Annotated in this window: 74 protein-coding genes and 1 tRNA gene (1 of these 75 running past the window's edge); 45 read left to right on the forward strand and 30 right to left on the reverse strand. The window is 49.0% G+C overall.

The genetic code is table 11. The annotated features are described in order from the left end of the window. Positions 1-128, reverse strand: the beginning of a protein-coding gene (locus ACR6Z4_RS07085) for a COX15/CtaA family protein (RefSeq protein WP_479716539.1). Its footprint begins 844 nt before the window's first position; 128 of the gene's 972 nt are visible here — the first part of the coding sequence; its start codon is at positions 126-128; its stop codon lies beyond the left edge, outside the window. 80 nt (positions 129-208) lie between these two features. Here ACR6Z4_RS07085 and ACR6Z4_RS07090 point away from each other — a divergent pair, with 80 nt between their 5' ends. From ACR6Z4_RS07090 to ACR6Z4_RS07110, 5 genes are all read left to right on the forward strand, one after another. Beyond that, complete coding sequence (locus ACR6Z4_RS07090) at positions 209-484, forward strand: hypothetical protein (RefSeq protein ID WP_479716540.1); 276 nt, start codon at positions 209-211, stop codon at positions 482-484. Positions 485-1,395: 911 nt separating this feature from the next. Beyond that, a complete protein-coding gene (locus ACR6Z4_RS07095; protein ID WP_479716541.1) occupies positions 1,396-2,394 on the forward strand; it encodes a cytochrome c oxidase subunit II in 999 nt (332 codons plus the stop codon). Between the two features lie 94 nt (positions 2,395-2,488). Continuing rightward, positions 2,489-4,156: a cytochrome c oxidase subunit I gene (ctaD, locus tag ACR6Z4_RS07100; RefSeq protein WP_479716610.1), complete on the forward strand. Its 1,668-nt coding sequence runs from the start codon at positions 2,489-2,491 to the stop codon at positions 4,154-4,156. 162 nt (positions 4,157-4,318) lie between these two features. Further along, positions 4,319-4,942: a cytochrome c oxidase subunit 3 gene (locus tag ACR6Z4_RS07105; protein ID WP_479716542.1), complete on the forward strand. Its 624-nt coding sequence runs from the start codon at positions 4,319-4,321 to the stop codon at positions 4,940-4,942. Between the two features lie 348 nt (positions 4,943-5,290). Then, positions 5,291-6,286: a cation diffusion facilitator family transporter gene (locus ACR6Z4_RS07110; RefSeq protein ID WP_479716543.1), complete on the forward strand. Its 996-nt coding sequence runs from the start codon at positions 5,291-5,293 to the stop codon at positions 6,284-6,286. A gap of 31 nt (positions 6,287-6,317) precedes the next feature. On the opposite strand, the gene ACR6Z4_RS07115 is transcribed toward ACR6Z4_RS07110, so the two are convergent. The 3 genes from ACR6Z4_RS07115 to surE form a co-directional block, all read right to left on the reverse strand. Then, positions 6,318-7,259 carry a bifunctional riboflavin kinase/FAD synthetase gene (locus ACR6Z4_RS07115; RefSeq protein ID WP_479716544.1) on the reverse strand — a complete coding sequence of 314 codons (942 nt, stop codon included), beginning with the start codon at positions 7,257-7,259 and terminating at the stop codon, positions 6,318-6,320. Between the two features lie 385 nt (positions 7,260-7,644). Next, entirely contained in the window at positions 7,645-8,541 is an 897-nt protein-coding gene (locus tag ACR6Z4_RS07120; protein WP_479716545.1) for an MBL fold metallo-hydrolase, read from the reverse strand. A gap of 297 nt (positions 8,542-8,838) precedes the next feature. Continuing rightward, entirely contained in the window at positions 8,839-9,684 is an 846-nt protein-coding gene (gene surE / locus ACR6Z4_RS07125) for a 5'/3'-nucleotidase SurE (protein ID WP_479716546.1), read from the reverse strand. Between the two features lie 555 nt (positions 9,685-10,239). Here surE and pheS point away from each other — a divergent pair. Continuing rightward, positions 10,240-11,238, forward strand: coding sequence for a phenylalanine--tRNA ligase subunit alpha (pheS, locus tag ACR6Z4_RS07130; RefSeq protein ID WP_479716547.1), 999 nt, complete (start codon positions 10,240-10,242; stop codon positions 11,236-11,238). Positions 11,239-11,300: 62 nt separating this feature from the next. Next, the gene (locus ACR6Z4_RS07135; RefSeq protein ID WP_479716548.1) at positions 11,301-12,389 is read left to right on the forward strand and encodes a phosphotransacetylase family protein; all 1,089 of its coding nucleotides are present in this window, start codon (positions 11,301-11,303) and stop codon (positions 12,387-12,389) included. Between the two features lie 47 nt (positions 12,390-12,436). Here ACR6Z4_RS07135 and ACR6Z4_RS07140 read toward each other — a convergent pair whose 3' ends face one another. Then, positions 12,437-13,198, reverse strand: coding sequence for a PspA/IM30 family protein (locus ACR6Z4_RS07140; protein ID WP_479716549.1), 762 nt, complete (start codon positions 13,196-13,198; stop codon positions 12,437-12,439). Positions 13,199-14,555: 1,357 nt separating this feature from the next. Here ACR6Z4_RS07140 and ACR6Z4_RS07145 point away from each other — a divergent pair. Together ACR6Z4_RS07145 and ACR6Z4_RS07150 are read left to right on the forward strand one after the other, a co-directional pair. Continuing rightward, positions 14,556-15,323 carry a hypothetical protein gene (locus tag ACR6Z4_RS07145; protein ID WP_479716550.1) on the forward strand — a complete coding sequence of 256 codons (768 nt, stop codon included), beginning with the start codon at positions 14,556-14,558 and terminating at the stop codon, positions 15,321-15,323. 177 nt (positions 15,324-15,500) lie between these two features. Next, positions 15,501-16,970 (forward strand): YcjF family protein, encoded by a 1,470-nt coding sequence (locus tag ACR6Z4_RS07150; protein ID WP_479716551.1) that lies wholly within the window; start codon positions 15,501-15,503, stop codon positions 16,968-16,970. Positions 16,971-17,128: 158 nt separating this feature from the next. Here ACR6Z4_RS07150 and moaA read toward each other — a convergent pair whose 3' ends face one another. Both moaA and ACR6Z4_RS07160 read right to left on the reverse strand, forming a co-directional pair. Beyond that, the gene (gene moaA, locus ACR6Z4_RS07155; protein WP_479716552.1) at positions 17,129-18,115 is read right to left on the reverse strand and encodes a GTP 3',8-cyclase MoaA; all 987 of its coding nucleotides are present in this window, start codon (positions 18,113-18,115) and stop codon (positions 17,129-17,131) included. Between the two features lie 330 nt (positions 18,116-18,445). Then, positions 18,446-18,982 (reverse strand): hypothetical protein, encoded by a 537-nt coding sequence (locus ACR6Z4_RS07160; RefSeq protein WP_479716553.1) that lies wholly within the window; start codon positions 18,980-18,982, stop codon positions 18,446-18,448. Positions 18,983-19,128: 146 nt separating this feature from the next. On the opposite strand from ACR6Z4_RS07160, the gene cbiD reads away from it, so the two are divergent. Continuing rightward, positions 19,129-20,430 carry a cobalt-precorrin-5B (C(1))-methyltransferase CbiD gene (gene cbiD, locus ACR6Z4_RS07165; RefSeq protein WP_479716554.1) on the forward strand — a complete coding sequence of 434 codons (1,302 nt, stop codon included), beginning with the start codon at positions 19,129-19,131 and terminating at the stop codon, positions 20,428-20,430. A gap of 46 nt (positions 20,431-20,476) precedes the next feature. Here cbiD and ACR6Z4_RS07170 read toward each other — a convergent pair whose 3' ends face one another. Beyond that, on the reverse strand, positions 20,477-20,623 hold the full coding sequence (locus ACR6Z4_RS07170; RefSeq protein WP_479716555.1) for a hypothetical protein: 147 nt from the start codon (positions 20,621-20,623) through the stop codon (positions 20,477-20,479). 345 nt (positions 20,624-20,968) lie between these two features. Here ACR6Z4_RS07170 and guaA point away from each other — a divergent pair, with 345 nt between their 5' ends. Continuing rightward, the gene (guaA, locus tag ACR6Z4_RS07175; RefSeq protein WP_479716611.1) at positions 20,969-22,516 is read left to right on the forward strand and encodes a glutamine-hydrolyzing GMP synthase; all 1,548 of its coding nucleotides are present in this window, start codon (positions 20,969-20,971) and stop codon (positions 22,514-22,516) included. A gap of 394 nt (positions 22,517-22,910) precedes the next feature. Beyond that, positions 22,911-23,246, forward strand: a complete 336-nt coding sequence (locus tag ACR6Z4_RS07180) for a ribosomal maturation YjgA family protein (protein ID WP_479716556.1) — start codon at positions 22,911-22,913, stop codon at positions 23,244-23,246. Positions 23,247-24,253: 1,007 nt separating this feature from the next. On the opposite strand, the gene ACR6Z4_RS07185 is transcribed toward ACR6Z4_RS07180, so the two are convergent. Then, a complete protein-coding gene (locus ACR6Z4_RS07185; protein WP_479716557.1) occupies positions 24,254-25,588 on the reverse strand; it encodes a C45 family autoproteolytic acyltransferase/hydolase in 1,335 nt (444 codons plus the stop codon). Positions 25,589-26,039: 451 nt separating this feature from the next. On the opposite strand from ACR6Z4_RS07185, the gene ACR6Z4_RS07190 reads away from it, so the two are divergent. The 6 genes from ACR6Z4_RS07190 (at position 26,040) to ACR6Z4_RS07215 (ending at position 31,428) form a co-directional block, all read left to right on the forward strand. Beyond that, positions 26,040-27,479 (forward strand): alpha/beta hydrolase, encoded by a 1,440-nt coding sequence (locus ACR6Z4_RS07190; RefSeq protein WP_479716558.1) that lies wholly within the window; start codon positions 26,040-26,042, stop codon positions 27,477-27,479. A gap of 268 nt (positions 27,480-27,747) precedes the next feature. Then, the gene (locus ACR6Z4_RS07195; RefSeq protein ID WP_479716559.1) at positions 27,748-28,524 is read left to right on the forward strand and encodes an SDR family oxidoreductase; all 777 of its coding nucleotides are present in this window, start codon (positions 27,748-27,750) and stop codon (positions 28,522-28,524) included. Then, the gene (locus tag ACR6Z4_RS07200) at positions 28,525-28,923 is read left to right on the forward strand and encodes a RidA family protein (RefSeq protein WP_479716560.1); all 399 of its coding nucleotides are present in this window, start codon (positions 28,525-28,527) and stop codon (positions 28,921-28,923) included. It abuts the gene before it with no gap. 11 nt (positions 28,924-28,934) lie between these two features. Continuing rightward, the gene (locus ACR6Z4_RS07205) at positions 28,935-30,107 is read left to right on the forward strand and encodes an NAD(P)/FAD-dependent oxidoreductase (RefSeq protein ID WP_479716561.1); all 1,173 of its coding nucleotides are present in this window, start codon (positions 28,935-28,937) and stop codon (positions 30,105-30,107) included. A gap of 83 nt (positions 30,108-30,190) precedes the next feature. Then, positions 30,191-30,913: a 2-phosphosulfolactate phosphatase gene (locus ACR6Z4_RS07210; protein WP_479716562.1), complete on the forward strand. Its 723-nt coding sequence runs from the start codon at positions 30,191-30,193 to the stop codon at positions 30,911-30,913. 29 nt (positions 30,914-30,942) lie between these two features. Further along, positions 30,943-31,428 carry a GNAT family N-acetyltransferase gene (locus tag ACR6Z4_RS07215; protein WP_479716563.1) on the forward strand — a complete coding sequence of 162 codons (486 nt, stop codon included), beginning with the start codon at positions 30,943-30,945 and terminating at the stop codon, positions 31,426-31,428. A gap of 14 nt (positions 31,429-31,442) precedes the next feature. Here the strand turns inward: ACR6Z4_RS07215 and ACR6Z4_RS07220 are convergent, their stop codons facing one another. Further along, the gene (locus tag ACR6Z4_RS07220) at positions 31,443-32,729 is read right to left on the reverse strand and encodes a glycoside hydrolase family 10-like protein (protein WP_479716564.1); all 1,287 of its coding nucleotides are present in this window, start codon (positions 32,727-32,729) and stop codon (positions 31,443-31,445) included. Positions 32,730-32,954: 225 nt separating this feature from the next. On the opposite strand from ACR6Z4_RS07220, the gene dusA reads away from it, so the two are divergent. Further along, positions 32,955-34,037, forward strand: coding sequence for a tRNA dihydrouridine(20/20a) synthase DusA (gene dusA, locus ACR6Z4_RS07225; protein ID WP_479716565.1), 1,083 nt, complete (start codon positions 32,955-32,957; stop codon positions 34,035-34,037). A 61-nt stretch (positions 34,038-34,098) separates the two neighbouring features. On the opposite strand, the gene ACR6Z4_RS07230 is transcribed toward dusA, so the two are convergent. From ACR6Z4_RS07230 to ACR6Z4_RS07240, 3 genes are all read right to left on the reverse strand, one after another. Then, complete coding sequence (locus ACR6Z4_RS07230; RefSeq protein ID WP_479716566.1) at positions 34,099-36,168, reverse strand: ABC transporter ATP-binding protein; 2,070 nt, start codon at positions 36,166-36,168, stop codon at positions 34,099-34,101. Positions 36,169-36,191: 23 nt separating this feature from the next. Continuing rightward, on the reverse strand, positions 36,192-37,397 hold the full coding sequence (locus tag ACR6Z4_RS07235; RefSeq protein ID WP_479716567.1) for a glycosyltransferase family 4 protein: 1,206 nt from the start codon (positions 37,395-37,397) through the stop codon (positions 36,192-36,194). 155 nt (positions 37,398-37,552) lie between these two features. Beyond that, positions 37,553-37,939 (reverse strand): hypothetical protein, encoded by a 387-nt coding sequence (locus tag ACR6Z4_RS07240; RefSeq protein WP_479716568.1) that lies wholly within the window; start codon positions 37,937-37,939, stop codon positions 37,553-37,555. 146 nt (positions 37,940-38,085) lie between these two features. On the opposite strand from ACR6Z4_RS07240, the gene gloB reads away from it, so the two are divergent. From gloB to ACR6Z4_RS07270, 6 genes are all read left to right on the forward strand, one after another. Further along, positions 38,086-38,859: a hydroxyacylglutathione hydrolase gene (gloB, locus tag ACR6Z4_RS07245; protein ID WP_479716569.1), complete on the forward strand. Its 774-nt coding sequence runs from the start codon at positions 38,086-38,088 to the stop codon at positions 38,857-38,859. Between the two features lie 265 nt (positions 38,860-39,124). Continuing rightward, positions 39,125-39,586 (forward strand): 50S ribosomal protein L9, encoded by a 462-nt coding sequence (gene rplI, locus ACR6Z4_RS07250; RefSeq protein WP_479716570.1) that lies wholly within the window; start codon positions 39,125-39,127, stop codon positions 39,584-39,586. Between the two features lie 474 nt (positions 39,587-40,060). After that, entirely contained in the window at positions 40,061-42,703 is a 2,643-nt protein-coding gene (locus ACR6Z4_RS07255; protein ID WP_479716571.1) for a replicative DNA helicase, read from the forward strand. 118 nt (positions 42,704-42,821) lie between these two features. Then, entirely contained in the window at positions 42,822-43,466 is a 645-nt protein-coding gene (locus ACR6Z4_RS07260; RefSeq protein ID WP_479716572.1) for an L-threonylcarbamoyladenylate synthase, read from the forward strand. A 167-nt stretch (positions 43,467-43,633) separates the two neighbouring features. Further along, on the forward strand, positions 43,634-44,236 hold the full coding sequence (locus tag ACR6Z4_RS07265) for a hypothetical protein (protein WP_479716573.1): 603 nt from the start codon (positions 43,634-43,636) through the stop codon (positions 44,234-44,236). Positions 44,237-44,633: 397 nt separating this feature from the next. Beyond that, positions 44,634-44,882: a DUF4278 domain-containing protein gene (locus ACR6Z4_RS07270; protein ID WP_479716574.1), complete on the forward strand. Its 249-nt coding sequence runs from the start codon at positions 44,634-44,636 to the stop codon at positions 44,880-44,882. A 156-nt stretch (positions 44,883-45,038) separates the two neighbouring features. Here ACR6Z4_RS07270 and ACR6Z4_RS07275 read toward each other — a convergent pair whose 3' ends face one another. Continuing rightward, complete coding sequence (locus ACR6Z4_RS07275; protein ID WP_479716575.1) at positions 45,039-45,560, reverse strand: hypothetical protein; 522 nt, start codon at positions 45,558-45,560, stop codon at positions 45,039-45,041. A 509-nt stretch (positions 45,561-46,069) separates the two neighbouring features. On the opposite strand from ACR6Z4_RS07275, the gene ACR6Z4_RS07280 reads away from it, so the two are divergent. The 4 genes from ACR6Z4_RS07280 to cobQ all read left to right on the forward strand — a co-directional run bounded on the left by ACR6Z4_RS07280 (position 46,070) and on the right by cobQ (position 49,481). Beyond that, entirely contained in the window at positions 46,070-46,489 is a 420-nt protein-coding gene (locus ACR6Z4_RS07280) for a VOC family protein (RefSeq protein WP_479716576.1), read from the forward strand. Positions 46,490-46,701: 212 nt separating this feature from the next. Next, a complete protein-coding gene (locus ACR6Z4_RS07285; protein WP_479716577.1) occupies positions 46,702-46,845 on the forward strand; it encodes a high light inducible protein in 144 nt (47 codons plus the stop codon). A gap of 474 nt (positions 46,846-47,319) precedes the next feature. Continuing rightward, complete coding sequence (locus ACR6Z4_RS07290; protein ID WP_479716578.1) at positions 47,320-47,736, forward strand: Npun_F0494 family protein; 417 nt, start codon at positions 47,320-47,322, stop codon at positions 47,734-47,736. Between the two features lie 242 nt (positions 47,737-47,978). Next, positions 47,979-49,481, forward strand: coding sequence for a cobyric acid synthase CobQ (cobQ, locus tag ACR6Z4_RS07295; protein WP_479716579.1), 1,503 nt, complete (start codon positions 47,979-47,981; stop codon positions 49,479-49,481). 211 nt (positions 49,482-49,692) lie between these two features. Here cobQ and ACR6Z4_RS07300 read toward each other — a convergent pair. Continuing rightward, a tRNA-Asp gene (locus ACR6Z4_RS07300) sits at positions 49,693-49,766 on the reverse strand. Between the two features lie 484 nt (positions 49,767-50,250). Between ACR6Z4_RS07300 and ACR6Z4_RS07305 the strand changes: the two genes are divergently transcribed. After that, the gene (locus ACR6Z4_RS07305; protein ID WP_479716580.1) at positions 50,251-51,246 is read left to right on the forward strand and encodes a DnaJ C-terminal domain-containing protein; all 996 of its coding nucleotides are present in this window, start codon (positions 50,251-50,253) and stop codon (positions 51,244-51,246) included. 48 nt (positions 51,247-51,294) lie between these two features. Beyond that, entirely contained in the window at positions 51,295-51,834 is a 540-nt protein-coding gene (locus ACR6Z4_RS07310; protein ID WP_479716581.1) for a CPBP family glutamic-type intramembrane protease, read from the forward strand. Positions 51,835-52,165: 331 nt separating this feature from the next. Here the strand turns inward: ACR6Z4_RS07310 and ACR6Z4_RS07315 are convergent, their stop codons facing one another. Together ACR6Z4_RS07315 and ACR6Z4_RS07320 are read right to left on the reverse strand one after the other, a co-directional pair. Then, positions 52,166-52,768 (reverse strand): hypothetical protein, encoded by a 603-nt coding sequence (locus ACR6Z4_RS07315; protein WP_479716582.1) that lies wholly within the window; start codon positions 52,766-52,768, stop codon positions 52,166-52,168. Between the two features lie 327 nt (positions 52,769-53,095). Beyond that, a complete protein-coding gene (locus ACR6Z4_RS07320; protein WP_479716583.1) occupies positions 53,096-53,971 on the reverse strand; it encodes an alpha/beta fold hydrolase in 876 nt (291 codons plus the stop codon). A 213-nt stretch (positions 53,972-54,184) separates the two neighbouring features. Here ACR6Z4_RS07320 and cbiE point away from each other — a divergent pair, with 213 nt between their 5' ends. Then, positions 54,185-55,477: a precorrin-6y C5,15-methyltransferase (decarboxylating) subunit CbiE gene (gene cbiE, locus ACR6Z4_RS07325; RefSeq protein ID WP_479716584.1), complete on the forward strand. Its 1,293-nt coding sequence runs from the start codon at positions 54,185-54,187 to the stop codon at positions 55,475-55,477. Here cbiE and ACR6Z4_RS07330 read toward each other — a convergent pair. Further along, on the reverse strand, positions 55,474-56,253 hold the full coding sequence (locus ACR6Z4_RS07330) for a hypothetical protein (RefSeq protein WP_479716585.1): 780 nt from the start codon (positions 56,251-56,253) through the stop codon (positions 55,474-55,476). The two genes, cbiE and ACR6Z4_RS07330, sit on opposite strands and share 4 nt — an antisense overlap. Before the next feature lie 305 nt (positions 56,254-56,558). On the opposite strand from ACR6Z4_RS07330, the gene ACR6Z4_RS07335 reads away from it, so the two are divergent. The 3 genes from ACR6Z4_RS07335 (at position 56,559) to ACR6Z4_RS07345 (ending at position 59,516) form a co-directional block, all read left to right on the forward strand. After that, positions 56,559-57,131 carry a Uma2 family endonuclease gene (locus ACR6Z4_RS07335; RefSeq protein WP_479716586.1) on the forward strand — a complete coding sequence of 191 codons (573 nt, stop codon included), beginning with the start codon at positions 56,559-56,561 and terminating at the stop codon, positions 57,129-57,131. 536 nt (positions 57,132-57,667) lie between these two features. Then, positions 57,668-57,976, forward strand: a complete 309-nt coding sequence (locus ACR6Z4_RS07340) for an RNA recognition motif domain-containing protein (protein WP_479716587.1) — start codon at positions 57,668-57,670, stop codon at positions 57,974-57,976. Between the two features lie 358 nt (positions 57,977-58,334). Next, positions 58,335-59,516 carry an esterase-like activity of phytase family protein gene (locus ACR6Z4_RS07345; RefSeq protein WP_479716588.1) on the forward strand — a complete coding sequence of 394 codons (1,182 nt, stop codon included), beginning with the start codon at positions 58,335-58,337 and terminating at the stop codon, positions 59,514-59,516. 151 nt (positions 59,517-59,667) lie between these two features. Here the strand turns inward: ACR6Z4_RS07345 and ACR6Z4_RS07350 are convergent, their stop codons facing one another. Both ACR6Z4_RS07350 and ACR6Z4_RS07355 read right to left on the reverse strand, forming a co-directional pair. Further along, positions 59,668-60,654 (reverse strand): GntR family transcriptional regulator, encoded by a 987-nt coding sequence (locus ACR6Z4_RS07350; protein ID WP_479716589.1) that lies wholly within the window; start codon positions 60,652-60,654, stop codon positions 59,668-59,670. 207 nt (positions 60,655-60,861) lie between these two features. Continuing rightward, positions 60,862-62,814, reverse strand: coding sequence for an ABC transporter ATP-binding protein (locus tag ACR6Z4_RS07355; RefSeq protein WP_479716590.1), 1,953 nt, complete (start codon positions 62,812-62,814; stop codon positions 60,862-60,864). A gap of 116 nt (positions 62,815-62,930) precedes the next feature. On the opposite strand from ACR6Z4_RS07355, the gene ACR6Z4_RS07360 reads away from it, so the two are divergent. Then, complete coding sequence (locus tag ACR6Z4_RS07360; protein ID WP_479716591.1) at positions 62,931-63,488, forward strand: hypothetical protein; 558 nt, start codon at positions 62,931-62,933, stop codon at positions 63,486-63,488. Between the two features lie 323 nt (positions 63,489-63,811). Here ACR6Z4_RS07360 and ACR6Z4_RS07365 read toward each other — a convergent pair whose 3' ends face one another. Next, positions 63,812-65,125: a YcbK family protein gene (locus ACR6Z4_RS07365; protein ID WP_479716592.1), complete on the reverse strand. Its 1,314-nt coding sequence runs from the start codon at positions 65,123-65,125 to the stop codon at positions 63,812-63,814. Between the two features lie 386 nt (positions 65,126-65,511). Between ACR6Z4_RS07365 and ACR6Z4_RS07370 the strand changes: the two genes are divergently transcribed. Continuing rightward, positions 65,512-66,975 (forward strand): AMIN domain-containing protein, encoded by a 1,464-nt coding sequence (locus ACR6Z4_RS07370; protein ID WP_479716593.1) that lies wholly within the window; start codon positions 65,512-65,514, stop codon positions 66,973-66,975. Positions 66,976-67,116: 141 nt separating this feature from the next. Here the strand turns inward: ACR6Z4_RS07370 and ACR6Z4_RS07375 are convergent, their stop codons facing one another. From ACR6Z4_RS07375 to ACR6Z4_RS07390, 4 genes are all read right to left on the reverse strand, one after another. Then, entirely contained in the window at positions 67,117-68,502 is a 1,386-nt protein-coding gene (locus ACR6Z4_RS07375) for a cytosine deaminase (RefSeq protein ID WP_479716594.1), read from the reverse strand. A 110-nt stretch (positions 68,503-68,612) separates the two neighbouring features. Continuing rightward, positions 68,613-69,368, reverse strand: a complete 756-nt coding sequence (locus ACR6Z4_RS07380) for an ABC transporter permease (RefSeq protein WP_479716612.1) — start codon at positions 69,366-69,368, stop codon at positions 68,613-68,615. Positions 69,369-69,613: 245 nt separating this feature from the next. Beyond that, positions 69,614-70,423, reverse strand: a complete 810-nt coding sequence (locus tag ACR6Z4_RS07385) for an ABC transporter ATP-binding protein (RefSeq protein WP_479716613.1) — start codon at positions 70,421-70,423, stop codon at positions 69,614-69,616. 59 nt (positions 70,424-70,482) lie between these two features. Next, the gene (locus tag ACR6Z4_RS07390) at positions 70,483-71,595 is read right to left on the reverse strand and encodes an ABC transporter substrate-binding protein (protein ID WP_479716595.1); all 1,113 of its coding nucleotides are present in this window, start codon (positions 71,593-71,595) and stop codon (positions 70,483-70,485) included. A gap of 318 nt (positions 71,596-71,913) precedes the next feature. Here ACR6Z4_RS07390 and ACR6Z4_RS07395 point away from each other — a divergent pair, with 318 nt between their 5' ends. Together ACR6Z4_RS07395 and ACR6Z4_RS07400 are read left to right on the forward strand one after the other, a co-directional pair. Further along, positions 71,914-73,539 carry an AAA family ATPase gene (locus tag ACR6Z4_RS07395; RefSeq protein ID WP_479716596.1) on the forward strand — a complete coding sequence of 542 codons (1,626 nt, stop codon included), beginning with the start codon at positions 71,914-71,916 and terminating at the stop codon, positions 73,537-73,539. A 152-nt stretch (positions 73,540-73,691) separates the two neighbouring features. After that, positions 73,692-74,099: a DUF1257 domain-containing protein gene (locus tag ACR6Z4_RS07400; RefSeq protein WP_479716597.1), complete on the forward strand. Its 408-nt coding sequence runs from the start codon at positions 73,692-73,694 to the stop codon at positions 74,097-74,099. 47 nt (positions 74,100-74,146) lie between these two features. Here the strand turns inward: ACR6Z4_RS07400 and ACR6Z4_RS07405 are convergent, their stop codons facing one another. Continuing rightward, positions 74,147-74,401: a UPF0175 family protein gene (locus tag ACR6Z4_RS07405; protein ID WP_479716598.1), complete on the reverse strand. Its 255-nt coding sequence runs from the start codon at positions 74,399-74,401 to the stop codon at positions 74,147-74,149. Positions 74,402-75,045: 644 nt separating this feature from the next. Here ACR6Z4_RS07405 and ACR6Z4_RS07410 point away from each other — a divergent pair. Both ACR6Z4_RS07410 and ACR6Z4_RS07415 read left to right on the forward strand, forming a co-directional pair. After that, positions 75,046-75,333, forward strand: a complete 288-nt coding sequence (locus ACR6Z4_RS07410; protein ID WP_479716599.1) for an NfeD family protein — start codon at positions 75,046-75,048, stop codon at positions 75,331-75,333. A gap of 550 nt (positions 75,334-75,883) precedes the next feature. Further along, positions 75,884-77,962: a S9 family peptidase gene (locus tag ACR6Z4_RS07415; protein WP_479716600.1), complete on the forward strand. Its 2,079-nt coding sequence runs from the start codon at positions 75,884-75,886 to the stop codon at positions 77,960-77,962. Positions 77,963-78,052: 90 nt separating this feature from the next. Here ACR6Z4_RS07415 and ACR6Z4_RS07420 read toward each other — a convergent pair whose 3' ends face one another. After that, complete coding sequence (locus ACR6Z4_RS07420; RefSeq protein WP_479716601.1) at positions 78,053-78,988, reverse strand: glycosyltransferase family 2 protein; 936 nt, start codon at positions 78,986-78,988, stop codon at positions 78,053-78,055. 536 nt (positions 78,989-79,524) lie between these two features. Between ACR6Z4_RS07420 and ACR6Z4_RS07425 the strand changes: the two genes are divergently transcribed. Then, entirely contained in the window at positions 79,525-80,754 is a 1,230-nt protein-coding gene (locus ACR6Z4_RS07425; RefSeq protein ID WP_479716602.1) for a pentapeptide repeat-containing protein, read from the forward strand. Positions 80,755-81,071: 317 nt separating this feature from the next. Continuing rightward, positions 81,072-81,518 carry a hypothetical protein gene (locus tag ACR6Z4_RS07430; RefSeq protein ID WP_479716603.1) on the forward strand — a complete coding sequence of 149 codons (447 nt, stop codon included), beginning with the start codon at positions 81,072-81,074 and terminating at the stop codon, positions 81,516-81,518. 85 nt (positions 81,519-81,603) lie between these two features. Here ACR6Z4_RS07430 and ACR6Z4_RS07435 read toward each other — a convergent pair whose 3' ends face one another. The 3 genes from ACR6Z4_RS07435 to smc all read right to left on the reverse strand — a co-directional run bounded on the left by ACR6Z4_RS07435 (position 81,604) and on the right by smc (position 87,484). Further along, complete coding sequence (locus ACR6Z4_RS07435) at positions 81,604-82,224, reverse strand: L,D-transpeptidase (protein ID WP_479716604.1); 621 nt, start codon at positions 82,222-82,224, stop codon at positions 81,604-81,606. Between the two features lie 260 nt (positions 82,225-82,484). Continuing rightward, positions 82,485-83,483, reverse strand: a complete 999-nt coding sequence (locus ACR6Z4_RS07440) for a PRC-barrel domain-containing protein (RefSeq protein ID WP_479716605.1) — start codon at positions 83,481-83,483, stop codon at positions 82,485-82,487. A gap of 305 nt (positions 83,484-83,788) precedes the next feature. Next, positions 83,789-87,484, reverse strand: coding sequence for a chromosome segregation protein SMC (gene smc, locus ACR6Z4_RS07445; RefSeq protein ID WP_479716606.1), 3,696 nt, complete (start codon positions 87,482-87,484; stop codon positions 83,789-83,791). Positions 87,485-88,036: 552 nt separating this feature from the next. Here smc and ACR6Z4_RS07450 point away from each other — a divergent pair. Together ACR6Z4_RS07450 and ACR6Z4_RS07455 are read left to right on the forward strand one after the other, a co-directional pair. Beyond that, positions 88,037-89,236, forward strand: coding sequence for a ferrochelatase (locus tag ACR6Z4_RS07450; RefSeq protein ID WP_479716607.1), 1,200 nt, complete (start codon positions 88,037-88,039; stop codon positions 89,234-89,236). Between the two features lie 318 nt (positions 89,237-89,554). Continuing rightward, positions 89,555-90,601 (forward strand): hypothetical protein, encoded by a 1,047-nt coding sequence (locus ACR6Z4_RS07455; protein WP_479716608.1) that lies wholly within the window; start codon positions 89,555-89,557, stop codon positions 90,599-90,601. The last annotated feature ends 36 nt before the right edge of the window (positions 90,602-90,637 follow it).

The raw sequence follows: 90,637 nt of genomic DNA on the forward strand, positions 1-90,637 counted from the left end.
ACTAAACGGCGGATCGTAACCTGAGCACTTGAAGAATCGACTATATCGCTGGATATTTCAAGTTGATTCACAGACTCAGCCTGATTGAAAGAGGTTGCTGCATTCTGCCGCAAGATCGATTCAGTCATTCTGCCTCCATAAACATTCATCTCATCAATCAAGCGTCGCTGCCTATCGGATTAGGCTTGAACGCGAAACGTCAAGTTTTGTGTTCAAACTACCGTCAGCATTCGCAACGCCATCAGTCGCTTTAGAAATTGCCTGTACTCACGTACTTTTAGAAATTGCTCGTATAAGAACGACTACAGATCACAGATTTAACTCACCTGTCATTGTTTTTGAGAGAGCGACGGCTGCGCCGTCGCTCTCTCAAAAAGGATTGGGCTTTATGGAATTTGTGATCCAAAAGAAGCCTGTTGTCATAGCAATGGGCTTTGAGCCGATAGAGAAACCTGATGTTGAAACGTCACAAAACATTGTGTGAGTCTAATATGCTCCATGGAAATTGACGAAAGTTCATCAACTATGGGGCAGACGCTTCACATCATTCCCCTATCTCCTTTATCTCTGTTCTCACTCAATACTTTAGTAACACTAGGCTACAATTCAGACAGCTTTAGGGATTTCTTCGGATTGTGGCTATAAATTTCAGATCGTGAGGTCGAATTTTATTTACATTTCTCTACATTTCTTCAGTTCCACCAGCCAGGCATCGGCATCGCACCTCATCCCCAGTTTAATCAAGTCAAGGCAATGGAGAGGTACCGCAGTAAAAAGCAGAGATAGTAGCTTCGTCGCCAGGTCCGGCGTAGCGCTAGACCGGGAAGATCCCAAAGAAATTCTAAAAATAAATAATTTCTTTAAGGGGTTTTTAGAGAACTGATCTACCTTGGTAAATGGGTATTCAGTACCTCAACCTCATTGAAAATTAGATCCAAAACCTTAATGCCGCCCGACCGTCGGGCAGCCCAGGGTTGCAAGGGTTCATGTTTCAGGTTGCAAGGGTTGATGTTTGATGACAACCGACTCACTCACCCAAATAGACTAAGTTTCTCCGTTGCACATTGTTTTTGGGGTCGAAGTTTTCAGTGTCGAACGTGTTTGAAAACGGCGATCGCCTACCCGACCTTCAGTCTAAATTGATGGATGTGATACTTAGGATCGTGGATTTAATAAAACTGACGATTTATTTTTGGAAGCGCGGCTCCGCCGCGCTTCCAAAAATAAACGTCCGGGCTTTAATTAATTTGTGATCCTTAAGGTCTGAAAATTAGTCCCTAAATTAAAAGTCTCACCAAACCTCCATCGCTTAAGTTCTTATTAAGGTATGGCAACAATCCTGCAAGTTGGGTAGACAGTATTAGTAATCATTAGGTAGCCAACTGGGAATTTATTGTGAACATTCCATCTAACATTCTGACGATGCTGGCTGGCATCCTTCTCACCCTGGTCAGCATATGGCTCGGTCAAAATCATGGTCTGCTACCTGTGGCAGCTTCTCACGAGGCTGAATTGGTAGATGGTCTGTTTAACACCATGATGACAGTCTCCATCGGTCTGTTTATCCTGGTTCAAGCGGTCTTGATCATTGTCGTGGTTAAGTTTCGGCGGCGTCCTGGCGACGAAACGGACGGGCCTCCTATTCATGGCAATATTCCGCTGGAAATTTTCTGGACTGCTATTCCAGCCGTGATCGTCTTAATGATCGGTGTCTATAGCTTTGATGTTTACAACAGCATGGGCGGTTTTGACCCAGAAGTAGTATCTGACCCCGGTGTGACGCAAGTTGCCATGTTACCCGATGGCACATCCACTGGGTTGATCGATGCCAGTGCTGCTAAAAAATCGCATGGTCATCACCACATGGCATTGGGAATTGGTGCCTTCCCCGAAGATGCGGGCAGAGCTGCCGATGTCATTGTGGATGTCATGGGCATGCAATATGCCTGGATTTTTAATTACGCAGGCAGCGGCGTCACAACGGGCGAATTGCATGTTCCCATCGATCGAGAGGTGCAACTCAATATCAAAGCGCAAGATGTATTGCACGCCTTCTGGTTGCCAGAATTTCGCCTCAAACAAGATGCCATCCCCGGTCGCGATACAGAACTGCGATTTAAGCCGACCCGATTGGGCGAATATCCGGTGATTTGTGCAGAGCTGTGCGGTCCTTACCACGGCGGTATGGTAACTAAATTATTCGTACACAGTCAGGATGAGTACGATACCTGGCTGCAAACCCAGATTGCCAGCCTCAATGACACGAATCAGGCGATCGCCCTTAAACCCGCTCAGCCCGATTCGTCTGCTTCCGCATTTGCTTCCTCTCTGGTCAGTCAATTGGGGATTCACCCTGAGACGTTGCCAGACTTTCAACATCAGCATTCTAGCTAGAACACAGCGCCTATTTTTTGCTTGATTTCAAACCCGGTTTGGTTTCTCCTATCCGTTCATTATTTTTTTTAAGCGCATTATGACTTCAGCAGAAATGCATGCGATCGCCCCTTCAACCACTCCGGATGGGGTTCCGGTTTACCGGAAATGGTGGGAATATTTCACCTTTAGCCCCGACCATAAGGTCATCGGGCTGCAATACCTGGTGACCTCCTTTTTCTTTTATTTGATTGGGGGGTCAATGGCAACGGCCATTCGTACCGAACTGGCAACCCCAAACCCTGACTTCGTCACACCCGATATGTACAACGGGTTATTAACGCTGCACGGCACGATCATGATTTTTCTGTGGATTGTTCCTGCCGGAGCGGGTTTAGCCAATTACCTGATCCCGTTGATGATCGGGGCACGCGACATGGCATTCCCAAAACTGAATGCGGTCGCCTTTTGGATGATTCCACCAGGGGGAGTGCTGTTGATCAGCAGTTTCTTTCTAGAAACCCCAAAGGCGGGTTGGACATCTTACCCACCCTTGAGTCTGGTCAGTGGGCAAGTGGGTGAAGGCATCTGGATCATGAGCTTGCTGGTGCTCGGAACCTCGTCGATCTTGGGAGCGATTAACTTCCTGGTGACCATCTTGGCGATGCGGGTTCCCAGCATGACCCTGTTCGACATGCCGCTATTTTGTTGGGCAATGATCGCCGTATCGGCGCTCATTTTAATCGGCACCCCTGTTTTAGCAGGAGCGCTGATTTTATTAGCATTTGACCTGCTTGCCGGAACCGCTTTTTTCAACCCCACGGGGGGCGGTGATCCGATTGTTTACCAGCATATGTTCTGGTTCTATTCTCATCCAGCGGTCTACATCATGGTGTTGCCGTTGTTTGGAGCCATTTCAGAAGTGCTCCCCGTTCATGCTCGCAAACCCATTTTTGGCTATCGGGCGATCGCATATTCCAGCCTTGCCATTAGCTTTTTGGGATTGATCGTCTGGGCACATCACATGTTTACCAGCGGCACCCCAGCATGGCTGCGGATGTTTTTCATGATTGCCACGATGGTCATTGCTGTACCGACAGGGATCAAAGTCTTTGGCTGGCTGGCAACGATCTGGGGCGGCAAAATTGCCCTGAACAGCACGATGTTTTTTGCCCTGGGCTTTATTTCGATGTTCGTCATCGGGGGCATCAGTGGCGTCATGGTTGCCTCTGTCCCGTTTGATTTACATGTTCACGATACCTATTTCATTGTTGCCCATCTGCACTATGTTCTCTTTGGCGGCAGTGTCTTTGGGCTATATTCGGCAATCTATCACTGGTTCCCTAAAATGACCGGGCGGATGATGAATGAGCCTCTGGGCATCATTCATTTTGCGTTGACGTTTATTGGCATGAACCTCACCTTTATGCCGATGCACGAACTTGGTCTACTGGGAATGAACCGTCGAGTTGCCCTCTACGATCCCCGGTTTCAAACTTTAAATATGGTTTGTACCGTCGGTTCCTATATCCTGGCAGTTTCGACCATTCCATTTATCATCAACGCCATCTGGAGTTGGCGGGCAGGTAAACCCGCAGGCAATAATCCCTGGAGAGCCTTAACATTGGAGTGGCTAACGACCTCCCCTCCTGCCAATGAAAACTTTGAGCAGTTGCCCGTGTTAATGGTCGGCCCCTACGAATATGGGGAAGGCAATCGCAACGCAGAACTACCTGCATCTGAGCCAGAGACCAGTCCGCCGGTTCTATCGGGTGGTGCGTAGCGCTGATCCGGGCGGTTATTTTTCGTTCCTGAGGGGAACGAAAAATAACCGTCTAACCACGTTTCGGATAGGGGCTTGAGCTATCTCTTGGTGCCAACCGTTCGATCCAATTTCTCCCAGCCTGATTTCTGTCCTAATCCTTCATCTGAATCGCTGAGACTTATGCAAGGTTCAACCGTTGACCCAGCTAAAGCGGCACTTAATTATCATCACGAAGCCGCCACCCATCACCATGAAGAACATCCCGACCATCGCATATTGGGTCTGATTGTCTTCCTCATCGCGGAGACGATGATTTTTGCTGGCTTGTTCATAGCCTATTTGACCTTCCGCGCTGTCGAACCCGCCTGGCCGCCCGCAGGCACGCCAGAACTAGAACTACTACTTCCCGGCATCAACACCATCATTCTGATTTCGAGTAGCTTCGTGATTCATCAGGCCGATACCGCTATCAAGAAGGATGATGTCAAAGGGTTACGCCTCTGGTTTGGCATCACAGCCTTAATGGGCACAGTGTTTCTCTGTGGTCAGTTGTATGAATATCTGCATTTAGAATTCGGGCTAAAAACCAATATTTTTGCCAGTACTTTCTATGTGCTGACAGGCTTTCACGGGTTACACGTGTTCTGTGGCATCTGCTTTATGCTGGCAGTGTTATTGCGATCGCTCAAACCGGGGCACTATTCCAGTAAGAGCCATTTTGGCATCGAAGCTGCCGAACTCTACTGGCACTTTGTCGATGTTGTATGGATTGTCTTGTTTTTATTGCTCTACATCCTGCATTAACGTGTCGTTGTTTTTGGGAAAGCAACGGCGGAGCCGTTGCTTTCCCAAAAAGATCTAGTACAGCAAAACGAAAGTTTTGTAAGGGGTGAAGGGGTGGAACTCTTTCTTGGGAGCCTCGCCCCCACCACCCCCATATTGCAAAATTTGGTGTTTGCAACACTAGGTTTTATAAGCCTGACACGATTCCGTTAGCACCAGTCATGCCTTGAAAAGCGGCGCGCCACTTTTCAACCCATCACCGATCGAGCGGAACGGTTTATTTTATGCAGTCATTCCTAAGATTCCTACCCAATCGCTGAAACCAGACTAGAATCGTCGATACTATCAAATTGCCTATATTAATTTTTGATGCACAATCACCATTTGAATTGTCCCCACACCCAGGCTGCTCAATCTGTCCACTCCACTAAAATCCGTCTGCTTTGGATTGCGCTGGTTCTGATCAGCACGTTTTCGATCGCCGAGTTAGTGGTGAGTTTTTCTAGCAACAGTCTGGCACTACTTGCAGATGCCGGACATTTGCTATCCGATAGCGTGGCGTTGGGCATCGCTATTGTGGCAACTTGGGTCGCCCGACTCCCTGCCTCCACCAATGCAACATTTGGCTATCGTCGCGTCGAAATTTTGGCGGCACTAGCGAATGGGATTGGCTTACTCGCGATCGCCCTGTGGATTATTTGGGAAGCAACCAGTCGCCTATATGGGGCTGACGCTGAAATTTTGAGCCTGCCCATGTTAGTGACGGCAGTGGTTGGGTTTGGCATCAACAGCCTCAATCTTTTCTTGTTGCACGAATATAGCCACGATGACCTGAATCTGCGAGGCGTTTTTCTGCATATGATGGCAGATGCCATCAGTTCGGTCGGTCTGATTGTGGCAGCTATTTTGGTGTGGACGATGCAGTGGAACTGGGCAGACACGGTGATTAGCCTGTTTGTGGCAGCGTTGATTATTGTCGGTTCCGTACCGCTGATTGCCCAAAGCCTGAATATTTTGTTAGAAAGGACACCCCACCATCTCAACCTGGATCAACTCACCACGCATCTTTCCAATTTTGAAGGGGTTTTAGCCGTTACTAATTTACGAGTATGGTCGATCGCCCTGGGGCAAGAAGCCCTATCGGCTCATATCACCGTGCATTTCAAAGATGGAGATATGCGCGATCGCCTTTTAGATAAAATTCAACGTTCGCTTCAACAAGAATTTGGCATCCAGGAAATTTTCTTGCAAATGGCATCGCCCACGTTAGAACGCGTTAGCCTGTCTGTCCCAGAACGCTTAGAACTGATTACTCTGCCCATTCAGCACGAACCGGAAGTGGATACCGCAGGCTTATCAAACTAGGCTTGCCAACCTGGGGTGCGGTTCTTGCGCATCAAAGCGAAGCTGCCGATGGTAAGGAAAACAGCGATCGCGCCATCTCCGCATCCCGATGAATTTGAGCTTTCAGTTCATCCAATGACGCAAACTTTTGTTCAGGGCGGAGAAATTTTTCCAGACTCACCGTCAACTGCTTGCCATATAAATCACCCGACCAACCCAACAGATGCACCTCAGTCGTCTGTTGCACTCCGTCTACCGTAGGACGGAATCCAATATTCATCACACCGGCACAGGTAACTCCCGGCTCCCAGGTAGCACAGGTCACTTGCACCGCATACACCCCCAAACGCGGCAAAAATTTTTCGGTGGGCACCTGCATATTGGCGGTCGGAAATCCTAATTTTTGTCCCAGTTGCTGACCTTTGACCACCTCACCCGTCAGCGTATAGGGTCGCCCCAACAGGCGATTGGCAACGGCAAGGTCACCCTGCTCTAATGCCTGCCGAATTGACGAACTACTAATGCGTTCACCTTCACAGATATAGAGCGGTGCAATATGAACCGGAATGCCAAAGCCAGCCGCGATCGCCCGTAAATCGTCCGTCGTCCCCGAGCGCTTACGACCAAAACAAAAATCTTGCCCGACACTAATCAAGCGAGCTTGCAACTGCTGCACCAAAATCGTTTCAACAAACGCTTGAGGAGTCAGGCTGGCTAAAAACTGATCAAACGGCAATAACACGAGCTGCTTGACACCAAGCGATTGCAGAAACGCTGCTTTTTCATCAATCGGGGTGAGCAATTGCCGCTGTTGCCCCGTAAAAAACTCTTGGGGATGAGGACAGAAGGTAACAACCGTTGCATTGAGGTCAAGCGGTGCGTCATGCAAAATTGGCTGGATCACCTGCTGGTGACCCAAATGAACGCCATCAAAATTTCCTAACGCGATCGCCGTAGGAGTTTGAATTGTGTCAAGCGAAGAGATAATCTGCACGCTTTACATTCTGACACAATATACACCGTGTCCCATGGAGAAAGTCAGGTTTTTCGTGAGGAAAACTCACGTACCAAAAACCTATAGCCTGTGCAGGTTGATTCAGTACGGTGTTGTGGGACGCTCCGCGTCCCACAACACCGTTGCTGTACTTAACGAACTGGCACAACCGCTATATACAAAAAGTTCCTGGAAGGATGGGTTGTTCACGCCTGAAGAGCACGAACACGAGCGCTTTAAATCAGCTCTAACAGAGATGAAACCTGACTCTGCCCGATCGCTAAGGATCGTGGATCAATAAAACTATGTTTTGAGAGAGCCACGGCTTCGCCGTGGCTCTCTCAAAACATTACAGGTTCATCAATTTGCAATTCTACGAGTAGAATCAAGCCGAGATCTTAGAAACAGGTTCGGCTACCGTTGGGGGTGACGAGGCCAGCAAGTCGATCTCTAAACCCTCGCACGCCACAACACTATTAGGAAACTCTTTAGCCGTATCTTCCTTAATCCGATCCATAAATTCGTCATTGTGCAGCGGATCGTGATGGAAAATCACTAGCTTTTTCACATTCGCCGCCTTAGCGACTTTCACCGCCTCTTGCCAGGTTGAATGCCCCCAACCGACCTTACTGGACTTGTCGGAGTTGTATTCGTCGTTGGTATACGTCGCGTCGTAAATCATGATGTCGGCATCACGCGACAACCACAACACATTTTCATCAAGGCGATCGGGAAAATGTTCGGTATCAGAAATATAAGCTGCCGAATGCCCCTGCCAATTAATCCGGTAGCCCACTGCCTCACCTGGATGATTGAGCAGTGCATTTTCGACGACGATATCGTCAATTTGAACGACTTCACCCACTTCCAGGTCAGAAAACGTCAGATTTGCGCCCATGATTTGCAACGGAACTGGGAAGTTGGGATGCAACATCTGATCATTAAGGCGTTGTTCAATCGTAGAACCGTTGGGAGCGATCGCCCCGTAGATATTGAACTTATTGCCTTTGATAAAGGCTGGCACAAAAAAGGGAAACCCCTGAATATGATCCCAGTGAGAATGGGTAAAAAACATATGGGCTTCTGCTGGCATTTCACTCAACAGGGTTTGCCCTAAGACTCTTAACCCTGTCCCACCATCAAAAATTAGACGATGCCCAGCAACCCGCATTTCGATACAAGATGTGTTACCGCCATACCGCACTGTCTCAGAGCCAGGGCAAGCAATGCTGCCCCTGACACCCCAGAAATGCACAGTAAATTGGTTTTGCTTAATAGGCATGGGTGTTTCCTATCGGCTTCCACTAAAGCTAAACAGCTAAGCCCGTTCCCAAGAGATGATCTAATCCTACGTCAACTTAAAAATATAGTAGGCATTTTTCCGGGGAAACAATGTTCTGTCGTAAATTGACTCAATCTCCCGAAAAGCACCCTCTCCATAGATTGCCCAAATTCATAGAAAACTACTCGATATTCTTAAAACATCCAGTTTATCTGTTTTAGTTTAGTCTGCTATGAAAGACCCAACTCAAGATCTTAGCTTTTCTACTGGATCTGATGGCTTAATCATATGCTGGAATTAACTAGACCAGTCTAGCTGCCAACGTTCAAGACTTGCTAACCCTGAAATACACGTTAAGTTGTACTGCAATGGCGTGATAGTAATGTAATTATGCCGAATCGCATACACATCCGTCATGGTGCGTTCAACTAATTCTAAATCTAACTTAGATCCATCCCCCTGGATCATCAAAGCAGAGAACGGTGGCTCAGATTCATCGATATCTTCTATCACTTCTCCGGCTAGCCAGTAATAGGTTTTGCCTCTAGGATCAACCCGTTTCTCAAACAGGTCAAGATACCGACGAATGCCCTGACGGGTAATGGCAACTCCAACAATCTCTTTTTCTGGCACAGCTGGAATATTGACATTCAGCAACGCCATATAAGACAGGGGATATTGAGTCATTTGATCGAGTAACTTCTTGGCGAAGTTAGCGGCTGGCTGAAAATCGTGACAAGCAAAACTAGCCAGACTAAACGCAATACTGGGGATGCCTTCTATAACTCCTTCCATGGCAGCCGAGACAGTTCCGGAATACAACACATCTGTTCCTAAATTAGATCCGTGATTAATGCCAGAAAGCACGACATCCGGTGGGCTATCTAATAAGGCTCCGAGGGCTAATTTAACGCAGTCCGACGGCGTGCCAGAACATGCCCAGGCTTTGACTGCGGGGTGAAAGATGGACTCAATCTTGTCAGCACGAATTGGGTCGTGCAAGGTCAAGCCATGACCCGTTGCAGACCGTTCTCGATCGGGACAGACCACCGTCACGTGATGACCGGCGTCTGCCAGCGTATTTGCCAGGGTACGAATACCTAACGCAAAAATACCGTCATCATTACTCAGCAAAAGATTCATAGGATCACAGTGAGAAGGATAGAAAAATAGGTTGGCTGGATGAAACAGGGATGAAACAGTAAGGGTCGTGGATGAAATCAGATCGACTGATTGAATCGTTGGCAGGAGCGAACGGTCATGCGCCCAAACCCATCATCGACGTTATCTAATGCCCATTCCTCAGCCGTGATTGAGGATGACAGATTCAATCAATCCTGGATGCTTATATAGCAATCGAATGGTTAATCAGGACGGGATGCGGGGGCAGAACTCCTGTGCGGGGCGATGCCCCCGCCCCCTGTCCTAACCAGCCCTTCGGCTGCCATAGTTGTCAGCGCCGCGTTGCGGCGCTGACAACCATCAATCTTTGGGCTTGATCAATTTCCCATCCTAACGACCAGGTTTAAGGCTTGATTGGGCAGCTAACGAGCGGCTAAAAACATAATCTGGATTGTGCCATCCCCTCAGACAATTCCAAGTAAACTGATAGGGGAATGCATTCCTAAAATTGCGATCCAACTAAAATTGCGATCCAACATTCTGCCGACGATTTAGTTTTACTGTTCCTTCAATACCATGAGTAAGCTTAGCGATCTTGAAAGCCAGTTGACCACATTGCAGCAAGAAGCAAAAGAGGCGATCGCTGCTGCTAACACCCTAGAACAACTTGAGCAGTTAAGAATCAAGTATTTAGGGAAGAAGGGCAGTCTTTCGCAAGTATTGGGTGGCATGGGCAAACTCGATGCCAGCGAACGGCCTCAGATTGGTGCGCTTGCCAACGACGTCAAAGAAATTTTGCAAACAGGTCTTGACCAAAAAAAGACAGCCCTTCAAGAAGCGGCGATCGAAGCTCAGCTGGCGGCTGAAACCTTAGATGTCACAATGCCGGGGGTTTATCGACCTCAGGGTCAGTCGCACCCGATCACCAGCATGATCGAGCGGATGATGGATATTTTTGTCGGTCTGGGGTACACCATTACCCAGGGTCCCGAAATGGAAACCGACTACTATAACTTTGAGGCACTCAATACTCCAGCCGACCACCCTGCCCGCGATATGCAGGATACATTCTATCTGCCCGATGGCAATTTGCTCCGTACCCATACATCGGCAATGCAAATCCGGTATATGGAAGAAAACGAGCCTCCCATCCGGGTGGTTGCCTCTGGACGATGCTATCGACGCGATACGGTGGATGCAACCCACGCGGCTGCCTTCCATCAGCTGGAGGTATTAGCAATTGATGAGGGATTGACCTTTACCGACCTGAAAGGCACGATTAAGGTTTTCTTGGAAGAGATGTTTGGAGATATCCCCATTCGCTTTCGCCCTAGCTTCTTCCCGTTTACAGAACCCTCTGCCGAAGTTGATGTTCAGTGGCGAGGTCGTTGGTTAGAGGTGATGGGGTGTGGCATGGTTGACCCGAATGTGTTGAAAGCAGTTGGGTATGACCCTGAAATTTATACAGGTTTTGCAGCAGGGCTTGGGGTAGAGCGGTTTGCGATGGTGTTACATCAGATTGATGATATCCGTCGGCTATATGCAGGAGACTTACGGTTCTTGAGACAGTTTTAGCGATCGCAGCGGCTATCTAAGAATGAGTCATTGGATAATTTGGTTCGAGTAGGAGTGAGGGCGTGCCGACAAAGTCCACGAATAAGTCCACGAAATTGTTAGTGATTGGTTCGACTGAAGCTTACAGCGGCAAATCAGCTGTGATTTTGGGTCTGGTACACTTGCTGCAAGAAAAAGGGTTAGAACTGGCGTACGGCAAACCCATCGGCACCTGTCTGAGTGAATCCCAGAGTGACTCGATTGACGAAGATGTGCGGTTTATTGCCCAAACCCTGGATCTAGAAGATGCCAAGCTGTTGCCAACGCTGGTGTCATTGGATGAAACCACCATTAACAAGCGAATTGCTGGAGAAGATCAGATTAACTATCATGAGCAACTTCAGCAATATCTCCACAAACAAGATGTCGATCTGACGTTAGTGGAAGGATCGGGCACGTTGGATGAGGGACGGCTGTTTGGCATGTCTCTGGTGCAAATGGCACAGTTGATTGACGCAGATGTGATTTTGGTGACCCGATTTCACTCAGGTTTAGTCGTCGATGCGTTGCTGACGGCACAAGAGCAATTGGGCGATCGCCTTTTGGGAGTTGTGATTAATGACATTCCCACAGAGTCAATTGAGTTAGTCAGTACGCACATCAAGACCTTTTTAGGAAAACAGGGTATTCAGGTATTGGGTCTATTGCCCAGCAATAATGTGTTGCGAAGTGTGAGTGTGCGTGAATTGGTGCATCAACTTAATGCAGAAGTGCTGTGCCGTTCTGACCGTTTGGATTTAATGGTGGAAAGCCTCAAAATTGGGGCAATGAACGTGAATTCAGCCTTAAAATTTTTCCGTAAAGCGCACAATATGGCGGTGGTGACAGGGGGCGATCGCACCGATATTCAACTGGCAGCCCTGGAAACCTCAACCCACTGCCTAATTTTGACCGGACAAATTCCGCCATCCCCCACCATTCTCAGTCGGGCAGAAGATTTAGAAATTCCTATTCTCTCGGTCGATTACGATACGCTGACGACTGTTGAAATTATTGATCGCACCTTTGGTCAGGTTCGCTTACATGAACCGATTAAAGTTCAATGCATGTGCAACTTGATGAAGCAACACTTTGATGTCGATCAGCTATTAACTCGGTTGGATTTAACCTGAATTGGGTGAATGGATGGCAGCCGTACGGCTGCCATCCATTCATTAAACTAACCATCTTCAAGCTGCGATCGCAGTTTTTCTAGATCGGCATCAGCGGTTGAATTAGCCGTTGCCGCAGAGGTGCTAGACGGTAAGCTAGCCGCAGAGCTACCCCCCAGCAATTGGGCTTTCATCGCTTCCAGTTCTGCATCCACATCACTATTACTTTCCAACGCTACAAATCGTTGTTCTAGCGTGTTGTTAGACAGTTCAGCGATCGCCTCTGACTCCGCTTCGAGCTGCAATACTTTTTCTTCCATGCGCTCAAACGCTGCCATAGCTCCACTATTTCCGACTCGCCCCATCATCTCTTGAATTTGCTGGGACGCCTTAGCAGAACGGGCACGGGCAATATACATATCCTTCTTGGTTTTTGCCTCTGCCAGCTTTTGCTCTAGCTTCACCATATTTTGTTTCATCTGAGACACAATGCCGCTTTGCTGAGCCAACTGTGTTTTTAAGGCATCTGCGGTCTCTTGATAAGATTTGCGGCGATTTAACGCCTCTCGCGCCAGATTTTCATCGCCCTTTTGCAACGCTAGCTGCGCCCGTTGATACCACTCTTGCGATGTAGCCTGCGCCTGGGAACATTGCCGCTCGGTACGCTTTTGGGTGGCGATCGCCTGCGCTACTGCCTGACGCAACTTAATCAAGTCGTCTTGCATATCCAGCACAGTTTGTTCCAGAATTTTTTCCGGATCTTCCGCTTGACTGATCAAACTCCCAAGGTTGGCGCGAATCACCCGTCCGATTCGGTCAAATAATCCCATTTCAGAACTCCGTGTGCCACAGCCAGGGTAAGCCACTCACTCACCCCAAAAGATTTCCTTCATCGTATCGCAACTTTCTCTCCCCTTTCGTTCGATCAGAACTTCGGCAAGACTCAGACCGGGGATTACATGCCAGATTTACCCTACCCTAGCACCCTGGTAAAACACGGAGATCTATCGAATGGGACATCAGATTGGCGAGAGCCCCTGAAGAGTTCCTCTACACATCCTTCTGGTTGTCTTTCAAAGGGGTCGTCATGGTTTGCACCGCCCCCTGCATCGCCGTTTCAAAGCACAGTAGTCCTAAAAAAGTAATGATTGTTTGTGGCGCGGGCGACGCCCGCGCCACAAACAATCATTACATGCATACCACAACCCAAAGCACTACCTATTCATCTAGAAAACCGTCTTTAGTAGCATCAGCAAAATTAGCACTGCCCTGAGATTTTCTAGAGGGATTGGGGGGTTACCCTCATGGATAATTGAACCACTTAATGGAATTAGGAAACTAACACAGGATAATGAATTTCACCGTCCTAAATGCGTCAAAATCAAATTAAATTTAAAACCTTTATTAGATCTATTCAACAATCACAACTCACTGATTTTTTGATCAAATTACCATTATTTCAATTTCAGTTTATAAGGCTTTGAGCACCCAAAAATTTGTTCCATATGAGAATTCAAAAAATAGTATCTCTGACTAAAACAGATGAGCTTAACTGAAAATTTTAGCTTATGTCCGTGATCCCACCGATCAAGACTTAAGTCCGAAATCATCTCTCTGCAAGCCTTAGAAGTCTATGTTTAGAGGACACAGGAGTATTGACTTCAGAGAAAGTAAACTTTGGTATCATCATCTTGCCTACTCCGTTGAGAGTGCTATTCTACTAATAGAAGCTACAAAGCTTCCCTGGCAGATTCAGCCAAGTACATGTCCTTTAGTAAACGAGGTAAAAACACTGCTTATTTTGAATCTGTCTCGCACGATCCTAACAGCACCCATGCGGAATACTGATATTTCCTCGACTAGCAAATAGAGAGCAATGTGAGTAGTTAGACTGGTTTTTTAATCAGTATTTAACTGAAAGCAACTCTGTATGGTAAGTGAAATGAGAGGAGATCCCCCAGTTAGTACGAAAGTTGGGTGCTGTTATCGTTTAAACCAATTTTTGAGATTGAGCGTCGCTCATTTTCGACCCGTTACACCCGTCGAGAGCATTACTAAATTAGGAAAGCCCCCGTCCTGAGGACGGGGGCTTTCCTAATTTATTGATTTCGGACAAAATAGTTCATTTGTTCTATAATCTATACTATCAAGAGAATCCTCTATAGTGGCGGAAGTGGAAGGCGTAGAATGGCAATTATCGCGCTAAAAGCCTGGTATCTCCCAGAATACGAGCCAATTCGAGATTTAGAGAAGCGTCCCCATGACCTCCGCCTCAGTAAAAATAGTCTGCTCAAATCAGCATTAAGAGCCGATTTTTTGGATGACAGCGATGTCGTCAAGTCATCCGACTGGTTTCAGCGCTATTTGTCTGGCGAAACGGTTGAGTTTTACATCGAAGGCAGCGGTGGCTATGCGATCGCCAATATCGACCTGATTAGCCACGAAATCTACTTCGCCAAACAAGATGTGATGGCGCATTTAGAACCCTCGATTTTCCTGTGCTATCAGACGGAATATTCTCAGTCGAGCGATCTGCTGCGAGAAGAAATCCAGGAGTTTTTAGAAAAATTCAATAAGCGATCGCGGCTTCCCCTGATCCTGGAAGAGTCTCATCGCCTCACGGAAGGACCGACCCGACTGAGTAGCGGTCTCATGCGCAAGATTCGCAAAAGCCTGCTGTTTATCGCGGATAGCACTCCCATTTTGCAGATTGACGGGACACCACCCCAGCTGATTCCCAGCCCCAGAGTCTGCGTTGAAGTGGGCTATGCCCTGGAATGTAAACGCTCTGAACAAATCCTGCTGGCACAAATGGAACGATCAGACCTGAATGGGCAATTTCCGTTCGATATTCCCAATCGCAACCGCCTGCAATTTCGCACTAAAACCGAACTGCGAAAAACATTGCCCCAAATTATAGAAACCCAACTCCAGCGGTTTAACCTGGCAAATTAAAGCCATACGACTGTTCAATCTGATTAAAATGGAAGCTAGGGATCACAGATGAATTAAGCGACCATTCTTTTTGAGAGAGCGACAGCTTCGCTGTCGCTCTCTCAAAAAGAGCCAGGTTTTAATTAAATTCACGACCCTGAGTCTTGGGGATCGAGGATAAGAGGCGAAGAGATTGTCATGGCATTCAGCGTGAAGCGACCGATTTTGATGGCTGGATTAGGGCTGACGGCTGGGGGCTGGCTGTTAGAAAGTTTGCACCTCAGAGGCGGCGATTGGAGTAGCACCCTGGCATGGGGCGCGATCGCCCTCAGTTCTGGAGTTTGGTGGTGGCAGCGATCGCGCCAACCGCTCGATCTGCAACCCGGTCAACCCATCCCAGCCGACCGGGCAAGCGTCACTCAATCTTTAACGGCGATCGAAACGCTCATCAGCCAACTCACTGCTGAAACTGAAGCCCAGCCAGCCTCAGCGGATGTTCTGCTGAAAATTCCCAGCTTGCAAAGTCGGTTAGCCGATTTAACACACGAACTCGATCGCAAACAGATTAGCCTCTCCGTTTTAGGTGGCAAGACCGTCGGTAAGACGACCCTATCGCGCTTACTTTTGGCATATCTGACCGGACAAACGCCAAATTCTGAAACGCTGACATCCTCGGACACGACCCAATCCTCAGACGCCGATACCACGCATTCCGATGTAGTGGTGTTCGTCACCACCGGCGATTTGATGGACTCGGAGTTCCAAAAAATTCAAGACTGTCTGAAGCAACAACAGCGCGTCTTGCTGGTCTTTAATAAGCAAGATCAATATTTACCGGCTGATCGCATGGTGATCTTGCAGCAGTTGCGCGATCGCACCCAAGCTTTTCTGGCGACCGACGATGTTGTGGCGATCGCTACTCAACCTGCACCTGTGATTGTGCGGCAATATCAAACAGATGGTTCGTTACAAGAGCGCATTGAGCACCCCAAACCCGATATCACAGCCCTGACTGATCGGGTAAGTGCCATTCTCAAAGCCGAAGGGCAACAGTTGATTTTGAATACCGTGCAACGGCAGGCACAGGCACTTAAAACAGACGTGTTGGCTCAGCTCAATCGCCTCAGACGCGATCGCGCCCTACCCGTGATCGAACAATCGCAATGGATTGCCGCTGCTGCTGCCTTTGCCAATCCTGTTGCCAGCCTCGATCTGATCGCCACAGCTGCCATTAATACCCAACTCATCATCGATCTGGGCACCCTCTATCAGCAGTCCTTCTCCTTAGATCAGGCGAAAAAGGTGGCAGGCACGTTAGCAGGTCAAATGGTGAAGTTGGGCTTAGTAGAAATGAGCAGTCAGGCGATCGCTCCGTTACTCAAGAGCCATGCTGCCACCTACGTTGCTGGCGGGTTATTGCAGGGCGTTAGTGCGGCTTACCTGACCCGGATTGCAGGGTTAAGCCTGGTGGAACATTTTGAAGACCGCAGTCAAATCCTTGACCCTACTGCCAGTTCAGATTTCTCGGTGGAACGACTCACCCAAAAACTCAAAGCCGTTTTCCAGGAAAATCAGCGCACTGCTTTCTTGCAAACGCTGGTAAAACAGAGTATCGGACGACTACTGCCCAATTCGACACCCGTCTTAGCCTCGACGTCTGAAGCGTAGGTATTGCTGATTTTGGAGATGAATTTGACCGTGAAACCCTCGGTTTCACGGTCAAATTCATCCCACGATAGTAAGTCATAGCGAATCGTAGAACAGCTCTTAGTTATTGGGAATCGCGGCGTTGCCGCGATTCCCACACTTCTTCCGTTTTGCAATGCTTAGCCCCCAATCTGAGACATGGTGCGGCTATAGGTGCCTTCTGTACCAGAGTCTCGCTGTTTGTAGTTGATTTCGGGTTTAAGTCCCAGCAAATATTGCACTTTGTCTCGAATGATCTCTAATGGCACGCCCGATCGGAGCGCTTGTTTTAGATCCAGTTGCCCAATTTCATTCAGCAGGCAGGGTCGTAGCCAGCCATCCGCCGAAAGACGCATCCGATTACAGCGATCGCAAAAGCATTCTGACATCTGGCTGATAAATCCCAACGTACCTTTGGCTCCGGGAATCTTAAACACATCCGCAGGACCATTTCCCTGCACCTGAGCATCAGTCAAGCCCCAGCGATCGCGGATTTGGTGTCGCAAGTCTGCCGATGCCACCCAGCCTGTGTCCTGAAACAATCCGGCATTCCCAATTGGCATAAATTCAATAAACCGTACATGCCAGGTACGGTCAATGCTCAATGCCGCCAGGTTAAGAATTTCATGATCATTAATGCCTGGAATGATCACTACATTCAACTTTAGCGGATCAAAGCCAACGGCATGGGCAACCTGGATGCCTTGCCACACTTGCTGCCACCGCGATCGCCCACGATTCCCAATAATCCGGTCAAAGGTTTCAGGTTCTAAAGAATCGAGGCTAATGTTAATTCGTCTCAACCCAGCATCGTACAGATCCTGCGCCATGCCCGCTAACAAAAACCCATTGGTCGTCATCGACAGATCTTGAGTTTCAGGCAATGAGGCGATTGCCTGCACCAATTCCACCAATCGCGGGCGCAACAACGGCTCTCCACCCGTTAACCGAAACCGAGTAAACCCTGAGGGAATAAACACCTCCCGCAACAGGGTTAACAACTCATCAAAGCTCAAGACATCTTGCTGCCGCACATAGTCCAGATCTGAGCCTTCTGGCATACAGTACTGGCACTGAAAATTGCAGCGGTCAACCAGGCTAATGCGAAGGTAATCGACTTGATTCACAAGATTGCAATTTTAATGATGACAGACTGTAAAGTGATTAGCTTTAGTCTATAGCAATCCGAATTGGCTTGTATGAGCAAACGCTGAGGAAGGACTGAGGATCGTAGAGTCAGACGCACTAGATCGGCTGGGTTGCTCCAGAGCAATACCCCTAAGGTTTTTGGGGAGCGCGACGGCTTTGCCGTCGCGCTCCCCAAAAACCTTAGGAATGGGAATTAAATAACTCCGATGATTTGTTGTACGGGCGAACGGCCGTTCGCCCCTCCAAACGATTCAATATTCGATCTGATTTAATCCACGATCCTTAGGGTTGATTTTCATCCACTATCTTTAACTGGCGTGTTGGTGAGCGTGCCAGCCGGGTTCGGTATAGAAGTGGCTCTGAATCGGGGTTGGCGATCGCAATGGACTGGACTTTTCAAATGGTTTGGGTTTGAGCAGGGTCGATTTGATCTGGGGTGCTGTCCGCGTTTGACCCCCTTTGACCAAAAACTGCCCAAATTCAGGTTGGCACTCTGTAACCCACTCTCCTAAAACGAGCGATCGCTGGTTTTGCCATTCTCGATCGAACTCAGCATATACCTCAGCCGTCACCCCTTTCAACAGCAGGCGTTTGCTCAACTGCGCTGCCAGTTTTATACCCTTCCTTAAGACGGTCATGCCGTTCACATCTAGCCCTGTAAGCCAGATCAAATCCACAATTACAGCCCCCTCAACCCGGTGCAGCGCATCGATGAGAACTTGCTCAAACATCAGCCATTGCGTCGGATCTAAATTCTCTTGAGGTTGCAGAACCAGATCACTTACAGAAGAGCAGGTAGAAGCAGCCACGGGGGCGATGTCTAAGGGCAAGAAGGTGGAACTCATAGGAACCTCTTCGGGGCAACGATAATCAGGAACTCGCAGATGGGGGCAACAACATCTGATTCTTCTAGAATCTAGGAAAATTGAAATAAAAGTTATGGGACTCATCACCCCAGCCCTGTGTTCCTTATCACCAATTGAGAGTGACCTTGACTGAATCGATTCCAAATCCAGCATCTCATCCCCGTTCGGGCTATACCTTACCTGTATTTGCCTGTGCCGCCGCGATCGCAGCTTTACAACACTTGAATGAACCAGCGCGATCGCTTACCACAGTTAATCTCGATCTGTTGGAACCTGCGCAAACGGTTGCAATTCCCATTGAGCAGGTTGCTCGGCTCAGCGAGACAGCGGCATTAGCCATTACTCGCAGTGATCCGGGTGACAATCTCGATCTGACCCGTCATACACCGATTTGGGCGATGGTGGAGGTGTTAGCGAGAGAGGAGGGAGATGAGGAGGGTGGGGGAGGTAAGGAAGGTGGGGGAGATGAGGGAGAGGGGCGTTGCCGTGAGCGTAGCCGAACGGGAAATGAGGAGGATGAGGGAGAGGGGCGATCGCCAGTCCCCACTGATCATTCGCAGATCTTGATTCGCTATCCGACATCGTTGGTCTGGCTCCGAGCCGGGGAAGGCTGGGGGCGTCAGGTTCATGACCATTACCAACCGTCGATCTCGCAGTATGCCAGGCGCTTATTTCAAGACAATTTGGAACGCTGGCTGAAACCGGGACAAAATTTACGGATAACGATTATGTTGCCGGAAGGGCGAGCATTGGCAGACCGCACCTCTAATGCGGCGTTTGGTGTCGTAGAAGGCTTATCGTTGCTGGGCACCACAGGAATTTCGCAGCCGTTGAGCGCTCCGGGTCAACTGGAACTATTTCGTGAGGCAGTGCAGCAAAAGGCTGAGCAATATCGCTCCGTTGTGTTTTGTGTTGGCGAAAATGGCATATCTCTGGCGCAGCAGTTGGGCATTCCGGGCGATCGCATTCTTAAAACAGCAAATTGGTTGGGTCCGTTACTGGTCGAAGCGAGCCTGCAAGGGATCGAGTCAGTTTTACTGTTTGGCTATCATGGCAAATTGATCAAACTGGCTGGCGGCATTTTTCACACTCATCATCAGATAGCCGATGCACGGCAGGAAATTTTTGTCGCCCACTGCGCCCAATTAGGGTTGCCTCATGGCGATATTCAACCCCTATTTGCTTGTTCTACGGTAGAAGCAGGTTTGATGCATTTACGGCAACTGGATGTAGATCACGGGACTCAGTGGGTCGAACGTGTCTATGGGGCGATCGCTCAAAAAATTGATGATCGAACTCAGGCTTACATCCAAGATCACAGCGGTCGCCACGCTACGGTGGGAACGGTTCTGTTCGATCGCCATCGACAAATCATTGTGCAAAGTAAAACAGGAGCGACATTACTCTCTCAAGGTTTGTTAAGCTAATTGGAATATCTAAAATAAAGCTGCCCAGTTTGTATAGGATCACAGATTAATCAAGCTGCAATGCTTTGTTAAGGATCCCAAATTCAATAAAATCCGGAGATTTATTTTTGTCAGCGCGGCGACGCCGCGCTGACAAAAATAAATCTCCGGGTTTGTTCAATCCACGATCCCAAGAGAGCAACGGCTTTGCCACCGCTCTTAACCAAGCATTGAGTTTTATTCAATCCTCGATCCATAATGTCTTCGAAGTTTATTTATATCTCCTTTCAAAGTCGGGTCTTCAAAGCTAGTCCGTTTAAAGTTTAAAGCGGTAATTCTCTTCGAAGTTCTATAGCGTTAGACCCACCTCTCTCAAGCAGGGCGCAGTCGGCAACCGTCTGCGCAAGGGCACAACTCACATTCCTGTTATGCAGACAGGTACTTAACGCTATTTACTCACTTGTTAACTCACTACGATTGCATCAGGACTTGCTCGGTGACTCTACAGCAAATTGATACTCCCCCTCAGCAGCCGACAACCACTCGGCTCGACCGCCAGATGATTGTAATTCTTGACTTCGGGTCTCAGTACTCTGAGCTGATCGCCCGTCGCATTCGAGAGACCCAGGTTTATTCAGAAGTGTTGTCTTACCGCACCACGGCAGAACAACTCCGCCAACTGAACCCTCAAGGCATTATTCTCTCGGGAGGTCCTAGCTCAGTCTATGCTCCCGGTGCCCCTCACTGCGAACTCGACATTTGGGATCTAGGCATTCCTATTTTGGGCGTTTGCTATGGCATGCAGTTGATGGTGCAACAACTTGGGGGTGAAGTCGTTCAGGCAGAAAGAGCCGAGTATGGCAAAGCCTCGCTACAAATTGACGATCCTACCGATCTGCTCACCAATGTAGAGAATGGCACCACCATGTGGATGAGCCATGGCGACTCCGTCACACGCCTGCCCGATGGCTTTGAATCGTTAGCTCACACCGAAAATACCCCCTGCGCGGCGATCGCCCACCATCAACGCAAGTTATATGGGGTGCAGTTTCATCCAGAAGTGGTGCATTCCATCGGCGGCTTAGCCCTGATCCGCAATTTTGTTTATCACATTTGCAACTGCGCTCCCACCTGGACAACAGACGCATTTGTCGAAGAATCGATCCGTGAAGTGCGCGCCAAAGTTGGCGACAAACGAGTTTTGTTAGCGCTTTCTGGAGGGGTTGATTCGTCCACGCTGGCGTTTTTAATGCATCGCGCGATTGGCGATCAGCTCACCTGCGTCTTTATCGATCAGGGCTTCATGCGCAAATATGAGCCAGAGCGTCTGATCAAACTGTTTGAAGAACAGTTCCACATCCCAGTGCAATACGTCAATGCCCGCGAACGCTTCCTCACCCAAATCGAAGGACTGACTGATCCCGAAGAAAAACGAAAACGGATCGGGCATGAGTTTATCCGTGTTTTTGAGGAAGAATCGAAACGACTGGGTCCCTTTGATTACCTGGCACAGGGAACGCTTTACCCAGATGTGATCGAATCGGCAGACACCAATGTTGATCCCAAGACGGGAGAACGGGTTGCCGTTAAAATCAAAAGTCATCACAATGTCGGCGGCTTACCTAAAGACCTTTGCTTTAAGCTCGTAGAGCCACTCCGCAAATTGTTTAAAGACGAAGTCCGCAAAGTCGGGCGCTCTATCGGTTTGCCCGAAGAGATCGTCAATCGCCATCCATTTCCGGGTCCAGGTTTAGCCATTCGCATCCTGGGCGAGGTCACGGAAGACAAACTGGATATTTTGCGAGATGCCGATTATATTGTGCGGCAAGAAATTAACCGTCAGGGAATGTATCACGATTTTTGGCAAGCCTTTGCGGTGCTTCTGCCGATCCGTAGTGTAGGTGTAATGGGCGACCAACGAACCTACGCTTACCCTATTGTTCTCAGGTTCGTTTCTAGCGAAGATGGGATGACGGCTGACTGGTCGCGCGCGCCTTACGATCTTTTAGAAACTATTTCAAATCGGATTGTGAATGAAGTTCGGGGTGTGAATCGGGTTGTTTACGATATCACGTCTAAGCCGCCCGGAACAATTGAATGGGAATAATGCTGGTTGTGATGATCCCAAATCAGCCGAGTAGCGTTAGAATCTGATCTGCAATTCTGTTGACTCAATTTAAACCTTGCTTCTGCGAAAGATACTATTTAAACCTCTTTCGCAGAAGTTTCTCGTCAATTTGCGCCAGCCTAATTGATACGCATAGCGATCGCCTCAACAAGGGTTGCAGACCGCGAAAAATAAGTTACATTCCTTAACAGTTTTTTGAGATTTCTGTGGAAAAGTCCACGTTTTCTGTGAAAAACTGTCGTTTGCTGTGGAAAACTTTGGATTCTGTGGAAAACTTTTTGTCCCTTTCTGAGCAATCCACTGCCCAATTTACCTGCCGTGTATGGGTCAAAAACGAATATCCAAGTCCGTATTATTACTTAGCCTAATAGCCATGGTTCCGATCGGCTATTGGGTCAGATTTTTAGCACCTGAACCCGAATGGCTCAATGATGCCTTAGGTAGCATTGCCTACGAAATTTTTTGGGTTTTATTGTTTGTACTACTTTTGCCAAAATCATCGCCTTTATGGATTGCGGTTGGTGTTTTTTTGGCAACCTGCGGTATCGAATTTCTCCAACTTTGGCGATCGCCTTTGCTTGAAGCTGCCCGTGCCACGTTACCGGGGCGACTTGTGTTAGGCAATAGCTTCACCTGGAGTGATTTTCCAGTCTATGCCATCGGCAGCTTTTTGGGCTGGGTGTGGGTGCGATCGCTCGCTCAAAAATGATCCGTTTGGTATGCGTTTACAACTATGGGGGCAGAGGGACTTGAACCCTCACGACCTTTTCGGGTCAACGGATTTTCATCCTCTCGCAACTTTCGCTGCTACCGCCTAGAAACAAGTTCTAGAGGTTTTGAGAATTGGACTCTCTCTTTACCCTCGGCTTTACGTTAGGGTAGCTCCCGTCGAGTCTCTGCACCTTCTGGGACGAGCTTTAAGCTTGCAGCTATCAGTTTTGAGTTAACTCAAGACTTGTAACCGCTTTCTTGTAAAACTCTGATCCAGCTTGGCTCAGGATTGCCGTATTGATGTCCTCGATCACAGAGATGTGGTTTAACAATCAGGGTCTGATCGTTGTCCGTGAATCTCTGATTTCTCAGTGCTCAACTTAGGTTTCCCTGAATTTGAGAGCTGCCACTTGCCAAATTTCTCTGACAAGGCTCAGTTTTCTAAGTCCGTAGCGTCTACCATTCCGCCACGCCCCCGTTTTTTGTGGTCAGCGACAAGCACCGACAATTGTCTATTCCACACTATTTAGCGCATCTATGCAAGTGTTCTGTAAAAATCTCTGTGTTTGTCAGCCAAATTAGCCCATTTCTGACGATGGTATGGCAATTGAGTAGATGGTTAGGATAGTGAGGTGTGGGGGCTGCGCCCCCAGCCAGGGGTTCCACCCCTGCACCCCGTTCAACCAGCCTCTCGGCTGCTATATGTAGGGCAAAAAAGCCCGTCCTGCACAGCAAAATGTTTAAGGCGATTGCCAGAAAAGGTATCCCTGCAAATTTTAGGGGCGAAAAAGACTTAGCATCACAAATTAATTAAAACCCGGAAGTTTATTTTTGGAAGCGCGGCGGAGCCGCGCTTCCAAAAATAAATCTTCGGTTTTATTAAATCCACGATACTTAGGAGATTTCTGAAACAGATGTGCCCCTTGTACAGACGAAGCATTCGTGAGATCGTCTTTGGTAAATGGCAAACATCATAGTTCGAATGCTTCGCCCCTACGCTAAGCACTATTCAATGACTGCCGCTGGGCAGGGGGTGGCATTGGGCATACCGATCATTTCAGCCAAAGAGAAGCAAACAAATGGGTTTTCGGGCACAGGCACTTTTCCAGCCGCAACCCAAAATCTGAGACGCGCCGGATCAAAGATTCCCTGACGCATGGAACCGTTGCCTCCAATACTGGTGTCATCGTCGTAGACATCCAGTGGACTGGCGATTTTCGTGTAAGGATTGATGCGATCGCGCAAGATGTTGACCATGTTGACCGGATCGAGGGTGCCGTACCGGGAATCGACGCCATCCGGTTCGAGCAACTGAGCAAAGCGGTCAAACCGGGGTGGACTGGATGGACTGGGCGGATCTTCATCGCGATCGGCAAGTTCGGCAGAGACAAAGTGATTGCTGGCATAGACCACGCCTGCCTCATTCAACTCGCGCACTGCCATGTCTCGACCCAGCAATTCAAACACGCCTGCCTTCTTGGCATTGCCATCTGCCACCATGATCAGATTGGCGCGCATCCGGTTTTGGGATGCCATCAACGTCCGGGCTTCCTCGAAGGTTTTTGCCTGTTTCAAAATTCGTGCCATCATCTGCACATTGCTGCCCCCTTCCAACGAGAGTTCGTGAATGGTCAGGGGATGAGCCGTATCCAGCCCAATCGAGATCCCTGCTGCATTCATGCCCCAATTGGGCCACACCATCCCCGGTACTGAGATAAAAACATGGGGAATGCCGTCATTGGGCTGGCGGATAAATACGGTGGAATTTTCAACCCAATATTTAATCGGCTTGGCATTACTATCCAAACTGCTCCCGTGATAGAGATAGCCATCTTGGGTCGCTCCCGCCGATACGACAAACTGAGAGCAGCCATCGTAAAACATGATATCCGGCAGCAAGTAGGCAAAAAATTCTTGGTAAACATCGCCAAATGCCAGCACCATGCAACTATCGAGAGTCATGCCGATATCAGCAGTGGCATCGGATAAGCCGCGGCATTCTTCGACAATTTCGGGGGGCGATCGCCGTATCGACAGTCTACTCAAGCCCAAGCCTCGCCCTAAAATTCGCAATGCATCGATGACTTCTGTGCCCAGCGATGCAATTTCATCGTGCAACAAGGTGCCGTGCTGATAGCCCATTTCATAGGGCGTCCCTTGCAACCAGACGACTTTAACATTTCCGCGATCTTCCCGATGTGAGGGCACAGGTTGCCACGTCACAAAGGCTGGAGATTCGGCTCGTAGATGAGTTTGTAGCCCAAACAAAAACACAAGACAAAGGGTGAGGGCAATCAGAATTCTAGATTTGGGCTTTGAGAGGATACCTGGCTTAATCACGTTGCAATGTCCTGATCAAAATCAAACTTGGGATCACAGATTAATTAACCTGTAAGTCTTTTTGAGAGAGCAACGAAGCTGCTCTCTTAAAAAGACTCGGGTTTTATTAAATCCACGATTCTTAGAACAATGGGGGCAAAACTGAGACTGCAAAATCCGTTTACAATCCTGTTTAAGGGTCGAGATCGGGTGCCTACAACACGCTATCCATCCGCCTTAAAAATCACTCAATATTAACCCCGACCTGAGTCTCCGGCACAAAACTATAGCAATTCTCAATTGCGTGACGTACACGGTGTTGAGGGAGAGCCGCGCAGAGCGCGGCTCTCCCTCAACGCTCAGACTCTATCCCAATTTCAACGTTACAAGTTATTGCACAACTCAGCCCAAGGCAGCGATCGCTCGATAGGCTTGGAGCGCTTGCATCAACCATTTTGCGAGAAATCAGCCTATGCGTTTTCAGGTTTTTCCATCGGCATTTGCCCATGTCGCTCGCTCGCAATGGATCCCCTGGCAAAACACCGCTCGGCGATGGGGAACGTCTGCCCTTTTAGGGCTGGGCGCGGCGCTGTTGGGCTGGAATGCCAGTGCGATCGCGGCTGAAACGGTGATTCTCAAGTATAGAGAAACAGAATTGCCAGTCTCAATCACAGACCTGCAAGGGTTTGCCAGCAATGGCACGATGACCGAAGCATTGCAAGACTTTTTCCAAACGATCCCAACCGATGCCAGCATCAATAGCGACATCGTGCGGCAATTTCTGACCACCGGGTCTTTAATCAACTTTGCGTCGCTTCATGCCGGTCGCAGTTTTATCGGTGAGTTTCCGCTGATTCAGCTGGATAAAGTGATGGGTCCCTTTCTGCGGCAAGAAAACCTAGAACCCCTGAGTCAGGCGATCGCCATTGCGGCTGAAGACCACGACCCCGTGACGGTGATCAATATTCTGGAATCCTACCCCGATGCCACCATCTACTTTGATATCGGCAGCTATGAAGGCGTCCTAAGCGACACCACCCTATTTGTCGAGCGCATCTTGCCCATTTTTCAGGTGATCGAAGGGTTACTGCCAGAACTGGTGTGTGAGTGTGGGACGCCATCCAACGAGCCAGACGGTTTACCGTCTCAAAGTGAGTCGTCTGGCGCAACCCTGCTGCCGTCCGCAACCCTGGATACCGCACTGACCAACCCCGATTGCCTGGATATCACCTCAGATCGCACCAGACAGATGGAGGCGATCGCCCTGACAACTCCAGCCCTGGATCTAAAATCATTAGCAAATAGCGAGGCTGCTACCCCTGATTCAGTCCGCTCAGACCCTGTAGAAATAGCACTGGCAAGCCCTCCCGTCAGTGGTGGCGCACAAGAAGTCGTTTTTACTCTGGGACCTCTCAGCCCTTCGTTTTCCATCGCCGATCTGACCACCTTTGCCACAACCGACGAAATACCCCAATCCCTTCGGTTATATCTGGGTCTGGCAAACGTTGACCCTGACGTGCTGCGGGACATTCTCACCCGCGAAATAGACGTGAATGGGCGATCGCTCGACCGCTTACTCAATTCTCTATTGGGGGAATATGCTTTGTATCAACTGGGGCAGGTGATGCATACGCCCTCCAGACAAGCCAACATCCAGGCAATGCGCTCTGCCATGGTTTTGTCTGCGTTAAACGATGACCAGATCAGTTTGTTAGAAGTCCTGCAACACTATCCCACGCCCCAGGTTTATGTGGATGGGCTGAACCTCATCCGCATTGCCAGAGCCACCCGAGAAATCATCGTTCAACGCGGACGCCCGATCGAAGATTCGTTATTAAAAGTGCAAGCGGCGATCGCCAGTGATTATTGCGACTGTGATCATTTGCCAGAACCATCTCAGGAATCTCCCTAAGGATCGTGGAAATTAAGATCGAATATTGAATCGTTTGGAGGGGCGAACGACCGTTCGCCCGTACAACAAATTACCGGAATTATTTAATTCCCATCCCTAAGGATCACAAATTAATTGAAACCCGGAAGTTTATTTTTGATTCCGGTTGTTGTGAGCGGCGCACCCCGAAGGGATGCGCCGCTCACAACCTGTGTATCTTACAACTCATTTAGGACTGCTATATTACGTAAGGTTATACAGTGTCGTTCACGTAACGTTTGTCCCCAACATGGTTTCGATTCAAAACCAGATTGTCTTCATTACGGGTGCCAGCAGTGGCATTGGGGCTGCCTGTGCGCAGGTGTTTGCCCAGGCAGGTGCCCGGTTAATTTTGGCAGCACGGCGGCTCGATCGGCTGCAAAGCATGGCAACCCAGCTCCAGCAAGAGTTTGGTACTCAGGTCTATCCTGTGCAGTTGGATGTCTGCGATCGCACTCAAGTCACGGCTGTGATCGACAACCTGCCGCCCAATTGGGCAACGGTTGATATTTTGATCAACAATGCCGGGTTAAGTCGGGGCTTAGATAAGCTCTACGACGGCAAGATTCAAGACTGGGAAGAGATGATTGATACCAATCTCAAAGGCTTACTCTATGTTACCCGTGCCCTGTTGCCGGGGATGGTCAGCCGCGATCGCGGGCATGTGATCAACATGGGTTCCATTGCCGGACGTCGCCCTTACACTTACGGCAATGTTTACTGCGCCACTAAAGCGGCGGTGCAAGCCTTATCCGAAGGGTTAAAAATGGACTTGTTAGGCACCCCTGTACGCGTCAGTTGTATTGATCCGGGCTTGGTCGAGACAGAATTTAGTGCCGTTCGTTTTCATGGAGATAGCGATCGCGCCGAAAAAGTGTATCAGGGACTAACACCCTTAACCCCCGCCGATGTGGCTGATGTCGTCTTGTTTTGTGCCACCCGCCCTGCTCATGTCAACATCAGCGAAGTTTTGATGCTGTGCAACGACCAGGCAAGCGCCACGATGGTCAATCGCAAGGAGTCGTAGATGGAACGCCAAGAACGCCAACTGTTTTCCACTGGCACACCCTGGGAGGCAAAAGCAGGCTATTCCAGAGCTGTCCGTGTAGGTGCGTTGGTCTATGTATCGGGTACCACCGCTGCCGATGCCAGCGGACAGATTCAGCATCCCGGTGATGCCTATGCCCAGGCCGTTTATATTTACAAAAAAATAGAAACGTCTTTACAAGCACTCAACGCGAATCTGACCCATGTGGTGCGAACCCGTGTCTATGTCACTGATATGAATTGCATTGAACAGGTGATTCAGGCGCACCACGAGGTCTTCGAGCACATTCGCCCTGCCAATACGCTGGTAGAAGTGAGTCGCTTAGCAACGCCAGAGATGCTGGTAGAAATTGAAGTGGATGCGGTCGTTCCAGATTAAAGGCGAAAGTCATGCAGACTTATGATTGGATCGTGGTGGGTGGCGGATTGAGCGGTTCTGCGTTGGGGTATGAACTGGCAAAACAAGGCTTATCCGTTTTATTGCTAGAGCAATATCCTGTTCCCCAAAATGCAACTCGTTACAGTTATGGCGGCATTGCCTATTGGTCCGGCACGACCGATCTGAGCCGTCAACTCTGTGCCGAAAGTATTGAAATTCACCGCACCTTATCGACAGAACTAGACGCAGATACCCAATTTCGCGAATTGGATATGCTGTTAACCATCGATGCCGATCGCGATCCAGAAGCGATCGCCATGGCTTACCAGGGCTTCGGCATTCCTCCCAAACTCATCAGCCCAGACGCAGCCGGTGAGATTGAGCCGTTGTTGAATCCAACCGCGATCGCTGGCGCGTTATACGGTCAGCATGGTCATGTTGATCCCGAATCAATCGTCAACGCCTATAACCAGGCAATGTTGAGGCTGGGCGGTACGATGGCAACGGCGGAGGTGATTGATTTTGTGAAAACCGCTGATCGGATCACAGGGGTAATCACGCCGGAACAGACCTACACGGCGGCTGACATCGTCATTTCTGCCGGAGCCATGAGCCGTGCCCTATTGCGATCGCTCCATGTCTCCGTGAATCAATGTTTCACTCAGGCAGAACTGATTGAAACCCCTGCTCTCGACCTGCGACTGAGCAGCATTATCATGCCGGCTGAACTCAAACGCTTTGCCATGGAAGCAGAAGCGGGTAAACCAGACCTCGATCCCCTCTGGGATGAACCGGGTCATGAAATCACCCCGGCGATTTTAGATGCCGGAGTCATTCAATTGTGCGATGGTCGTGTCCGCATCGGACAAATTAGCCGCACCTTCACCCAACCCCAGCCCAGCATCAATCCTCACGACAGCGAAACCCAGCTACGACAAGTGATCGGGCAGCTCGTCCCCAGCCTCAAAGATGTCCCCGGACACTGGTGCAATTGCCTGGTGGCTTTTACAGGCGATCGCCTGCCCATGATTGGTGCGCTTCCCAGCTTAGAGGGCATCCATATCTTCTCTGGCTTTAGCAACCCCTTTGCCTTTTTACCCACCCTCGCCCGACGCTATGCCAATCATTGTGTTGGACAGACCGATGCCATCATCCCCCAACTCTCCCCCACCCGATTTCAATAGATCCGGTTTGAGAGAGCGACGGCTTCGCCGTCGCTCTCTCAAACCAATTAGGATTTATCAGGGTGCCGTTCCGAATACACACCATGGATGTTAATCAAAGTGCATTTCAGGTTCGCTGCGAGTGGGGCGAACAGGGCATTCAACGCCTTGCATCCATCAGTGATGTGGTCATCATTGTCGATGTGCTTTCGTTTTCAACCTGCATCGATATTGTCGTCAGTCGTGGAGCGATCGCCTTTCCCTATGCCTGGAATGCAGAGTCAGCCGTCACGTTTGCGCAGTCCATTGGGGCAGACTTAGCAGACAAGCGGGGCAGTAGCCGTTATTCGTTATCACCAACCTCGCTGCTCCACATAACTCCCGGCACTCGCCTGGTATTGCCTTCCCCCAATGGTTCTGCTTTGAGCCTGGCAACAGCGACCACCCCAACCTTGACCGGATGTTTGCGCAATGGTCGGGCGATCGCTGAGGCGGCGATGGAGTATGGGCAACAGATTGCTGTCATACCCGCTGGCGAAAAATGGACAGATGGCAGTCTGCGTGCCGCGTTTGAAGATTGGATCGGCGCAGGAGCCATCATCAGCCATTTCAGCAAGAATTTAAGCCTGTCACCTGAGGCAGAAGCAGCAGTCGCTGCCTACCAGGTCATTCAACCCAAGCTACGGGAGCGGCTTCAGCAGTGTGGATCTGGACAAGAATTGATCGAACGGGGATTTGCGTCCGACGTTGACTTAGCCGCAGAGGTAAATGTCAGCGATCGCGTTCCCATTCTGGTTGATGGCAGCTACAGACACCGTGTAGGGTAGAACCACGATTCACCCTAAGTTACGACACCATGCATACCCAATACCGTGAATTTCTTATTCGAGATTGGCAACCCGGCGATCGCCAGGTTGCCTTTGACCTGATCCAGTCTGTTTTGACTGAATACAAGCTGTGCCCAGAACCAGCAGGTGCCGATCAGGATGTGATGCAGGTCGAAACGGCTTATCTAGTAACAGGAGGTGAATTTTGGGTGGTGCAGCACAACGGACAGATCGTTGGCACAGCCGCATACTATCCCGTACCCCGAGGCACCAACGCCGTTGAGATTCGCAAAATGTATTTATTACCCACCGTCAGAGGGCAAGGGTTAGGACGATTTTTGTTAAAGACCTTAGAGCAAGCGATCGCAGCTCGGGGATTTGAGCAAATTTGGGTCGAAACCGCCACGGTGCTGGTCGAAGCCGTGAAATTATATGAAAGCAGTGGCTATCAACCCAGCACAGGCGTAGAAACTCAACGGTGCGATCGCATTTATACTAAGTTTTTGCAGATGTGAACAGCATCAACGTACTACACAAAAAACTGTCGGATATCAGACTCGCGTCTGGCAACTTTAGTAGGCGCTAATGTCTCATAAAAGAGCGTTTCATAAAAGAAAAATGTAACTCCCGAAAACCCTTTTCCTCGGGCTTTTTTCACTTGCTGTTGAATCAAAGTTGAGCTGACAGAACTGCCTTTCAGACCTGTCGAAATGCCAATCACCACGGGAATGCGATCGCGTAACATCACCACTTCCCGTTTGTCTAATTCATGGACAAAACTCCCCACATCCGTCCGATAAACTTGCAATACCAATTCATCGATCAAACTGGCTTGATACCAATCTGCCCAATCGGCTAGATAGTTTTCTTTAGAAAAAGAGAGAGGATTTGGAGAGATTGAAATCTGACAATCCGATCGCTTAGCTTTCACAGATCGAACCACCTGGGTTAGCAACGTTTTCACTTTTCCAGAAATCCATTTCGCTCGATCGAAATTTTTTAGATCAGTGGATAAACTTTTACCGCGATTTTCGTTTTTGTACAGATCTTTGGTAAATGGATCAAAGCCTAATTCAATCGGGTACGCAAAATGATCATCCAATTGAATACCATCTACTTCATAGCGCTCAACCAAATCAGTAATTAACTCCACCATAAATTTCTGGACATCTGGATGGCAGGGATTCATCCACACGTTGTGATCTGGCTTGCGATCGGCACTTTTAATCCGAATCTTTTTACTCGTTTTATCGAGCATGATTAAATTAGGATAGTTTCTTTCAATCGGAGAATCAGGAGGTGTCATTAACCCATATTCAAACCAGGGAATGATCCGAAACCCCAATGGCTGTGCAAGTTCAATCAATTCTGCCAACATATCGCGATTGGCAAAATTGGCATCAGGCGTGATAGCAGCACCTATAAATTTTTCGGCAACAGGACTGGGATACAACGTATATCCCCGCAGCCAAACCACCGGATACAGGGTATTAATTCCGAGTGCTTGTAATCGTGTCAACCCTTGTTGAATCTTCTCCCGTGACGTCAACACGTCACTATCAACATTCGTTATCCAAACACCCCGGATTTCTTCTGCCGAAACATCAATATGATCGCGAAAGAAATACCCTACTTGACCAACCGTTCCCAGAGCTTGATCACACTTTACTAAACAATGATTACCCACTCGAAATGCATATTGAATGGGGAATGATTGACCCGCATCAACACTCCATTTATCCTGTGCAGATAGGCTGCTGGATTGGGCAGTTGTTTTCTTAAACACCGTAGATTGAGTAACAGTAAGCTGTGGCATGGGGGGCAACTCCACATTAGAAAAAACAGAACTGTAGCGATCGCCTGTACTGTAAGATTGGCGATTTAATCAAACCAAAGATTTATTTTCAGACGCACAGTGATGACGCAGTTATAACAATAAATATCCAAGATTTTATTAATCGGTTGGCACCCCTATCCCTTAACTTTGGTATTACGCTGGATGAGATAGGTCTTTGCTTGCGTACTGTCTCATCTTTTCACCATGAACTGTTCCAGTCCGGTTACGTCGCTTCATTTCCCTTCCTCGGCACAGGGCAATCCGCTGAGTATCGCGCCGATGATGGATCGCACCGATCGCCACTACCGCTATTTCATGCGCCAAATTACGCGACGAACCCTGCTCTATACCGAGATGGTCACGAGTGCCGCAATTTTGCATGGCGATCGCGATCATCTCTTGGGCTTTACACCGGATGAAAAACCATTGGCACTTCAAGTAGGTGGCGACGATCCCCAAGATCTGGCAGAATGCGCCCGGATTGCCACAGCCATGGGCTATGACGAAATTAATCTGAATGTCGGATGCCCCAGCGATCGCGTTCAAACCGGCAACTTTGGCGCATGTTTGATGTTGCAACCCGAGCGCGTGGCTGTCTGCATCGAAGCCATGAGTCGGGCAACAGATATTCCCGTCACGGTCAAGCACCGCATTGGGGTTGATGAGTGCGATCGCTATGAAGATATGGCAAATTTTGTCCGCATTGTCTCCGCAGCAGGCTGTCAACGGTTTACAGTTCACGCCCGCAAAGCCTGGCTAAAGGGTCTCAGCCCCAAAGAAAACCGAGATATTCCGCCCTTACGTTATAGCGATGTCCATCGTCTCAAACGCGACTTTCCCCACCTGTTTATTGAAATCAATGGCGGATTGACAACGTGGGATCAGGTCTACGAGCAATTGCACGCTGTCGATGCCGTCATGATCGGACGGGCAGCTTATGATAATCCCTATTTATTTGCGATCGCCGACTCAACCCTGTATCAGGATCCACAGATGCCTCCCAGTCGTGAAGCTGTGGTTGCCGCCATGCTGCCCTACATCGATCACTGGGTTGCCAAAGGGTTAAAGCTCAACAAAATTAGCCGCCATATGTTGCAGTTATTTCATGGACAACCCGGTAGTCGTCTGTGGAAACGCCATCTCACCGAACAGTCGTGTATATTGGGTGCCGGTGTTGACGTTGTGCAAACAGCGATCGCTTACGTTCAACACATACAAACCATTTCTGACCCAGACGCCGAACCTGCCCTCAAGCTCCCAGATCAATTAACCTGTCCGTCTGTTTGAGCTCCTATTTGAAAGGGGCGACGGCGGAGCCGTCGCCCCTTTCAAATAGGAGCAGAGTTGATCAAACTCCCGGCCTTGAGACCGAACTCACATCTGGAACGCTTTCTTCGGTTTGCTCAGAAGCAGAATTGGTATCTTCCAAATGTTGAACCGTCTTAAACAACTCAACTGCCGAACGATAGGCTTGCCCTGCCAATTCATTTTGTTCTTCGGGCGTGTCTACCAAGCCATCTGCCAGCAAGCTTAAAGAACCCAACATGGCATTCAGTTTTGCCCGAAATTCATACGACGCCTGGGTAAACACTTGCTTTTGTTCTTCGACAGCCGAAATTACCTTTTGAGACGTCTCCGAAAATTGAACGGCATACAAACGGCTGTAATGCCCATTTTTTTGTAGCAATTCCTCATGGGTACCCAGCTCTACTACCTGTCCCCGTTCTAATACCGCAATTTGGTGTGCCTTTCGCACGGTTGATAAACGGTGGGCAATCACCAGGGTGGTTCGTTCCCGGCTGAGTTCATCCAATGCCTCTTGCACCAACCGTTCTGAAACCGTATCTAACGCGCTGGTCGCCTCATCTAAAATCAAAATTTCTGGATCTTTCAATAATGCCCGCGCGATCGCCAATCGTTGACGTTGTCCACCCGAAAGCATGACACCGCGATCGCCAATCGTAGTATTTAAACCTTCCGGCAAACGAATAATAAATTCATAGGCATTTGATCGTTTAACCGCATCTAAAATCGCATCATCAGTCGCATCAGGACATCCGTAAGCAATATTATTTCGAATCGACGTATTAAACAAAAAGGTGTCTTGGCTCACCACCCCCATCGCTTTTCGGATGGAGCTTAATTGAAAATCTCGCAGATCCACCCCATCCAGGGTAATACGTCCACCTGTCGGATCATAAAACCGAGCTAACAGATCCGCGATCGTTGACTTACCAGCCCCCGACGACCCTACTAACGCCAATGTGGTTCCCCTGGGCAATGTTAAATCAATATTCTTCAGCACCAAATCAAGACTATCTGGGTACGCAAACGAAAGATTCTCAAACCGAATTTCATCACGAAAACTCTTGTAAACAACCGTCCCTTCTCCCATAAAGGGTTTGTTGTCTTTCCGCATCAGATCGTGAACCACATCTAACGATGCCGCCGAGCGTGCCAACCCCTGACGAGTGCCGTTTAACTGAGACACATAGGGCAATAACCGACTTAGCACCACCAGATAGGTTAACAACACTACTTGGAGAGAGCCGATTTCATCTTTAAAGATCAACCGACTAATTAAAACCAGAGTAAACAACGAAATAACATTAATCACCTCACCGATAGGAGAAATCAGTCCAGAAATCGCGCGAGACTGCATTTCCGCTTTTTCACGCTCACGGATTAGAGTCTTAAAGCGCAGATATTCCCGTTGCTCACTATCGGTTGATTTGACTAAACGAATTCCTGAAAAAATTTCAATTAATCCACCAGAATACTCTTGACTAATATTGGTGATGACTTTGCCCAACTGTTTCGAACGTGAGATCAACCGTTGAGTTACCAGGGTTGACAGAGGCAAGATAAAGGTAGCGGCGATCGTCAGTTGCCAGGAAATCGAAACCAGAATGCCTAAAAACACCAAAATCGTGATGCAGAGAATGCCTAAATTGACATAGCTGCTAATAGAACTGGTTGCTCGGCTGATTTCACCGCCCAAGCGGTTCATTAAGTCGCCAGATTTTGCCTTACTAAAGAAATCAAGATCTACCTTCAGCAATAATTGAAGACCCTGTTCTTGCAAATCCGCTGTAATCGCCCGGTTAAACGATGCCGTCGCCAAATTGCTGGCATAGGCAGTCGCATTCTTCAGCAAAATCATCAGAAAAACAACCCCGACCATGGCAGGGATCTGATAATTTGGCGGCAAGAGTTTGAACGGTGCCAGCAAGTGTTGCAGGATCGGTGGTCCACTGTCTAGAACACGTTCTTCCCCAACCAGGTTGAGCAAGATGGGGACAAATAAGGTGATCCCAATCCCGTTGAACAAAGCTCCCGAAAATCCTAATACAGTGTTGAGAACCAGGCGAAATGGATATTTGAGAGCTAAATCCAGTAGCAGTTTTCTAGAGGCCATGTAGACTTACCAGTTACGTTGTCTTATGCATTAACTAGCAGGCAACGCTCAACCACCTCCGAGAGAATAGTTGTCATCGCATCAGTACTGTAATATTCTACGCATCTTGCCCGAGCTTGCCTTCCGTTAGCCGTTGCTTCGTCCCAGTGATCAAAAATCCATTGAATTTGGGTGGCAAGCTCAGCAGGTGCACTCGGCTCAACTATATACCCTGCACTTCCAAGAATCTCAGGAATATCGCCCACTCTTGTGGTTAAAACAGGTTTAGCCATTGCCATACCGTCGGTCAGTTTCAAGGGAAACTGAGCTTGAGACGTAGCGGTTAAGCGTTGTGGCACCACCACAATATGGGCAGCCGCAACAACCTCAGCCATTTTTTCATAGGGAAAGGTGGGCATTCGAATAATCCACTTGCCCCATTGTTCTAATAGTCTGTCATCGTAGTCATCAGGTTTCCGTCCCCCCACAATGACCAATCTCAAATCCGGTTGATTGAGTTGCTCAAGCGCCACCAAAACATCTTCTAGCCCCTTATGCGGTCTGGCAGTACCAGGAAACATCAGCACCCGATAGTCTGATAACCCAAATCGTTTTCTGCTGGCTTCCGGGTCAAATTGGTCGGGGTCAAAGATCGAGGTATCTTTCCCGTTCGGCAAGTATGTTCCGCCGTAACGGGTTTGCAGGAATTTAGTATCAACAGTGATGGCATTCGACCGACTCACTAAGTTTTCCATCCATTCCAGATAGAGCCGATGTTCTGGCTCTCGCAGCGCACCATCTGGTTTCAGGATATCTCTAGCTAATTGTTTTGGGGTCGGACGATATTTATGGTCATCGCCACCCATCCAACTCAATTCCCAATCATCGACATCTAAGATGACGGGTTTGCGATCGCTGAGTTGTTTGAGTAATGCGATGCCAAAACTGGTGGGTCTGGGCTTTACAGCATAGATAATGTCGCCATCAATTACTTTGAGTAATTTCCAGACCTGACTGAATAATTGTGGATAGCGAGCGCCGGGTAATGCACACACCGGCAAATCGGGAGGAGGTGTCGGATAAATGTCCTTACCGAAGAAGAACCCCACTACCTTAACGTCGTAGTGGAGTTTTTGAAGCGCTTTCGCTAAGAGATAAACTCTTGTGACCCCTCCTCCCGATAAATCAGGAGCAATCAGCGATATTTTAGGGACGTTGCTCCTGGCAGGTTTGTGAGAATTCACAATCATGAGAAAGAAACTGAATGAAGGAGTCGCACAGATAGAGAGTTTAGAAAACTGATTGATTTTTAAATCGAGTTTGCAGGTCTGTTCGAGCTTGCAGGTCTGTCAAAACAATAGACTGACTTGTTATCCACCCTCAGTTTGTACGCATCAGGAAATATCTAATTAATCAACCGCAGCCGACCTACTTGAATATAATCAAAAATTCGGTTGATTTGACGGCGTTCGTCATCTGTCATTTTTTGATCAGAAAGGATTGCAGAACTTAATTGCAAATACTGCTGCCGGTTCATATGACCGGCTTCAATTATATGGTCAATAACAGTATGGATAGACGGAGTAGATTTACTCATCTTCATAATAGACGACACCATAGGGTAACCCTGTGCTGCACGAAAGGTTTTCAGGACGGATGGGAGCCATATCACTCCCTTATTCAAATTCTCATCTAGCCACCCCAATCTCTGGGCAAAGCTAGGATAATCAAGCTGTAAAGAGTTTATAAAAGTTACCTGGTGGCAACGGAGATGCGCATAGAGTTTACCCACACTCTTTCGATAGTGGGGATCACTCTGTCAATAAAACCTGGACGGTCAGTACAAGCAATGGGGCGACGCCGCGCTTCCTTGACTAACCGTTGGTTTTAGCCAATCTATGATCCTAAGAGTACCCAATTTATCGGGAGTAAATATGCATGCAGGTTTATCGTCTCCCTGCTTTATTTGATAATTACATTTTTCTGTTGCACGATCCTGAACGCCAGGTTGCTGCTGTGGTCGATCCGGCAGACGCAGAACCTGTACTGAAACAGTTGCAGCACTTAAACGCATCCCTGATTGCTATTTTTAATACCCACCACCATGGCGATCATGTGGGTGGAAATACGGAACTGCTACATCATTTTCCAGAGGCGATTGTTTACGGGGGAGCCGAAGATCGGGGTCGGATTCCGGGACAACAGGTCTTTTTAAAAGAAGGCGATCGCATTTCATTTGCCGATCGAGACGCCGAAATCTTTTTCGTGCCGGGTCACACCAAAGCCCATATTGCTTACTACTTTGCAGGGCGATCGCCCCAAGAAGCAGGGGAATTATTTTGTGGAGACACCTTGTTTGCCGGTGGATGCGGCAGATTGTTTGAAGGCTCTCCGGCTCAAATGGTGGCGTCTCTAGGGAAACTGCGACAGTTGCCAGACAATACAAGAGTGTGGTGTGCCCATGAGTACACCTTCAAAAATCTCCAGTTTGCGCTAACGGTTGATGCCCAAAATTCTGCCCTGACAACCCGATTTGAGGATGTTAGACAGTTGTACCACCAGCACCAACCCACCGTGCCATCGTGGCTCGGACTGGAAAAACAAACCAATCCCTTTTTGCGCTGGGATCAACCGGCTCTACAAGCCCAAGCCAACACCAAAGACCCCGTCGCAACTTTCGCGCATCTGCGCTGCCAAAAAGACAATTTTTAAACCCCATGTTTCGCGAGAACGTCGTGTTCCTGGCAGAAAGGCAAGCGATCGCAATTTGAACGGGATTCAAAATTTTGGTTGCATTTGCGAACTCTATTTCGGTAGGATGATAGCTTGGGTAAATTTTGGATAGTGCAAAACAGTGCTTGTCTCAACTCAGATGGGAACGTCTATCTCTCAAGCAGACTAATCTCTCGGAGATAACCAGACGGTATAGATAAGACAAGATACAAGCCGTTATTAGTTTAGAAGTTGGTAGAGGATCATGGCTAAGCGGGTTCAGTTAGTCCTTAATCAAGATGTCAGTAAGCTTGGGAAAACAGGCGACCTCGTTGAGGTTGCCCCCGGATATGCAAGAAATTATCTGATCCCCCAAGGGTTGGCACTCCGTACGACCCCTGGAATCTTGAAGCAGGCAGAGCGACGGAGAGAAGCACGACGGCAGCAATTGTTAGAAGAGAAGAGGCAGTCGGAAGAAATTAAGGCAGCACTGGAAAAATCAGGTCGCTTAAGTATCGCGAAGCAAGTCGGCGAAAAAGATGCGATTTTTGGAACCGTGACGGATCGGGAAGTTGCAGAAGCAATCCTATCTTCGACCGGACAAGACATCGATCGTCGCGGCATTACGGTTCCTGATATTCACAAACTGGGAACGTACAAAGTCGAGATCAAGTTGCATCCCGAAGTAGTTGCCACCATTGAGATTCAAGTGGTTGCCCTTAACTAACTCAAGGGATGGTTACTCTCACAAGTAGCCCTGACATTGAGCAACACCAATCGAATGATTGAAAGACGCTATTGGGCGTGCGATGCACGCCCAATAGCGTCTTTCTTTTGATGTATTCCCAAGGGTATGAAATACGCATTTGTGTGGGAGAGCCGCGCTCCGCGCGGCTCTCCCACACAAATGCTCATCTATCCAGGTGCGAAGCGCTACGATACAAATCATCTACAATAGTACTAAAGTACTTTTTAGACATCCAGGATTCCACGATTATTTCTTCTTCAGGTGGCACCTGGCACCTGCTATATTTGTGAACTGCCTGTCGGATTTCACAGGCAACCTGGTTACAATATGGAAGGATTGAATCTTAACACTATATGTAGAGCTTTATAGGGATTGATCTGCTACAAATAGTCGTTATCCCTTCCTCTCTTCACCTCAGACAATTCTCAGACGCTTACCCCTACGGCATCAACTATGGTTCAGGAACTGAGTTTTCAAGGCTATGGCGATCGCCTTCCTCCACAAAATATTGATGCAGAAGAAGCTATCCTGGGCGGCATTCTTCTCGATCCAGAAGCGATTAACCGAGTCGTTGAGATCTTGCGTCCAGAAGCTTTCTATATCAGTATTCATCAAGAGCTTTATCGAGCCGCATTAGCGCTACAAGCCCAGGGGAAACCTACAGATTTAATGAGTGTTGCCAGTTGGCTGCACGATCAGGGGTTATTAGAAAAAGTCGGTGGACATAGCAGTTTGGCACAACTGGTAGACCGCACCATCAGTGCAGTCAATATTGACCAGTACGCCCAACTGGTAATGGATAAGTATCTGCGTCGTCAACTGATTCAGGTGGGCACCGAAGTGACGCAGTTGGGGTATGAAGTCAGCTCACCCCTGGAACGAGTTTTAGATTTATCTGAGCAAAAGATTTTTGGCATTACCCAGGCACGCCCGCAACGCAGTCTGATTTCAACCGCCGATATTCTCACCTCTACCTTCTCAGACATCGAAAGCCGATCGCTGGGGTTGGTGCTACCCGGAATTTCCTGTGGCTTTTATGATCTAGATGCCATGACCCAGGGGTTTCAGCGCTCTGATTTAATCATTGCTGCGGGTAGACCGTCGATGGGCAAAACCAGCTTCGTTCTCAATATTGCCCGCAATATCGCTGCATTTCATAAGCTACCCGTGGCAATTTTCAGCTTAGAAATGTCGAAAGAGCAGTTGGTTTACCGCTTGTTGTCTAGCGAAGTCAAGATTGAGAGTGGTCGGTTGCGATCGGGTCGGGTCAGTCAAACGGAATGGGAACCACTGGGGCACACCATCAGCTTTCTATCCCAATTGCCGGTTTTTATCGACGATACTCCCAACATTTCTGTGACAGAAATGCGATCGAAAGCGCGACGATTGCAAGCCGAACAAGGGGGCGCGTTAGGCTTAGTGCTGGTTGACTATTTGCAATTGATGGAAGGCAGTGGCAGTGAGAATCGGGTGCAGGAATTATCGCGGGTGACGCGAGCCCTCAAAGGACTTGCCCGTGAACTCAACGTACCCGTCATCGCCCTCTCTCAATTGAGTCGGGGTGTAGAGTCGCGCACCAACAAACGCCCCATGATGTCAGACCTCCGAGAGTCAGGCTGTCTCACAGGAGATACCTTAGTCACGATGGCAGACAGTGGCACAGCAACCCCCATTCGTGAACTAGTGGGTCAATCGGGGTTTGCTGTCTGGGCATTAGATCAAGTGACCATGCAGTTAAAGCGATCGATCGTCAGCAGCGCCTTTGCGACTGGCGTTAAACCTGTTTTTCGGATGACGACAGGGCTGGGACGAACGATTCGGGCAACAGCAAATCATAAGTTTCTCACGATTCACGGGTGGAAGCGGTTAGATGAACTGCAAGCGGGCGATCGGCTGGCATTGCCTCGTCAATTGCCAAGTTCATCAACCCAAACGATGAGTGATGCTGAACTTGCCCTTCTGGGTCATTTAATCGGGGATGGCTGCACTCTGCCTCGGCATGTGATTCAGTACACCACGCGAGAAGAGGATTTGGCAGATACGGTTGTACTTCTAGCAACACAGGTATTTGGCGATCAAATTAGTCCGAGGATCTCAAGGGAGCATGACTGGTATCAGGTTTATCTTCCTGCCAGCCAGCGTTTAACGCATGGGGTGAGAAATCCGATCGCTCAGTGGCTAGATAGCTTGGGTGTGTTTGGATTGCGTTCTCATGAAAAAGTTGTTCCGAGCCAGGTTTTTGAACAACCCCAAGCTGCGATCGCTACTTTCCTACGTCACCTGTGGAGTACAGATGGCTGCGTCAAGTTAGTGAGCGGCAGATCATTCCGTCCGATCGCCTACTACGCTAGCAGCAGCCTGCAATTGGCAAAAGATGTACAATCGCTGCTGATTAGGTTGGGTATTAATGCTCGTCTTTCAGTTCATGCCCAAACTGGCAAGGGGCGCGACCAGCATCACGTCACCGTGACTGGTAAGCCAGATATTCAGAAATTTATCGATCAAGTAGGAGCCGTTGGGCACTACAAACGAAGTGCTCTGGATGAGATTCAACGGCACATCGAAATTCGGGTTGCAAACACCAACCGGGATGTGATTCCGTTTGAGGTTTGGAGGCTACACGCGGTTCCTGCCATGCAGGTAAACGGATTGACAGTACGTCAGATGCAAGCAGGGCTGGGAATGGCTCATTGCGGTACGACGCTTTATCAACAGAATATTAGCCGCGATCGCGCTTTAAGATTAGCGCAAGTAGTTCAATCAGAAACGATCGCCACTTTAGCCAATAGTGATGTGTATTGGGATACGATTGCGGCGATTCTGCCAGATGGAGAGGAAGAAGTTTTTGACCTTACCGTTCCTGGATTACATAACTTCGTTGCCGACAATATTGTGGTTCACAACTCAATTGAGCAAGACGCGGATCTGATCATCATGCTCTATCGGGACGAGTACTATAACCCGGATACGCCCGATCGCGGGATTGCAGAAATTATTATCAACAAACACCGGAACGGGCCTGTGGGTACAGTCAAGCTCTTATTTGAACCTCAATTTACCCTCTTCCGCAATCTCGCCGCACCCAATCGAGCATAGGCATCGAAGATTGCATAAAATCTAGACGGTCATGCTTGGCAGGACAGCGTTGCTGCCCTATCAACCCCACGTTTTCCGACGAATTACCTCTTCGATCCTTAGCATCAGCATCACACTCATGCCTCAAGTTTCCCTGGCTGAATTAATCCAAGCCGCTCGTTTGGGCGATCGCTTAATTAGCTTTCCGACTGACACCGTACCGGCTTTAGCCGCTCGACCAGACCGAGCCGAGTTAATCTTTGCGGCTAAGCAACGGAGCCAGACCAAGCCGCTGATTCTCATGGCTGGAGAGATAGAGGACTTGTGGAATTATGTCAAAGGCACCCCAGACGAGTTCGCCATCTGGCAATCGGTGGCTGCGAAGTATTTACCGGGAGCATTGACATTGGTGTTACCGGCTAGCGATCGCCTGCCCCCAGCCATGAACCCAACGGATCCAACCACGATTGGGATTCGAGTCCCCGATCGGGCGATCGCCCGCCATATTTTAAATCAGACAGGTCCACTGGCAACCACCAGCGTAAATCGGTCGGGCGAACCCCCGTTAGAAACGATCGCTGCCATCAATGCTGACTTTCCAGAGGTGCTAACCCTTGCCCCAGGAGAGCTACACACCTTTGAAAGCGCCTTTCCATCCACTCTGCACGCTCAGGCAGACACCAGCACTGGTGGGGGAGTTCCGTCTACAGTCATCCAATGGACAGGTAAAGGGTGGAACGTCTTGCGCCGAGGCAAGATTGTGCCAGATGAAAAAGAGGAATAGGAACCTTAACTTTTGCCGATCTGCCGCGTCTTGAGGTTGTAGAACACAATAGACCTCTTGCAAATTAAGTTTTTAGGGTCAGTTTGAGCGGGGGCAAAGCCCTCGTCCAAACTCATCGGCAAGAACACTAATCACGACAACCTACGGGCATCTGACGAACATACACGATGAAACGTTCACTCACAAACTTAGCAGTACTGGCATTCGTAGGATTAGGAGTCGGTAGTTTGGGGCATCCTGCCAACGCGACAGCCACGGAACACCGCAAACTCGATCAGACTCAAATCATGGCGATCGCCACACCAGAGGCTACACCATCCCCTAACAAATCCCACTCGCTACCCGCGTCCTCTTCATCTCTACCCACGGCTGTATCGCTACCCACGGCTGTATCGTCTTTACCACCTGGTTCTACCCAATCCTTTCCAGTCGTGATTGTGCCAGCTTATCCGCCGATCGCTTCAACTCCTACGCCCGATCCAATTGCCACGACACGGTTGCCTGATTCAGTCATCCCGCAAGGGTCTACCTATCGAGTCGTGGTCTATGCCAGTAGCACGAGACGACAAGCACGAGTCAGAGCAATTGTGTCCGATGCCTTTCGCACCACAATTAACGGACGCTCGGCAATGCAGGTAGGGTTATTTCGCGATCGCGCCAGCGCAGACGCTTTGCAAGCCCGTCTGTTACGCGATCGCCTCAGAGCGCGCATTATTCCCCTGAGTCCAGACAACACAGCTACCTCCAGCCTGCCACCCCTGCCGCTATAGACTTGCGTCATCGATTTAAAAGTGATGGATTGAAAAACGTCGCGACGCGACGCTTTTCAATCCATCACTATGCTGATTCTGAGCGCATATAGCAATCCTATTTGATCTGTGAAAATGATCCGGTGTGAAAGCGCCCTTCGGGCGGGCGCTTTCACACCGGATTTAGGATCGCTATAGCACTATAGAAATTTTTTGTTATGCGTGGCGAGTTGCATCCCCCCACATTACTCCACCCTATAAAAATGCGTAAGTCCTTATTGCAATTCATTGCAACCGTTATAACTCCATGACAATTTCGATATAACCAATTGACAGAGAACTGACGAATAGTAACAATAGATACAGAATTAATTTTGAGTCTCTGATGTCTGCACATTTGAGTATCCCATAGGCAAGGGTGTCTGTCGCTGACGGATTGCAGTTTTCCCCTTGCGTTTATCCCCCTTCAGTCAGAGGTAAGTTGGTCATGGAGTTGCATTACAGAGGTGCCATTTACAAAACCCCATCGGTTGCCGTGGAAATGACCGATGCAGAAACGGTCGGTCACTATCGGGGTGTCAGTTTCAGGTTGCGTCAACCCAAGCGTCCCGCTGCTCAAGAGTCTGTTAAATATCACCTAAAATATCGAGGTGCATGGGTTAACTAAAGTAATGTAGCTAATCCCTAAGATACAAGGAGAGGATAGGCGATCGCCTATCCTCTCCTTGTGTTTTCTCAAGCATTGCTAAGTTTGGGGATAAATTTGAACATAAACCCTTTGGGTTCGCCTTCAAATTCATCCCGCTATTAAGTAAGCAATGCCTTATCTGCCAATGCTGGAACTATATTGTGGGCAGTGCGTATTAATAGCCGCAACAGTAACAGCTGCTTCAAAACTGGGTGGGATTTGCCGATCAGATTGCACCGTTCTCAGCCGATCAATACTGCCACCATCCAGTAAAAACGGACAAATAGTTTCGCCATAATCCACCACTTTCTCGCGTCCAACAGATTCAGCAAACTGCCGTGCCGTCGGGCTAGCCGCAATCAAAAAAGCTCGCCAAAAGGCATCTTCTCTAGACCCATCTGCACTCGGCACAATCACCGCATTTTGATACAGCGCTCTATTACTACAGTAATCTGCCAGGGCAACCACCTGCCCATTGGCATCAATCACGGTCAGACCGGGATAAAAATAGAGCCCACAAATTCCTAATGCAGGTTCAACCGCCTCGGCAGCTTCATCTTCATCGGCATGGGCAGGTGGTGTCATGCTCCAGCCGACTAACAATGCAGGGACAATCAAAGCGATCGCACGAATGGTTAAGCGAGCAGTATTTAACATGGTCACGATCAAATCATTTCCGTTTCTAAGATAGCCAAAGAATCTCTTCTGTCCAACCTCTATTTAGACCCCAAACGTTTATTTTTGGCAGGGCGGCGACGCGTTTCCAAACATAAATCGTCGATTTTATTCAATCCATGATTCTAAGTAGTGTTATTCACAAATGGGGTTTGGAAATAAAACCAGGGGGTTTGGGGGCTGCGCCCCCAGCCAGGGGTTCCACCCCTGCACCCCGAATTCCTTCTCCTAATTATGGTGCGATGGACTAAGGATCGTGGATTTAATAAAACCCGATTCTTTTTGAGAGAGCGGCGGCTCCGCCGTCGCTCTCTCAAAAAGAATTACAGATTAATTAATCTGTGATCCTAAAAGCCTATCTGGAAAGTTGATATTTCAGATAGGTTTTTCAGGATCGCACCTGCCATACCCCTTCGGTTTCAGCCAATCTATACCCATGCGGTGAGCTTGAGTCTTCACCCGATCTACCCCAAAATCTGGAAAGAATTGACATGACTATACGACCCTTTCATGTGGCGTTCCCCGTCACCAACTTAGAGGCAACCCGCGAATTTTATCAAACTGTTTTAGGGTGTACCGTCGGCAGAACCAGCGATCGCTGGCTTGACTTTAACCTATATGGGCATCAAATTACTGCCCATCTCTGCACCGACACAGGTGCCCAGACCGAAACGAACCCGGTAGATGGCAGAGCCGTACCCGTTCGACATTTCGGTGTCATTCTAGAGATGGAAGACTGGGAAGCTTTAGCTAAAAGACTCCAAGACCACGGAATTAAGTTCCTGGTCAACCCCTACATTCGCTTTAAGGGCGACATCGGCGAACAAGCAACGATGTTTTTGCTGGACCCCAGCGGCAATGCCCTGGAATTTAAAGCATTCAAAGAAGACTCCAGGATCTTTCAACGCTAGTGCATGGGTAACACTTCGGATTACAAAATTAAACCCCATAACTTTTTTGGGAGCGTGTGGCGGAGCCACACGCTCCCAAAAAAGTCATTCAAGTTATTTTTATGAGCGTCCTTAAATGTGAGGTGACATCCCCGCATCGTCAGGTTGCGATCTTTTCTAAAGCGTGTTAACTTTTGTATCAGAAGCTTGAAGTCTGAGAGGTTTTCTGAATCATGGAAAAGCAAGATGCAAAGTTCGGGTTTACTCAAATCGCTGAAACTTGGAATGGTCGTCTGGCTATGCTGGGCTTCGCCATTGGTCTAGCAACCGAGTTGTTGACGGGTCAAGGAATTTTGTCTCAAATCGGTTTGATGTAATTTCAATTCACTATCGTCTGTCACGTTTGAATCATCCTTAGCCAGGGCGCAAAATTCTGCGCCCTTTTCTTTTTGCTGCTTTGCCTGAAGTCGCCCCCTTCCCAGAAAAAGGGCATAGAATAGACACGGGTAATGTTCTCAAGATTGAGTTAATGTTGGGTGAAAGCGGTGCAACGTGCTGCTTTTAACCAACATCAATGTCGCATTAATGGCAATTTTTTGTGAAGCTGTGCAGTTCACGGGGGTAAAGCAGGCTATGCTGCCTTCTGATTACGCCTCAGCTTCGTAGAACACTGGCATCTCAACCCGATTCAGCATAGATATCCCTATCGTGCGGATCTGTTGCCACAGAGCATCACCTTAGGTTGCGTTGACACCATGCAGGAGTTGACTCCTGAGGCACTGTCTTCGCTCTCACCTAAAAACTGGAATCATTTACCAAGCTCATCTAAATCAGCACATTGGCACTGTTTCATGGCTTCTATAGGATCTCAGGCCGCTCAACCCATTGAATATTCTCGTCAGGCGACGCAGCGTGCCGAACGAGCCGTCATTTGTTCGCCATTTCAATTACAGTTATTTGCCACGATGCGATGGCAAGGTGTAGCGTTGAGGGCGATCGCCAATGCCGAAGGAACCCGCAACCGCTATACGCGGCGCATTCTACCGGAGATGGCGGTAGAAAATCATCTGCTCTGGTTAATTCAGGTGGGGGTTTTACGCCGCGAAGTAGATGGCCAAGGGTTAACGGATAGCTTCCGGCTGACTCCGCTAGGACGGCAATTGCTCGATAAATGGCAACAGATTGGTGGTTTGCCACCGGCTTCCCTGCTCGATCACTTGTACAATGCCTGGCATCGGTGGGCTAGGTTACCAGCTTGGATATCGTAAATCAGGTCATGTTCAACCCCAATTGATGATTTGACACCCAACCAGGTGCTGAGTTCAGTCCATTCCAGTTGCTACAGACACTGCTCAGGCAGTACTTCCATGGCAAAAGTTGACTCCCCAGCCTAGCTGTCAACTAAGACAAACTCCCTGGTACCCTTCTCAAAAAATCAAGAATGGTGTTAGAACATTACCCGTAAAGACACAGTAGCAACAGACTGTTAGGGGTTCTTCGGAGGTTTTGAATGAAAGCCATCATGGTTGTCGGGACTACATCCCATGCAGGGAAATCGCTCCTGACGGCAGCGTTATGTCGGATCTTGTCTCGACGAGGATGGCGAGTTGCCCCCTTCAAGGGGCAAAATATGGCACTCAATGCCTACGTCACGGCTAGTGGTGGCGAAATTGGTCATGCGCAGGCAGTGCAGGCATGGGCAGCCGGTGTCACGCCTCGCACGGAGATGAATCCAATTTTGCTCAAGCCTCAGGGTGATATGACCTCTCAAGTGATCCTCAAAGGTAAACCTGCTGGTCGAGTCAGTGCAGCAGATTATTATGAGCAATTTTTTGACACGGGTTGGCAGGCGATCGAAGAATCATTGAGCCGATTGAATGAAGAATTTGATTTACTGATCTGTGAAGGGGCAGGCAGTCCGGCAGAAATTAATTTAAAGCATCGCGACTTAACTAATATGCGAGTCGCGAAGCACCTCAACGCCGCCACCATCTTAGTCGTCGATATTGATCGAGGTGGCGCATTTGCCCATGTAGTCGGCACGTTAGAGTTGCTAGAACCGGAAGAACGGGCACTGATCAAAGGCGTTGTCATCAATAAGTTTCGAGGTCAGCGATCGCTTTTGCAATCGGGCATCACCTGGCTTGAAGAAAGAACGGGTATTCCAGTCATTGGGGTCATTCCCTGGCTCGATCAACCCTTTCCCGCAGAAGACTCTCTATCCTTGCTCGATCGATCGCCCAACAATAGCCCCAGTGCCGATCTAACGATCGCCGTCATCCGTCTCCCTCGAATTTCTAACTTCACCGACTTTGATCCTCTGGATGCGGAACCCAGCGTATCCCTCAGATATGTAGGGTTAAAAGATTCTCTGGGGCATCCCGATGCCATCATTTTGCCCGGTTCCAAAACAACCATCGCCGACCTGGTTGCCATGCAACGCACTGGCATTGCCGAAGCCGTCCAAAGCTACGCAGCCGCAGGCGGAACCATCTTAGGCATCTGCGGAGGATTCCAGATGATGGGCAAACTGTTAGCCGACCCCGAAGGCATCGAAGGCCAGGAAGGTCGATATAAAGGGCTGGGGCTGGTGCCGCTAAAAACAGTCATCACGGCTCAAAAGATCGCTCGACAACGCCTGGTCACCTCTAACTTCCCCCAACCTGGCTTACCCGTATCGGGCTATGAACTGCATCAAGGACGCAGCCACCTGGTTGATACAGAAGCCAATCCAGACGGAGGCGTCGTCTTCAAATCATTGTTTGATGACAATAACTTGGGCGTTGTCGATGTAACCCAGTCAATCTGGGGCACCTACCTGCACGGCATTTTTGATAACGGTCCCTGGCGACGGGCATGGTTGAACCGCTTGCGTCAACAACGCGGCTTAAAATCGTTACCAACGGGCATTCCCAACTATCGCGATCAGCGAGAAATGATGCTGAACTCTCTGGCAGATGTGATTGATAACTATTTAGATTTATCTAAAATCTTGCCGCATTTAGAAGGATGAAATATTCATCTCGATGTCCCTCTGCGTCATTCTAGAGGTCATCAAAGGTTGATGAACCTTGGTAGTCTTGCCCTTCGGGCAAGACTACCAAGGTTCAGGTTCGCCTTATTAGACGCGTAGATTTAATACAGCCCAATTCTTGTTAAGAGAACAACAGCTCCACTGCTATCCTTCCACAAGAACGGTACAGAGATTTTGACTTTCGTTAGAACGGGACTGACGGGGCTCGAACCCGCAACTTCCGCCGTGACAGGGCGGTGCTCTAACCAATTGAACTACAGTCCCTTAATTGGCGCGATCTCTATTGTGCAGACCAAGCGGTACATTTGTCAAACGTTTTCTGACAAAATTTTGATTTGGCGGTTGCTGCCCATCTGCCAATGACGCATCCAAGATTCCATAATACGCTAAAACATTACACTGAACGAAGATTGAGATAAGATTCACATCGACGTTGCTTCATTTAGGATGGTGAATTTAATAAAACCCACGATCCTTACCCCTTTTCAAACCCCAAAATTCCATAAAATCTTTTATAGCAATTCTCAAGTGCGCAATGTCCAGGTTTTGTGTGGGAACCTCGCGGAGCGAGGTTCCCACACAAAACCTGTCATCTATCCAGGCGCGAAGCGCGATATGCAAGTATCGAATGATTCGACGAAAATGCATAAAGTACGGGAATTGCACCTATCGGGCATGTAAGAACCGAACAGAATACCATAAACAGCCTTGATAGTTTAGAATCAGACCTCACGGAGGAAACAAGTGCATGGCTGCGACGGACTTCAAAGATTACTATGCAATTTTGGGAGTAACCAAAACTGCCAGTGCAGATGAAATCAAGCGAGTATACCGAAAACTGGCGCGACAATATCATCCAGATATGAATCCGGGGAACCAGGCGGCAGAGGCTCGTTTTAAAGAAGTCAACGAAGCCTATGAAGTTCTTTCAGACCCCGACAAACGGAAAAAGTACGACCAGTTTGGGCAATATTGGAAGCAAGCTGGCTCTTGGTCGCCTTCAGGAACAGGTGCGCCAGATTTCGGCGGCTTTGACTTCAGTCAATATGGCAGCTTTGATGACTTTATTAACGAGTTGTTGGGTCGATTTGGTGGCGACCCCAACGCAGGACAACCCTATGGCTATCGGACATCTCCCCGAAGTGGATCGACGGGGTATGGTGGCTATGGCGATTTTTCTAATTTTGACAGCACAGCGACAGCAGGTGCATTAGATCTGGAATCGACCTTGACCCTGTCCTTTTCTGATGCATTTCGTGGTGTGCAAAAACGTTTGAATATTGGCACAGAGATTGTCGATGTTCGTATTCCTGCGGGTGCGAAATCAGGCAGTCGCTTGCGGATTAAAGGTAAGGGGCAACAAAGTCCCTATAACCCCAAGCGAGGCGATCTCTATCTCAAAATTGAATTGCAACCCCATCCCTTCTTCCAATTTGAAGGTGAGAATTTGATGTGTGAATTGCCGATTACACCCGATGAAGCGGTGTTGGGAGCGGTGATTGAAGTGCCCACCCCCGATAGCACTGTCAGCATGAATATCCCAGCCGGAATTAAGTCAGGACAGACGTTGCGGCTGAGAGGCAAAGGGTGGTTGAATCCTAAAGGGGGTCGGACGGATCAGTTGGTACGGGTCGTGATTGTGCCACCCAAAGACCCCAGCCCCATTGAGCGAGAGTATTACGAAAAACTTCGCAGTGCCCGTTCCTCGGATCCACGGGGTCACTTGAGGGGTGTATCGCTCTAACTTAGATCCGCATCCAGATCCGCATCCGCGACATATGTTTTCATGCCCATGATGTCAACTGTCCTAACCCGTCTCTCTCAGGCTTTTTTGACCGTGCCATCGCTACACGATTGGCTAATAGCGCTGGCAATTTTTCTGCTTTATAGTGCGATCGCCTTTCCGGTAGGCTGGTATGGTGGATTCTTGCGCCCCAACTCCAGCGCAGAGAGTGGCTGGGCTATCGTCAAAGGCGTTGTTATTACGCTAGTTTCCCCAGTCCTGTTGGAAGAATTGATTTTTAGAGTATTACTTATCCCCCCGCTGAGCGAAGGGCTACCCCTGATTCAATGGGCAACCTGGGCAGGCATCAGTTTACTGCTGTTTATGGTGTACCATCCGCTGAAGGTGCCGGGGTTATTTAAAGCAGGGCGATCGCCTTTGAATGAACCCATCTTTCCCGTGCTCACTGGATTATTGGGCATTGCCTGTACAGCAACTTATATATTGACTGGCTCAATCTGGACAGTCGTTGCCTTTCACTGGGTAATGATGGCAGTTTGGTTGTTTGGGTTAGGCGGAATTGCCAAACTTTCTCAACCGTCCTCTTGAGCCAACCTGCGATTGATAAGCATAGCGTTATGCCATCCTGTTCGCGCAGGTCATAGTTTGAAAAGCGGCGCGGAGCGCCGCTTTTCAAACTATGACCATTCTGGTTTTGAGTACATAGCGCTTATAACAATTTGCAATCGAGTAGAGTACAAATTATTTTGAGGTAGAGTACAAATTATTTTGAGAAAGTCATGCAGAGCATGACTTTCTCAAAATAATTTGGTTCTAGCCAAGTGCGTAGCGCTATAGTCTTCAAAAAGCAGTGAATGCTACTACTGGATCGGGAATTGAACCAACCTAAACCATCTGGTTTTTATTTACGTTTTAGTCCTCAAGTTGCGCCCCAAATTTCGCCCACTAAGCTGACTCGCCGCTTGAGCGTCCCTTTGCCAGTCGTGATATTAATCGAAATTTCTTGACGTGCATCAGTATATCCTGTGAGGGTTTTACCCTTAAAGGCTAAGCCAAAGACATCATTAAAACGGGTATTCCCAATTTCGGTTCCTTTGCCACTCAAGTTGATGGAGTAAAGGCTGTCTTTGCTACCAAAGGAACGAGAGGTTGCAAAAAATTGCCGTCGAGTTTTGTCATAGACAATATCGCCACTGCTATAGAAATCTGGAATGGTAGAAATCCGTTTTGCCTGACCCGTAGTTAAGTTGATTCGATAAAAATTAGACCCGCCGATAGCATATAGCCGATTTTTAGGACCGAATCCCAGTCCTGTAATATTGCTGACTCCGAAAGAACCTACGTTTGTGATGCTGCCAGAGCTGCGATTCAGTTTATAAAGCGACTGAAAATCGGCAGCATAAATCTGCCCTGTACTGGATTGGGCAATGTCTGTAAAAATGGGAGCATTCGTGAGAAATGGGCTGAATTTACTGTTGGTGACCACTCCAACTTGACCGTTGGTCGTGTTAACTAGAACCATGAGCAGAGGTGAATGTAAGTAGATTGCTAGCCTATCCTAGCGACCCAGTTTCTCCGCGTCATCCTGTGTCCTTACGGTTGTGTGTTGAATGGTGCCCATAGCAGTGTGCAAGTTGGTAAGGATCACAAATTAATTAAAACCGGAAGTTTATGTTTGGAAGCGCGGCTCCGCCGCGCTTCCAAACATAAATCTTCGGTTTTATTAAATCCACGATCTTAAGTACAGAAACGGTGTTGTAGGACGCTCCGTGCCCCACAACACCGTACTGCATCAATCCACGCAGCGCTATGCCAACTTAAAACTTGAATATTCGCAGTGATGTTCGTTTTAGGATCTGAGAAAATTGAGCAGTTCTCGGTTAACAGTTTGTGGAACTTCTTGTTGAATCCAGTGCCCACAATGGGGCACCAAGGTGAGCTTGAACGGTGCCGCAACAAACTGTTCCATACCCTCGGCTAATCGCTGGCTCAAGTAAAAATCATCTTCTCCCCACAGCACTAACGTCGGAACCGTCACCGGATCGGGCGATCGCCCCCAACTCCGCAACCAAACTTGGGGTGCAAAAATTTGACGATAATAGTTCAGCGTGGCGTGGATGACACCGGGTTTGGATAACGCGGCTTGATAAATTTCCGTATCGCTCTTGCTAAATGCCCCTTTGCGGATAGATTGTTCTTGAAACAGACTGGTGACAATGGTTTTCAAGTTTTGCTGAATCAACCACTCTGGCAATCCAGGCACTTGCACTGCCAGAATGTACCAACTGCGGCGAATTTGGTCTAAGTTGCTAATCCAATCTTTTAAAAAACGGTATGGATGGGGCGCATTGAGCACTGCCAGACGGTTAAGAGATTGGGGAAATTTGTGTGCCAAATTCCAGGCGATCGCCCCACCCCAGTCATGCCCGACAACATTCGCACGTGTGTAGCCCAAGCTTTTGATCAGCCCTTGAATGTCAGCACTCAACGTATCCAGATCATAGCCACTACTGGGTTTGTCAGAATCGTTGTAGCCGCGCAGATCGGGAACAACCACCTTAAAATAACGCGCTAATGCCGGAATTTGGTGCCGCCAGGAATACCAGAACTCTGGAAAGCCATGCAGCAGAACCACCAGCTCACCTTCGCCCTGCGTCACGCAGTGCAAGCGAATGTGGTTCGTTTCAACGAAATGATGTTGCCAACTCGAAGAAAATGCAGTCATAGAACAACAGCACAGTGAGGAGAATGCCCGAACTAGCGCGTATCCAGAGTGCCTGTAGAGTCGCTGAGGTTCTGGATCAATGCTCTGTTGCATCAAACGAGCCAAATCAGTAGGTAGCTCTTGATACAAAATTCTAGTACGGTGTTACCAGCCTATCATTTTGAATTTCTAAAATACCAAACCCTTACGTTGTCCTCAGGAACCCTTCAGCCCATGGGCATTGCTGACCAAATCACACCCATCCATATTGTGGGCATCGGTTTAGACGGAGCCCCAGGCTTAAGTGCCAGCGTTGATCAACTGCTTGAACAAGCCACACTCTTAGTCGGCAGCGATCGCCATCTCAGCTATTTCCCCGACCACACCGCCGAACGCTTTACCCTGGGCGACTTTCACACCGCTATCGAACTGATTCGCAACCAGATCCACAACAGTTCTACAGTGTCCAAATCGCCGCTGATCGTCGTTCTCGTCTCCGGTGATCCGCTGTTTTTTGGCCTGGGACGATTATTACTCGCAGAATTACCCGCCGATCAGATCACAATTCATCCCCATCTCAGTTCTGTTCAACTCGCCTTCAGCCGCATCAAAGTTCCCTGGCAAGACGCCAAAGTTATCAGTGCCCACGGGCGATCGCTCGACGAACTAACCCAAACCCTGCAACAGGGACATGACAAAATTGCCGTCCTCACCGATGGCACCAATACCCCCAGTGCGATCGCCCAGTTGCTGATTGCCCTTGACCTACCGGGACAGTATCAATGCTGGGTGTGCGAAAACTTGGGCAGTCGGCAAGAACGGGTAAACGTCTTCCAACCAACCAGCCTGGTTGATCAGACCTTTGAACCGCTGAATGTGGTTGTCTTGTTGCGCTCTGCCGCGAGTGAGATCACTCCATTAGACTTACAGCACTTACCTGCATTGGGATTGGCAGATCATCACTTTCTCAGTTTTAGCGATCGCCCCGGTTTAATGACCAAACGCGAAATCCGCGTGTTGATTTTAGGTGAACTGGCACTCCAACCCGATCAAACCATTTGGGATATCGGAGCCGGCACAGGCTCCGTCTCAATCGAAATTGCCCGCCTATTTCCCGATTCTAAGCTTTACGCGATCGAAAAAACTGCCGCTGGCATCACCCTGATCCGACAAAACAGCCAACGCTTCCAAACCCCCAACATCACCCCCATCCAGGGGAAAGCTCCTACAGCCTTAGAAGCACTACCCACGCCCGATCGCATCTTCATTGGGGGCAGTGGTGGCAACCTACCGCAAATTTTGAGCCACTGCGCTCAATCTCTGCATCCTCAAGGGCGAATCGTACTGGCACTCGCCACCCTGGAACATTTGCAACTGGCGATCGCATGGCAAACCGAACAAAACAGGCAAGGACAGATTTGGCACGATCGGTTATTGCATATTCAACTATCGCGATCGCTCCCCATTGCTTCACTCACCCGCTTTTCACCGCTTAACCCCGTAACATTGCTCACCTTTTCGCACTAGCGACTCTTCAATATCCGTTCAATTCTAAATAGAATGTTTTTTGCTGTCTTCTTAGCAGAGTCAATTGAGTTACAGTCCTCAGCAGATACACGAAGAATTCTCACACCCTCATCTTCCAAGTGGCGTAAGCGCTCTTGTGCCGCAGATGGGGATTCTTGATGCCAGCGATCACCATCCACTTCTACAACAAAAGTCACGCCCTGACAAATGACAATAAAGTCGGGTTCGATCCGCTTAAAGCGAGGTCCCTTAAATGTTACGACTGGCAATGGCATTACTGGTAGACCCGTATCGCGAAGAGCAACGAATAACAGGACTTCTGGTTGAGATCTGAACAGCAAGCCTTCATGTTCAATAGCTGCTGGATTCGCTGAATGTGCCCGCCCTTGATTCGTTACACTTGGGAAGGATGAAACTGCAATTGCTGCAAGTCGCACTATAAAATCGTGCGCACTACTCACCACAATAGCGTTGGAAAGTTCAGTAAGTTCTTTCTCAACTGCGGCTCTTGCTTCCGTACCATCAAACGCAGCCCAGTCTTTTGGAAATAGGAATACTGTAATCAACCATGTCCATATTCCACCATCCCAATTATCGTATTCGTGGAGAGTAATAGTAACTCCACGAGTGCGTAAAGCGTACGAAATGATTTTTAATCCTTGTGCATCTGCGAGTTCAGCAAGACTATTGGCAAGAGTTTCAGGGGAAACAGGGACTGGACATTCGTTATATGGTCGAGATCCACTCCGCCCATACACAGATCGAGAATCATCCATAGGAGTCAAATCCTACCCTTACTAATCCACTTTCACGCATCCGGTACAGTAACATCGCGAGTAGCTTCTTTAACCCAGTTAAAGTAAGACTTTCAAGAATTAAGCCTATGTTGGGATACCTAAACTATCAAAGCAGGAGACGGTTTAAATTGCTGTGATATTACCAGGGCGATTGCTTTGAAATGAAATTAATTAAAACTAATGACTAATTGATAACACATAGCATTATCAACTTGTGAACACGGTAAGTCTCAGTTTCCTAAATGGATTCCGAAGCTTTTGTCAACATAAGGAGGAAAGTAGCGATGATCGTTAATAAAAGTCATGCATACTTTACACCAGAAGACTATTTAGAAATCGAGCGTATTAGTCCGCTGAAGCATGAGTATCTTCAGGGGCAAATCGTCGCCATGGCAGGAGCCAGTAAAGCCCATGTCATTATTACTGGAAACCTCTCTGCCCTACTCGTTAACCATTTACGCGGGACGCGTTGTCTCTCCTATGCGACGGACATGAAAGTTCGGATACCTTCATTGAACCTGTTTTATTACTCTGATCTGGCTGTAACGTGTGACGACAGAGATCGCAGTTCAAATGAAGATTTTATTCTGTATCCCAAACTGATCATTGAAGTGTTATCGGACTCTACCGAAGCCTTTGATCGAGGCGATAAGTTTGCCAACTATAAGGCGATCGCAGAATTGGAAGAGTACGTTCTCATCCATCAAAAACAAATTTTGGTTGAACGATTTCAGCGTAAATCTAACAATCTTTGGGTGCCCCAGATTTATCGGGCTGGAGATTGGGTCGAATTTGCCAGCATCGGTTTTACGTGCGCGATCGCTTCTCTCTACGAAAACATCGAGCAATTAATCTAACGCAGAATAAGCAATTGCCTCATAAATATGACGAGGATGTGCTGAATCCTGCCCAGACCGAGCCAAACCAAGCAACCATAGACCGCAAAAACTGCTTAACAAAGCTTTACAAACAGCCTTTTACGACCAATGCGGTTGACGACCCTGTTTTTTCTTTAACAACGAAGGGATCAACATCCTGGCAATCTGCGATGAGGTAAGGCTTTGAGCACGACAGCAGACTTTGTTCGTAAGTGATCTAAAGTCAGTTAAGATGAGATCTAGATCACATTGACTATGTCAGATCGCTTTGAAAATCGAGTTTGTCAGACAATATTGTCCGTTTCTAGAGCTTTATTTTTTAAATAATGCTGGATTTTGGCATTTTTTATAAAGCATAATTCCCACAATTTGTCTAAAGTGCTATAGTGATCGATGAGAATAAGTATCGGTTGTGGCATTTGTTTCAAATATTAACGGGTTCTTCGCGTTTTGTATTGACAGGCTTCTCTCCGAAATCTCACTCTCTATACACCTCTGATTTTGGAGAATAGACTATGTCGATATATGTTGGTAATCTTTCCTATGAGGTTACAGAAGCAGATTTAAGCGCTGCCTTTGCAGAATATGGTTCAGTCAAGCGAGTTCAGCTTCCGACTGATCGGGAAACAGGTCGTATTCGTGGCTTCGGCTTCGTTGAAATGAACACTGAAGCTGAAGAGCAAGCAGCCATTGATGCACTTGACGGTGCAGAATGGATGGGGCGCGATATGAAAGTCAATAAAGCGAAGCCTCGCGAAAATAGAGGTTCGTTTGGTGGCGGTGGCGGTGGCGGTAGACGCGATGGTTTCTCTCGCGGTTACTAAGTCCTCACAGCTAACCTTAGATTGGCGTCTAACTCCGGTTGGATGTTGCATCGCTAGTCGATCAGTCCTACAGGTTTTAGCAAACTAGCTTAAATTTGAAAAAGCTCAAGCATAAACGCTTGAGCTTTTTTGTGTTTTCTTAACGGATGGCTTGGCGATCGCTTGGGTTGGGGTTGTGGGGACGCTAAATCCCGGTGTAATCTTGAGGCACTTGCTTGATTAAGATGGATTTTGGGTCGCAGCCATCCAATCCTGTAATGGCTTAGCATTTGAACCAGGATTTTCGAGATGCACCCAGGATTTTTTACCCAATGATAAGCCCCTGCGCCTCAAACTATTTCTGTCTCGACGTTTCAGCATGAATGGGAATGCGATCGCTGTGTATCGACCAAAACTTTTATCTTTCGTTGCCATTCTGGTAGTGCTATGCAGTTTTTTGACGGCTTGCAGTCTGCCTCAAGTTAGTGCAGAAGAACGATTATTTTTAGATCTGTCGTTAGACTTTTTGGGTGCTTATGAGTTACCCCAAACAACAGTTGCAGAGACACGGGTCGGTGGACTGTCTGCCATAACATACGATCGGGAGCGCGATCGCTTTTACGTTATGTCTGACGATCGCAGTCATTACGCTCCGGCTCATTTTTATACGCTAAAGCTGACGTTAAATCAGGCAGACGAGGCGATCGCCATTGACCAGGTTGAGATTGAAAACGTTACTGTTTTGCAACAGGCTGATGGACAACCCTACGCGGAGGGCAGCATTGATGCAGAAGGAATCGCCTTGTCCCCTCGTCATTCTGTCTTTATTTCCAGTGAAGGGTCAGCTGACGGAGAAGCATTACCGTTTATTAGCGAATTTGATCTGGAGACGGGGCAATGGCTAGGAAAATTGCCGATTCCAGAAAGGTATTTGCCGCAAATTGTAGAAGGTCAGCCGCAAGGCATTCAAAACAATCAGGCGTTTGAAGCACTGACCTTAAACCCTGGCAGTTCTACGGCAAATCCATTAGAACCGTTTCGTCTATTTGCGGCGACCGAATCAAATCTGGCACAAGACGCGGCTGAGGATGCAGAGACAGATGCCGTCCCACCGACCCGCAGCCGTTTATTGCATTACCTGATTGGCGATACCTTGCCGACGTTGCTGTCTGAGCATCTGTATTTGATTGATCCGCCTCCGGAAAATGCTGTAGAAACCGGACTCAGCGAAATTCTATCACTCGATCAAGCCGGTCATTTTTTAAGTCTTGAGCGATCGGTCGGGTTGGCTGGGTTTGGTGCCCAGATTTTTCAGTTTGTTGTGGGGGGTGCAACGGATATATCAGGCATTCCGGCATTGTCAGGGGAACTGGATGGCATCGAGCCGTTGCGTAAGCGATTACTACTTGACCTGAATCAGTTAGATATTCCCTTAGACAATTTGGAAGGCATGACGCTGGGTCCTCGCCTACCAGACGGCAGTCAGAGCCTAGTTTTGATTAGTGACAATAATTTTAACGAATGGCAAATTAATCAACTACTTTTATTTCGGCTGAGGTAATTTTTTGAAAGCCTTGCTCTGAAAAGCTTGCGACAATAGCGCTTCGTACCTCAGCAGATTACGGCTATTGAGATAGAGCCGCGCTCCGCGCGGCTCTATCAAAACTTTGTACTCCACGCCATGGAGGATTGGTATATCTGTCCGTTGGGGGTTAATCCAAACCTAATTCTCGCTTGAGCAAGCTGATCGATTTTTCGCCAATATAATTTTCACAGACAATAATTTTGGGTGGGCGAATTAAGTCATCTCTGGCAGTTTGGACAGCAGTTTTAAGGGTTTCGGCACTCGCCTGGTCACAGACAATGCTTTGCGCACTGCGCACCATGGATGCCAATTTATAAGCGTCGTCGGCTTGAGCCGTCATCACCAACAACTCATCTCCCCGCAAGCTATGCAAGATAACTTCTGCGGCTCTAAGAATGCCCGAACTGAGGCTGACTAAACCAATGCAAGTATCTTTAGGCAATCCTTTGAGCACCAGGATTTCTTTGTTGTAGTCGTAAATATCAACTGGAACAACGCGAACCGACTTGGGACCCGCGATCGCCTCTGCATCTCCAATGAAGTAACGGCTGGTGACGACCGTGCCCCCTCTTGCCTGGTCTAAGACCTGACCCAATTCCTCCAGGGGCACCAGTTGTACCGGGATCTTGAGTGCCTGTTCTAACTCCCGCACCATTAACTCACCTGCGCCAATATCCTGGCTGGGAGCTGTCACCAAAACTCGCGCACTACAACGCAATCGCCAATCAATTTCTGATAAGAAAATTTCCCGTGCCTGCCCCAATGAGCAACCCTGACTCAGCAGATCATCTAAACTCTTTTGCACCAGCTTATAGGCTTCTGGATATTTCTCTAAAATTGGCGATCGCCCACTGCGTCCGCCGCCTTCATCTCCTTGTGCCCGGACATAAATACCGGAACCAGCCTGCGCATCAACCACCCCTGCTTCTTCGAGTTGTCGATAGACTTTGCTAATCGTATTGCGGTGTAACCCCGTTTGCATTGCCAGTTGGCGGGTACTGGGTAAGCGATGACCGGGTGGAAACTGTCGCGATGCGATCGCAAACCGAATTTGGTTGTACAGCTGGGTTGATGCAGGAATCTCACTATCAGGCTGGATATGAAACTGAACCATAAGAGCCTCCGAGATGCTCCGACAAAGCGTTTAACTGAATATCTCGATAGGGCGACGGTGCCTGAAGCTGTATGACAGCCCAGACTAACCTCAGACTCGGATATAGCAGCGTCGGTGAGCGTAAATATACAATACTGTGCCAACACGGTACTGTGCCAGTTATATATCTACAGTGTAGAGTTTGTTGGTTCCAGTCGAGTTCTTATGCTAATTGACGACGATGCCACGTTCCGCCTGACGATGGCGAATTTGTTCCAGGTTGCCTAAGGGAATGGCGGAGATCAGTTGCTGAGTGTAGGCTTTCTGGGGTTGCCGATAAATCTGTTCGGCTAGCCCCATTTCCTCAATGTTGCCCTGGTTCATGACAATCATGCGATCGCTCATAAACTTAACTACATTCAGGTCATGGGAAATAAAGATGTAGGTCAATTGAAACTCGCTTTGCAATTCCTTCAGCAAATTCAAAACCTGCGCCTGCACGGAAACATCCAATGCAGAGACTGACTCATCACACACAATGAAGCGGGGATTGAGTGCTAGTGCCCGCGCAATACAAATACGTTGCCGCTGTCCGCCGGAAAACTCGTGAGGATACCGATTGCGGCAATTGGGATCTAAGCCAACCCGATCCAATAGATAATCGACTCGCTCTCTTAAATTCTGCCGATTGCTGCCGATCGCATGAATTTTCAGCGGCTCACTTACGGCTTCCCCAATCGTGATACGGGGGTCGAGAGAGCTGTAGGGATCTTGAAAAATAATTTGCATATCCCGGCGCAACTTGCGTAGCGTGCTGCCTTTCAAGTGAGTGATCTCTTGACCTTCAAACCAAATCTCGCCACTGATGGGGTTGACCAGGCGCAGTAACGTTCGCGCCAACGTAGTCTTGCCACAACCGGATTCTCCTACCAACCCCAAAGTTTCACCGGGATATAATTCAAACGAAACATTATTCACTGCCATAATGTATCGCTCGACCTGCCCAAACATACCTTTAATCGGAAACCCGACGCGCAAGTTGCGAACCGATAGCAATGGCGGCAATTGTTGTAAATCTGCCATCCGCTGATTGGTTTCGGTTTCTTCAATTTCTGAGCTCAGCCGTTGAGCTTGAGCAGCATCTAACTGGCGCTCTTGAATCAGAATGTCGCCCTCTGCCGTGGTCGTCACTTCCATAAAGTCTGTGATGGTCGGCAAATACCGCATTCGTTTATCAAGTTGGGGTCGGCAGGTGAGCAAGCCTTTGGTATAAGGATGCTGAGGATTCGAGAAAATTTCCCACACCGACCCCCATTCAACAATTTTGCCCTGATACATCACCGCAACGGAATCCGCAATATCTGCAATCAGGCTGAGGTCGTGGGTGATGAACATAATAGACATCCCCCGGCGATCGCGCAGTTCCCGCAGCAAGTCGAGAATCGTTGCCTGTACCGTTACATCTAAAGCGGTCGTTGGCTCATCGGCAATTAACAAGCTGGGGTTACACGAAATTGCCATAGCAATCATTACCCGCTGAATCTGCCCCCCCGATAGCTCATGGGGATAACGGTCTAAAATGGCGTGCTTTTGGCGATTGATTTCAGTTAGAATCTCTCGTTCACTCAGTTCTGCACCCAGCTCTTGTTTTTGAGGAAACCCGGAGGCAACACTCTTTTGCCGCTGCCATTCCTCAATACAGCGTCGTTGCAACTCCTCATCACTGGGTAACAACTTCACTTCTTGCAGCAGATTAATTGCGCGCCTGCGTGCCTCTGGCAAAGGAATATTTTGATGTTGTCGAATTGCTTCAATCAGTTGAAAGCCGCAAGTATACACCGGGTTGAGAGAACTGAGCGGCTCCTGAAAGATCATGGATGCCTGCCCGCCCCGATAGTGCTGCATCTGTTCTTCGGAGAGGGTAAGTAGGTTGGTGGCTTCACTGCCCTCTTCCAGGTCTTTGAACCAAATTTCGCCCGCTGTAATTTTGCCCGGTGGGTTGGGCACTAGCCCCATGACAGCCAGAGCAGTGACCGACTTACCCGAACCCGACTCGCCTACAATTCCAAGCGTCTGCCCCCGTTTCACATCAAACGAAATTCCGTTAACGGCTTTGACCATCCGATAATCGGTTTGAAATTCGACCTGGAGATTGCGGACGCTGAGAATAGTGTCACTCATGAAAAAAATTACAAGACAGGGCTAAAGAAAATCAGGTTAAGTGGATTTTAGTGGATTTTAACAGTGGCAGTGAAACTCATGCTGCCTTTTGTGTAGTGAATCTTTAAATAAACCTAATGAAACGAACCATCTTACTCTCTATTCTGGCGCTTGCACTCGTCGGTTGCGACGCTCAAACCCCATCTACACCATTAGCAACTTCTACAGCAACGCCTCAAGCGACTGTCTCTAGTTCAGTTCGCCCTGAAATCAGCCCAACCGCTCCACCTGACACATCCGATCCTCTGGCTGATCAAACCGATGTGCCAACCGTTGAGGAATTTACGCTCGATCAACTGAGCGATCGCGGCTGTGGCATGACACTCTGGAAGCCCGACCGAGAAAGTCGCGATCGCTTTGTCTTTTTCAATGGCATCAATCCCGGCTCGATGGAAATGATGATTGACGGGCAAATGGTGAAATTTAATCGGATTGCAGCCAGCGGTGAAGCATTTTATGGTCAGCAAACGTCTCAAACCTTTCGCAGCGAAGATGGTGCGACCACGGTCAAGGTTGATGTTGAGTTAGGTATGTTAGGAGAAATTGAAAGTGTCGCGATCGATACAGCGATCGTCGAGGTTAATAAGGACGGACAAGACGTTACCCTCACCTTGTTAGGCGATGCCGGTTGCTAAGGTGTCTATATCGCAATCCCAAATCGGGTGAGAGAGTCGCACCCCCGTGGGGTGCGACTCTCTCAACAACCATCATTAATCTGGGGCGAAGTACTGTGTTCTTCTGCAAGATATGGTTCTTGGCGATCGCATACCTTTAGGAATGGAAATTAAATAACTCCGGTGATGTGTTGTACGGGCGAACGGCCGTTCGCCCCTCCAAACGACTCGATATTCGATCTTATTTAATCCACGATCCTTAGAATTCATCCACGAAGTCAATAGGGCATTCATGGTTCGCGTTCTTCAGTCCTGAGCAATCGACATCCCATCGGCTTTGAGCTTTAGAACCCCCAGGTGCGTTTGGGACCAATATCTAAATGCACGAGATTGGGCATATTGCTATAGATACCAACGCCGCCGGGCCACCACAGCATCACAGCATTGGCAACACGACGACCGCTATAACCCGACACTTCTAAATCTGCCGCTTTGCCATAGAGATGCTGGCTGTTAGAAACCCCACCAACAGCGGCATTAACGGCAGGCGGACGATACCAGGAATTGACCCGAAAGGTTACGCCAATCTGCTCTCTAGCTTTTTGAAGTTGCTTGGCTAAACCGACGATGTTATCGACGATCGCAGCGGTAGCTGGAATGCGACTGCCATTTTTTGTGGCTTCACCCCAGGTAAAACTGCCCCCCGGAATAATCGGTTGATCTGTATAGAAGGTGCCCGTGTTGCCCGGCAATTTGAGACCTTTGCCCGTGTAAATAGGTGACGACGTCGGGGTTGGGGTCGGCGACGGGGTCGGTTTGGGGGGTGGATAAACCACTTTGCCATTTTGCTCGACTTGGGCATGACCCACATAGACATACCAGGTGCTGAGGTATTGAATGAAGTCTTTTTCGTACTTCAGCGCAATTTTAATGTGATTGTTGAACGAACCACTGGCATCTGCATAGGCATAAGATTGCAGCTTAAAGGTTGAGCCTTTAGGAATCGCATACAGTTCCTCTGCCGTGAGTTGAGATGATTGCACCGGACGCCGTTTTAGTACCGTATTTTCAGTGACTCGCAAGACAAAAGTGCTGGGATCTTCGGGTGGATAGACCACCTCGCCATCAAACTCAACATAGGTATGCTGGTCATAGGCAAACCAGGTACTTAACCCTCGGATATAGTCTTTTTCATACCGCAGCGCAAATTTGATGTGGCTACTAAAATCTCCCTGGTTGTCGGCATAGGCGTAGGATTGTAGATCAAAACTTTGTCCGGCTTTAATGTCATACTGCTCGCTGGCAGACAACGCAGCAGATTGAATAGGACGCCGCTTGAATACGGTATCTTTGGCAACGCGCAGGATGGGAAATGCCGACTGATCTTCGAGGGGATACACGACTTTGCCATCAAATTCGACCTGGGCATGGCGATCATACACAAACCAGGTATTGCGCCCTTGAATGGATTGCCCTTGCAGGGCAAATTTGATGTGACCGTTAAAGTCGCCTAAGGCATTGGCATACGCATATGACTGAATTTCGTAGGTTGTTCCTGCTTTGACGCTGTAAAGATCTTCAGCGGATAGTGCTGAAGATTGTTCAGGACGGAGTTTGAAGACGGTATCTTCCGTCACTCTCAAAATTTGCTGAACCATCAAAAACCTCGCTGTACTGCTCAGCATGGCGTAGCGGCTTTAATTGTAAGGCTGCACACCAAATTGATGCCATTCTATAGCAGTCTTATCCAATTGGGGCAGGTATTACAGTGCTCTAATGCGTACCGCTATACATAGCCTTAATCACCCAGAACTCAGAACGTTGGGCTGTCTCAATCCACACGTCCAGGTCAAGTTGAGTTAATTTTTACCGGATCCAGGTTAGGACTGATTAAACTTAACGCTATAGAAGACTGTCTGTAATCACTTCGCCCGCTAGATACAGCGTTACTTGAGGTTGCATACGAGGGCTGGAAGAAAACCCCCACTGAGCAACTTTTTGGCATATCTTTGAGTCTTAACTTGGGTTGATGGGGATGGCAAAGGTGAACTCTCGACGGAAGTTCTGGTTAGAGCTTGGGCTAGTGGCTGGCTGTTTAGGAAATCCGCTATTGGGTCTAGGGGGTCTGGTGGCGATCGCCACTCTTTCGACCGTATCTCTAACGGCTCCAGCCACAGCAGCAACTCTAACGGCATGGCGATTTGATGCAAGCAGTCGGCAATTAGAAATCACGGTACCGGAGGGAAGCACACCCCGTTATTTTTTGTTGGCACAACCTGCCCGCATTGTGGTGGATTTGCCCAATACAGATATGGGGGCTGTGCCTGAACAGCAAAGTTATACCGGAGCAATTCGGCAAATTCGGGTCAATCAGTTTCAACCTGGGCTCACTCGGATTGTGATCGAACTGGCACCCAATACAGAGTTGCAACCGGAACAGGTGGCAATGCAACGGGTTGAGTCGGGCACCAGCGATCGCTGGGTGTTGCGTCCTCTAATTGCCGGAGATGTCGCGATCGCCACTTCCTCTAGTCCATCTATCCCATCCACTCCATCCGTCCCACCGACTCCATCTACCCCAGCCATCCCGCCCAGTGCAGCGATCGCGCCACAGATACAGCCTGTGCCATCCTTATCATCGGCTGTCCCTGTTTTAGACCCCAGCCCAGCCCCTGCGATCGCTACCCCACCGCCTTTGGAACCAGGAGCCACCGAAATTCCGATAGAATTGCCGACGTCAGAGACGGCGATCGCTCCCTCCCCCACGCCAACACCCACCGCGATCGCTCCAGCAGTGATTGAACCTCCCTCAAATCGATCAACAAGGGCTACGGCTACGACCTCGGAGGGACTCCCACCTGCCACGTTATTAAGCGATCGCCCTGTTACCGTAACGGTGCCGCCGCTGTCAGGAGCTGCAACCCGTCCCGCCCAAAACTCAGCACCATCTAGACCCACAACCGTTACCCCAACCGCGCCCAGTGCAGCCGTCAATCAATTTCCGCCGCGTTCCGGCTCTACTACGACAGATTCGACGGTCGTGGCTTTTGGGCAACCCTTGCCCGACCCGTCGGCGAATGGTGGTGATTTACCGGCTCTGGCACCCGCACCAGTAGGCGATCTCACAGTCAATGCAGCAGCAAATGTCTTGATCCCAGAAGGCACGGTCTTGAGCCTGCGTTATCCAGGTGAAACCCTGTTGGAGATAGAACCCGGAGAACCCTGGCAAGAAGTATTAGTCTTAAGCCAAGCCATTCGCGATCGCAGTGGCACTATCATTGCCTCGGAAGGTAGCCCGGTGATCGGTCAGTTTGAATTGGGTAACCGGGGCATTCGCTTTGTGGCACGGGCAATCACGATTCAGGGACGCAATATTTTGCTGAATGCGACGTCTGAACGGATGCATGGCGATCGCTATCGATCGCGCAATTCTGCCCGACAGGCGGCGGTCATCCAACCCAGCCAAATCGTTGAGGTGCGAGTGCTGCAAAATGTCTCCCCTCCCTAGAGGTCATACGCCCAGTGCCCATTGCGGCAATGATTTCAACCGTAACTCTTAGGGATCTGCTATTTAATAAAATCCTAGTTTTGTTGTGGCGCGGCTTCGCCGCGCCACAACAAAACTAGGATTTTATTTTATGTCTAGACATTAGACCAACAGATCATCTAATTCAGCATAATCGGGCAGGGTCGTATCGATCGGCTTGCCCTGGCGTAAAACAGTGCGATCGCTTTGAGGACGGGCGAGTAGCTCACTAAAATAGCGTGCCTTAAACAAGATCAGATCGGCAGGTAAGCCCACCCCAATGCGTCCAATTTTAGGTAAACCCATCAGGTCAGCCGGAGTCGTGGTCACAATCTGACACCAATCGGCGTAGGGTGTATCGAGATGGGCAATTCGTACCGCCTGATTGAAAACTTCTAAACCATCGTGATCCCCAAATCCGTAGAAAGGATCACGGCAGTTATCACTCGCAACGGCAACAGGAATACCACAGTGTTTTAACTCGTGCAACAGCGTCACACCGCGCCAGCGAGGTGTATGAGGTGCAACGCCTAACGATTCCGAGTTAGCAGCATCTGGGGTTGGCGCTAACCAGGGGGTACTGGCGTCCTGATTGCGGTCTTGCAGAAACAGATTGCACATCGGCAAACTGACAATGCCAATACGGGCTTGCTTCACCCGCTCCATCGTTTTCTGGGCTTCCGTTGGCGACTGGGCAGATAGGCTACAGCAATGACCGCAGACGATAGGCTGGGTAAACTCATGCCGTAACGCCGCATCGGCAATATACCGCAGGCTGATGGAGGTCGGATCGCCTGTTTCGTCCACATGGAAATCGAGCGCTAGGTTGCGTTCTTTTGCCAGAACAAAGGCACGATCGATCTGAGCTTCCAGGGCATCGTTCATGTAGGCAACGCCACCCAAAATCCCCCCCATATCGACTACTCGATCGGCAAGCTGCTCGGCGTCTGGGGTCAGCCAATAATCTAAAGAAACCAGAGAGACGGCCTGGAGTGTGACCCGATCTGCCCATTCTGCTTGTAAGGCTTTAAACACGTCAAAGCTAATCTTGCCCTGCTCGCCAAAGGAATCAAGATGGGTACGAATAGCCTGGGTACCATGAGCATAACTACAGCGCAAGCCAAACTCCATACGGCGATAGAGATCTTCTGCTGCCCAATGCTTTTCACTATCGGCTTTGACAAGCGCCAGCGCACTGTCAAAGGTATGAGCCATATTGGGCGATCGCTCCCAGATATGACCTTTATCTAAATGGGTGTGCATATCTACAAAGCAACACCAGACCAGACCTCGTTTTAGATCAAGAGTCGGCACAGATTCAGATAGGGCGACGTCAGCGCTAACAATTTGGGCGATCGCTCCCTGGCGAATCTCAATATCAACACAGACCAATCCATCGCGACTTTGAGACTTCAACCAGTGGGGTTCCGGTTGATCGATCAACGCCAGAGGAACATGAGCATTTTTGAGCCAGTAATGCTCAGCATTCAATGTATTAGAAGGATTCATTGGTTAGGATAGCAGGCAGCTTGCATTCTGGGCATGGCTTGATGGTGACATAGTTTTGCCGGTGACACTCAAAGTACCACCGGCAAAACCATCATCACAACCAGCAACGCCTAATTTTCTCGCCTAACGGCACTTTCATGCCAGTTCCTTAAGAGATAGTCAGAGAGGACGGTCAGTAGCGCAAAGATCAGCACCCCCAAACACGTTGTCATCAACAGGGCAGCAAACATTCGAGGAATTTGCAGATTAAAGCTAGAGATCAAAATTTGGTAAGCAATGCCAGAATGTGTTCCGCCAGTGCCAGCAACAAACTCGGCAACCACTGCCCCAATCAATGCTAAACCGCCACTGATCCGCAACCCACCCAGGAAATAGGGCATGGCACTGGGCAACCGCAGGTAGATCAGCGTTTTCCAGGGGGATGCTTTATAGAGTTGGAACAAGTTGAGAAGATTGTGGTCAGCGCTATTTAAACCCAGCGTCGTGTTGGAGAGAATCGGGAAAAAAGCCACGATCCAGGCACAAATGACTAATGAAATAAACGTAGATTGCTCACCCGGCACCAACTGCCGCACCCAGAGAATAATGAGTGGGGCGATCGCCACAATTGGTGTCGTTTGTAGCACCACAGCATAGGGGAAAAAGCTACGCTCAATCCATTTACTCTGAGTAAACAAAATTGCGATTAATAACCCTGAAATGACAGCCGCCACAAACGCCACAACCGTAATCTGAATCGTAATCACCAGCGACGGAAACAGCGTTCCCCATTCCTGAACCAGCGTTTGCAACACCAGAAGCGGACCTGGAAGTAAATAGGGAGGAAGATGCAACCATCGCACTAACACTTCCCAAGCAACCAGCATAATCACACCCACAATCAGCGGTGCAATCACATCCGCAGAAAACAGGCGCGACCAGTGCGAAGATGCCGACACCCCACTGCCGTCAACCGGATCCGTAACAGGGGGGCGATCGCTGGAGTTTTGAGAAAAACCACTAAACAAGTTAGTCACGATGGAGTCACGATTCATACGAGAAAACGAGAGTATTCATACAATGATTTTTTGTGGCGCGGGCGACGCCCGCGCCACAAAAAATCATTACTTTTTTAAGCCGCAGAATTAAATAATCTCTGAGCAGAGAGTTCAGTATCGGTTGTATCAAACGGGCGCTGACTGGCTTGAGACAGTGCCATTGAGATGGCTCGACAATATTCATTAAACAGGGGACTGGTGCGAAATTCCTCCGTACGCGGGTAAGGAGATTCGATCGCAATATCTGCCACGACTCGCCCCGGTCGCGCTGCCATGACCACCACTCGATTGGACAGATAGACTGCCTCATAGATATTGTGGGTGACAAACACAACCGTCCAATGCTTTTGGCTCCAGAGATTGAGCAAATCCGTATTCATCTTGCTGCGGGTCATCTCATCCAATGCCCCAAATGGCTCATCCATCAGCAAAATTTCAGGCTTCGTCACCAATGCTCTGGCGATCGACACCCGCATTTTCATACCGCCCGACAGTTCTCGCGGATAGCACTGTTCAAACCCCTGGAGATCCACCAGACGAATCGTTTCTTGAATCGCTGCATTCGCGATCGCCTTTGGCACGTTGGCTAATTTCAATGGCAACCGCACATTATCCCAAACCGTTGCCCACGGCATTAACGCCGCTTCTTGAAAGACAAATGCCAACTCTTTTTGAGAATGATGACCACACCAGTCAATCGTTCCCGCACTCATCTTTCCCAATCCAGCAACCAGACGCAAGACCGTGCTTTTGCCGCAACCCGACGGACCGACTAAACTAACAAATTCCCCTTCCCCAACCGCGAGGTTGAGGTTTTGCAAAGCAATTGTGCCATTCGCATATGCCTTGCTTACATCACTCAGCCTGATTGCTGCTTCATGCATCATCCTCGGCAGTCTCCTTATTGAGCATTACAGAGTCGGGCAACAGTTTTAATATGCCCCTAACCCTTATAGGCATCGACACCTTTATTCACAAATTGCAGGGTATAAGCCTGGGTGTAATCTGTATCTGGCTTATAAATTCCCTCCGACGCCATCGTATCGAAAAATTCTTTCCAGCGGGCATCCGACATTGCCCCAATTCCCAGAGTTTCCGCATCTCCCGACATCACAATGCCATATTCCTTGATTTTTTCAATGCCATAGGCGAGCTGGTCATCGGTCATTTCCGGGTTATCTTGCTTGATGAGCTGATTTGCCGCCGACGGATCGCCCTCTAAATAGCTGTACCACCCTTTGATAGAAGCATCGACAAAGCGCTGCACCAGATCGGGATTCTGTTCGACCAGGTCTCGTTTGCATTCGATCGTAGTGGAATAAGGACTGTAGCCAAAATCGGCTAACAAGAAAACGGCTGGATCAAACCCCCCTTCTTTTTTAATTGCCAGGGGTTCCGAACTCAAATAGCCCTGCTGAGCAGCGTTTTTATCGGCAAGAAACGGGCCTGGGTTGAAGTTATAAGGACGCTTTTGGTCATCCGTAAACCCAAATTTTGCTTTCAGGAACGGCCAGAACGTCACATTAGCCGCTGAGGAAATAAAGATTGGTCTGCCCTTTAGATCAGCTAATGTGCTTGCACCTGTATCAGGATGCGCGATCAAAATCTGGGGATCTTTTTGGAAAATCGAAGCCACTGTGATTTTAGGAATGCCTTCTTCGACTGCCTTAATGGCATCTGACCCATATCCCATAAAAAAGTCAATCGCGCCTCCCATCAACAGCTGAGTCCCGTTGACCTGAGGCCCTCCCATTTTAATGGTGACATCCAACCCATAGTCTTGATAAATACCCGTTGCCACCGCCTGATAAAACCCACCATGTTCTGCCTGGGCAAACCAGTTGGTGCCATAGGAAATCTTGACCAATTCACCCCCGGCGGCAGGGCTGGCAGAAGCATCAGGGCTCGTCGTCGGAGACCCTTCAGAAGTAGACTCTGATTCGCTACCCGCACAAGCAGAGAGAATTGTCGCTCCGGCTGCGATCGCTCCATATTGAATAAACCGACGCCGATTGATCCCGTACAGACCGCCCGAGGGATAACGCAGATTACTCATTCACAATGCTCCTTACTGTCATTCTGGTTTTACTCACCATAAATCATCTCTAGCACGATGTGCTCAGAACCTGGATGTTGATGTGCTGAAGAGCGGCGCTCCGCACCGCTCTTCAGCACATCAACTGCTCTAAAAAATGCTTCAACAACGATCGTGATCGTTGGTTAATATTGCCCTTTTAAGGGTGATAATACGCCATCTGCCAAATTGTAATTTGAAATATAAACCTTTGCGTATCGTTATGTATGGCTTAAATTCTGGTCATTTGTAAGGCGATCGCGGCATCCTTAAAGATATGCCACCCGCTTGCCAACCTGCATGACTCTTTCTCCGCCATCGCCGCCATCCAATTCTCCTAAAACGCCGCATCAAGACCTGATTCAGCAACTGGATCTGATGATTCGGGCACGATTTCCCCTGATATACATCGTGGCGGTCGAAGAAGAACCCGTTGAGGACGTCTTAGCCCAGGTAGCAGGGCGATCGCAACCACAACGCAAGCTGCTGGTGTGGGATACAGTACGCGGCTGGAAGGATAGTGGCGCAGACAAAGGCAGCATCATGGCAGCCTTAAGCCGGATTAGCAAAACACTGGCTGAAGATGCCAGTTTGTTTGTATTGCGAGACTTACATCCAATTTTCAAAAATCCTCTGAGCGATCGCAACGTCCCCGTAATCAGAGAACTCAAAAACCTGACCCGCGAACTGAAACAAAGCCGCAAAACACTGCTGATATTGAGCCATACGTTAGACCTACCAGCGGAACTGATGGAGGAAATCACGGTGATTGATTTTCCTCTCCCCGATATCCAGGAAATTAACTATCTGATTGCTCAACTCGTCGTTCCAGAGAAATTACAGTTGACCGGATTAGCCCGCGAACAACTGGTCAAAGCCTGTCAGGGTCTGAGTCGCGCCCGAATTCAACGAGTCTTGGCAAAAGCACTGGCAGCCAAACAACAGGTCAACGAAACCGATATTTTGAGCATTTTAGAAGAGAAAAAGCAAGCCATTCGGCAGACCGGCATTCTGGAGTTTTTTACGGCTCAAACCTCGCTTAAAAATGTCGGCGGATTGGATAACTTGAAGCAATGGGTCAGAATGCGCCAGGATGTCTTTACCGAAGAAGCACGCAGATTTGGCATTCCCAATCCCAAAGGCGTGTTACTGGTCGGCATTCAAGGGACGGGCAAATCGCTATCGGCAAAAACGATCGCCCATGAGTGGCGGTTGCCCTTACTCAGACTCGACTCAGGGCGACTATTTGGTGGCATTGTTGGCGAAAGCGAAAGCCGCATCCGGCAAATGATTCAACTGGTCGAAGCGATCGCCCCGTGTGTCTTGTGGATCGACGAAATTGACAAAGCCTTTGGCAATATCACCAGCAGCAGCGACGGCGACTCTGGCACCAGTCGTCGTGTATTTGGCTCACTGATTACCTGGATGCAAGAAAAGACCAGTCCTGTTTTTATCGTCGCGACTGCCAACAATATCCAGATCCTTCCTGCCGAACTCTTACGCAAAGGACGATTTGACGAAATCTTCTTTCTCAACCTGCCCACCGAAGCCGAACGGCAAGACATTTTCAAAGTGCATCTGCAAAAATTACGCCCCAGCCGCCTACGAGACTTTGACCTGGCAATGCTGGCACGGCAAACCAAAAACTTCAGTGGTGCCGAAATTGAACAGGTGATTATTGACGGAATGCACCGCGCCTTTGGTCAAGGTACCGCAGGACAGCGCCGCGACTTCACCAACGAAGATATAATCCGGGCGATCGAAGAAACTGTTCCCCTGGCAGCGATCGCCCATGACCAGATCGAAGCCCTCAAACAATGGGCAGCCGAAGCCGGAGCCAGAACCGCCTCTAAAGATGTGCAATTAATCGAAGAGTTGAAGCAATATACCCTCCAAAAAGGGATCCGATCATTAGACGTAGACTAGAAAGAGACGTGAGGCATCCACAGTCTTCAGGATCACACATTCAATCAAAATCGAAGATTGATGTTTGGCAGCGCGGCGACGCCGCGCTGCCAAACATCAATCTTCCTTCATCCCTTCATCCCTCTATCCCTTCATCTCCCCATCCCCTTCCCATGTCCCACTTCACCACGATCAGAACCCAAATCAAGTTGGTTGATGCATTGGTCAAGGCATTGGCTGATGTTGGCTTCAAACACGTTGAAGTCTACGATACGGCTCAAACGTTGTATGGCTACGAGGGCGATCGCCGTGCCGACAAAGCCGAGGTGATTGTGCGCCGTAAGCACATTGGCACCCTGAGCAACGATATTGGTTTCCAGCAGCAAGCAGACGGCACCTTTGCCGCCATCATTTCAGACTACGATCGCACCACCTATTCCCAGATCTGGCTCAACCGAGTCATGCAACGCTATGGATACCACGCGCTGATGGCAACGGCACCCCTGGAAGGGTTCACCATTGAGCAGGAAGAAGTCCTATCCGATGGCACAATCCGAGTCGTCGTTGGGCGCTGGGTCTAGCAAAGCAAACCCTACAACCCTTTCCACCAAACGCGACCTGCGTGACATCACTCACTACAGGTATAGACCGCATTGCCATTCACATCGGTCAACCGACAGCGACGGATTACATCTTTTGCGCCCACCATTTGGGCAAATTCACATTGCTCAATCTGTGCCAGGGTGCTAGCCGCTTCAAACGGCAGTAAAGTTTTCTGATATAGCGCGATCGCCAATTCTTTGCGGAGTTCTTGTTCGACTTGCTCGGTGGGTAAACGAATGGCGTTTAACACGGAGTCTGCGATCGTCAATTGAATGCTCATACTCACATTTCCCAGTTGAGGGCTCTTTCCTTGACTGTAGCTTTATCGTTCCCGTTTCATCGACCTAAGTGAGAGTGCTGAGCCAGAAAACGGCACCCTAGCCACTAATCTTAATAATTGCTGGGTTCAGCCTCTGTGGCAGGTGAGTATGAGCCGTTTAGGAAATAGGTAGTCTCCACAACTCGCATCTTGGAATTTATGGCGCACAGCGATACCCTGAGATTGGTGCAAGCAATTGAACGATATCAACACGGGTGCAAACACAATCGTAAATTTGACTAAGGATCGTAGATTAAATTAGAAGTGCGGCGTCGCCGCACCGACAACCATAAATCTGCGGTTTTATAAATCCACGATCCTAAAACTGTCATACGTTCGTTTCTTAATAATCTGTTCGCGGGAATTCTAGGAACGATACCCAATCGATTGATATAGCGCTGCGCGCTCAAAACTGGGAGGGTAGCGGGTTAAAACGATGCGCTTGCCGCTCAGAAGTTCAATCCACTACCTATCCCACCTCAAGGGCGTCGGGCATATCAACGAGAACCCCAAATTTCATCCCTGTATGGGGTACCGATTCCTATGCTTTAGATCACAATTGATTTGCGATCGCCATAGCCCATCTCCAGGATTGAACGTGCAAGATGCTAAATTTTTTCAAGCGTTTCCAGAATTTGTTTTCCCCCGCATCCGAGTCAACGCCAGAGCAAGACTCTGATCAATCGCCCCGCACCCTCAACCCCGAATATGTTGGGCAAGAAGCTGTGGTGTATGAGACCATTCAACCGGGACGAGTTGGACGGGTGCAGTTTCATGGGTCGTCTTGGTATGCTCGCTGTGATCAAGATGTTGTCTTGGTGCGCGGTAGAACCGTCAAAGTCATTGGCATCCGCAACATTACCTTACTGGTAGAAACACCCCCCAATAGTTAATTGGCTACGACCCAGGCTCTTGTAGGTTGGAAAGTTGCTGTGGCGTGCCCGAAGGGCACGCCACAGCAGTCCTTCTGATCCCTCTGTCACTAGTGCTGCAAACACGAAATTTTGCAACATGAGGTTTGGGGGCGGAGCCCCCAAGAAGGGGTTCTACCCCTTCACCCCTTACAAAACTTTCGTTTTGCTGTACTAGTGTTGCAAACACCAAATTTTGCAACATGGGGGGTTGGGGGCGGAGCCCCCAAGAGGGGGTTTTACCCCCTCCACCCCCTCTAAACCTTTTAAGTTGGTGTACTAGTAGACATAGTTAAACATTTAACAACAGGGTGCCGAGAAAAAACCTGCGTGGGGGCTGCACTCCCACACCCTATATTGCAAAATTGAGTGTTCGCCACACCAGTCTTTTCAGCCTTAGAAAAAAGACGGGTGAGCCAGCCGCGCAGTTATTAGCGATCGCCAGATTCAAGCTATACACTGGGCACAGGGTAAGACTTTCAATACCCTAAACTTCATTATCCTGATTCCTAAATAAAACTGAGCCTCTACCATGCTGGAGCAAGAAAATCGTCCTGTCACTCATATAACTCCCCCTATTGCAAAACAACAGCATCAGGTGCATTCGTTACACGACGACGACCGCATTGATCCGTACTTTTGGTTGCGCGATCGCCACAACCCTGAGGTGATTGCTTACTTAGACGCTGAAAATGCTTATACCCAGGCAATGATGCAACACACCGAAGCGTTGCAGACCAGGCTCTATCAAGAAATGTTGTCGCGCATTCAAGAAACAGATTTATCGGTTCCCTATCGCAAAGACAATTTTTACTACTACACTCGCACCGAAGCAGGCAAAGCCTATCCCATCTATTGCCGCAAGGCAGGCAGCCTGGATACCGATGAAGAAATTCTGCTCGACCAAAACCAGTTATCTGAAGGTCATGACTACTTCCGCGTCGGCGTCTTCCAGGTCAGTCCCGATCACAAATTGCTGGCGTATTCGGTTGATATCAACGGGTCAGAGTTGTATACGTTGTATTTCCTGGATCTAGAAACCCGTCAACTGTATCCCGAACATATTCCCGATACCTATTACTCCTTTGCCTGGGCAAATGACAGCAAGACGGTGTTTTACAACCAGGTCGATGCTGCCCACCGTCCTTACAAGCTGTTTCGGCATACCCTGGGAACCCCTGCCAGCAGCGATGTCTTGATCTATCACGAAACTGATGAGTCTTATTATCTGGGAGTGAGCAAGACTCGCAGTCAAGCCTATGTGCTGTTGAGCCTAAACAGCAAGATTACCTCAGAGGTGCATTATCTCGACGCGAATAGTCCGACTGGATCGTTTCAGGTCATCCAACCGCGATCGCACGGGATCGAATATGCCGTCGAGCATCACAGCGACTTCTTTTACATCACCACGAATGAAGACGCGATCAACTTTAAGGTGATGAAAGCGCCCATTACCGCACCGACCCAAGAGAACTGGCAAACGGTGATTCCTCATCGCGACGCAGTCATGATTACCGACGTCAGTGCGTTCGTCGATCATCTCGTGGTCTCCGAACGCCAGGCGGGTTTGCCTGTTGTCCGCGTCTGCAAATTATCCAGCCACGACGAACACTATGTTGCCTTCCCCGAACCCACCTACGAAGTCAGCGAAGGTACAAATCCTGAATTCCATACCAATATCCTGAGATTCAATTACACCTCTCTGGTTACGCCCAATTCAGTGTTTGACTACAATCTGGATACCCGCAATCGAGAGCTCAAGAAAGAAACCCCCGTGTTAGGTGGCTACGATCGCACCCAATACATTAGCGAACGGGTTGAAGCGATCGCCCCAGATGGCACAGCCATACCGCTGTCACTGGTCTATCGCAAAGGCACTCAGCGCAATGGTGCCAATCCTTTACTGATGGCGGGTTATGGATCCTATGGCTATAGCTATCCCGATTCATTTTCATCCAACCGCTTATCCTTGTTAGACCGGGGTGTGGTACTGGCGATCGCCCATATTCGTGGGGGCGCTGAAATGGGTCGCAAATGGTATGAAGACGGTAAGTTTCTCAACAAGAAAAATACCTTCACCGACTTCATTGCCTGTGCCGAATACCTGGTCAAAGAAGCCTGGACATCACCCGATCAATTGGCGATCGTCGGTGGTAGTGCGGGCGGATTGCTCATGGGTGCCGTCACCAACCTGCGCCCAGAGTTATTTAAAGCTGTGATCGCCCAGGTACCGTTTGTCGATGTGGTGACAACGATCCTGGACGAATCTCTACCCCTCTCGGTAATGGAGTGGGAAGAATGGGGCAACCCCAACGACCCAACCTACTACGAGTACATGAAGTCCTATTCACCCTACGACAATGTCGGGCAAAAAGACTATCCTGCCATGCTAGTCACGGCTGGGTTGAATGATCCCCGTGTCTCGTATTGGGAACCTGCCAAATGGGTCGCCAAACTGCGGAATCTCAAAACCGACAGCAACATCCTATTGCTCAAAACCAACATGGGTGCAGGGCACGGCGGAGCCTCCGGACGCTATGAACGCCTCAAAGAGATCGCCGTTGAATACGCATTTCTCCTAGACCAGTGGGGTTTGGCTGCATATTCTTAGGAGCATCTGTCACTCGGTTTGAGAGCGCGACAGCTTCGCTGTCGCGCTCTCAAAAATCATTAGGGCTTGAATAGAGATCATGGGTCACCTTTAGCGTTGACTCTCGGCATAGGCTGCATAGACTGCCCGCACGTTGTACCAATTGAGAAAAATCCGGGCGACTTCCAACGCCAGTTGGGGCTTGCCGCGATCGATCAACCATTGCAAGAACGGAGCCATGGTTCGCTCATTTAACCGACCCCCCAGAGACAAAATGCCCCAAAGAATGCGATGCAACCAGGTCATCTGGATCATCATGCGCACATCCCAGGTCGGGTGTTTTTGGTAAAACAGCACCCCCATACGACCCCGCTGAATTTCTCGATCGATCAAATTCGGGATGTATTTGAGTGAAAACGGCGGATGCCAGTGATAGCCCACCGCATCAGGACATTTCACCAGTTTGAGACCGATTTTTTTGAGTCGTACACCCAGTTCCAGATCTTCCCAGCCATATAACTGAAAGCGAGTGTCGAAGGATCCTGCCTGATCAAGCCATTTGCGGGCGATCGCCACATTGCCCGTCGCAAAGTAAGCTGCCGAGAAATCGGTCACTTTATAGGGTTCGCTGGTCGGATTCTCAAAATTACAGGTATTGATCACCCTGCCATAGGTAAAAATGCGATCGCTGCCAGATGCTTTTTTCCCAACCGCCAACCCATCGGCATGGGCTTGCAAAAACTGCGCTGTAACGACGAGATCACTGTCAATAAAAATAATCGTATCGCCACGGGCATGGTCTACCCCCAGATTTCTAGCAGCCGCGGGTCCTTGATGGTCTTGTTTGAGTAGGCGCACGTAGGGAAATTCGTCTCGTTGTTGCTGCAACCATTCCACGGTGCCATCGGTAGACCCATCATCTACCACAACCACTTCATACCCTGTGACCTGACTTCCCTGAGCAAGGCGCTGATATGCCAACGCCCTCAGACATTTTTCTAAAATAGGCTTGCGGTTGTAAGTGGGAATAATCACACTAAAAAACACAGACCCTCGCTCGCTTGCTGTTCGTTCTTCTCTAGCCTACATTGCTTCATCTCTAAACTTGAGCAGAAATTATAGCGCTTCGCGTCTGCATAGATTGCGGGCATTGTGAGAGAGCCTCGCTCCGCGAGGCTCTCACATCACACCTTGGGCTTCACGCTACTGAGAATTGCGATATGGAACAGCACGGCGGAGCCAACAAAAAATCCCCAGCATAGTGCCGGGGAATGAATACAGGGTGCATCTACCATTCCCTTCTTCATCGGTTTGGGGCGTGTTCAGGAAAAAGCATTGAGATTGTGTTGATGTGAATGGAGCCTTATAAAAATAACTTGAATAACTTTTTGGGAGAGTGCGGCAGAGCCGCACTCTCCCAAAAAGTTATTCCATAGTTATAGGTTTTAATTTTGTAAGGAGCTTAATGACCAAGAAATTTTTAGGAAATTATGGCTCCATGCAGGAACTCTTAATTCTGGCATTACTCTTATATAAGGAAGGTAAGAGGCGTTCAATGTTAGTGGTGCAGAGAGGAACTCCCCATGCCGGATAATGACTACCTCCTCTTATTAGAACAGGGAGTAGATCGCTGGAATAGTTGGAGAACAGAACATCCCGACGTCAAACCCAATCTCAGCACAGCTTACCTGTTTCAGGCAAATCTGAGCCAAGCCAACTTGCAGGACGTAGATCTCAGTCGAGCCTGTTTGATTGGGGCAAATCTCGCAGAAGCCAATTTGTCAGGCGCAGATTTGGGGGGTGCTTACGTCAGTGGGGCAAATTTAGTCGGTGCCGATCTCAGCAACGCTGACCTGACCTGGACTAATCTGAGTGAAGCGAATTTAACCCAGGCAGATTTATCTCGTACCAGGGCATCAGCGACTAATTTTAGTGGAGCCAAACTCACGGGAGCCTGTCTGGAAGACTGCCAGATTGACAGTGCTACTCAGTTTGAGGCGGTTGCATGTGACTATGTTTATTTGCAACAGCACCAACAACAAAAGCAAGTGTTGCACACCAATGGGAAACTGACATCCGCCGATTTTGTCAAATTCCTGGGGATCCAGGCGATCGCCGACCCGTTACCCAAACCCATACCAACATCAGTTCCAACATCAGTTCCAACAGTTCCAACGCCAGTAACGCCAACTCCTCGTCCAGCCACCGTCAAGCGTTTCCCGATTAATCTCAAGGCGCTGATTGGAGCAGGCATCCTGGCGATCGCCATGGGTGCGATCGCAGTGGGGATCAATATCAATTCGGAATCTGCCGATTCATCCTCGGAGGCATCGCCCGATTCGATCGTTACCTCAGCCGCCCTGCCCTGTCAGGAACCGTCCCCATCCCCCATTCCCGATCAAGACCCCGATCATGAATATGAGGATGGCACTCGCTACTATGGCAAGTTTGCGGACGGTCTACCTGCCGATGGTCGCGGCACCATGGTGTTTAGTAGCGGCAACCGTTACGACGGTGACTACCGCAATGGCAAGCGCAATGGCTGTGGCACCTTCACCTTTGCCAATGGCAGAAGCTATATGGGGCAATTTCGTGATGACCAGTTCAGTGGACTGGGGCTATGGAGCATGGAAAACGGCGATCGCTACATTGGCGAATTTCGCGATAACAAATGCAATGGCAACGGAACATTCATTCTGGCAGATGGGTCATCCAAATCCGGTATCTGGGAAAACGGTGAGCTCATCGGTGGCACCCTATCCTGCGATCGCGATAATTCAGGTTTACCCCAGTCTCCCTCTAATGAGTCATGACGCAGCAATGAATTGCAAGATATTTTTGAATGTGGAAACCTCAGGTTTCCACATTCAAAAGTATGACCAAGACCCACCGTATCGCAGTGGCTAGTAATAGCCATCCCCCATGGGTTGTGAGAGGTGCATCCCAGAGGGATGCACCTCTCACAACCTCCTGATTTAACCGTCTCGACGGTTGCTATATCAGTTAGAAATCTTTGTGAGGCAGCAACGCTTTTCTACAAACGCATCGACGTTCTAATAAAACTGGTGACCGCCATATCACCGTGACACGGACTTAATGCCAGCTTTATACAAAACAGGAGAAAGAGCCCATGAACCGACGGTTATCTCAGAAACTAAAATTCATTGGACTTTCGACCACTCTCTCTATTGTGGGATTAATGACATTATCCCACCTAGCGTGGGCACAAGATGCACCCACCCCTACGCCAGAAGAAACCGCCCCAGAATCAACCCCCGAACCAGAATCAACTCCTGATGCTGATCCAACCGACACAGAACCAGCCGTTGATCCAGACTCAACCAACCCAGACTCAACCGATTCAGACTCAACTCTTGATCCAGAACCAACGCCTACCGCAGAAGACGAAACGCCCGCAACCTCCAGCCCAGACGTAGACTCCACACCCGATGGAGAAGACATCTCACCGACTCCCGAGTCAGAGCCTTCTACAACTCCCACTCCTGCGACATCGACTCCTGCGTCTGATTCAACACCTAACCCTACACAAGATCAAAATCCTCGCGCACTCTGGTAAATTCATCCGGCTTGAAATATGGGGGCTATTAGCCCATGCAGTGCATGAGCTAATAGCCCCATAGTGTTGTCGAACCCAGACAGGCTTAATACTCGACAATAACAGGCGTCCCTACTTCTACCATGTCGTACAGCCGCCGCACATTCTCGTTATACATGCGGATACAGCCGTGCGATGCCGCTCTCCCGACCGACTCTCGATTGGGAGTGCCATGAAAGCCGATGTAGTTGTTTCCATCTGTCCAAAACCCAATCCAGCGTTCGCCCAGGGGATTGTCAGGACCTGGCGGTACGACTTCGCCTGTAAAGGGGTTCGTCCAACCCGGATTTTCAATTTTAGAGAGAACGGCGTAACTTCCTAAGGGTGTTTCCCAGCCTTCTCTACCCACCGCAATAGGAAACGTTTCAACAACTGTATCGTCGTGGTAAACATATACCCGGCGATCGCTCCGACGAATGACCAATCGCACTACTGGAGCTGCCTCGGGCAACGTTGGTTGTAAAGGAGGTAACTCGGGTGGCGAGAAGATGGGATAAAATCCCATATTTTGTAAGGGTTGGGTCGAGCGATCGCCTACCAACACTTCTGGGCTTCCAGGTGGGGTTGCTGGATTTGCCCCATTAACCGAGCTAGTTGGATTCGTTGAGGTAATGGAATTAGCAGGATTAGCGATCGCCTGTGCCCAACTTTGGGGCTGGATAGACACCCAGACAAGAGTCGCACCGAAGAAAAACCTAAGCGAACCACGAAAGCGCAAGCAGCGTCTCATCTCGGTATCACAACTATAGATTGAACGAAGAGTTGAATCTGTTGACGCTAGCAACTGCCTGAAAGATTCCTAAGCAATCCTGAAACCAGAAGGGTTGGAGCGATCGCTCCTATCCACCGTTCCAGCGTCTCCTAGAAATTATATAGAAAGTTAATGGTGTGCGCCCTGCGGGCGCACACCATTAACTTTCTGAGCCTCTAGTAATCCGTTTCTTCCTCATACTCCACAACTTTTTTACGTTCTGGAATATTAACTTCGGGACCCCGGTACGGTTGAGGATTTTCGTCATCCTCCCAGGCATCATTGGTGACATCCCCATATTCGGGCTTCATGTACTGAGCCTGACGCGGAGGCTCGACATAGGCTTCCCGCTCAACATAGGCGACTTCTTCATAGTCGTCTTCGGGGGCGTCACCCCAGTTGGCTTCTTCTTTTTCGTAGTAGGGTTCTGGCTGGCGTTGTCGCAAGGGTTCTTGCAACTCCCGTCGCGATCGCGTATCAGACCAGTTGTCATCATCCCAGGTATCTCGTGCCGGAGCCACATTGCGCACGGGTTGAGTCTGGGTTGTCGGTAAGCCCGTACCTAACTGATTGGACACTGAAGTCGGCATGATGTAATCGGTCGCTTCGTCGCGATCCCAGGGAGGTCTACCAATGCCCAGGCGCTCTAGAACACCGACCGTTAACTGTCGCAATTTCTCTTCTGCACCTTCAAACACAATCAGGCGATCGGGTCCACTACTGACCACCTCATCCATAGAGAGTTCGTAGGTGCTAATCACCTGGTCGGGAATTTGAGGAATACCCACCGAAGCGATCACCAGAGAATCGACCTTGCCCGTGCGGACGTTGAACCGGAAGCCTCGGACTTTACCGAGCAATTCTCCGGTTTCGGTGATGACTTCGCTATTGATCACCACACTATAGGACTCAGTATTGAGGTCATCTTCCAGCATCGTGTCATCGTCTACTAGAATGACATCCCCAACCTGATAGATATCACTCAAAAGCATCATTTGCTGAATGCCAGAAAGCACACCAGAGAGCATATTTTCGCGGATGCCCAGGGCAACCACTTCTCTGCGATCGACATCGACCCAGAGTTGACTGATTACGCCCAAACGCTTTCCAGCGTCGCGAGTGATGACCTGTGTGCCTAAAAAATCAGAGCGTTGGCGATATTGTTCAGATGTCATTTTCGAGTCCTGATCTCGGAATCGGCTAAGAGATCGATATCAATAATAAATACCGTATCGATATGAATATGAATAGAATTACACCGAAGTATTCTTATTTTTCTGGACTATCCGCCTTAAGCGGCATCGGCTAGCTCCCACAAAAACGAGCTGCACCTATTTTTATCTCACGTTATGAGGTTAATATCTGTTTTCTTTGGCAAAATGGGGCAAACCTCTTTTTCGAAACCATACCGCGTCAATCCTGCAAAGCCAGTCCAGCTGGCGTCTCAGTCTACATCGGGTGGCAAGGTAACGTTCTTTACCTATAGCGAAGCACTTTGAGCCTGGAGGTTAAGCCCCAGTACCTGAGTATAGGCTCCACGGGCTTGAGTCACACCAATAGTGCGATCGGCAGACTCAATCATCGGGCGACGCAAACTAACGACGATAAATTGAGCCTGCTGTGCCTGATGTTTAATCATTCTAGCTAATCGCTCTACATTTGCCCCATCCAAAAACATGTCAACTTCATCAAACGCGTAAAAGGGCGATGGACGATAGCGTTGCAGCGCAAAAATGAAACTGAGGGCGGTCAATGACTTTTCTCCCCCCGACATAGAAGCCAGACGACGAACGGGTTTTCCCTTAGGATGAGCAATTAAATTCAGCCCACTGCTAAAGGGATCATTGCCATCATCCAGTTGCAGATAGCCATCACCATCCGAAAGTTCGGCAAAGATCGTCTGGAAGTTGGCGTTAACCGCATCAAACGCTTCTTTAAAGGCTCGTTGTCGCAAGGTTGTAAAGTTCTCAATACGAAGCAATAATTCCGTCCGTTCTTCATCAAGAGTAGATAGTTTTTGGCTGAGTTCTTCTAAGCGGGTTTGGGTGCGTTCATATTCTTCCAACGCCAACATATTCACAGGTTCCATTGCCTGAAGCCGCTTTTGTAGCGATCGCAATTCTTGTTGCAACTGTTCCAAACCCAAATTTTCTGGCACCTCGGGCAGGGGATCGGGCAATTCTATCTGCTGAGCCTGCACCTGCTCTTGCAACGTGGTCAGGGTCTGCCGTCGCTCGTGTTGGGTTTCTTGAAGTTTTTGCAGTTGCCAGTCCGTTTGTTGACGATGGGTCTGCTGATCGCGGAGCTGGCGTTCGATGCGATCGCGCTCCTGTTTCTCAGATGCCAGGGTGTGATCGAGTTCTGCCAAGGCGTGACGGGTTTGATCAATCTGCTCCGTTAAGGTTGCCTGCTGCTGACTCAGGGCAGCCCGTTGGTTGAGCTGATGGGTTTGCTGCGTCCGAGCATCTTGCAACCGCTGACGCTGCTGGCTGATCTTTTCTTGGAGACGCTGTTGCTGGGTTTCTAAATCTTGCAAGCGTTGCTCTGCCGTGCGTAGTGCCAATTGGCGATCGCCCAAGTCCGCTTCTTGCTGGCGAATTTTTGCCTGCATTTGCTGCCACTCGCTATGGGTTTGCGATTGCTCCAGGTCTGACAAGGCTTGCCGCTGGCGTTCCAGGTCGGCTTCCTGAAGCGGCAACGTTTGCTCCAACGTCTGAAGACGAGACTGAGCGGTTGCAAGCTCTTGCCTATGTTGAGAAAGCTGCGCCCGGATTTGACCTTCTTGCGTCACCCAGGTCGCTATCTGGTGTTGCAACTGCTCTGCCTGAAGTTGAATCTCGCGGGACTGCTGACGCGCCTCTAGTAACTGCTGGGATTGATCTTTAACGGTCACTGCCACTTTAGCGATCGCATTTTCACACCGATTTAAGACCTGATCGATCACCTGTAGCCGTTCTCTAAGTGCGATCGCCTCGGATGATTCACTCGCCTGCACCGTGCCAAAGCGTAGGGAATTCTGCCGTGAGGCAAGGCTACCTCCCGTCATCGCGCCACTGGTTTCCAACAACTCACCATCCAGCGTCACAATGCGATATTGCCCCAGATGCGGACGCGCCACATCCAGCCCCGTAAACACCACTGTGCTACCAAACACATAGGCAAAAATCTTTTGGTAGCGATCTTCGCACTCAATCAGATTGCACGCATAGTCCACAAAACCAGCCGGACGATTCCATGCTGGAATCGGCGAAAATTGGGGAGCCTTGATCTTATTGATCGGCAAAAAGGTTGCGCGTCCAGCCCGCCGCTGTTTTAACAACTCGATGCAGGCAGCCGCAATGCCATCATCTTCTACTACTAAATTGCCCAGTCGCGCTCCGGCAGCAATTTCTAGCGCCAGTTGATACTGCGGATCCACCCGCCCCAGTTGCGCCACCAAGCCACAGACACCGGGCAGTCCTGCTTGCAAAATGACTTGACTGGCTCCCGTACCCTGAGCCTCTCGCATGGCCTGGGTTTGGGCTTCTAGTTTATCCAACTGCCGTTGTTTGTCCCGTTGTTCTTGCAGCAAACGAGTCTGGGTTTCTTGCTGCACCTGCAATTCCCGTTCCGCTGCCGCACACGATCGCTGCAATACCTCTACCTGTTTTGTGGTTTCGGCATGGCGGGTTTCTACCTGCGTCCGTTGAGTTTGAGTTTCGTTCAAGGACTGGGCGATCGCCTCTAACGCCTGATTTTGCTCTCGAATTTTTTGTTGTAGTTGGTTGACCCGTTCTTGTAACCGCGCCTGTTCGGTTCGTTGTGGTTCCAGAGTTTGCAACAACGCTTCTATCTTATGGCGCAGGGCAGTCTGTTCTTGCACCCAGGCTTCCGAAGCAGACGCGATCGCATTAGCAGCTTCACGACTCTGCTCCAACGCCTGTTGAGCGCGATCGCGTTCCAGGTGCAGCGATGTGATCAATCGCGTTTCCATCTCCTGCTTTTCTTGGGAAATCTGTTCGAGCGTCTGAATGTGCTCTTGAATCTCCCGTTGCGTCCGATCCAAACTTTTGACCACGTCTTGACTGGCAGCCAATAGCTCTTGCTCTTGCCGTTGCAGTTGTCGCCGTTCGGCTTCCCGAGTTGCCAAGGTCGATTGCAGCGCTAATTGTTCCTCTTCTCCTAACGCCTTAACCCGGATATTGAGTTGGTCGAGAACTTGCGTCACCTGTTGAATATCGGTATGTACCGTCTGAAGCTGGGTTTGCAGGTCGGTTGCCGTGCGATCGCCCGTTTCAATTTGCTCCTGCAATTGTTGCACCTGGCGTTGTTGCGATCGCCAGTTCAACACTGCTTCCCACTGGTTTTTGTTCTGAAATTCGCTGCGCAGCCGTTGATATTTTTCAGCTTTAATCCGATCCTGAGCAAGGCGATCGCGTTGTGCTATCAGCTCTTTTTCTACGATGCGAAACTTTTCCTCGCGTTCCTTCACCGTATCGAGTTTTTCTTTCGCCTGACCAATTTTTCGATCAAACGCGGCAACCCCTGCCAATTCATCAATAATTTCGCGGCGTTCACGCGGATTCATCGAGATAATTCCTGTGACATCCCCTTGCAAAACCACGTTATAGCCTTCTGGATAGACGCGAAAGCGATGCAACTGCTCATGCAACTCATTCAGCGTGCAAGGCTGATTGTTGATGGAATAGGTCGAAGTATAGGTGCCCTGCTGAGTCACCCGCAGCTTCCGCGTTACACTCCACTCCATTGAGGTCACCAACGGAGCAACAACGGTTTCTGCCGTTACATTCTTATGACCATTGCCATTCGCTGCATCTGTATCAGCAACCCCATTACCGTGAGCTTCGGCAGCGATCGCGCCACTGCCTCGACGCTGTTCATCTTGCTCTAGATACGCCGCAACATCTTCCTCTTCCAGAGCAAACGTCACCGTTACGCTGGCCTCAACGGTTGCCCGTCCTCGACCAGCAACACTTTGGTTGACCAGATCAGGCAATCGCTCTGCCCGCATTCCTTTTGACCCTGCCAGCCCCAAGGCAAACAATAAGCCATCTAAAATATTAGACTTCCCCGACCCATTGGGTCCCGAAATCACAGTAGATCCGGGCAGCAATGGAACCTGCGTCGTGCCACCAAAAGATTTGAAATGGGAAAGGTCAACGCGCTTGATGTACACTAAAGCCCTTACAAAAGAGAGTTAATGAAATGATCCCCCAACAATCTGGCTGCATCAGCCCAAAGTACAAATATACTAACTAGAAAGTATACTCATCAACCCAGGTTCTTGCCCAGTTTTTCTTAGAAAAACTCTGAAAACCGGATTTATCCGACTGAAAACCTCTCTTGTAACATGGTTTCAATCCAAATGGAACCAATCTTCCCTAACCCGTTTTCAGCCACACGGTTTGAGGCATGGTATGAGAAAGTCTCTTGCGCATTATAGAGGATTGTGATCAAACCCTGATTGTCAGACTCATATCCTCTACGGGTTTTCTTAAGCATCCAGTTCACTATCCCCTGTGGGGGGATGTTAAGCTGAGAGCAATGTCAACCCAGAAATAGATGAAATTCAGGTTGACCCGATCAAAACTAAGGATCACACATTAAATAAAACCCGGACGTTTACTATTGGCAGCGCGGCGCACGCCGCGCTGCCGTAAATAAGTCCTCGGTCTTATCAGATCCACGATCATACGCAAGAAAACTTGAGCATTAGAGGTATCTAAGGGTGGTTGCTACTCCTGAAAAACTCCAAAAAGAAGTGACTCCTTCACCTGTAGTAGGCGATCGCGTTGCTGTTTTGCTGATGGGCTATGGTGAAGTCGAGAGTTACGATGATTTCGCTAACTATAACGAACAAGCGCTCAACCTACTCACTGCCAAATTTGCTCCAGTGCCCACATGGATCTATCCCCCCCTGGCAAAATTGTTGGCAATGTTCGACTTGCATGAGTGGAACCACCAACACGGCAATTTTATTTCACCCCACAATGCTATTTTTGAGCGCCAACGAGCTGGCATCGAGCAGTGTTTGCAACAAAAATGGGGCGATCGCATCAAAGTTTTCAAAGCGTTTAACTTCTGCGCTCCTTTCCTTCCGGAACAAGTGTTAGCAGAGGTCAAAGCCCAGGGGTTTGATAAACTCTTGATCTATCCTTTGCTGGTGGTAGATTCCATTTTTACCAGTGGCATTGCTGTCGAGCAAGTCAACAAAGCATTGATGAAGCTCTCAGATCAGGCGGAATATTGGGTCAAAGGACAGCGCTATATCCCGTCTTTCTATAACGAACCAGACTACATCGACTTGATGGCAAATCTGGTGGAAGCGAAAATTCGTCACGATTTAGCCGTTGCTCATCTTCCCTCCCAAACCGGGATCATCTTGATGAACCACGGTTGCCCCCACAAAGCCAAGGGGTTTACCTCTGGAATTGACGAAAGCCAAGCCCTTTACGAATTGGTCAGACAGAAACTGATCCACCGTTACCCTCTAATCTCCGTGGGTTGGCTCAATCACCAAACACCGTTGATTGACTGGACACAGCCCAATGCCGAGCTAGCCGCCAAGAACCTGATTGAATTAGGTGCAACTGCCCTCGTCTTCATGCCCATCGGGTTTGCTACCGAAAACCATGAAACGTTGTTGGATGTAGACCACATCATTCATGATCTGCGGCGACGGCACCCTGATGTTACCTATGTACAAATGCCCTGTGTCAATGACCACCCAGAGTTTCTTCAGATGGCAGCACAATGGGCTGATCCCCAAATTGAAGCGCTATTGTCAGAACAAGCCCTGGCAGTCAATCCGGCTTTAGCGATCGCTCATACATCACATGAACATCATGGCCATGGACACGATCATGGGCATAAGCATGATCACGGGCACGACCATGGACATGATCATGGTCACCACCATCATCATTGATAGGGTGTAAGACAATGCCGTCATAAACCATATCCCACTGATAGGGGGCATTTTCCGTCTGGAAAATGCCCCCTTCTGGTTCGCTTATCTCTACATATCGATACCTACAGCGCTTCGCGCTCGGCTAGACCCAGATTATGTTTCGGAAGCCATGCTCCGCATGGCTTCCGAAACATAATCTGGAACTCCACTCGATTAAAAATCGCTACATAGCGCTTCGCGACTCAATAGATTACGGTCCTCTCACGACAACGTGTACTTCACACCATTAAGACTTGCTATAAAAATCGTTCGCTACTGACATCCAGGCTCTTTCCGATGGGCACGATCAAAGTACCTAGTCATCCTAGCAGCACGATGAATCAACCTAGCCCCATAGACTTAGCAAAACAGGGAGATGCCAGTGCGATCGCCTACCTCATCCAACGTGTCCTACAGAACCCTAAGATCAAGGTCAAAGTTGCCTTACGCCAGCACCAACTTCACGTTGTTTTAGCATCGCCCAACCCCCTCAACCAATCCGATGTCGTTACCCTCCTGCAAGGAGCGTTATTTAATTTGCAAATTCCATCCATTCAGGTCGTCAGAATTGAATCATGGCAACCCGGAAGTGGACACTCTACCTGGAACCACACGTTCGGAGTGGTGCTTCCTATAGAAGAACAAGAAGTCACCACTGGGCAAAATTCATTCAAACCCAATCGGCATGGGTCAGAAACACCTCAGGCAATCAATCTCAACCCCCAGATTTCGAAGCGTTTATCTCGACCCAGATCTCGTCCGCCTGTTTCTAAGAACCAAGATTTAGGATTACTCTTTTTAGAAAAATTCAACCCATTTAAACTCGCCTTACTGGGCTTACTGACATTTCACACCCTATTTAGTTCGACCCATTACACGCTTCTAGGATTTTTAGAAGGTTCCGATTTTTTCATGATGTTCTTGCACAACGTCAACCTCATCTTTCATGAGGCAGGACATACAATTCTGATGTTTTTTGGGCAGTTTATCCATCTTGTTGGCGGGTCATTGATGCAAATTGCAGTCCCGGTAGCCCTCTGCGTTTATTTCTTTATCACTCAGCAACGGTATAGCAGCGCGATCGCTCTTTGGTGGACTGGACAAAACTTTCTGGATGTTTCGATTTATATAAAAGATGCACAGGAACGATTACTCCCTCTACTCGGAGGAGAAGCATCACTGCATGATTGGCACTTTATTTTGTTAGATCTACGGCTTCTGGTTTACGACAATATTATTGGCAATATTTTCTACAGCATTGGCATTCTGATATATATTGTGGCGATCGCTGCCGGACTTTATTACTCTCAAAATCTAGAGTCTCACTCGTCCTCTGCTGACTAAATCAAAAAAGGACAGTAGATGGAGTTCATCAACTGT

The sequence above is a fragment of the Calyptranema fuscum S582 genome (assembly GCF_055793305.1).

Excerpts from the sequence above, each read along its gene's own strand:
- ACR6Z4_RS07190 (WP_479716558.1), top strand. The coding sequence starts at position 26,040 with ATGCGTTTTCAGGTTTTTCCATCGGCATTTGCCCATGTCGCTCGCTCG.
- ACR6Z4_RS07330 (WP_479716585.1), bottom strand. The coding sequence starts at position 56,253 with ATGGATGATTCTCGATCTGTGTATGGGCGGAGTGGATCTCGACCATAT.
- cobQ (WP_479716579.1), top strand. The coding sequence starts at position 47,979 with ATGAAAGCCATCATGGTTGTCGGGACTACATCCCATGCAGGGAAATCG.
- ACR6Z4_RS07400 (WP_479716597.1), top strand. The coding sequence starts at position 73,692 with ATGTCCCACTTCACCACGATCAGAACCCAAATCAAGTTGGTTGATGCA.
- ACR6Z4_RS07320 (WP_479716583.1), bottom strand. The coding sequence starts at position 53,971 with ATGACTGCATTTTCTTCGAGTTGGCAACATCATTTCGTTGAAACGAAC.
- ACR6Z4_RS07455 (WP_479716608.1), top strand. The coding sequence starts at position 89,555 with ATGGGCACGATCAAAGTACCTAGTCATCCTAGCAGCACGATGAATCAA.
- ACR6Z4_RS07110 (WP_479716543.1), top strand. The coding sequence starts at position 5,291 with ATGCACAATCACCATTTGAATTGTCCCCACACCCAGGCTGCTCAATCT.
- ACR6Z4_RS07405 (WP_479716598.1), bottom strand. The coding sequence starts at position 74,401 with ATGAGCATTCAATTGACGATCGCAGACTCCGTGTTAAACGCCATTCGT.
- ACR6Z4_RS07335 (WP_479716586.1), top strand. The coding sequence starts at position 56,559 with ATGATCGTTAATAAAAGTCATGCATACTTTACACCAGAAGACTATTTA.
- ACR6Z4_RS07350 (WP_479716589.1), bottom strand. The coding sequence starts at position 60,654 with ATGGTTCAGTTTCATATCCAGCCTGATAGTGAGATTCCTGCATCAACC.
- cbiE (WP_479716584.1), top strand. The coding sequence starts at position 54,185 with ATGGGCATTGCTGACCAAATCACACCCATCCATATTGTGGGCATCGGT.
- ACR6Z4_RS07140 (WP_479716549.1), bottom strand. The coding sequence starts at position 13,198 with ATGGGATTATTTGACCGAATCGGACGGGTGATTCGCGCCAACCTTGGG.
- ACR6Z4_RS07365 (WP_479716592.1), bottom strand. The coding sequence starts at position 65,125 with ATGGTTCAGCAAATTTTGAGAGTGACGGAAGATACCGTCTTCAAACTC.
- ACR6Z4_RS07105 (WP_479716542.1), top strand. The coding sequence starts at position 4,319 with ATGCAAGGTTCAACCGTTGACCCAGCTAAAGCGGCACTTAATTATCAT.
- surE (WP_479716546.1), bottom strand. The coding sequence starts at position 9,684 with ATGAATCTTTTGCTGAGTAATGATGACGGTATTTTTGCGTTAGGTATT.
- ACR6Z4_RS07180 (WP_479716556.1), top strand. The coding sequence starts at position 22,911 with ATGGTTCCGATCGGCTATTGGGTCAGATTTTTAGCACCTGAACCCGAA.
- gloB (WP_479716569.1), top strand. The coding sequence starts at position 38,086 with ATGCAGGTTTATCGTCTCCCTGCTTTATTTGATAATTACATTTTTCTG.
- ACR6Z4_RS07315 (WP_479716582.1), bottom strand. The coding sequence starts at position 52,768 with ATGGTTCTAGTTAACACGACCAACGGTCAAGTTGGAGTGGTCACCAAC.
- pheS (WP_479716547.1), top strand. The coding sequence starts at position 10,240 with ATGAGTAAGCTTAGCGATCTTGAAAGCCAGTTGACCACATTGCAGCAA.
- ACR6Z4_RS07120 (WP_479716545.1), bottom strand. The coding sequence starts at position 8,541 with ATGCCTATTAAGCAAAACCAATTTACTGTGCATTTCTGGGGTGTCAGG.
- ACR6Z4_RS07205 (WP_479716561.1), top strand. The coding sequence starts at position 28,935 with ATGCAGACTTATGATTGGATCGTGGTGGGTGGCGGATTGAGCGGTTCT.
- guaA (WP_479716611.1), top strand. The coding sequence starts at position 20,969 with ATGATTGTAATTCTTGACTTCGGGTCTCAGTACTCTGAGCTGATCGCC.
- ACR6Z4_RS07340 (WP_479716587.1), top strand. The coding sequence starts at position 57,668 with ATGTCGATATATGTTGGTAATCTTTCCTATGAGGTTACAGAAGCAGAT.
- ACR6Z4_RS07430 (WP_479716603.1), top strand. The coding sequence starts at position 81,072 with ATGAACCGACGGTTATCTCAGAAACTAAAATTCATTGGACTTTCGACC.
- ACR6Z4_RS07255 (WP_479716571.1), top strand. The coding sequence starts at position 40,061 with ATGGTTCAGGAACTGAGTTTTCAAGGCTATGGCGATCGCCTTCCTCCA.
- dusA (WP_479716565.1), top strand. The coding sequence starts at position 32,955 with ATGAACTGTTCCAGTCCGGTTACGTCGCTTCATTTCCCTTCCTCGGCA.
- rplI (WP_479716570.1), top strand. The coding sequence starts at position 39,125 with ATGGCTAAGCGGGTTCAGTTAGTCCTTAATCAAGATGTCAGTAAGCTT.
- ACR6Z4_RS07195 (WP_479716559.1), top strand. The coding sequence starts at position 27,748 with ATGGTTTCGATTCAAAACCAGATTGTCTTCATTACGGGTGCCAGCAGT.
- ACR6Z4_RS07220 (WP_479716564.1), bottom strand. The coding sequence starts at position 32,729 with ATGCCACAGCTTACTGTTACTCAATCTACGGTGTTTAAGAAAACAACT.
- ACR6Z4_RS07310 (WP_479716581.1), top strand. The coding sequence starts at position 51,295 with ATGATGTCAACTGTCCTAACCCGTCTCTCTCAGGCTTTTTTGACCGTG.
- ACR6Z4_RS07305 (WP_479716580.1), top strand. The coding sequence starts at position 50,251 with ATGGCTGCGACGGACTTCAAAGATTACTATGCAATTTTGGGAGTAACC.
- ACR6Z4_RS07230 (WP_479716566.1), bottom strand. The coding sequence starts at position 36,168 with ATGGCCTCTAGAAAACTGCTACTGGATTTAGCTCTCAAATATCCATTT.
- ACR6Z4_RS07410 (WP_479716599.1), top strand. The coding sequence starts at position 75,046 with ATGCTAAATTTTTTCAAGCGTTTCCAGAATTTGTTTTCCCCCGCATCC.
- ACR6Z4_RS07390 (WP_479716595.1), bottom strand. The coding sequence starts at position 71,595 with ATGAGTAATCTGCGTTATCCCTCGGGCGGTCTGTACGGGATCAATCGG.
- ACR6Z4_RS07375 (WP_479716594.1), bottom strand. The coding sequence starts at position 68,502 with ATGAATCCTTCTAATACATTGAATGCTGAGCATTACTGGCTCAAAAAT.
- ACR6Z4_RS07145 (WP_479716550.1), top strand. The coding sequence starts at position 14,556 with ATGGCAATTATCGCGCTAAAAGCCTGGTATCTCCCAGAATACGAGCCA.
- ACR6Z4_RS07200 (WP_479716560.1), top strand. The coding sequence starts at position 28,525 with ATGGAACGCCAAGAACGCCAACTGTTTTCCACTGGCACACCCTGGGAG.
- ACR6Z4_RS07160 (WP_479716553.1), bottom strand. The coding sequence starts at position 18,982 with ATGAGTTCCACCTTCTTGCCCTTAGACATCGCCCCCGTGGCTGCTTCT.
- ctaD (WP_479716610.1), top strand. The coding sequence starts at position 2,489 with ATGCATGCGATCGCCCCTTCAACCACTCCGGATGGGGTTCCGGTTTAC.
- ACR6Z4_RS07210 (WP_479716562.1), top strand. The coding sequence starts at position 30,191 with ATGGATGTTAATCAAAGTGCATTTCAGGTTCGCTGCGAGTGGGGCGAA.
- ACR6Z4_RS07355 (WP_479716590.1), bottom strand. The coding sequence starts at position 62,814 with ATGAGTGACACTATTCTCAGCGTCCGCAATCTCCAGGTCGAATTTCAA.
- ACR6Z4_RS07425 (WP_479716602.1), top strand. The coding sequence starts at position 79,525 with ATGCCGGATAATGACTACCTCCTCTTATTAGAACAGGGAGTAGATCGC.
- ACR6Z4_RS07290 (WP_479716578.1), top strand. The coding sequence starts at position 47,320 with ATGGCTTCTATAGGATCTCAGGCCGCTCAACCCATTGAATATTCTCGT.
- ACR6Z4_RS07415 (WP_479716600.1), top strand. The coding sequence starts at position 75,884 with ATGCTGGAGCAAGAAAATCGTCCTGTCACTCATATAACTCCCCCTATT.
- ACR6Z4_RS07215 (WP_479716563.1), top strand. The coding sequence starts at position 30,943 with ATGCATACCCAATACCGTGAATTTCTTATTCGAGATTGGCAACCCGGC.
- ACR6Z4_RS07260 (WP_479716572.1), top strand. The coding sequence starts at position 42,822 with ATGCCTCAAGTTTCCCTGGCTGAATTAATCCAAGCCGCTCGTTTGGGC.
- ACR6Z4_RS07280 (WP_479716576.1), top strand. The coding sequence starts at position 46,070 with ATGACTATACGACCCTTTCATGTGGCGTTCCCCGTCACCAACTTAGAG.
- ACR6Z4_RS07275 (WP_479716575.1), bottom strand. The coding sequence starts at position 45,560 with ATGTTAAATACTGCTCGCTTAACCATTCGTGCGATCGCTTTGATTGTC.
- ACR6Z4_RS07440 (WP_479716605.1), bottom strand. The coding sequence starts at position 83,483 with ATGACATCTGAACAATATCGCCAACGCTCTGATTTTTTAGGCACACAG.
- ACR6Z4_RS07395 (WP_479716596.1), top strand. The coding sequence starts at position 71,914 with ATGACTCTTTCTCCGCCATCGCCGCCATCCAATTCTCCTAAAACGCCG.
- ACR6Z4_RS07345 (WP_479716588.1), top strand. The coding sequence starts at position 58,335 with ATGAATGGGAATGCGATCGCTGTGTATCGACCAAAACTTTTATCTTTC.
- ACR6Z4_RS07265 (WP_479716573.1), top strand. The coding sequence starts at position 43,634 with ATGAAACGTTCACTCACAAACTTAGCAGTACTGGCATTCGTAGGATTA.
- ACR6Z4_RS07385 (WP_479716613.1), bottom strand. The coding sequence starts at position 70,423 with ATGCATGAAGCAGCAATCAGGCTGAGTGATGTAAGCAAGGCATATGCG.
- ACR6Z4_RS07380 (WP_479716612.1), bottom strand. The coding sequence starts at position 69,368 with ATGCTGGTTGCTTGGGAAGTGTTAGTGCGATGGTTGCATCTTCCTCCC.
- ACR6Z4_RS07285 (WP_479716577.1), top strand. The coding sequence starts at position 46,702 with ATGGAAAAGCAAGATGCAAAGTTCGGGTTTACTCAAATCGCTGAAACT.
- ACR6Z4_RS07360 (WP_479716591.1), top strand. The coding sequence starts at position 62,931 with ATGAAACGAACCATCTTACTCTCTATTCTGGCGCTTGCACTCGTCGGT.
- ACR6Z4_RS07235 (WP_479716567.1), bottom strand. The coding sequence starts at position 37,397 with ATGATTGTGAATTCTCACAAACCTGCCAGGAGCAACGTCCCTAAAATA.
- ACR6Z4_RS07150 (WP_479716551.1), top strand. The coding sequence starts at position 15,501 with ATGGCATTCAGCGTGAAGCGACCGATTTTGATGGCTGGATTAGGGCTG.